Origin of the sequence: Empedobacter brevis, from assembly GCF_965118635.1 — a bacterium.
In the GTDB taxonomy this organism is placed as follows: domain Bacteria; phylum Bacteroidota; class Bacteroidia; order Flavobacteriales; family Weeksellaceae; genus Empedobacter; species Empedobacter brevis_A.
On sequence record NZ_CBCPHV010000002.1, the window covers coordinates 230,686 to 346,028 of the forward strand.

Sequence of the window (115,343 nt, forward strand, 5' to 3'; positions counted from 1 at the left end):
GATGATGCCAATTGACCAGAAAGATTACTTCCTGAACTTAATGGAGATAAATCTATTAAAGAAGTGAAGTTTCTTCCGTTTACTGGTAAACGTTCAATGTCTTTTGCAGTTACAGAAGTAGAAGATCCAATGTTTTTAATTGTACTTTTTAGTGAGTTTCCTGTAATTTTTACTGCATCTATTTCAATAACATCAGATGAATTAAAATCAAAATCAATTTTAATATCGTCGCCTAGATTTAATTGATATCCATTTTTTATTTGTTCTCCTAATTCATCAGATTGAGCAATAATTGTATAAGGTCCTCCTAATGGCAATTGTTTGAAATAGAATTCTCCCTTTTCGTTTGTCATTGTTGTTGTTGTAAAACCTGTTGATTCATTTTTTACTTCAACTGTAACTGAATGGATTCCTTGTCCATTTTCATTCCTAATTTTTCCAGAGATAGAAGCTTGAGTTCCTTGCCCATAAACACAAATTGTAGATGCTGTTAACATGGCAAGTGTTGTGATTTGTCGTATCATGTAATTTAAATAAGATTGTTATCCTACAAACATAATTTTGCTCTGTAAATTAGACGTTACGATGGAGTTATTGTATTGTTATGAAAGTGTAAAAATTATTAATAAAAAGTTAAATCAAAGCTATATTGTTTAATTTCAAGATCTAATATTATCTTCAATATTTGCTAAATAAAATTATGATTTGTTTTTTAGATTTAAAGATTAAATGTGAAAATAATTTTATTTAAATTATTTTAAAAGAAAATTATTCTAAATAATAATATTAATAACATTATTTATAGAAAATAATAAATAATCGCTGTTAAATAAATTTGGAAATGTTAAATTCTTTCAGTTAAATTTGTCTCCAGAAATAGTTCATTAAAATTTACATTTTATCAAGAAAAGTGGAGGGAAATGGCCCAGAGAAACTTTAGCAACCTGATTCTTAAATCAAGGTGCTAAATCCATCCTTAATCGGAAAGATGAATAAAAACGACTATAAACCAATTATTCAATAATATTACTTATTTTTAAGAATGGTTCAATTGTTTTTATTGCAATTGAACCATTTTTTTCTTCACTTTTCTCTGATAAAAATCAAAAAACAAAAGCATAAAATGAAAAAAATAAATATCGGATTGTTCGGATTTGGAGTTGTAGGAGAAGGAATTTATAAGGTTTTAGAAGAAAAACCACAATTAAATGCAGCGATAAAAAAAATTGTCATTAAAGATGCTTCTAAATCAAGAAATGCTCCGGCTGAATTATTTTCGACAAATGTTGATGATATTTTAAATGATGAAGAAATCAATGTAGTTGTTGAGTTAATTTCGGATGCAGAAGCTGCGCATGATATTATCATTAAGGCTTTTAACAAAGGAAAACATGTTGTGAGTGCGAACAAAAAATTGATTGCAGATCATCATGAAGAATTATTGGATTTGCAAGCGAAAAACAACGTTTCTTTTCTTTATGAAGCTTCTGTTTGTGGTTCGGTTCCGATTATTAGAAATTTAGAAGAATATTTCGATAATGATTTATTGAATTACGTTTCTGGAATTGTAAATGGTACAACAAATTACATTTTGACTAAAATGGCAAATGAAAACGAATCGTACCAAGATGCTTTGAAAGCAGCACAAGAAAGTGGTTTTGCAGAAGCTGATCCAACTGCAGATGTAGAAGGATTTGATTCTGCGAGCAAATTGGCAATTATTACTTTGCATGCTTTTGGTAAAAAGATTGATGTACAAAACGTTATTCGAAAAGGAGTTACTTCGCTAAAAGTTGAAGATTTTAAATACGCTAAAGAAAAAAATTATACAATAAAACTCATAGCAAATTCAAAAATCAATCATCAAACAGGAGAAATAACATCGACAGTTTTACCAACTTTTGTCGATTTGAATAAAACAATTGCTCTTGTAAACAATGAATATAATGGTGTTTTGATTGGAAGTTCGCTTTCGGATGAACAGTTTTTATATGGAAAAGGAGCAGGGCGTTTTCCAACTTCATCAGCTGTTTTGAGTGATATTTCTGCTTTGAGATATGATTATAAATATTCGATTCGAAAATATGAAAATAAGGAAGAAGGAACATTTAATGAAACAGGAAAAAAGCGAATTTATATCGGTTTCGAAAATCAAACAGATGATGTTTCAAATGTTTTTGATGAAATAGAAGAACGTTATCAAAGTAAAAACTATAATCATATTATTGGTTTGATTGATATAGAAAAACTTAAAAAAGAAGAAATTATTGAGAATCCAAAACTTTCAATAATTGCATTTGAGTAAAATTTTGTGATAAAAAAGCCTCAATGTTAATTGAGGCTTTTTATAAAATCTAAAAATTAAGGTTTTTGAAGGTACTTTTTCAATAAAAGTTTGAGTGGTTTATTTTTAATTAATCCATTATATGTCATTTCAATCTTGAAATCTTCTGAGATTAAAACCCAATAAGGATAACTGATTTGTTCATTTTGATCGATAAATTCTTCTAAAAAAGAATGAATTTTTCCATTTGATTTGGGTTCATATTCTTTGTTCAAAAAAATGATTGATTTTTTTGTTTCTGCATCAAATTCAATAAAATAAATCTCATTATCTAAAAGTTGAAGCAATTCATCATCTTTTTTTATTTGTTTCTTTTGAATCATACAGTAACTGCACCAATTTGTAGAAAAATAAAGCAAAATAGGTTTAGGTTTTTTATTAAAATCAGCGTTAAACTTTTCTAATGTAATTTGTGCATTAAGCGTTAATGAGGATAAAAAGAATATGAAATACCAAATTTTCATTAACGTAAATTGTATCGAATTCCAATAAAACCTCTCGTTCCTTGCATTGCTGTATAGCTGTAATCATTCGGTTCGAAAATAACATCATTTCTTCCTTTCGGAGGTTTAACGCTATTTCCTGGTTCTCCAAACGGATCCCACCAACGCGCAATAACATCGCCTTTTGGTAAAACATTGAAGATATTTTTGATTCCGCCATATATTTCAATATTATTTTTAAATGATTTGGTAAGTTGAATATTAGCAATAAAAGTTGGTTTAGAATATTCTGGACGATAATCGTTTTCTACTCGAGGTAATTTCATTTTATCATTGTAATTCGCCGTAAAATCCATTGCGAAACCTTTTTTGAAAGTATAACTTGCTAAGAAATTTCCAGACCATTTTGGAGCATGATATTGTACTTCTTTTTCTCCATTTTCTCTTTTGTAAACATCCATATAAGTTGCACCAAGCATAACTTTTAGTGGAAAATCGAAAGTTGCATCTATATTTAAAGATAAACCTTTAGAAATAGCATGTCCATCTAAATTATCATAAATAATTTTTGTTTCGTCTGTATCTGTATCAGCAATAATTTTATTTGTAAAATAAGAATAGAATGTTGTAAAATCAAAGTTTAAAGCAGCAAATGAAATTGGTAATTTAAAAACATAATTGATGTTTCCATTATAGGATTTTTCAGGTTTTAATTCATGTTCAAACACCACTTGTCTTGCTCCAGTAAGAGCGCGATGATCTTCCGTAAAAACATTTACAACTCGAAATCCTGTACCAAAACTTGCTCTTAAAGTATGATGAGAAGAAGGTGAAAATTTGTAAGCTATTCTTGGTGAATGAATCCCTTTGTGTGTTTTATCATAATCGAATCGATAACCAACTAAAAGTTTATTTTCTTTATTTAATGTCCATTCATCTTGTACAAAAACCCCAGGAATAGGAGTGTTCATTGGGTTATTTTTGATTAGGTTATTATCTTCATCATATTCGCCAGTTCCTCTTGTATTGTCATCGTAATATGTATATTTAAAAGAAGATCCTAAAAGCAAACTATGTTTTCCTATTATTTTATCCCAATATGCTTGAGCAAATATAACTTGTTGTTTTCCTTGATAAGATTCTGTACCATAAAATGAATTTTGTTGATGAAAATTATAAGAAAATTGAGTCATAATTTTTTCTTTGAAAGGCAATTGATACATTCCTATTGCTTCAACACGATTTGTCATAATACTTTCAGCATAAACTTCATCGTCTCCTCGGTGAAGTTTTCGTTTCCAATTCATTTGTCCTCCCCATCTGTCTTCGTATAAATAACGTAATGCAACCGATGCAGCTCTATTTTCTTTGCGTTCAAAATCAAATTTGTTGAATAATGTTATACGATCTTGTAATGTTACATCTGTAAAACCATCATTGTTCTTATCTTTTTTATTACCATATTTGAAGTAATTAAAGCCAAATAAACTATTTACATTTTTTCCTAATTTGTATTTATATCCTCCATCAAGATTTGTTTCCAGCCAAGTTGTGGTAAAAGCATCTAATGATAATTTTGGAGCAGATTTAGGTGATTTCGTAATTACATTAATTATTCCACCCATTGCTTCTGTTCCATAAAGAGAAGAAGCAGGTCCTTTCACAACTTCTATTCGTTCTACTAAAGAATTTGGAATTCCACTCAATCCATAAACGGTTGATAAAGAAGAAACAATCGGCATTCCATCAATCAAAATCATAGTATACGGACCTTCCATTCCGTTGATATGAATATCTCCTGTATTACAAACATTACAATTTAATTGAGGTTGAACACCATTTATCAATTGTACAGCATCAAATAATGATGGAGTTGGATTTTTTTGAAAAAATTTTGGCGTGTAGATTTCTATTGGAACAGGACTTTCCGATTTTTTTACAGCTTTCATTGTTCCTGTAACAACAATTTCATCCAAATTTTCAGATGAATCTTTTTCATTAATGCTATCTTTTTGTTCTTGTGCATTGGATAGAATAGAAGTAAGGGCAATAATTAAATAAAGTTTTGTTTTCATTATATAAAATAAATTTCTTTTAAATTTAAAAGTTAGGCAAATCTAACAATAATATTTTAAAATAAAACTTTTGTGTATAAATAAATCTTTCAACTATATTTGTTCTTATGAATTCACTGGTCGAAGAAAATTATTTGAAAGCACTATTTCATTTATCAAAAAATGGTAATGGAGAAGTAAACGTGAAAGATTTGAGTAAGCATTTAGAAATAAAAATGCCTACTGTAAATAGTATGATGAAAAAACTAGCTGAAAAAGATTTAGTTATTTACGAATCCTATAAACCTCTTCGTTTGTCGGATAAAGGGAGACTAAAAGCATCTTTAATCGTAAGAAAACATCGTTTAACTGAAATGTTTTTAGTAGAAAAAATGGGATTCGGTTGGGAACAAGTTCATGAAATTGCGGAGCAAATAGAACATATTCAAAGTCCTATTTTTTTCGATAAAATGGATGAATTATTAAATTACCCAAAACTAGATCCGCATGGTTCACCAATTCCTGATAAGGATGGAAAATTTGATCAAGTGAATTATAAGAAGTTATCAGAATTTCGACAAGGAGATCTAGTTGAGATTTGTGCTGTAACTGGTTCTTCTGATGAATTTTTAAAATATTTGAATTCTAAGAATATTCAATTAAATGATAAAATAAAAATTATTTCTGTAGAAGATTTTGATGGTACAATGACTGTAGAATTTGTTGATACTAAAATAAATGAAACGTTTAGTAGTCACGTAACATCGAGGTTATTAGGTAAATAAAAATATAAAAATAATCAAAAAAGAGCAAGTTATTAAACTTGCTCTTTTTTGATTATTCAGCTTTACCTTTTATTCTAAAAATTTTACGAGATGAAGCAGGGTCATTTGATGAAATGGTTACAGATTTATTGAAATCTCCTGCAATAGCTCCACTTGAGTACTTAACTGTAATATCAGCAGAACTTCCTGGTGCAATAGGAGTTTTAGGATATTCAGGTACTGTACAACCACAAGAACCGACAACACTTTTAAGTATTAAAGGTTTATCTCCTGTATTCGTAACTTTTATTTTAGAAGTTACTTCTGTATTCAACTTTATATTTCCAAATTGAATTTCTTCTTTTTCTAAACTAAGTGTTTGTGCAAATAAACTTGAAAAGCCTAAAGCAAAAACGCCTATAAACATTAATTTTTTCATGATGATAATTAGTTTATATTCAAATGTACAAAAGAATTTGATTTAAATAAAATCATACGATGTTTTAATACAAATAATGTTCCAAGATAAGCTTATATTAAATTTTAATAAACTAGGCAGTTTAAGAGAGATTATGTAAATTTGCCCAAATTTGTTTTTAAGTCATAAATAAATAATGGAAATCGCATCAAAATATACGCCTACAGAGGTTGAAGGAAAATGGTATGAATACTGGATGGAGAAAAAATATTTTAAATCTACTCCAGATCAAAGAAAAGCTTATACAATTGTAATACCACCACCAAACGTCACAGGAGTCTTGCACATGGGACACATGTTGAATAATACAATTCAAGATGTGTTGATTCGTCGTGCTCGTATGAGAGGATATAATGCATGTTGGGTGCCAGGAACAGACCATGCTTCAATTGCTACTGAAGCAAAAGTTGTTGCGAAATTAAAAGAAGAAGGTGTTTCTAAATTTGATATTGGTAGAGAAGAATTCCTTAATCACGCTTGGGATTGGACACATAAACATGGTGGAATTATCTTAGATCAATTAAAGAAATTAGGTGCTTCTTGTGATTGGGATCGTACAAAATTTACAATGGATCCAGATTTATCAGAATCTGTACAACGTGTTTTTGTTGATTTATATAATAAAGGATTAATTTACCGCGGATATCGTATGGTGAATTGGGATCCAGAAGCGAAAACAAATATTTCTGATGAAGAAGTTATTTATAAAGAGAAAAATGGAAAATTATTCTATTTAAAATATCAAGTTGTAGGTTCACATAAATATATTGTTGTTGCTACAACTCGTCCCGAAACTATTTTTGGAGATACTGCAGTATGTATTAATCCAAACGATGAACGTTATCAATGGCTAAAAGGTCAAAAAGTAATTGTTCCTATTGTTGGTCGTGAAATAAACATTATCGAAGATGAATATGTTGATTTAGAATTCGGTACAGGATGTCTAAAAGTAACACCAGCCCATGATACAAATGATTATGAATTAGGTAAAAAACATAATTTAGAATTCATTGATATCTTTACTGATGATGCAAAATTGAACGATTATGGAATGCAATATGCAGGAATGGATCGTTTCAAAGTTCGCAAAGAAATCGAAAAAGAATTAGAAGAAAAAGGTTTACTTGAAAAAGTAGAAGATTATAAAAATAATGTAGGAACATCTGAAAGAACAGGAGTTGTTATTGAACCAAAAATTTCAAATCAATGGTTCTTGAAAATGACAGATTTAGCAAAACCTGCATTAGACAATGTAATGAACGATACTATTAAATTTCATCCTGCGAAATTTAAAAATACGTATCGTAATTGGATGGAAAATGTAACTGATTGGAACATTTCGCGCCAATTATGGTGGGGACACCAAATTCCAGCATTTTTCTATGGAGATGGAAACGAAGATTTCGTTGTTGCTTTAACAAAAGAAGAAGCTTTACCATTAGCACAAGAAAAAACAGGAAATGCAAATTTAACAATTGAAGATTTACATCAAGATGAAGATGCTTTAGATACTTGGTTTTCTTCTTGGTTATGGCCAATTTCAGTTTTCAATGGAATTAATGAACCAGAAAACGAGGAAATCAACTATTATTATCCAACACAAGATTTAGTAACAGGACCAGATATTATTTTCTTCTGGGTTGCTCGTATGATTGTAGCTGGATATGAATATCGTGATCAATTACCTTTCGAAAATGTATATTTTACAGGAATTGTTCGTGATAAACAAGGACGTAAAATGTCAAAATCATTAGGAAATTCTCCAGATCCTATCGAATTGATGAATGAATATGGCGCAGATGCAACACGTATGGGAATGTTGTTAACAGCTCCTGCTGGTAACGATTTACCTTTCGATGTTGATTTGTGTTTACAAGGACGTAATTTTGCCAATAAAATTTGGAATGCTTTCCGCTTAATCAAAGGATGGGAAGTAAAAGAAGATTTAGAACAAACTTCTGCTCAAGCTAAAGCAGTTGAATGGTTCGAAAATAAATTCCAACAAACATTAACAGATATCGAGCATAACTACGATCAATATCGTTTATCAGATTCGTTAATGGCAATTTACAAATTAATTTGGGACGATTTCTGTTCTTGGTATTTAGAAGCGATAAAACCAACTTTTGGAGAACCAATTGATGCTAAAACATACAAAGCAACTATTACATATTTAGAAAATGTATTAAAAGTTTTACATCCATTTATGCCTTTCTTAACAGAAGAAATTTGGCATTTAATCGCTGAAAGAACTGATGAAGAAGCATTAATTATTTCTAAATATCCAGAAGTTTCTTCTTTCAATGAAGAAATTATTAAAAATTTCGAAAATACAAAAGAAGCAACAACAGCAATTCGTGGTTTACGTTCAGAAAAAGGAATGTCACCAAAAGAAGCTTTAGAAGTTTTTGCTGATGCACAAGCAGCGAATGAAATTTATGTTGATGTATTTTCTAAATTAGGGAATGTATCTAATTTCAATACAGGAGATAAACCAGAAAAAGGTTTTGCTTTCCGTGTTGGTACATTAGAATTCATGGTTCCAATGTCAGATAATATCGATATCGAAGCAGAACGTGAGAAATTACAAAAAGAATTAGAATATAATCAAGGATTTTTAAATTCTGTTCGTAAAAAATTATCAAACGAAAAATTTGTTGCTGGAGCGCCAGAACAAGTTATCAATGCAGAACGTAAAAAAGAAGCAGATGCTTTAGCGAAGATTACTCAAATTGAAGAGCAATTAGCAGCTTTGTAATTTTTTATTAAAATAAGATTTTTAAAACCACTTCAAATTCGAAGTGGTTTTTTTGTTAGTTATAATGATATATTAAAGCAGAATATTACTATTTTCAATAATATATTTGAAGAAAAAAAGTAGTTTATCATTAATTTATAATTAGAATATAATTCTAAATCAAAAATATCAAATAAGAATCCTTAAATTTGCAGACTTTTATGATGAATCAGAATAAAAATAAATGCAATATATAGAACTACTTTTAATCGGAATTTTTACAGCTTTTATAGGATCATCCATTCCAGGATTGTTGAATATGACTGTGGTGAAAATTGGTAAACAAGAAGGCGTAAAAAGTGCATATACTTTTATCTCTGGAACTACGATTACGATTGGTATTCAAGTTTTTTTAGCAATATTTTTAGCAAAATTTATTGATTTTAATGAAAAGGTAACTCAAATTTTCAGAGAAATTGGATTAGCTGTTTTTGTAATCATTACAATTTATTTCCTGTTTTTTGCCAAAAAACAAGATCAAAAAAAGGAAAATAAAAAACTAAAACAACAAGGCGATGTAAAACAAAAAAATAAATTCATGTATGGACTATTATTATCAGCGGTTAATATATTTCCAATACCATTTTATGTTTTTTTGAGCGCGACTTTAGTTTCATATAACATCTCAGTTTTTGGCCAACCAAATAGTTCAATTTTTGCTTTGGGAGTTGTGATTGGCTCGATAATGATTTTTGGATTATATCTGAAATTTTTCAATTCAAAATCCGAAGAAGATTCGTTTATTCTAAAGAATATCAATTATGTAATAGGAGGAATAACAAGTGTCATTTCTCTATTGACGATTTATCAACTTTTTCAATAAAAAATTAATTCAAATTTGATTTTGGATGAGCGTATTTAATCAGATATTGCATAACATCGTCACATTCTTTTCCTTCTAAAATATAACTCAAAATATCTTCTATTAATTCATCAATAATTTGAGGATTAAATTCAAATTTTTTAGCCAGATCAATACAAATTGCCTTTTCATTTTGATGAATATTCAAATCAATAACCATTAGCAAAACAGCATCATATAACAAAGAAAGTCGGTCTGTAAATGTTTTAGGTAAAGAAAAATCAAACTTTGTATTGTTATTCAAAATCAAACTTACATCTTTTGCGGAAAGTTTATGAAATTTTGCAATGTCAGAAATAATTTGAATTTCCTTTTCATTCAAATTTCCGTCACTTTTACCAATAATAAATAAATTTTTGATGTGATTTAATTTATCAATCAAAGTAAGACTATTTCTCATTTTGGATTTTTTTGTGGTTTAAAAATACTTAAAAAATATTAGTCTGTTAACAGTTCAAAATTTTTAAAACTTTATAGTTTAAACGTAAATAAAAGAGATTTATGATAATAGAAGAAGAGAAAATATGAAATTATAAAAATCTTATTGTTTCTACAATTTTATAACTTAAAGATAATTTATTTTTTTAGAAATATTTTTAATATCTCGCTTCAACGTTTTAGTTTTATATTTGTTTTATACAATAATCAACGTTATTTTTGTAGGTAAATCTTATCGAATTGTTATCAAAAAAGACAAAATACGGACTAAAAGCAATGGCTCACTTGGCCAGACAAGAAAGTAATAAACCAGTTTTAATTGGACAGATTTCTGAAACAGAAGTTATTCCGAAAAAATTTCTAGAAGCTATTTTGTTGGATTTAAAAAAGTTAGGTTTTGTTAATTCAAAGCAAGGAAAAGGAGGAGGATATTATTTAGCTCGCGATGCAAAAGATATAAGTTTAGCTTCTTTGATTCGTGTTTTAGAAGGTCCAATCGCACTTTTGCCTTGTGTGAGTAAAAATTACTATGAAAAATGTGATGATTGTCCTAACGAAGGAGTTTGTACATTGAACAAAGTAATGGTTGAATTGAGAGATTCGACTTTAGAAATTCTTGAAAATAAATCTTTAGAAAGTTTAAAATAAATCTTCAGCCTGAGTTTTTCAGGCTTTTTTATTGGGAAATTTTATAAGAACAATGAAAAAAAGTATAACTCTTTTTCAAGAATTCTTTCTAATTTCGAACATTTGAATTTCATGAAAAACAAATCAATACAACAAGAGTTTAAGGAACTTTTAGAGCAACATTCTTTTTCTACACATCGTTATTTATTAGCAATTAGTGGAGGAATTGATAGTATGGTTTTGTTGGATTTATTCCGTCAAACTTCTTCTAATTTTCAAGTTGCGCATTGCAATTTTCAGTTGCGAGGAGAAGATGCAAATGGAGATGAAATGTTTGTAAGAGAATATTGTGGAAAATATAATATTCCATTTCATTCAGTTCGTTTTGATGTTGCTGCTTATCAAAAAACAGGAAATTATTCGGTAGAAATGGCTTGTCGCAATTTGCGTTATGATTGGTTTGAACAAATTCAACAACAAAATCATTTGGATGTTTTGGTAACCGCTCATCATTTGGATGATAATATCGAAACTTTTTTGATTAATCTTTCTAGAGGAACAGGATTGAAAGGTTTGGTTGGAATGCAAATAGATAATGGAAAAATATTTCGTCCGCTTTTAAATTTTACAAAAAATGATTTGCTGAATTACGCAAAATCAAATGAGATAAAATGGCGAGAAGACGATTCGAATGCAACGGATGAATATACCAGAAATAAGATTCGACATCATATAACACCAATTTTAAAAGAACTTCATCCAAAGTTTGATGAGAATTTTTTGTCGAGTTTAAATCATATCAGCGATAATTATCAAATTATACAAAATAAAGTCGAAGAAATTAGAAGTAATTTATTTTCAGGTGATAATCCAATTAAAATTGAAATATCAGCCTTGAAAAAACTTCAACCTTTAGAAACTTTTTTACATTATTTGTTCGAAAAATATGGATTTTATTCGAGTAAAGAAATTTTAAAATTTCTAGATGCAGATACAGGAAGAGAAATAAAATCAGCAACTTATCGATTAATTAAAAATCGAGAAAATTTGTTGTTAGAAAAAATCAAACATGAAAATGATGATGAATTAACGATTTTTGGGGAGTTAATTGAAATCAATTCGTTAAATTTGAAGTTCGTGAAATCGAAAAATCCTGACGAAAATGCTACTGAAATAGTAGACTTTACAACAATTTTATTTCCGCTTAAACTTAGAAAAGTGAAGGAGGGAGATTTCTTTTATCCAATTGGAATGAAAGGTCAAAAAAAATTGTTGAGCAAGTTTATGAAAGATCTGAAACTTTCTAAGTTAGAAAAAGAGAAAGTTTTGTTGCTTTGTGACCAAAAAGATCAAATTATTTGGGTAGTAAATTATCGTTTGGATGAACGTTTTAAAACGACAGAAACAAGTAAAAACTTTTTAAACATTACAGTATGTTAAAGAAACTTTGGATACTTTTTTTGTTTCCAATTTTAATCAACGCACAATTATTTAGTCCTGCAAAATGGTCGAGTTCGGTGAAGGAGGTTGGGCAAAATGAGTTTGAAATCGAGGTAACAGGAAAAATTGATAAAGGTTGGCATCTTTATTCAATGAAACATCCTGATGGAGGAATTGGTATTCCGGCAAGTGCATCATTTAAGCCAGCTGCAAATGCAAAATTAATTAACGGAACAAGAGAAGTTGGAAAACGTATAGATAAATACAGCCAAATTTTTGAACAAGATGAAAAATATTACGAAAATCAAGTAAAATTTGTTCAAAAAGTAAAAGTTTCAGGAGATAAACCTACAAATGTTTCTTACACAATTGAATTTCAAATGTGTGATGCAGAACGTTGTTTGCCTCCAGATGAAACTAGCGGAACAATAAAATTGACTCCTTCTGCTAAAGTTGAAGAAACGAAGGAAGATGTAAAACCAGAAGAAGTTAAGCAAGCAAAAGATTCTGTTGTCGTAAACGAAATCGCTCAAGATTCTGTACATCAAGATTCAGCAGCAGTTGTTACAACAACACAACAAGATACGATTAAGAAAGTCGATAATTCATTATTAGCAGATAATGAGAAAAAAGATAATAGTTTATTGAAAATATTTTCTTTAGGATTTTTAGGAGGATTAGCTGCATTATTAATGCCTTGTATTTTCCCTATGATTCCTTTGACTGTAAGTATGTTTACAAAACAAAGTAAATCGAAAGGAGAAGGAGTTGGAAAAGCCTTTGTTTATGGTTTATCAATTATTATAATTTATGTTGCATTAGGTTTATTAGCGACTTTAATTTTTGGACCTTCTGTTCTAAATGAAATGTCAACGAATCCTTGGGTTAACTTAGCATTTTTTGCAATTTTTATTGTATTTGCAATTTCATTTTTCGGTGCTTTTGAACTAACATTACCAAGTAAATGGATTAATGCAGCAGATAAAGGAGCAGATAAAGGAGGATTAATCGGAATCTTCTTTATGGCATTCACATTAGCTTTAGTTTCATTCTCTTGTACAGGACCAATTATTGGTTCGTTATTAGTACAAGCAACACAAGGAGGAAACTATTATTCTTTAATGGTAGGAATGTTTGGTTTTTCCTTAGCATTAGCCATTCCATTTACATTATTTGCAATGTTCCCAGGTTGGTTAAATTCAATGCCAAAATCTGGCGGATGGTTAAATACAATCAAAGTTTCATTAGGATTTATTGAATTAGCTTTTGCTTTAAAATTCTTATCAAATGCAGATTTAGTTTGGCAAATGAATTGGTTACCAAGAGAAATTTTCTTAGCATTTTGGATTGCGATTTTCTTCTTCTTAGGTTTATATCTTTTAGGTAAATTTAGATTAGAATTAGATTCGCCTGTACAAACAATTGGCGTTCCGAGAATGTTATTTGCATTAGTTTCAATAACATTTGCTATTTATATGATTCCAGGTTTATGGGGAGGACCATTAAAATTATTAAGTGGTTTAACACCGCCAATGACATATTCCGAAGCTCCGCGTGGTTTTCACGAAGGTATTGGAGGACAAATAACAGCTAAATTTGATGATCCGAATATGGTTGCAGGACCACATGGAATTCCTGCTTTCAAAGATTTTGATGAAGCTGCAACATATGCAACGAAAGTTGGTAAACCAATGTTGTTAGATTTTACAGGACATGCGTGTGCAAATTGCCGTAAAGTTGAAGAACGTGTTTGGAGCGACGAGCGTGTAAAGAAAATATTGGCTGAAGATGTTGTTTTAGTTTCATTGTATGTTGATGAAGCAAAAGAATTACCAGAAGATCAAAAAGTATATTCAAAAGCATTAGATCGCAACTTAAAAACAGTTGGTAATAAATGGACATCTTTCGAGATTGAACATTTTCAGGCAAATGCTCAACCTTATTATATTTTGGTTGATAAAGATTTAAAACGTTTTTCTAAACCTTTGGAAGCTGAGCTTAATGTAGAAGTTTACTTAAAATGGTTGCAAGACGGAATTGCAAAGTACAAAGCAAAATAATAAAGCATAAAAAAAGATTCTGAATAATTTCAGAATCTTTTTTTATTTAAAAAGTGAAAATAGTTTAATTACATATTTTCTAACATCATGATGATTTCACTTTCTATGCGCTGCATTATTTCTGGAGAAATCTCGATTTGATGTTCTACATTTTCAATCGTTTTATATTTTAATTCTCCTGTTTTCAAATTCAAATTATATTCAATTTGTCCTTCCCAAGAATTACTCGATTCATAAAATGAAATGATTTCGAAAGGCAATCTTGGCAAAAGATCACCAAAATGTTCATCTAATTTATTTCGATTTTCTTGATTAATAGTTAGTTTTTCCATCCTTTTATAATCATTGCATTTGCGGCAGTTTCGTAAAAAATAATCGCTAAAAGTTGTAGAAATTCAGCATGATTTAGTTTTCCATCGACTACTTCATCAATTGATGTTTCATAATATTCTTCAATTGTTTTGGTCATCAAAGCTTTGAAATTTTCTAATGGAATATTTTGATCTTTTAATTCTTTTAATAAATAATTATCCGAAGCTAAAAAGTCAGGGCGAGTTCCAAAAATAGGAGATTTACGAATATTTAGCGCATTATGAAAAGTTTGCGAAATCAAAACTCCACGTTCCAATTCTTCGAATTCCCAACCTTTACGAACTCTTCTCGGATTATTTTCATAGAAAATATGATTGTGAAAAGCATGAATATGTTTCGCAATATCTGTATTAGTATGCAAATAAAGAAACTGCAAAATAGAACTAAACAAATGATTCGCATTTAGATTTGCAGGATAATATGTATACAATAATGGATAATGAAACAAAGTTGTGTACAATGGAGAAAAACTATCAATAATGTTTAAATTCAGCACATTTATTCCTTCGAAATCTAGTTTTTGATTTGTTTGATAATAATTAATTCCCGCCAAATAAATATCATCATAACTCAAATCAAACTGATTTAGATATGCTCCAATTTGTTTGAAAAAAGATGTATTTAGATTATGATTTGTAATTAATTTATATGGTTTTCCTTCGAATTCTGGAATGAAATCTATCTTAAACTCTGACTTTAATTCATCTTTGATAACTTTATCAAAATCAAATGATTTCTTTCTTATTATATTAACGTAAATTTCGTTGTAAGTATAAATAATTTGTTTAATTGGTGTTGTATCCAAAGCTTCAAAAGGATTGATATCTGTATTTGGCGAAGCGTATAATGTAAACAAACGACGAAATTCTTGCTGAATTTTTTCTTCTTCCGCAAACATATTCATCAATTGATTAGTATTTGCAGCAATAATACTTTCTCCCAAAAAGAATAAAATACCAGCTTTTAAATCTTCATCAAAACCACATCTTTCTAGGGTTTGATCAAAATAAGTTTTGAATGGATGTTCAGGATTTTGGCTCATATCGAATAAATTTATTTTATCTTTAAAAAAGTAAAAGTATTCATTTTTTGAAGATTTGAAATGAAAAAACCTCTGCAAATGAGAGGTTTTTAAAATTTATTTTAGTGAATATGTTTAACGTATTAAAATTCAACTGTTGAAGAATTCAATCCAGAAAAACCATCAGCTGGCATTTCATCAATTGCTTTTATATCTTCTTGGTTCAAATTAAAGTTTGTAGAAGATAAATTCGCTTCAATATTTTTTTCTGAAGAGGAGCGAGGAAGTGGTAAAATATCTTTTGCTAAACAATAATTAATACAAATTTGACCAACCGAAACATTGTATTTATCAGCTAAAGAAACGATTAATTCGTTTTCCAAAATTCTTCCAGAGCCTAAAGGGCTCCAAGCTTCGATTAATAGATTGTGTTGTTTACAAAAATCCACTAATTCTGGCTGAGAATGACCTGGATGAAACTCAATTTGATTGACCATAGGTTTTATTTCAGCTGTTTCCAACAAAGCTTCCAAATGATTGATATTAAAATTACTAACACCAATTGCTTTTGCTTTTCCAGATTTGTAGATTTCTTCTAAAGCACGCCAAGTTCCTTCATTTTGTTCTTTCCAATTTTCTGGAAATTGAGTTTCGTTTGCTGGCCAATGAATTAAATATAAATCCAAATAATCAGTTTGTAAATCTGCTAAAGTTTGCTCAAATGCAGCCATTGCTTTTTCGTAACCACGCTCTGTATTCCAACATTTAGAAGTAATAAATAATTTATTACGTTCTATGTTTTCAGCCTTCAAAACATCTCCAATTTCTTTTTCGTTTTTGTAAATTGCTGCTGTGTCAATATGTGTATATCCTTTTGCTAAAGCTATTTTAAGAGGTTCTATAACTTTTTCACCTTCCAATAACCATGTTCCGAATCCAATTGCAGGAATTTCGATTCCGTTTGATAGTTTAAAGTTTTTCATTTTTTAGAAATTTATATCTTCAAATTTATCTTAAAACAATCAATTTCAATAATTAGTTGACGTTAATTCTTATGTTAAAACTCATTTATAGAAATCTTAAATTTAATTGTTTGTTTATAAAATAGTTCTATATTTATTCTTGAAAAGTGATAGAAAAAAATTATTGAAATGGCACAATTTACAGGTACGATTGAGGATTTTATGAATACACATGAAGAATTTATAAATGATTTGATTCTGAAAAAAATCAATAAACAAGTTGTATTAGATATTGAAGAAGTGAAAGATATTCACCAAAATGAATTGATTCAACAAAAATTAGATGATTTAAAAGAACATATCGCAGATTTGTTCGAAAATGAATTTGGTGATTGGGAAATTACAATGGATTTAGAATCTTTTGAGCAAGAATTCGAACAACATTTCCATATTTCGAAACAAGAATTGGATGATCATGTTTTATTAAAATAGGAGATTAAAGAATAATGTTCACAACATTTAAACCTAATAACAAAATACTAAAAAAGTATATTGATTATTATTATGTTGATATTAAACATGATAATACATTAACTGTATATGATTGTTTTCCACATTATAATAATACGATTTCTGTTTATAAATCTCATCAATACATAAAGGGGAATTCTGTTTACAAAGAAAATAGTGTTCCTCTTCAAATTTTTACTCCTATACGAACAGACGTTTTACATGTTCAACAAATTGGTTCTGTTGAGCGTTTTGTGATTGTTTTTAAGCCTTTTGGGATTAATCAATTTCTGAATAATATAGATTTTTCAAGTATTATAGATGATTTAAATTTTTTTGATAATAAAGAATGTAATCATTTATTTAATCATCTAAAATCTGAAGAATTTATTCCAATAATTGAATCTATTTTATTGAATAAAATGACTAGAATTGAAAATGTAATTATAGAAAATTCAATAGATTATATTTTTAAACATTATGATGAATTTACAGTTAGTCAACTTGCTGATTATTTGGGTTTTAGTCGGAAACATATCAATCGAGTTTTCAAAGAAAATATTGGAGTTTCGATTAAAAATTTTCATGAAATAGTTTTATTTAGAAAAACTGTTGAAGAGAAATTGTTACATAATCCTGATGAGACATTTACCTCGATTGCTCATAAATTAAACTTTACGGATCAATCTCATTTTAATAGATTATACAAAAAATTTGTTTCAGAATCTCCTAATCAATTTTATAAAAATGGAGAATTAATAGGAGAACAAGATACTTTTTGAAGATTCCATAAAAATTAAAATGTCCCAATTTTACAAGTTTTTAATATTTATTGGTTTTATTTTTATACAAAATTCAATCAATGAAAAATTATTTCTTTCTTACTATCGTACTTTTATCCTCACAAATTTTTAGCCAAGAAACTTATTCGAATCTAATATCGAAAGCAGAAAAATTAGTCGAAGAAAATAAAAAGGATTTAGCTTTAGATTATTATACAAAGGCATTTAATCTACATAATGATAGTATTAATAGTTTTGATTTATATGATGCAGCTGAACTTTCTAATGAAATTAATCAAACTCCTAAATCTTTTTATTTTTTAGAAAAACTTGTTAAGAAAAACTCAAAACCTTTTCCTGGTTGGTATTTTATTTTAGATAAAGATTCGAAAGTAAAATTCAAAAATTTATTATCTGATAAACGTTGGTTGAATTTAGTAGAAACTTCAAATAAAATATCTAAAAAATTTTATGATAGTATTCAATTGACAAATGATGAATTTTTTATTACTAAGAATACAAATCATGTCGAAATTAAAGATAAGAAACAACTTTATAAAAGTTTAAGAAATTCTTCATCCTTCTTATCAAAGAAAGAACAAAATTATTCTATTTTTTTTCCTCTCAATGATACTTTAAAATCTTCATATTTTATTCATTTACCTAAAAATTATAATCCAGAGAGAAAATATCCAATGCTTATTTTTCTTCACGGAGCTGTTAATTATAGTGAGTTAACAATGTTTTCTACAGATAATAATTTAAAAGGTTGGAATAGATTTTATACTAAATATGCTAATCAAAATGATGTTATTTTAGTATTTCCTCTCGCTGATAAACGTTATAATTGGATGACAGAAAAAGGATTTTATATGGTTCCAGAAATTATTCGTCAAATAAAATCAACAATTAATGTCGATGATAATAAAGTCTTTTTAACTGGACATTCTAATGGAGCAACAGGTTCGTTTAATTATTTAGTGAAACAACCTACTTATTTTGCTGGTTTTTATGGTTTCAATACACAGCCAATTGTAAGAACAGGAGGAACGTTTATTCAAAATGCATTGAATCGTTCTTTTATAAATTTTTCAACAGATTTAGATTATTATTTTCCACCAAAAGCGAATGATGATTTAACTGTTTTGATGCAATCATTAAACATTGATTATAAAGATTATCGCTACAATGGTTATCCACATTGGTTTCCAGAGTTTAATGGTTCTGAAGCTGCAATCAAAATATTGTTTGATGATTTACTAAATAGAGAAAGAAATCCATTTCCGAATAAATTAATTTGGGAAACTGATGATGTAAAATATGGAAAAATAGATTGGCTCGAAATCACAAGACTGGATACAATTTCGGCTAAAAAAGAATGGCAAAAAAACTATAATTTCAAGATAACAAAATGGTTAGAATATGACGATAATGATAGTTTACAAGTAAAAGATGTAGATAAAATGGCTTTTAATTTTCCTCGTAAATCAGGTTTAATAAAAGCAAGCTATTCAAAAAATAGATTTGATATTGAAACATCTTCTGTAAAATCATTTCGATTATATATTTCTCCTGAAATGATTAATCTAAACAAAAAATTAAAAGTTTATGCCAATAATAAATTGATATACAATCAAAAAGTAGATTATAATCCATCTTTTATGAAAGAAAATTTCAATAAAAATATTGATAGAGAACAAGTTTGGATTAATTCTATAGATTTTGAGTTATGACTCTCAACTTAACAAAATAAACACTAAAATGAAATAAATTAAACTTTCATAAAATCTTCTTCTAGTAAGTCTTCTAAAGGACTTTGCGTAAGAGATTGTGGCAAATTACGAAAAATAAAATTTCTAATACCCATTAAAAATTTATTGTCAATTTGAGCAATTTTACCTGCCAAACGAGAAGTATCAATAATATAATGAGTTCGTTTTAATCGACGCAAATTATAATGTTCAAAAGCCAGTAAAATATCTGTATCTTTTTTAATTAATTCATCATACAAAACACAAACATCTTCAACTGCCATACAAGCGCCTTGTCCCATATTTGGCGTAGTTGCATGTGCAGCATCTCCAATTAATAAAACACGATTAAAAGCATAATTATTAATCGGTTTAATATCCATAATTGGTGTTGTGATGATACTTTCTGGATTTGTTTTTTGTAAGGTATTTCTAATTTGCCCTGAATAATCTTTAAAGTGATTTTTAATATCATTTAAAGTATAATTATAAATATCAGAATTCAATTTTGTATTCACACAAGCATACCAATAAATTTGATTATTAATTAATGGTGTTAAACCAAAACGCCCATTTGGTCCCCATGTTTCGATACTCTTTTTTGAATTATATGATTTATCTTCTACAATAGCGCGCCAACAAATATAACCAGCATAGCGTGGCGTAGAATGTTTTAGTAATTGTTGACGAACTGTAGAATTTATACCATCTGCACCAATCAAATAATCACCTTCGGTAGAAGTTCCATCTTCAAAATGAAGGACAACTTTTTCGAAACTTTGCTCAAAGAATTTTACTTTTTTGGACGTTTTAATTTTATTCGAATCAATTTTTGAAACCAAATATTGATGTAAATCGGCACGATGAATAGCGAAATTTTCGTTGTTGTAATTTTTTCTTAATCGTTCTGTATCAGCCTTAAGGATTGTTTTCTCTTTCCAATCTTGAATTTCAAAATCTTCTAACATATGTCCCAAAGGAGCAACTTCTTCTGCTAAACCAAGAATTTCAAACGCTTTCATAGCATTAGAAGCTAAACCAAAACCAGCTCCAATTCCGCGAACTTCTGATGAAGCTTCGAAAATCTCGTAGTCATAATTTAAATCTTGAAGAACTTTTGCTAAAGTTAATCCTGCAATTCCTGCACCGGCGATTAAGAATTTTTTACTCATTGGTTAAAATATAATCCAAAATTAAGCATTCTACTATTAATCAAAAAGAAAAGCGAATCAATTTGATTCGCTTTTCAGAAGTTATTTTGTCGAAAATTATTGTTCGTTAAAATATTTGTAAAAATATGGAATAGTTTCGATTCCTTTGTAGAAATTGAATAATCCATAATGTTCGTTAGGAGAGTGGATAACATCAGAGTTTAATCCGAATCCCATTAAAACAGATTTTGTTCCTAATTCTTCTTCGAATAAAGCAACGATTGGAATAGATCCTCCAGCTCTTTCAGCTAATGCTTCTTTCTCGAAAGTTTCAGCTAATGCTTTTTTAGCAGCAATAAAACCAGGATGATTTGTTGGTAAAATATAAGGTTTACCTCCGTGATGTGGTTTTACTTTCACTTCTACAGAAGATGGTGCTAAAGTTGGGAAATAATCTGCAAATTGTTGCGTAACAACTTCTGGATCTTGTCCTGGAACTAAGCGCATAGAGATTTTGGCATAAGCATGAGAAGGAATAACTGTTTTAGCTCCTTCACCAATATATCCTCCCCAAATTCCGTTTACGTCTAAAGTTGGACGAATAGAAGCTCTTTCTATTGTAGAATATCCTTCTTCTCCTTGAATATCAGCAATTCCAATAGACTTTTTATATTCTTCAACATCAAATGGAATTTTTGCCAAATCAGCTCTTTCATCTTCTGTTAATTCAAGAATTGGTTCATAAAAACCAGGAATTGTAATGTGACCTTTTTCGTTGATTAATTTTCCAATCATTGTTGCTAAAACATTAATCGGATTTGGAACAGCTCCTCCATAAACACCAGAGTGCATATCACGATTTGCTCCTTTTACCTCAACTTCTACATAAGATAATCCACGTAAACCAACTGAAATAGAAGGTTGTTCATTTGAAATCATAGAAGTATCAGAAATCAAAATCACATCATTTTTTAATTTCTCTTTATTGTTTTTAACGAAATTTACTAATGAAGGAGAACCAACTTCTTCTTCACCTTCGATCATAAATTTAACGTTACAAGGTAATTCGTTTGATTTGTTTAAAGCTTCAAAAGCTTTAACATGCATAAACATTTGACCTTTATCATCAGCAGAACCACGAGCAAAGATTGCTCCATCTGGATGAATTTCTGTCTTTTTGATAACTGGCTCGTATGGTCCAGATTCCCATAATTCTAATGGATCAGCAGGTTGTACATCATAATGTCCGTAAACTAAAACAGTAGGTTTAGAAGCGTCAATTATTTTTTCTCCGTAAACAACAGGAAAACCTTCTGTTTCGCATACTTCAACATTATCAGCACCTGCTTCTGTTAAATATTTAGCAACCATTTCTGCTGCATCATTTACGTCTTGTGTATAGGCTGGATCAGCACTAACTGAAGGAATTTTAAGTAATTCGATTAATTCATCAAGAAAACGTTGTTTATTCTCTTGTATAAATTGTTGTGTATTGTTCATTTTTGTTTGTTATGAATAATAGGTAAATTTAGAAATAAAATCTTGATTTGACTTTCTTTTTACTAAAAATATAATTGGAAAACCTTTGTATCTTTGCAAAAATTTAGAGAATGATATTATATAATACAACTTTTATTGTAGAACAAGAAGTGCACGATGATTGGTTTCAATGGCTACAAGAAGAGCATATAAATGACTATTTGAAATCGAATTGTTTTATAGGAGCTCGTTTAGGAAAGATAACTTCTCATGTAGAACCTGGAGCGATTTCTTATTCTTTACAATTATTTGTAAATGATGAATTGACTTTGGATAAATTTAAGAATAATTTTTTATCAGAATTAAAACAAAAAAGTTTACAAAAATATGCTACTAAAGTGCTAAGTTTCGAAAGTGAAATGGAACATATAGGAGATTATAATTAAACAAAAGCTCGAGAATTTTCTCGAGCTTTTGTTTAATTATATATTTTTTTGAAAAATAACTTCAATATTCAATTCAATCCATTGTTTGGTATTAAAGTCATAATAAGATTTTGTAATATTTGTAGATAGACGGTTATTATCTAAAATTTTTAAATTTTCAATTGAAACATTTTTTTTCCTTATCTCATGACCAACATAGTTGTTTTCTATATAACTATTATCTTTTATAACGATAAGTTTATCCGATAATGTTGTAGATGTTCCAAAACCGTACTTTAGAAAATCTGCATAACCATCAGGTGCGCTTGGATAATCAAGATTTATTAAAGTTAGAGGAAAATTAAAGTATATAACATTTGTTTTAGGTTTAACTTCTAAAAAGTTATCTCGTTTATTTAGAATCTCAATTTCATCCATCAAATTAGTTGATGTTTTTTTATCATTGTTTAAATCAACAGCTATATCCGCGTTATAGGATGCAATATTGTAAGTATGAACTAAATTTTCTTCCGAAAAATTGTCGTCATCTTTACATCCAAAATTAATAAGAATTACGCTAGATGCAAGCAGTAGTTTAAAGTGATTCGTAATCATATGGATATGAATTTTAGTAAATATAACAATTTTATTGATTTTAGTTCTCAATTAATGATTTGATACTTTGTATAGAATTAGATTTCTATTCATTGTAATTATTTATGAATGATAAATTGAATTTAGATCAAATAAGAGATTAAGTTAATTTATCAAAAAAAATAAACAAAAAAATGCAGTAGAAAACTACTGCATTTTTTCGTTTATGATTATCCTTCGAAGCTTCTTATAGCTTCCAAAGTTTTATTGATTTCTGCATCTTTAATCGCATCAGAAATAAACCAAGTTTCGTATCCGGAAGGAGCAATGTAAACTTCGTTTGTTAACAAATGATGAAAGAATTTATTAAATCTATCATGATTACATTTTGTTACATCTGTAAAGTTTTTAATTGACGTTTGCTCTGTAAAGAAAACAGACATCATAGAACCTAAACGATTAATATGAGCTGGAATACCTTTTTCAGTAAAGATTTTAGATATTTCGTTGTCTAATGTTTCTGTTGCATTATCAATACGATTGAATAATGCTCTATCATTATTAATGATATTTAAAGTTGTAAGACCAGCGCGCATCGCAATTGGATTTCCAGATAATGTTCCTGCTTGATAAACAGGACCAAGAGGAGCAAGGTGATTCATAATTTCACGTCGAGCAGCAAATGCTCCAACAGGAAAACCTCCACCAATTACTTTACCAAATGTAACAATATCAGCTTTGATATTTAAACGTTCTTGAGAACCTCCCATTGCTTGACGAAAACCTGTCATTACTTCATCAAAAATTAATAAAGCGCCATTTGTATCACAAATTTGTCTTAAACCTTCTAAGAATCCTTCTTCAGGAACAATACATCCCATGTTTCCAGCAATTGGTTCAACAATAATCGCTGCAATTTCATCTTTATTTTGTTCGAATAAAATTTTTACATCTTCTAGATTATTGTATTCTGCTAATAATGTATCTTTTGCTGTTCCTTGTGTTACACCTGGAGAATTTGGATTTCCGAAAGTTGCAGCACCAGATCCTGCTTTAATTAAAAATGAATCTGAATGTCCATGATAACAACCTTCAAATTTTATAATTTTATCACGATTTGTATAACCTCTTGCCAAACGAATTGCAGACATACAAGCTTCTGTTCCTGAATTTACCATACGAACCATGTCTATATTTGGAACAACAGAAGTAATTAATTTTGCAATTTCAGTTTCCAATTCTGTTGGTGTACCAAAAGAGAAACCATTTTTCATTTGTTCAACAGTTGCATTCAAAACACGTGGATCTGTATGACCAATAATCATTGGTCCCCAAGAATTGATGTAATCAACATAAGCACGTCCATCTTCATCATAAATATAAGCACCTTCGGCTTTTTTGATAAAAATTGGCGTTCCTCCAACTGATTTAAATGCACGAACAGGAGAATTTACACCTCCTGGAATATATTCTTGCGCATCTTTGAATAATGCGCTACTTCTTTGATACAACATAATTTTCTACAAATAGTTGCACAAATTTACAGAATCTAAAACGAATTAAGAAGTGATTTTAATTAGATTATCAGTTTATGAGAAGTTTTATTTTCTAAATAATCAATTAAAATTTTTATCAATTGATTTTCTTTTAAAATAGCTTGATTTCCAATTAAAAATAATTGTTCCTTCGCGCGTGTTAAAGCGACATTCAGTTTTCTATCCACATTTCCTTGATCGTTCATATTTACCAATGCATTCAATTGCGAATAATATGTTACAGCAAAACTATAAAGAATAATATCGCGCTGACTTCCTTGATAACGTTCAACTGTATCAACGGTAATTTGTTCGTAATTTGGAATATTTGCCAATTCTAATTTTTGCTTAATCAAGGCTATTTGATTTCGGAAAGGAGCAATAATTCCGATTGTTTTCTTAGCATCAAATGGCTTGTTATTTAATTCATATAAATGAATAATTTCTTGTACAAATTTCACAATCAAATCGGCTTCTTGCACATTCGTTGAAGGCAAATAAGGATTTTCGTCGACATTAATAAATGCAAAACGATGATTTGTAATAAAGTTTTGCAAATCATTTTCTTTATCATAATTTTCAAAATACAAATCAGCTCTTTGACGATTTAAACTTTGTTTTATTTCTTCATTTAAATTCGGAATATCATAAGCAACATTTAATTTTCCATCATAAAAATAATTATTCGGAAAATCTGCAATTTCGGCATGCATTCTTCCTTGATAAGTCAGTTGATCAAACGCATTTTCATGATTATTTCGTTCACAAAATTCATATAAACGTTCGAAAATTGAATTTTTACGATTAATTAAACCAATATTTTCTAATAATTCGTTATTCGTTTTTGCCAATTCAGGATTCTGTAAAACAATTGCTGGCAATTGCTTATGATCGCCAATCATGATAAAACGTTCAGCTTTTGGTAAAATTCCAACAATTTGAGGCTCTAAAATTTGAGAAGCTTCATCAATAATAATTGTATCGAATTTCTTTAATTTCAGAATGTCATTTTTACTAGAAATGGAAGCAACTGTGGAAACAAAAATGCGTTGTTTGCGAATAATATCTTGAATTGTTTTTCTCGAAAATTTTTCTCCTTTTTGTTCTAAATCAGTATCTTTTTGCTCAATAATTTTATTCAGTAAATTTGAATGAAATTCGGGTGAAGTAGATAATTCATTTCCAATTCGGATAAATTTTTGTTCAATTTGATCAGAAATTGCCGAATTTATTGATTCGCATAATTCATCTACAGCACGATTTGTATATGCTAAAAGCAGAATATTGCAATCTTGTTTTTCGTAAATTTCTTTCACCAATTCTTTGATGATAATCGATGTTTTTCCTGTACCTGGAGGTCCATTCAACAAGAAATAATCTTTTGCAGAAAGTGCTTTTTTCAGAATTCGATTTTGTTCTTCCGAAAGATTTGAATTAAAATAATCATAATCCATTTTATTTCTTGGAATAGATTGTGTTAAAATCAAGTCTTTTTTTGCTTTCGAAGAATGAATTAATCCATATAAATTTCGATACATCGAAACAAAAGAAGAATCCATAAAATCGCGTTCTAAAGCCCATTTTCCTGTCGAATCAAACGAATCAAAAAAGTGCGTATTTGGTTGCTGATAACGAAAACGTAAAACAATAAATTCTCGCGAAATACTTTTGATTGTACATTTGAAAACCTGATTGGTTAAAACAGAATCTTTAAAATTATTTCTCGGATAAAGAATACAAATATCGCCTTCTCGAATAGAAATAAAATCATTTGCAGGATTTGTTCTCTTTAATTTGATTTCTCGTTTCGGATCAGAAATATGATTTTCAACAATTTCTAAATCATAAATAATTTCGAAATTATTATTCTTTTCTTCAAAAGTATTCAGCCACAAACTTGCCAAACCATTGTTGGAATTTGATTGTCCCAAACCAAGTTTCGCCATATATTGTTCTTTCGCGATAAAATTTGTGAACGAATAAAAATAAGCTTTTTCTAATGGCGAACTATTTTTGATTGGATAAATGAATTTATCCAATTGTTCTTCTAAAATTTCTTTGAAACGAGGATTGATTTTTCGTTTGATAAAATTTGAAGGTTTAATTGAATAAATTGTTGATTCAATATCTGTTAATGAATGATTGGCTAATCTGTTTTCATTAATAATGATTCGATTTCGTAAATCAAAAATACGTTGAACTCGAGCTAAAGTTGGCACATCAAAACGTAAATTTCCTCGAAAAACTTTCGAATAAAAAATATATCCTTCTGTGTTTTTCGTTACATCTTTAAACTCTAAATCATACAAAACTCCAATGATTTGATAATATAAAAATAGCTGAGTTGCATGATTTGGTTTTACACTTTTTCCATCATCAGGAAAAGGCGCTCCACCAGATTTCAATTCTATAATTTTATTTTTTCCTTCAGAATTGATATCTAATAAATCTAATCGACCTTGAATTCCGTATTGTTCACACAAAAAAGAAGGTTCTATTAATGCGCGATCCAAGGAAATATTATTGCGTGAAAAATCTTCTGTCAATACTTTTTGAATGCGATCAAAATGTCCTTTTGCTTCTAAATAATAATCTTTTAAATCTTGTGGATTTGCCAAATCATTACAAGCTGTATATTCTAATGGATAATTTTTGAAATCATTTTTGAAAATCTCATTAAAATCTGTGTTTTCAATGTTTTCTGTCGAAAAATGATCGACAACCGAATTGGCAAAATTTCCTAATCGAATGTGTTTGCTATTTGGCGCTTCTTCAAATTTTTTCTTTACATAATGCAATTCCGAAGTTCCATAATCTTGGAAACATTCTGCAATTGCCGAAATATCAACTAAATAATCTGGCTCGAGAATGATAAAACGAGGATGATAAATTCCTTCTTCATCAATTGTCGAATTAACTAAATTTAATTGCGCTCCAATCCAAAAATTTTCAGTTGAAGTAAAGTTTTCGTTTACGCCATCTTCATCAATTTGAACTGTAATATAATCGTCTGTTTCATTATCTTCATGATCGCAAATCAAGCAATCGCGTTTGATTTCAATTACTTGAACACGCAATTTTTTTACTCGATTTCTTGTTAGAATTTTGTTTGTATAAAATTCTTTTTCAGGAAAATAATAAATAATTTCTGCTGGAATCATTACTTCATAAATAGAAGAAATAAAATCGGCAACATATTTATAATGTGTGAAATATTCGTGTTCTGTCGGTTCGTATTTTTCGCTCAGAATTCGTTGAGCTGTTTTTCGAAACGAATGAATTTTGGTTGAAACTTGATATTGATTACAAATGAAAGATAGTTTTGAGAAAAAGTTAGAAAACTGTAAAGCTTCATTTTTAGTTAATTCAAATGCAATATTTTCGACCAAACGTTTTAAATCTAAATATTTAGAATTGATTGGTTTATTGGCAAGTTGAATTTGTAAAACTTCATTTAACAGTTGATTTCCTATTTCTTCTCGATTCACGGCGATTAATTTGGTGTAAAATTAAGATTAATTTATTAAAAATCTTTAATCCCAAGTTTTCCAATCATCATTTGTAAACAACCATTCTGGAGTTTTAATTTTACCTTTTTGAACTTTATACCAGGGATTTAATTTTTTATTCGTCGGATTATTAAGAATCTGAATTTCTTGAGCAGGCATATAACTTTGAGCAAGTAAAACAATTTTTTCGTTTTGTTCATTCTTTGCTAAATCGACTACCATAACAGCGTGCCCATAAGGATTTCCTTGTTGTAAAAGAATATCTCCAATTTTAACTTGTTCAAAATTCACCGATTCTAATTGATTTTTTAGAGAAGCTGTATTCGCATAACTGAAAACATATTCCAAATACTTCCAATAATTTTCTGGTGAATTATTTCCATTTGCAAAATCAGTAAATTTGCGCGGTTTTCCGTCCGATAAAAAGTTGAAGGAGATTTCATCATAACGCTTTTGTTTGTAGAGATAATCGGCTCTCAAACGCATTGTAGCATCTGCACATTGATGTAAATCTTTGTTTCCAATCGGTAAATCAATCACCCCATTGTATACATTATTTACAGGTTTTTCTTTTCCACTATAATATTTCACAAGTGTTCCAAAGTCTTTTAATTGCAAATGTTGTAGAAAATAGCCGAATTCATTTTGATTATAATTTTCTCTTTGAAAACCTTTCGGAACGGAATACCGATCAATTATTTTATTTTCTTTTTCGTTAATAAAACTTTCTTTCTCTACTATTTTTGGAATTGAATTATAATGATTTTTTTGATTAATAGAATTTTCATCTTTACAATTAAAGATGAAAAATGGAATTATAAAACAGATATATTTTTTCAAATTATTTAATTCTTAATGGTGAAACAATTGTAATAAATCCGTCAGGATCTAAGAAAGAAATTCCATTTTCATTCCAATATGGATTTTTAGATTTTATTGGTTTTATATGATGAAGTTCTAAACGCTCAATGATTTCGTCATATTCTTGTTACGTTGTTGGATAAAATACCAAACAATCATCTTCATCAAAATAATGATTAACTTCTTTATGTGTTGTTGTAAATTCTAAATGCCAATCTAAATTAGGTTTTCCGATAAAAATACCATCATAACCATTGTGATTATGAAATTCTCGGAGTATTTCAAGATTAAATATTCTCGTATAAAAAGTTGTTATTTTATCTATTTGTTTTGTATGTCTAGCGATTCGGAATTGCATAAAATTCACTATTATTGTTGAAGGAAAATTAATCTATTTTATTGAATTTTAATGAAAATAATTTAAGCAAAATGAAGAATCTTTTTTACTACTTCATTTTTAATTTTTTGTTCAGCAAATACATTTGCTCAAAATGAAAAAATCTCAAAAAGGGTAGAAGTTGAACTTTCAAAAGATGCTGGAAATATGTTAGAAATAATTTGATGATAAAAAATTGAAAATTCAAAAAGTCATAGTTTTTATATCTTAGAAATAAATAATCTTGAATAAAAAAATCCGTCAATTGACGGATTTTATCTATTTAATATACTTCTTCTTTCTTGAAGAAAACGGTGTCATTTCCTTTTCTAAATTTCAGTTCAGCATATCGAATCGTATAATTGTCGGACATTCCATAAGTTTCTAAAATAAAGTTGTCTTTGTAACGATAATTTCTATTGGTTTTATGTTTTGCATTCGAACCTAATTCTTCTTTTAAATTCAATCTTTTAGGTGATATTTCGAAACGTGGATCAGTTTTTATTCGATTAATAATTGTATTAATATCGGCAGAATCCATTATCAAAACCGTTTCTTGTTTCATGTTTTTAATTCCAGAAATATCTGTCGAAATCATTTTCAAATTTCCTTTAAAACCAATTCCAGCTTGATGCAAATCGTTTTTTAAATCTTCTTGCGAATACATTTGACTTCTGTAACCATATTTCACCATCGGAATCATCACGGTAAAAAATATTACAAGCGAAACAATCATTGCAGCTTTGTTGTAGCCAGCCATTCGTAAGCCATAATAAATAAATGGAATCAAAATCAATAATACAATTCCAAAAATAATTACAGCAATTAATCCTGATTCCATTAGCCGTTAATCATATTTAAAAATTCGTCTTCCGTTAATACGATAACAGTTCCAATTTCTTCGGCTTTTTTCAGTTTACTTCCAGCTTTATCTCCAGCAACTAAGAAATTTAGATTTTTAGAAACGGCAGAAATATTTTTTCCTCCGTGATCTTCAACCATTTTTTGTGCATCTGTTCGATTAAATTTGGTTAAAGTTCCTGTAAATAAAAACGTTTTTCCTTCTAATGAATCTGACAAAGGTTTTGCTTCTTCACCAATTTCGAAATTCAATCCATAATCGCGTAAACGCTGAATCAAAATTTGATGTTGCTCTTCTTTGAAATATTCTTGAATTGAAATTGCAATTTTTTCTCCAACATCTGTTACAGAAACCAACTCATCCATTGTTGCATTCATCAAACGATCAATCGTTTGGAAATGTTTGACCAATTTTTTTGCAACAGTTTCACCAACATGACGAATTCCAATTGCATACAATACTTTTTCGAATGGTTGTTTTTTTGATTTTTCAACAGAATTGATGATATTTTGGGCAGATTTTTCAGCCATTCGATCCAATGGTAAAATATCTTCTTTTTTCAATGTATAAAAATCGGCAATATTATTTAATAAATTTGCTTTGTGTAACAAAACAGCAGTTTCACCACCAATACTTTCGATATCCATTGCTTTTCTCGAAACAAAATGTTCTAATTTTCCAATAATTTGTGGTTCACAACCATTTTCATTGGGACAATAATGTTGTGCTTCACCTTCATTGCGAATTAATTTTGTTCCGCAAGAAGGACAATTTTTTATAAATTCGATTTCCTTCGTTTCTGGCTGACGAACATCTGTATTAACGCCGACAATTTTCGGGATAATTTCGCCTCCTTTTTCTACATAAACCATATCACCAATTCGGATATCCAATTTTTTGATAATATCTTCGTTGTGCACAGAAGCTCGTTTTACAATTGTTCCAGCCAAAGAAACAGGAACAAGATTAGCAACAGGAGTTATGGCTCCAGTTCGACCAACTTGATAATCGATGCTCAATAATTCTGTTTCGGCTGCTTCTGCCTTGAATTTATATGCCATTGCCCAACGAGGAGATTTAGCAGTGTAACCTAATTCTTCTTGTTGTGAAAAAGAATTCACTTTGATTACAATTCCGTCAGTTTCGTAAGGTAAATTTTTACGTTCAATATCCCAATGATTAACAAAAGCTAAAACTTCTTCTAAAGAAGTACATAATTTTGATGTATGCGGAATTTTAAATCCTAATTCATCAGCAGCTTTTAGCATTTCCCATTGCGTTGTATAAGGTAAATTATTTCCGATAAAATAATATGGAAAGCATTGTAAACCACGTTTTGCAACTTCCGTATTGTCTTGTAATTTTAAAGATCCAGAAGCTGTATTTCGAGGATTTGCATATAATTCTAATCCATTATTCGCACGTTCTTCATTTATCGAAGCAAATTTATTGAGTGGAATTGTAATTTCGCCACGCATATAAAATCGCTCAGGATATTTTCCTTTCAATTTTAGAGGAATAGATTGTATTGTACGAATATTATTTGTGATTTCGTCTCCTTGTGTTCCATCTCCACGCGTTACAGCTTGTTTTAATTCGCCATTTTCGTAAAGGATAGAAATCGAAGCGCCATCATATTTCAGTTCGCAAACAAATTCTACTTTTTCGTCTAATGTTTTTTCAATTCGCTTTTCCCAATCTTGTAAATCTTCGACAGAATATGAATTATCCAACGAATACATTCTAAATTCGTGTGTTATTGTTGGAAAATTTTTTGTGACCATTCCACCAACGCGTTGAGTAGGAGAATTGATATCAAAAAAGATTGGATTTTCATCTTCTAATCGTTTTAATTCTTTCAATTTCAAATCAAATTCAAAATCAGAAATTGTTGGATTATCTAAAACGTAATAATTGTAATTATGTTGAGTAAGCTCTTCTCGGAGTGCTAAAATTTTATCTTGTATTTCCATTTCAAAAAATGTTACCGAACAAAGATAAACACTTGAATTAATACGAACAATTTTTAAAATAATTTGGATTGATTTATATTTAGGAATATTTATTGCAACAAGTATTAAAAAATAACAAACTATGAATAATTTATTGGAAGTTTTAGACACTAAATCAAAAGGTTTTGAAAACACAGTTTCTATTGTAACAACAGGAGCTGCTGCAGGAATTGCAATTTCGAAAGCAATTAACAAGAACGAAAAAATTGGTGCCGTAGTTGGAGTAGGAGTTGGATTGTTGGTTTACGCAATGTTCAGCCCACAAAACAAATTAAAAAAAATGAATAAAAAACTTGAAAAACAAATAGAAGAATTTGAAAATAAATTGGAAAAATAATCGATTTTTATATCTAAGTATTCTAACTTATTTATTGAGCTTAATCCTACCTGTGCATTTTATTTTTAATGATCCTGAAGAATACTCAGGTTACATATATGCATATTTAGGGATGATTACTTTTCCTAATCTAGAATTTTTTTGCTGGTTAGGAAATATAACATTGATACTTTCTTGGATTCTTTACAAGAAAAATATTGGATATTATATATCTATTTATTACAATAATTTTGATGTCTATTTATGGTATAAACCACATAACAAGATTAGATATATTAACTATTAACTACTATAATTTGCCTCTTTTTGGCTATTGGTTTTGGTTATTATCAGCCGTTTTTATACTGATCAATCATTGCATACAACATAAACAAAAAAGTCAAACTTTATAAAGTTTGACTTTTTTGTTTTACGATATCCATAATCCGGTCTCGAGAGAGATTAGATAGAATATATTTTTTGAATTAAAACTATGAATTAATCTTAATAGAATATTCTATTTTTAGATTTATTGTTAATTTACATGTTCTGAAATGCGTTAATTAAAGCAAATTTGGATGAAATTTATTCTATTTTGCGAATATGATAATTTATATTCGGAGCATATTAGATAGAAAATAAAATTTACTTATATTAATTATTGATTTTACATTAAATTTTATGAATTAAATTAATGGGATTATTTTTGTTTAGAAAAATTGAATTTATACATTTGTCAAAATTAATTACTCTATAAAAACCATAGAGATTATATAATTGAAATGAATCAACTGAAAGAAATATTACAAAAGGTTGCTGAACAAACAAGTTTAGAAGATAAATTATTGTTTTTGAATGATAATGTAAAAGAAAAAATTGTTTTTTCTACAAGTTTTGGTTTCGAAGATCAAGTTATTTCTCATGCTATTTTAAGCCAGAAGCTAGAAAATATAGAGATTTTTACGTTGGATACTGGACGTGTTTTTCAGGAAACATATAATACTTGGAATAAAACGGAATTAAAATATCAATCTAAAATAAAACCATTTTATCCGCCAACAGAAGATTTAGAAAATTTTGTTGAAGATAATGGGATTAATCCTTTTTATGATTCAGTTGAATTAAGAAAACAATGTTGTTATATCAGAAAAGTAATTCCATTAAATCGTGCTTTGAAAGAAGCTTCTGTTTGGATTACAGGTTTGAGAGCAGAGCAATCAAATAATCGACATGATATGCACGAAATTGAGTTTGATGAAGAAAGACAATTATTCAAATTCAATCCATTAATTAATTTTTCTACAACAGATTGTTTTGATTATTTAAAAGAAAATAGAGTTCCTTACAATCCTTTGCATGACAAAGGTTTTATAAGTATTGGTTGCGCTCCATGCACACGCGCTATAAATGAAGGTGAAGATTTTCGTGCTGGACGTTGGTGGTGGGAAGATCAAAGTAAAAAAGAATGCGGCCTACATGCTAAATAGGTTTCATGTGTTAATTTAATTTCAAGAACTCAACTTATTATTAAGTTGAGTTTTTTGTTTAATTTTACTTCATAAGTTTCAATATGGAAATAGAACAAATCTTAAAAGAAATTTCACCACTTTCATTACAAACCATCCAGCAAATTGTAGCCAAAACACAATTGATTCGTTTACCTAAAAATACAACGCTTCTTGATGCGGATAAAATTGAGAAAAAAGTATATTTTATTAAAAAAGGAATTGTTCGCGCTTATAAATTAGACGATGGAAAACAAATAACATTTTGGTTTGGAAAAGAAGGAAGTTCTATTTTATCCATGAGAAGTTATGTGGAGAATAAACCCAGTTATGAAACGATAGAATTATTAGAAGATTCGGAATTGTATGAAATAAATATGTCCGACTTACAGACATTTTATGCAACTAATTTAGAGATTTCTAATTGGGGAAGAAAACTCGCTGAAATCGAATTAATAAAAACAGAAGAACGTTTTATTTCACGACAATTAGGAACAGCGATTGATCGTTACAAAAATTTGTTAGAAGAAGATCCAAGTCTTATTAATCGTGTTCAATTAGGTTTTATCGCATCATATTTAGGGATTTCTCAAGTTACATTAAGTAGAATTCGCGCCGAAATATAATTGAATAATTTTTTATCATTTGTAAAAAAAAAAATTTTTTTTTCTAATTCATCTTTGCATCAAAATTATGACAAAATGAATTGGATTTTATTGATTTTAGGAGGTTTATTCGAAATCGGATTTACATCATCTTTAGGAAAAATCAAAACGACAACAGGATCAGAAATGTATTTATGGTACGTAATATTTGCCATTTGTTTAGTTACAAGTATGACATTATTAATTAAAGCAACACAAACTTTACCTTTAGGAACGGCTTATGCAATTTGGACAGGAATTGGCGCTGTAGGAACAGTTTTGATAGGAATTTTTGTATTTAAAGAAGAAGCTAGTTTTTGGAGAATATTTTTTATCATAACTTTAATTAGTTCGATAGTTGGATTAAAATTTGTTTCAAACTAAAGACTTTATTTTGTATGACAAAATGTCTTGAATCTTTTTGATTTTTATCAATAATGTAAAGTGGTATTGTTTTTGATTTTATACTATTAAACTATAAATATGGATACAAATAATACAGATTATACATTCGAAGAAATTCCAGATAACTCTCACAACGAACAAGATTTTTATGCAAAATTTAGAGAGAGATTAGATGATGTACAAAAATTTCCAGCAGATTATTTATTCAAATTCATTTATCCTTCAAGTGAAGAAACAATGAAAAAAATAAAAGATGTTTTTGCAGGAACTAATGCTGAGTTTGAGTACAAAGCTTCTAAAAATAGAAAATATACATCGATTTCTATCAAACTTTATGTAATTGATGCTGATACAGTAATCGATTATTACAAAGAAGTTGCAAAAATTGAAGGCGTTATAATGCTATAAAAAATATAATGCTATAAAAAAACGGTCGCAATTGCGACCGTTTTTTTATGTTCTAAAGAGTAGGGGAGGAACAAATCTTCTTTTTTTATAAAAATTACCTTAAAGGAATTATTCAATTATGTTAAATACAATATGTATTTATTTTTCCTTATCCAATATTTCAATAATATAATAAAATTTTAAATTCTTAAATAATTCAAATTTGAGCAGAATTTCTGAAGATGAAATTTTATTTACAATTTTTAAAATTTCCTAAAAAATCAAATCTGATTTAGAAATCTTTTTTTCTTTTAATTTATATACAATCAGAATAATTCTTTTTAATCTTCAATATTTCAAATAAATAAATTTACTTGAATAGGTTTGTTTAATATATGTATTTTTAAATAATTACAATTAATTACAAGTGTTTACAAATAATTGTAAACGTTTATATTTTTAATAATTAGATAGTTATAATTTAGTTAAAAACTATTTTAAAATTTGATAAACGGATAAATTTTGAGAGAAAACTATTTTAATAAGTACAATTGAGCACAAACTCTTGCATCTGATAAAGCTTCGTGATGTGTTAATTGAAGATTAAAATGTCTTGCGCAATCTGATAATTTTGTAGGAACAATTCCTTTTTGTCTGAAAATTCTGCACGTACATTCCCATTTTTCAGCAAGGTTTAGTTTCGTATAATTTAGATCATAAAACTCCATTGTTTTTTTCAAAACCGATCGATCGAAAGATTCGTTATGCGCTACAACTATTTGATTTTGTAAACGATTTTTGATTTCAAAATATACATCTTCGAAAGTTGGCGAATCAATTGTATCTTCAGGACGAATTCCGTGTATTAAAATATTATGATAATTATATTGATTTAACGGCGGTTGAATTAGCGTATAATATTCGTCTGTAATTACATTATCTGTTACAGTTACGATACCAACAGCGCAAGCAGAATTGCGATAATTGTTTGCAGTTTCAAAATCGATGGCAACAAAATTTTCCATAATTTAGATTTTACTTGATATAAAATTAATAATATTTTCTTGCTCAAAAGGTGAAAACCAATTTACAGCTTCATCTTTTTTGAACCATGTCATTTGTCGTTTTGCAAATCGTCTTGTATTTTTTTTGATTTCTTCTATTGCAAAATCCAATGTAATTTCGTCTTCGAAAAAATCAAATAATTCTCGATAACCAACTGTTTGTAAAGCATTCAAATCTTTTAATGAAAATAATTCTTTTGCTTCATCAACCAAACCTTCATTTATCATAATATCAACTCGTTTATTGATACGATCGTATATTTCTTCTCGCGGAAGTTCTAAACCTATTTTAATTATGTTAAATGGACGTTTGTTCAAATCTTGATTTCTGAAATGTGAGAAAGGAAAACCCGAAGATCTATAAATTTCTAAAGCACGAGTAACGCGTTGTTTATTGAAAATATCTACTTCTTTGTAATAAATTGGATCAACTTGTTGTAATTCTTGTTGCAATTTTTCAATTCCAAATTCAGCAAGTTCATTATTCAATTGTTCTCTAATTTTAGGATCGACTTCTGGAAATTCGTCAAAACCAACTGTAATTGCTTTTTCATATAAACCAGAACCGCCAACCATAATGCATATATCATTTGTCTTGAAATAATTATCCAAAAAAGCTAAACCATCACGTTCAAAATCACCAACTGAATATTTTTCATGAATAGAAATATTTTGAATAAAATGATGTTTCACTTCAGCCAATTCTTCATCGGAAGGAACAGCAGTTCCAATTTTCATTTCTTTGAAAAATTGTCGACTATCACAAGAAATAATTTCAGATTGAAAATGTTTTGCAACTTCTATTGCTAAACTCGTTTTACCAATTGCAGTTGGTCCAACAATAGAAATTAAGGTTTTATTAGTTTGAATTTTTTGCATGTTATTAGAAATCGGGCGCAAGATACTTCGATATTTTATGAAAAGAAAAAGCTTCTATAAAAAATAGAAGCTTTTCAAAATTATATTGATTTATAATTAATCGTTGAAATGATATAAGAAAACCACATCTGCTGTATAAGCAGGTTTTGGATTATCTTTAATTTCTAAAGTTGCTTCAATAACAACTTTTGCAATTCCTCTTAGATTTGTAATTGATTTTAATTTTGCAGTTAATCTCACTTCGCTGTCTACTAAAACTGCTTGTCCAAATCTTAAACTCTCAATTCCGTAATTGATTAACATTTTGATATTGCGCACTTCTGCAATTTGATTCCATAAATGAGGAATTAAAGAAAGTGTTAAATATCCATGTGCAATTGTTTTCTTGAAAGGCCCTTCGTTAGCTGCTTTTTCAGGATCTGTGTGAATCCATTGATGATCTAAAGTTGCGTCTGCAAAGCGATTGATTTGTTCTTGATTTATAATATGCCAATCAGATTTCCCGATTTCTTTACCTTCGAAAGCTTTGTATTCATCAAAATTATTAATAATAACCATTATTAAAGTGTTTTAGTATTGTATTGCTCAAATCTAATAAATAATCGCCATATAATAAATTTTATTTATAAGAATACTTCCTGTTTTTATCTCATAAACAATAAAAAAATCCGATTGAATTTTCAATCGGATTTATAAAAGATATTTAATTTATTGTTATTCAATAATTTTTGCATCTTCAATATTTGCATAAGATTTCTGTGATTCTTTCCATGCAAGATATTTTATAACTTCTTTGTTAAAATATTTCATTCCGAAGAGTAGAATACCAAAATCGTCAATCAAACCAAATGGACCAAATAATGCTTCTGGAATAATATCAATTGGAGAAATAATGTATAAAGTTGCGACAAATCCAAGAAATAAATTCTTGCTGTCAGGTTTATAACTTCCTTTTTTGTAATCACCTAACATACTGAAAAAAGCCTTTACTTTTTCAAAAAAAGATTTGTCTTTTTGAGCTGCCATTGCTGCTGCACCTGCGACTTTAAAGAATTTTGATTTTTTCATTTTACAAAATATGTTTTAATACGTATTATGTATTACAAAGTACATGCCAAAACAATTAAACAACCCTTTTGTGTCATGTTAAAACTTTGAATTATATTGTTTTAATGATTTTATTAAACAAAAACGACACTTATATTTAAGTGCCGTTTCGTTATTTTTGTAATTCTTCTTCAATTTTAAAAAACCATTCTGTTTTTTGGTTATATACTTCTGCTTCTGCAAGCATATAATGCGCTTCTTTCGTTTCTTCGTATTTTACACGATCCATTGTTTCTGGATTGAAAGGAGGTAATGGTTGCACTTCTGCGCTAAAAGTTTTTGTATGTCCTTTATATGTAAATGTTTTAGTAATAATTTCTTTTTCCATTGTCTTCTAATCTTTCACAAAAATACGAATTTTGTAAAGTAGAATTTATATTCTGAATAATTTAATTTATTTGACTGAATTAATTCTTGAAAATAGTAATTTTGCGTTAATATGATTGCTCAAAATAATTCTAATCAAGAACAAGTTCTTGTCGTTTCTTCGTTTTATGATCTTGTAAATACAGAATTTTCTGGAAAAAATAATGCAATAAATTGGCAACGAAATTTGATTGGTGATTTTGAAGAAATAGTGAATCAGCTTATTTTAAAAGATGATATTACAGTTATTTCTGTTGATGATTTGAATGATTTAACTTTGTCTGATGAAGGAGATAAAGCAAGGAATATTTTGTTGAATGATTTGCAAGAATTGACAGATTTCGGAGCTTCACCAACTTTGAATTTATTGAAATGTTATGAATGTGATAATGAATTTGATTTTATTTCGACGGATGTTTATTCATTTCATGTAGATCGTTCACCAATTCCTACCGATACTTTTTTATGTACTTATTATGGTGCAGCTAGTGATATTGTAAGAAATGAAGATGCGAAGCAAAAAATTTTGATTCCAGAAATTAGAGCAAAATTGTTTGATTTATACGATGGAGATATTGATGGTTTTGATGACTTTTTAAAAGAATATTTCTTTGATCTTCATTATCAAATTAATCCAGATGTTAAACCAATTAATTTAGGAAAAGGAAATCTTTGGCGATTGGCAGTTGATCATCCTCAGCAAAAAGTTTTTCCTTGTGTACATCGTGCGCCGAAAGAGAATAAAGATGAATATCGATTGTTGTTGATTTGTTAGAAATGAATATCAAATAATTATTTTATAGTTTTTAAATTAAAATTACAGATTAAGATTCAAAGAATTTAGCTTTTGAATGAAGTCAAGCTTTTATTATTATAATGGATTCACTAAATTTGCTTATATTTATTGGTGAATAATTATTAATTTAATTTCTATCATTATGAACAAAGAATCAGATATATTAAAATTAGAAGAAGCAGGAGCGTTAAATCGTTTAGCTAAATCTGCATCTCAAGCTGCAATCAGAGTTTCAGAAGCATTAGATTTATCAGTTCAATATGTTCAAGGTAATCGAATCGTTGAGAGAAAACCTAATGGAGAGATTAAGGTAATTAAAACAATAGATCGAGTAAAAGTTCCAGCTGAATTAAAAAAAGGAGCTAAATTATGCCTAAAATAAAACGTTTACGCGTTTTTGCTGGTCCAAATGGATCTGGAAAGTCTACTTTATTCGATTCAATCTCATCAAAATTTAATACAGGATATTTCATTAATTCAGATTTGATAGAGAAAGAAATTTCTTCAAAAGGTTTTATTGATTTGAATCGATATGAACTAAAACTTACCGAAAAGGATTTTGAAGTTTTCAAAGCTGAACCTGCTTCAATTTCATTATTTGAAAAAGCAAATAATGAAGGAAAAGCGATTGATGTACAGTTTCGAAATAATGTTTTGGTTGATAAATCTAAATCTACACATAGTTACGAAGCTTCTTTCATAACTTCGTTTATTCGAAAACATTTATTGATTAAAGGTAAATCTTATTCATTTGAAACAGTGATGAGTCATCCTTCTAAAATAGATGAAATTGTTGACGCTAAAAAACGAGGTTTCAAAACATATATGTATTTTGTTTGCATAGAAGATCCTTTGATTAATATTTCTCGTATCGAGAATAGAGTGGAAAAAGGAGGACATGCTGTGCCCGATGAAAAGGTGATTAGAAGATATCATTCTACTTTAATGAATTTATTTCCTTCTTTAAGAATAGTCGATAAAGCTTATATTTTTGATAATTCTACTCAAGAAATGAGATTATTTGCACAAGTTAAGAAAAATGAACTTGAAATAGTTTCCGATAAAGTTCCAAATTGGTTTATAAAACAACTGCAATAAAATTTTATCTTTGTAATTATAATTTTACAATTAGATCTATCCAATTGTAAAATGCCATTCATTATAAGGATAATATAAAATACTATGGATTTACAAGATCAATTAAAAAATCTTTTTCCTGATCATATACCAGAACCAGAGGAAATAATAGAAGAAGCACAACACGATTTATGGATTCAGAAAGAGCCGTTAATTTGTAAGTTTGAAAAACGCAAAGGAAAAGTAAATACAATAATCGAAGGTTATGATGGAGAAACAGAAGATTTCAAGATTTTAGCAAAGCAGATTAAGCAATTTTTACGTGTTGGAGGAAGTTTTAAGGATGAACAAATTATTATCCAAGGAGATTATCGTGATAAGATTATGGCTTTTCTAAAAGATAAAGGATTTAAAGTGAAAAGAGTAGGTGGTTAACATTTCTTTTACAATTTGTATGAATAAAAATTGTATATTGTTCTCTTATTTTTAATTATAAAATCATGAGTAAAGCAGCATCAGAATTAGTTTTAAATGCAGACGGAAGTATTTACCATTGTAATATAAAACCAGAACATTTAGCCGATACTATTATAACTGTTGGAGATCCAAATCGTGTTGAGAAAGTTTCAAGACATTTCGATACAATAGAACATACAGCTACAAAAAGAGAAATTGTTACACATACAGGAACGTTGAATGGAAAGCGTTTAACGGTTATTTCAACTGGAATGGGAACAGACAATATCGATATTGTTTTCTCTGAGTTAGATGCTTTGGCAAATATAGATTTAGCTACTGGCGAAATCAAAAAAGACTTTCGTAAATTATCATTCGTTCGTTTAGGAACTTCAGGAGCTTTGCAAGCCGATATTCCTGTTGATAGTTTTGTAATTGGTTCTCACGGTTTAGGTTTAGACGGACTTTTGCATTATTATGTTGGGAGCGAAGCAGTAATGAATAAAGAAGCAGAAGATGCTTTTATAAAACATGTAGATTGGTCGCCAAATAAATCTCGTCCATATTTGGTAAAAGGATCTGATAGTTTGTTAGAAACATTAGCTTCAGATAAAACAATTCAAGGAATAACAGCTACAGCTTGTGGTTTTTATGGTCCTCAAGGACGTTATTTGAGATTGGAACCAAATCCAGTTGATATTAATGAGCGTTTAACTTCTTTTAATTACGAAGGTTTAAGAATTTCTAATTTCGAAATGGAAACATCTGCAATATATGGATTAGCAGCAATGATGGGACATGAAGCATTATCTGTAAATGCAATTGTAGCAAATAGAATTTTAGGTGAATTTAGTGCAGATTCTTACAAAGCTGTTGATGCAATGATTGAATATTCGTTGGAAAGATTAACAAAATAATTTACAACAATTATTATAAAACAAAAGCTCGAGAAAATTCTCGAGCTTTTTTATTTTAGTTAGAATTTTAATTCAAATTCATTAATTCTTTTGCTTGATTAATCGCTGCATCTGTTAATTCGGATCCAGAAATCATTTGTGCTATTTCTTCTAATCGTTGTTGTTTAGATAATTCAATTACATTTGTTTGTGTTGTTTCACCAACAACTTCTTTGTAAACTTTTAGCTGATAATTCCCTTTTGATGCAACTTGTGGCAAATGTGTAATGACTAAAAGTTGCATATTTTCTGCCATTGCTTGCATTACTTTTCCAGTTTCATTTGCAACTTTTCCAGAAATTCCTGTATCAATTTCATCTAAAATCAATGTAGGTAAATGTTGATGTGTTGCCAATAATTTTTTAATTGCTAACATCAATCGAGAGCGTTCTCCTCCAGAAACAGATTTCTCGAAAATGCGTGGTTCCATTCCTTTGTTTGCTGAGAATAGAAACAAAACTTCGTCTTTTCCGGTTAATGTAAAATCTGCTGTTTCGTTTAATTGAATTGTTAATTGTGAATTTTCCATTCCCAATTGTGACAATGTATTCAAGATGTTTTTTCGAATAATTTCAATAGAAGAAATTCTATTTTTTCTAATTTTTATTGCTTGTTTTTCAAGTTTTTCAGAAATTGAATTCAATTCTTTGTTTAAGTGAATAATCAAATCACTTAAATTATCAAAACCAGAAGTTTGACTTTCTAATTCATCTCGTTTAGCAATTAATTCCTCAACAGAAATCAAATTATGTTTTCGTAATAATTTATGAATCAAATCATAACGATCTGTAATTTCTTGTAATCTTTCTGGATTAATTTCAGTTGAATCTATCAAATTACTCATTTCGCCAGAAATATCTTGCAATTCAATTTTTGAAGAAATTAATCGTTCATAAATCAAATTGTATTGCGAATTATAATCCGAAATTTTATTCAATTTATTGCTTGCTTCATTCAATTGAGAAATAATTCCTAATTCGGGATGTTCCAGAAATTGATAAGTTTCATTCAAAGTCGAAATAATTTCTTCTACATTTGATAGAGATTTTATCTCGATTTCCAATTCTTCTAATTCATCATTTTTTAGCGAAGCATTGTTTAATTCTTCCCACAAATGCAGTTTATATTCTAAATCTTGGGATTGATTTTCTAAAGAATTTTGTGCTTCTTTTATTTTTTTCTTGATTGAAATATAGTGATTAAAATCTTTCTTATATTCTTTCAACAATTCTTTGTTTTCGCCATAAATATCCAACATAGATAATTGAAAATCTGCTTCGAATATTTTTGGCGTATTAAATTGTGAATGAATATCAATCAATAATTCTGATAATTCTTGTAAAATAGAGACTTTAACAGGTGTATCATTGATAAAAGCACGCGATTTTCCCGAAGGCAATAATTCTCTTCGTAGAATAGATTCGTCTTCATAATCCAAATCATATTTCTCGAAAAATTCATTTAGTTCAAGATCTTTAATCTCAAAAACAGCTTCGATAATACATTTTTCATCAGCATTTTTCAAGGCTTTCAGATCGGCACGTTCGCCTAAAACTAATTTTAGAGCACCTAATAAAATAGATTTTCCTGCACCAGTTTCACCTGTAATTGTAGTCATTCCTTGATGAAAATCAATCTCTAATTGATCGATAATGGCAAAATTATTAACGCGAAGAGTTTTTAACATTTACTTTTTCAATTTATTCCAATAACTATCATTGTATTTTGGCGCGATTGAATTTAAAATTCCTTTCAGTTTTTCGATATTCACCGTAGAAACCTGTCCGCCAGAAAATATTTGACTAATTTCGTTATTTTTTGCTGTTAAGAAAAGTTCTAAGGGATAAAATTGCGAATAATTTCCTTTTTGATAAAATTCTAATTGCAACAATGTATTTCCAATTGCATTTTTACCACGAACTTCGTTTTCAGCCATAACATCTAAACCGTTTCTATGATATTGATAAATGATATTACGTAGAGTAGAATTGTCAGATTTTAAAATATTGTTTATTAATGCTGTACGAGATTTTATTCCATCTAATTCGCTCCAACCAGAAAAACTATTATTTGCTTGGCCAAAATCTGCAATTCTCTTAGCCATTTTGAAATATTCTGTTCCACCTTCTTTCGAAAATGTATCTGCATCATATCCCAAAACTAAATAGATGTAATATGTCAAAACATCTGTTAAATTCTTTCCACTAAATTTTCGATCATTGAAGATTAATTCTTCTGATTCTTGGTATTGAAAAGAAAAATTATCATCAGATAAGTTAAGAACTGGCGTGTAATAAGTTGAATTGAAAACAGGACGACGCGATTGTACTAAAATTGTACCTTTCATTCTGTTTCCTTCTCGCTCAATGATATTAATAACGAAACTAGCTTCAATTCTTTCATATGTTTTTAAACGATCATTTGTCCATTTAGTTGAATTAATGAATGTTTTTAATGATCTTTCTAAAGTTTGATAAACCTGTGTATTCGATCCTCGAACTTGAGAATAATCAACTTTTACATCTGCAATAATATTTTGCGAAAAAGCTGAAATAGCTAAACACGACGAAAAGAAAATTGAGGCTAATTTCTTCATATTAAATTTTATAACTTATTTAAAATGACATTTAAAATATCTTCTGCAACATCTGTTTTTGATTTTGCATTGAATTGTTGCATTGATAAATCTTTGTCAATAATTGTGATTTTGTTTGTATTCTTCTGAAATCCAGCTTCTTTATCTTGCATCGAATTAAGAACAATAAAATCAAGATTCTTTTTAATTAATTTTTTCTTTGCATATTCTTCTTCATTATTCGTTTCCAATGCAAAACCAACCAATAATTGATGAGTTTTGATTTCGCCTAATGATTTTAGAATATCAGGGTTTTTAATCAATTCGATAATTAAATTATCATCGTTTTCTTTCTTAATTTTTTGTTCAGCTATTTCTTTTGGACGATAATCTGCAACAGCAGCCGACATTACAACAACATCAGCATCAGCAAAATTAGCGTGCATTGCATCGTACATATCACGAGCAGAAACAACATTTATTCGATCAATAGGAAATCCTGAAACAGATTCGTGACTTGGACCACTTACCAAGGTAACTTTAGCACCAAGATTAGCAGCTGCTTTCGCAATCTCGAATCCCATTTTCCCTGAAGAATAATTACCTATAAAACGAACAGGATCGATGTTTTCGTATGTTGGTCCAGCAGAAACCACAACTTTTTTTCCGTGAAGTGGGAGCGTAGCTTTGATTGAATTTTCTAAAAAAGAAATAATGTTTTTAGGCTCAGCCATTCTACCTTCACCAACTAATCCACTTGCCAATTCTCCTGCTTCTGCAGGAATGCAAATATTTCCGAAAGATTCTAATTGAGCAATGTTTTCAAGTGTAGAAGGATGCTTGTACATATCCAAATCCATTGCTGGAGCAAAATAAACAGGACATTTTGCAGAAAGATAAGTTGCTAAAACTAAATTATCACATGTTCCATCTGCCATATGCGATAATGTATTTGCTGTGCAAGGAGCTATAATCATATAATCAGCCCAAAGTGCATATTCTACATGATTGTTCCAATCACCTTTATCTCCGAAAAATTCCCATTCTACAGGATGTTTAGAAAGCGTTGAAAGTGTAAGTGGTGTAACGAAGTTTTGGGCTTCTGGAGTCATAATAACTTTGACATCAGCTCCCTTTTTGATAAGTCCTCTAACAAGAAAAGCGGCTTTGTAGGCCGCTATTCCGGCAGAAACTGCCAAAAGAATTTTTTTACTATGTAAAACAGACATTATTTATCCTCATTTGGATTTCTGTAATATACGTCATTGTCTAACCATTCTTTAACCGCAATTGAAGTCGGTTTTGGTAATCTTTCGTAGAATTTTGAAACTTCGATTTGCTCTCTGTTTTCAAAAACTTCTTCTAAAGAATCTGTATGTGCAGCAAATTCATCCAATTTCTGAATTAATTCAGTTTTCATTTCTTGGTTGATTTGTTCTGCTCTTTTTCCCATAATTACAATTGATTCGTACAAGTTTCCTGTTTTCTCATCAATTTTATTACGATCATAAGTTTGTGTTGTTGGTGCTGCACCGATATCCTTGAAATTCATAATGAAAGAATTTTATATATTTTACTATTTTTTATTATTTTGCTCTTTGTTTGATTCAGCTTGTTCTGCCTCAATTTTTTTTCTTAAAATGTCTAAATCAGCTATTGCTTTTTTAGTAACAATCATATCCTTGTCGATTTTTTCCATCAATTTATCAGCTTCTGCTTTAAATTTTGTTTGAGGATAATATCTTGTTAACAAAAGGTATTCTGTTCTAGCATCTTGTAAACGTAAATCTTTATTCTCTAAACGAGAGAAGTTTAACGCTAATTCTGTTTTAGAACGTAAAGAATACATCATTGCTTCTTCACGAAATTTAGAATCTGGGTATTCATCAATCATATTATCGAAAGAAACCGCAGCAGCCTTATATTTCATAGTTTTAAAATAAACTTTTGAAATTTCGAAAGACTTTAATTCTAACTTTTGTCTAAGTTCTGTAATATAATTATTCGCTTCTGTAACATGTGCAGATTCTGGATACGAATTGATGAATCCTTGTAACTCACTAATTGCTGTATATGTACTTGTCTGATCCAAGTCATATTTTGGCGAATCTTTGTAATATGAAAATGCTGATTTGAACAATGCTTCTTCTGCACGGCTATCCATAGGATAGGCACCTGCAAAACTTTTGAATTGATGTCCTGCAAGACGGTAACTTTTTTCGTTAAAGTTACCTTGTGCCATATTGTAAGCAATATCTGCAGATTTTTCAGTTCCTACAAATGATGTAGAAATTTTTTCATATAATTCATTCGCTAAATCATATTTACCATCTTGATACAATTGTGTGGCTAAGGTAAAGATTTCATCTTTATCCGTACTTTTCATCGCTTTGTTGTAGGTCTTGTTACAAGAAACTACTGAAGCTCCAATTAAAACTACTAAGCTTAGTTTTTTAAACATTCTGCAAATTTAATAAAATTTGAGGACTAAATTATAAAATATTTTCTTCTTATCCTCTTAATAAAATATCAAAGTTTTGATTTATTCCGCTGTTGCGTCTGCGCTTAATGTAACTATATCACGGTCAAATAAATATAAACCACCTTTGTCAGAACCAATCATTTCTAATTTATCTAAGATATTTCTTGCTAATTTTTCTTCTTCAATTTGTTCAGAAACATACCATTGTAAGAAATTATGTGTTGAATAATCTTTTTCTTCTAATGTTAATCCAACAATTTCATTAATAGAATCAGAAACAAAACATTCGTGAGTTAAGATTGCTGTAAAAACATCTTTCAATGTAGAGAAATCTTGTTTTGGTTCTGAAATTTGTGGTACATGTGCTTTTCCACCTCTTTCGTTAATAAATTTAATTAACTTCAACATATGCATACGTTCTTCGTCTGCATGAGAGTATAAGAAGTTTGCAGTTCCTTCTAAACCTTTAACTTCTGCCCAAGAAGCCATTGCTAAATATAATTGAGAAGAATCTCCTTCTAATTTAATTTGTTTGTTTAACGCGTCTAATATTGTATCTTTTATCATAGCTTTTTTATTTTATATGTTTAATAATAATTGATTAATTTTTGATGTCAAATTCGCTGAAGCAGGAACTAAAGGTAATCTTGTAAACGGCTTACAAATACCTTTGTTTTCTAAAACAGCTTTTATTCCGCAAGGATTTCCTTCTTCGAAAATCGCTCGTGTAATTCCTACAACCTTATAATGAGCTTCATATGCTGAAACTACTTCTTTATTGATTGCTTTGCGAATCATATCTGTAAAAATAGTTGGAATACCTTGTCCAATAACAGATATAACACCAGAACCACCTGCTAAAGTCATCGGAACAGCAAATTCATCATCACCAGAAATAATATTGAAATCTTCTCGCGTATTTTTGCGAATGATATCTGTTGATTGTAAAAAATCTGGCGAAGCTTCTTTGATTGCAACTATATTTTTAAATTCATTTGCTAAACGAATTGTTGTATCTGCAGAGATATTAGAACCAGTTCTTCCAGGAACGTTATACAAAATTATTTTTGCATCTGTATTTTCTGCAATTGCTTTATAATGTTGGTAAATTCCTTCTTGATTTGGTTTATTATAATAAGGCGAAACGGTAAGAATCGCGATATAATCACTTAAATCTGTTTCTTGGTATTCTTTAATAACTTCTGCTGTATTATTTCCTCCAATACCTAAAACCATCGGAACACGATTAGCATTTGCCTTCTTTATTGTTTCGATTACGTGTTTCTTTTCATCTTTTGTAAGTGTTGCTGCTTCAGCAGTAGTTCCTAAAATAACTAAATATTCAACACCGCCATCGATACTATAGTTTACTAAATTTTCTAAAGCAACATAATCTACGGTACCATTTTGTTGAAAAGGTGTAACCAAAGCAACTCCTGTTCCAATTAATTCTTTCATCTTTTATAAATGTTATTATATCTTCTAATACAAGGTTAAAATTATGGATTATATCTCGAATATTCAAATATAGAAGGTAATCTATAATTGGTCTTAGATAAAATCAAAATCATTCAAAAATAATGATAAATTCAGAGGAATAAAATTAATTTTAGTTTAGATTTTATGATTTTACTTATGAAAAAGTCACTTTATTAGTGACTTTTTCATATTCTTAAGATTTTATTAATTCAATGTGTATTTAAATCCTAAAGAAAAACGTCCTGCTTCGAAGTTAGAATCGTTTGTTAGATTCCACCAAGGTTTCCAATCGAAATGTATAGCTAAAGGAGCAGAAGGAATTTTGTATTCTAAACCAGCTTGTGGACGAATTGCAAATAATGTTTTGTCTCCATGATAGTTGTTTCCATAATCAACAAAAGCTAATTGCGGACCAACACCAACATACCAGCCTAAACCATTTGTTCCAGAAAAAGATTCATTATATGTATAATCTGCACCTAAAACAGTAATATGATCTCCAAACATAACTTGTAGATTACCTGCATTTTTTCCATCGAAAGAATGTTTGAACTGCGGACCAACTAGTGTTTCACCATCTCCTAAATCTATTGCAATACCCAATGCATTTTTATAATCTTGAGCATTTACTTGATTAAATCCTAATGCCATTACAGCGACCAATAAAACCTTTTTCATCAATAATCTTTTTTAATTTACTGTCTACTTTTTAACAAAAAGCATGCAAATGTTATATTAATATTAAATTTTTAAGAATAAAAGGTTTATTTTGTAACGGATATTATTTTGTTTATCAACTATATATCTATTTAATTTAAAATCGTTCTAAAAATTTTGATCACTAATTCTTCATAAAAAACTTACTTTTGTAAAAAATAAAAAAAGAATGATCAAAACAGTTATTTTCGACATGGACGGTGTGATAGTAGATACAGAACCAGTTCATAAATATGCTTATTTTGAACATTTTAAAGAGTTAAATATTCCGGTTACAGAAGAGTTATTCAGCACATTTACAGGCCAATCGACAAAGAATGTTTATCAAATTCTGAAAGATAAATTTGATTTGAAATCAGATGTAAATGATTTAGTTTTAAGAAAACGTGCCATTTTTAATGAAGCTTTTGATACAAAACCTGATTTATATTTGATTGATGGAGTTGAAAATTTGATTAAAGATTTATACAAAAATGGAATCGAATTAATTTTGGCTTCTTCAGCTTCGAAATCAACAATTGATCGAGTTTTTAATCGTTTTGATTTGAATCAATATTTTTCACATAAAATTTCTGGCGAGAATTTCCCGAATTCAAAACCCGATCCAGCAATTTTTTTACATGCTGCCAATTTAGCAAAATCTGAACATGCTGAATGTATTGTAATCGAAGATAGTACAAATGGAGTGGAAGCTGCTTTTCGTGCAAATCTGTATTGTTTGGGTTACAAAAGTGAAAATTCTAAAAAGCAAAATTTAGAGAAAGCCAATATAATTGTTGATGATTTTAATACAATTGATGCCGATTTTATTAAAAAACTAAACTAACAATTTAAGATTAATCAATAATCTTAAATTGTTTCATCAAGAAAATGGCATTCATCATTTTGGTTGTACCTTTTCTTAATTTATAATCAGAAAAATAATTGTTGTCAACGTTTTTCAATTCAAAACAATAATTGATGATATGAGCAGGATTCTCAGTTTCCATTTTCGTTAATTCTAAATCGTGCGTTGCAATAAAACCAATTAATTTGGTTGGAGATTTGATTAATTTTTCTAAAAATTTCTGCGAACCAATCAATTTATCTTCCGAATTTGTTCCTTTCAATATTTCATCTAAAATGATAATTTGTGGTTGATTATTTTCTAAACGATCAATCAAAATTTTCAATTTATTAATTTCATTTTTGAAATAAGAATCGCCAGAAGAAAGATTATCCACCGTTCTGATACTTGTAAATAAATCCATCGGATGAAACAACATTTTATCAGCACTTACTTTTGCGCCATTCATTGCTAAAACCAAATTTGTACCAACAGTTCTCAAAAAAGTACTTTTTCCAGCCATATTTGCGCCAGTTATAATTGCAATATTGTTTGGACGATCGGTTTCAAAACTATTTTTTACAACAGTTTTTTCGTCTAATAAAGGATGAAAACCATTTGTGATTTTTAAGGCAAAAGGATCTTCGACAATTTCTGGATAAGTAAACGATTTGTATTTATCATTAAACAAAGCAAACGAAACAAAAGCTTCTAATTTAGCTAATTCATCTAACCAAGGTTTTATTTGATGAACTGTTTTTTGTACTTCATTTTCGAATTTTATTGAATAATACAATCGCCATAAGAAAAATGTATTCAATACAAGTCCTATAATTGGGAAAGTAGAAGCATCTAAAGTTTCTTTTGTTGAAGAAATAGTTTTGATTAAAATTGATGATTTAAAAGGTTTTTGAAACTTATTTTGAATTTCCACATTCAGTTTCGATTCAAAAGTAGTGTTTTCAATATGTCGAAAAACTTCATATAAATTATCCAATTCATTAGCTTTCATTGTTGTATAAGCAGCAATTCTTCGAAGCTGATGTTTGTAAAACATCGAAATAACATTCGAAACAATAACAGCTCCTAAAATCCAATAAAAAACCATTTCTTTCGGGAAACCAATAATTGCTAAAGCAATAAAGCACAGAATATTAATAACAGAAATTATAATCGGAAATAACTTTACGGAATCATTATTAAAAACTCGATTTTCGAACACAAAAAGAGAAGATTGATTCATGTTTAATCGCTTTGTAAACGTCAAAAATTTTACAATCCAATTTCTATTTTGTGCCAATTCTATAAAAGCATTTTGACGATCAATAATTTCAGCTTTATCTAAAATCAAATTCGATAAAAAATGTTTTAATTGTAAATTTCCAATTCGTGTTTGTGTTTTATTGATTCGGTTGAAAATTGATTTTCCTTCCAGAATATCCAAATCTTTGTTGTAAACATTATTGAATTGAGAATTATCTTCTGCAAATTGATCAATAGAATCATCTGATTTTATTTGCGAAATAATTTCTAAAGCTTGAATAGAATAATTGAGTTCAGAAGAAATTTTGGAAGTTTTAACAACCAAAATGATAAAAATAATAAATAAAATAGAAGAAATAAGCAGATAAAAATCGTTGCTAGAAGTGATATAAAGCGCAAAAAAAACAACAGAAATTATAAATGAAATAAGTCTGATATTGCTAATTTTATTCTTTTTCGATTTTAAAAGATTAAAATTTTCTTGTAGTTTTTCTTCGATTTTTAGATAGTTTTCCATTCTTAATTTTATTTCTGAATAAAGGTAAAGGTATAAATGATAAAAGAGCAAAAAATTGCTCTTTTAAGTTGTTTTTGTAATGATGTAAATAGATTATAATACTTTAATTTCGAATACTTTTTCATCATTCAAATAACCTTCTAATAAGTCTTTTGAATTGATTTTTGAAACTCCTGCCGGAGTTCCTGTAAAAATTAAATCGCCTTTTTTTAAGGTAAAATATTTAGAACATTCAGCAATTAATGTATTGATATGAAAAATCATATCTTTTGAATTTCCTGTTTGTACATTTTCTCCATTTCGATCTAATTTGAATGCTAAATTCTCTAAATCGAAGTTTTCTTTTGGAAAAAAATCCGAAGCAAATGCAGAACCATCAAAAGCTTTGGCTATTTCCCAAGGGAAACGTTTTTCTTTCAATTCTTGTTGTACATCGCGCGCTGTAAAATCAATTCCTAAACCGATTTCTGAAAAATAACGATCTGCAAATTGAGGCTGAATCATTTTTCCAACACGATTAATTTTAATGACAATTTCTGTTTCAAAATGAACTTCTTTTGTAAAACTTGGAATAACAAAAGGAAATCCTTTTCTTAAAATCGCTGAATCTGGTTTCATGAAAAACATTGGCGATTCGGGAATTGGATTATCTAATTCTTTTGCATGTTCGACGTAATTTCGTCCGACACAAATAATTTTCATCGCTTAAAAACCGTTTTGTAATTTGATTCGTGTAAAAACTTTTTTCGTATATAATGGGAAATCTGCACTTTGCAACCAAGCATAATATCCAGGATCTTTTGCAAAAACATCCGAAACAATTTGTCCTTTGTATTTTCCGAAAGAAATAATTTCTTGGTCTTTATCATTATATTGAATAAAACCAGCTAAATCTGCTGTTCTGCGTTGAGAAGAGAATTCGCTCAAAAATTTGTTGTCATTTTCAAGTTCATCATACTTTTCGATTTGCGCCATAAGAACTTCATAAGTTGCCATTGTATCTGCTTCAGCAGAATGTGCATCAATCAAATCTTTGTTACAATAATATTTATAAGCTGCGCTTAGATTACGAGGTTCCATTTTATGATAAATCACTTGCACATCAATTGGACGATGTTTTGATAAATCAAAATCGAAACCATTGCGCAACAATTCTTCTGCTAAAAGTGGAATATCAAAACGATTTGAATTATATCCTGCTAAATCAGAATCTTTTATCATTTCAATAATTGCAGGAGCAAGTTCTTTGAAAGATGGAGCGTTTGCAACATCTTCGTCAGAAATACCATGAATTAAAGTAGTTTCTGGAGGAATTGGAATTCCTGGATTTACTTTCCACGTTTTTACTTCTTTCGTTCCATCTGTAAATGCTTTCACAATAGAGATTTCTACGATACGATCTTTTGAAACATTTGTTCCTGTTGTTTCTAAATCAAAGAAACAGATATTTTTAGTTAATTTCATTTTGTAATTTCTTTTCTAAAAATGATTGAGATAATGATATACAAAAGGATAATTAGTGGAATTGCTGCAACTTGCAACCAAGCAACTAAACCAATTGTAATTATTAAGAAAATGTATTTATAATAATTTTCTGCCCAACTCAATCCTTTAAATTTTAAGGCAAATAATGGTAAATCGACAATTAATAAAATACTAAATACAATAGAAACGGCAATTAATAAATAGGGATCTATTGATGGATTTATAATTTGTCCGTTATTGTAATAGATAGAAAATAATGAGAAAATAAATAAGGTATTAGATGGCGTTGCTAAGCCTTTGAAATAAGTTGCTTGATCTTCATCTAAATTAAATTTTGCTAAACGCAATGCCGAAAAAGCCGGAACTAAAAAGGCAAATAATGAAATAGCAGCAATTTTTAAATTCTCGTTTTCATAAATAAAATCGGTTGAAAAATGATTAAACATCGAAAATAGCATCAATCCTGGAACAACTCCAAAAGAAATACAATCTGCTAAAGAATCCAATTCTTTTCCAATCGGACTTCCAATCTTCATTAATCGAGCAACCATTCCATCTAGAAAATCAGCAACCAAAGAGATCAACATCAAAACCATCACAATTGTAACTGTGGTAGTTGTAATTTGAGCATTACTCGAAATCATAAAAATAGCTGATAATACACCACAAGAAAGGTTAAGTAGTGTTAGAAGGTTTGGAATTGTAATTAATTTCATAAATGAATTTTTCAAGACAAAAATACAAACAAAAATTAATCTGAATCCTTTTTAAACACAATAAAACCACTAATTTTGAGTTTTTATACCGTAATTAATCAATTTTGAAGAAAACATTACTTTTAATATCTGTTTGTGTTAGTCAATTAACTTTCGCTCAAACTGCGCGTAAATACTCAAACGAATTTTTGAATATTGGAGCAGATGCACGTTCGTTTGCAATGGGAAATGCAGTTGTTGCAAATATTGGAAATGCAAATGCGAGTTATTGGAATCCTGCTGGATTAACAGAAATTACATATGATTGGGAAGCTTCTGCAATGCATGCTGAGTATTTTCAGTCAATTGCAAAATTTGATTATGCTGCTGTAGCTATTCCGTTAAGAGAAAGTAATTCGACAATTGCCTTTTCATTAATGCGTTTCGGTGTAGATGATATTTTGAATACAACAGAATTAATTGATAATCAAGGGAACATTAATTACGATAAAATTTCTAAATTTTCCACAGCAGATTATGCTTTGACAATGTCTTATGCAGGAAATGTGTTCAATAATAAAAACATTCAATTTGGTGCAAATGCGAAATTAGTTTACCGACATATTGGGAAATTTGCAAATGGTTTTGGATTCGGAATTGATCTTGGATTACAATATCGTACTGATAACAATATGTACTTTGGAGTAATGGCGCGCGATATTACGACAACATTCAATGCGTGGAGTATCAACAAAGAAAAAATAAAAGAAATTTCGATTGATGAACCAAGTGTTGAAGGTGAACCAACAATTTTGAATGATTTACCTGGAGAAAATATTGAGTTGACAATGCCAAAATTACAATTGGGAGTTGGAAAGAAATTTGATTTCAATGAACGTGTTTCGTTGTTGGGAGAAGTGGATATGAATATTGAATTTCAACAAACAAACGCAGCTATTTCAGGAAAAGGATTTACAATTGCACCACAAGTTGGTTTAGAATTGGGCTACGATAATATGGTTTTTGTTCGAGGAGGATTGAATAATTTACAAAAAATTGAACAATTTGATGGAAAACAAAAAACTCAAATTCAACCAAACGTTGGAGTAGGTTTCAAATACAAAGGAATTTCCATCGATTATGCTTTAACAAACTTTGGAAACAGTGGTTTGGGATTGTATTCTAATATTTTTTCAGTTCGTTTTGAAATGGATAAATGGCGATAAGAAAAATAATATTCAAAAATTATCTTTCTATTGGTAAATTTTCATCAGCGCCCCATTCAGACCAAGAACCATCATAAACTTTTATTCCGTCAAAACCTGCAATTGTTGATGCCAAGGCTAGGATAGAAGCTGTGATTCCAGAACCGCACGAAAATATATTCTCTTTAGAAGAATCTGTTATTTCATCAAAAATAGTTCTTAATTCTTCTTTTAATTTGTATTTTGTATTAGCTAAAACATTTTCAAAAAATAAGTTTTTCGAATTTTGAATATGACCACTTCGTAAACCTTTTCTTGGTTCTGGAGAAGTTCCATTGAAACGACTTGGTGATCGTGCATCTATAATTGTTTTCGACTTATCATTTATTGCATTTAATATAATTTCTGTATCGGCAAACCAATCTTTTTGAAAATTAGCCTTGAAATCACCTTTTTTATCTGCGTGAATATAAGACGATGTTGTTTCAAAATTATTTTCAATCCAAGCAGGCAATCCGCCATCTAAAACATATACTTTTTCGTGTCCCATTGTTTTGAACATCCACCAAACTCTCGGGCTCGAATAAACGCCCCAACGATCATAACAAATAATGATAGAATCTTGGTTAATTCCTAAATTTTGGGCTTCTTCTGTAAATGAATTCTCATTAACAAGTGTATGAGGAAATTGAGATGAATGATCTGAAAATTTGCTTTCCAAATCAAAGAAAATAGAATTTGGGATTAACTTTAATTCATGATCTTTTATAGAATTTCCAACTTTATTAATTGTACAATCCAAAATAATTAAATTATCTAAATGCAAATTATGATGTAATTCTTCAGCTGATATTAATGGCGAATTGAAAGTCATTTCTATTTTATTTTCTATAAAAATAAAAAAACGCAATTTATAAATTGCGTTTTTTAGGATTATATTTTTTTAATCAAATTATTTTTGATTGATTACTTCGGAAATCGGTTTTCCAATGTTTCCATTTGGTTCTTCAATATGTAATAAAGCAGCTAAAGTAGGAGCGATATCTGTCATCAAAACAGGATTATTATTTTTCCCATGTTTTATTCCCCATCCCATTAAAACAAACGGAATATGCGCATCATAAGATCCCCATGTACCATGTGTTGTTCCACCAGAATTTAGTTTTCCTCCATACCATTGTGGTTCTAGAATATAAGTTATTGCTCCGCTACGTTTGCGATTATATCCGTTAATCATGCGTTCTTTTATAATTGCAGGAATAGATGCTTCACCTATTTTATCCATATCAACGGCAAAAGAAATTCCGTCTACTTTTCGCATGAACTTAACAATTTCTTCTTTAATATCTTCTTCATCTAAATCATTTTGTTCGATAATATTATAATTTAAATGAACTTGATAATTTGATAAAGAACGAACAATATCAGCTGATTTAAATTTTTCTTGAAGTTTAGAATTTAATGCTTTTTTCACTTCTCCAGTTGGGAAATATCCACTATTCCCTTTTTTATCTTGAAAATATTTTGGATTATGAGCTCCACCATGATCAGCCGTTAAAAAGACTAAGTATTGTCCTTTTCCAACTTTTTGGTCAAGATGATTAAATAATTCTTCTAAATCTTTATCTAAACGTAAATAAGTATCTTCAGTTTCTATTGTATTTGGAGAAAATTGATGTCCAACATAATCTGTAGAAGAAAAACTAATTGCTAGGAAATCTGTTATTCCATTTGCATTTTGACCTAATTTTTCGTTATCAATAATTTCTATTGCAATGTCTTTTGTTAAAGAATTTCCGAAAGGAGTAGAGCGAATTAATCCTAAACCATTTTCTTTTTTCAATGTTTTTAAATCATAAGGGAATTGCATTTTATCTAATCCTTTATAATTTTCTCGGTATAAATTTCCTTCTTTCTCACTTTGTACGTATGTGTCAATAGGATAAAGCGTATTCCATTTATCTAAATATTTTTCAGCAACTTTTTTATTATTGAATTTTTGTAACCATTTTGGTAATTCATTCATATAAAAAGTACTCGAAATCCAATTTCCAGATTCTCCTTCAAACCAAAAAGAAGCATCTGCAAAATGTCCTGCTGGTAAGATTCCTCCACGGTCTTTTAAAGAAACACCAAAAACCTTTGAACGGAAATTAGTGGCTAATTTTAATTGATCTGTTATAGTAGAAGTTAATAGGTTTTTTGGAGACATTTTTCCTGCTTTAGAAGTTGTTCCAACGCCAATTACACTATCATCATCTGTACAATATACTTCTTTACCAGTCTCTTGAATAATAAAATCATTACCTGCAATTCCATGTATAGCAGGAACAGAACCTGTATATATTGTACTGTGGCCAATTGCTGTATAAGTAGGTATGTATGGAATGTATGTGTTTTCGTTGCTGAAACCTTCGTTTAACATACGGTTGAAACCTCCTTGTGAATAACGATCTTGGTAACGATATAAATAATCCCAACGCATCTGATCGACAACAACACCAACTACTAATTTAGGACGATTTACTTCTTGTTGTGCATAAAGCGATAAGCCTGCAAAAAGTCCTAAGACACTTAAAAAAGTCTTATTAAATCTCATGTTTAAAATTTTACAACAACAAATGTAATGATAAATTATTGGCGTAATTTTAAATAATAATTAAAAAATTAGTAAATTAAACAAAATCATAAAAAATAAAAATATGAGCGCAAAACCTGTAGAAATAGTAGAGATTTTCGATGTTTCAATTGATAAAGTTTGGAACGCTTTAACAACCAAATCAGCTTTTGATAAATGGTATTTCGATATAAAAACATTTGTACCTGAAGTTGGTTATGAGTTTGAGTTTTATGGCGGTTCATATTTACATCATTGTAAAATTTTAGAAATTGAACCAATGAAAAAAATGGTTTATACTTGGCAATATCCTATTTATGAAGGCAAATCAATTGTTACGTTTAAGTTGGAAGAATTGACAGATGAAATTGTTCCGCAAACAAAATTGACGTTAATACACGAAGGAATTGAGACTTTTCCACCAGATGATAAAAATTTCTCTCGAGAAAGTTTTGAAGCTGGTTGGACAGAAATTATCCGAATTAGTTTGAAAAATTATTTGGAAAGAAATTCTGATGAAGATTCGAAAGTAGAGTAAATAAAAAAAGGAACTTCGTCAAGTTCCTTTAATTTTTTCTATAACAGCCTATTATTTTTTGAATAATACTGTAACTCCTTCCTGATTTGGTAAAATTGGGCGAGGATCTTCTGCTGTTATTATTCCTGCTTTTTCTTTTCTTAAATTCGCAACCCAAAATGGAATCCATGAAATAGCCATCGTTGCAAAGAAGATGATACCCCAGAATCCGCATAAAGCGATTGTTAAGAATAATAAGAAACCTAAAAATTGAATCATGATTTTATTTTTATGTGATACAAACTTACTAAATAAAAATTATAGAAATACTAACATTAATCACTTTTCTTTCATGAAACGATTTCTTAAATTTGTGAGATAAGTTAACAATTATAAATACAAAATACAAAATGGAATACAGAATTGAGAAAGACACCATGGGGGAAGTAAAAGTTCCTGCTGATAAATATTGGGGTGCTCAAACAGAACGTTCTCGTAACAATTTTAAAATTGGTCCTGCAGCTTCTATGCCTCACGAGATTATAGAAGGGTTTGCTTATCTTAAAAAGGCTGCTGCATATGCAAATGCAGAATTAGGTGTTTTACCAGTTGAGAAAAGAGATGCTATTGCAGCTGTATGTGATGAAATCTTAGCAGGAAAATTAGACGATCAATTTCCATTAGTAATTTGGCAAACAGGTTCAGGAACTCAATCTAATATGAATGTGAACGAAGTTATTGCTAATCGTGCACAGGTTTTAGCTGGACTGAAAATTGGAGAAGGAGAGCCAGTTCTTAAAGCAAATGATGATGTAAATAAATCTCAATCTTCTAATGATACTTTCCCAACAGGAATGCACATTGCAGCTTATAAAGCTGTTGTAGAAGTTACAATTCCAGGTGTTGAACAATTACGTGATACTTTAGCTAAAAAAGCAGAAGAATTCAAATCTGTTGTAAAAATTGGTCGTACACACTTAATGGATGCAACTCCATTAACATTAGGACAAGAAATTTCTGGTTATGCAGCACAATTAACTTATGGTATAAAAGCTTTAAGAAATACATTGGCTCATTTATCTGAAGTTGCTTTAGGTGGAACAGCTGTTGGTACTGGACTTAATACGCCAGAAGGATACGATGTTTTAGTTGCTAAATATATTGCTGAATTTACAGGACAACCATTTGTTACTGCAGAAAATAAATTCGAAGCTTTGGCTGCTCACGATGCAATTGTAGAAACTCATGGAGCTTTAAAACAATTAGCTGTTTCTTTAAATAAAATCGCAAACGATATTCGTATGTTAGCTTCAGGGCCTCGTTCAGGAATTGGAGAAATTATTATTCCAGAAAATGAACCAGGATCTTCTATTATGCCAGGTAAAGTAAATCCAACACAATGTGAGGCTTTAACAATGGTTGCTGCTCAAGTTATGGGTAATGATGTTGCAATTTCAATAGGAGGAACTCAAGGTCATTACGAATTGAATGTTTTCAAACCAGTTATGGCTGCAAACTTCTTACAATCTGCACGTTTATTAGGAGATGCTTGTGTTTCTTTTGATGAGCATTGTGCACAAGGAATTGAACCAAATTATTCACGTATCAAAGAGTTAGTAGATAATTCATTAATGTTAGTTACAGCACTTAATACTAAAATTGGTTACTACAAAGCTGCTGAAATTGCTCAAACAGCTCACAAAAATAACTCAACGTTAAAAGAAACTGCAATTGCATTAGGCTATGTAACTGCTGAAGAATTTGACGAATGGGTAAAACCAGAAGATATGGTTGGATCTTTGAAATAAGAAATCAAAAATCATAATAGTAAAAGAGGTTATTTTTATAACCTCTTTTTTTGTGCTAAAAATTTTTAAATAAAAAAATAGGAAAATATTCCTTTATATAGTGGAAAAATTGTAACTTTAATAAAAGTTTAAAATTATGACAACTGTAAAAGAAAAAAAATATAACCAAATTATTGAAGGAGTTCCTGAAGTAAACGATTTTACGAATGTCTACTTTTATGTTAGTCGTTATAATATCGATCAAAAATATATACAATATCTTGATGAATTATCAACTCTGAAAGATGAAATAATCTCAAGTTGGTTGAATATTACAACACGAACATACAGAAATTACAAAACAAAAGATGTTTCATTAAAAGACAATACAAAGGAACATATTGTTTTATTGATTTCTTTGTACAAACACGGTTTAGAGGTTTTTAATACAAAAGATGATTTTGAAAAATGGCTAACAACTCCTAATTTGTTATTAGACAAAAAATCTCCAGCAGATTTTCTTGATACTGTATCAGGTTTAAAATTTATTGACAATCGTTTAACTGCGATAGAATTTGGAGAAAACGTGTAAAAATGCTAGTTTATAATATACGCAAGGCTAAATATGCGAAATCATTACAAGCTTCTGGAGTTGCAAACAGATGGAATAAAAATGATGAATTTGTAATTTATACAGGAAGTTCGCGTGCGCTTTCAACTTTAGAATTAGTTGTTCATCGAAGTTCTATTAGTATCGATAATTCGTATAAATTATTAGTAATAGAAATTGATTGTACTGAAAAGGATATTTATCAAGTAAGAAAACCTAAATTACCTAAGAATTGGCAATCTGTAGAAGCTTATCCAGAATTGCAGGAAATAGGATCTGCTTGGTATCAAGATTTTAACTATTTGCTAATGAAAGTTCCGTCGTCGATTATTCCGAAAGAATATAATTATTTGATAAATGTAAAACATCCAGATTTCAATTCGAAAGTGAAAATAAAAGAATTGGAGGATTATAATTGGGATGATCGTTTGTTATAAAAACAAAAAATCGACTAAGATCTTAGCCGATTTTTTTATTGATATTTTGAGAATTTTTAAATCTTTTTGTACTTCAATAATAAACTATTTGTAACAACACTTACGCTACTCAAAGCCATTGCAGCTCCAGCAATCATAGGATCTAATAAAAATCCGTTGATTGGATAAAGTATTCCCGCAGCGATTGGAATTCCGATTACATTATAAATAAATGCCCAAAATAAATTTTGATGAATTGTTTTTACGGTTTGTGTAGATAAGTTTATTGCATGATTTATTTTCGTTAAATCTCCACCAATTAAAGTTACCTCAGCAACATCAATTGCAATATCAGAACCATTTCCCATTGCAATAGAAACATCTGCTTGTGCTAGCGCCGCGCTATCATTAATTCCGTCTCCAACCATTGCAACAACTTTTCCTTTTTGTTGCAAATCTTTGATAATGTTCATTTTTTCATTTGGAAGAGCATTTGCAATAACTTGATCAATTCCGACTTGTTTAGCAATTGCATTTGCCGAAAATTCGTTATCTCCCGTTACCATCCAAACTTCAATTCCTTTAGCATGAAAATCTTTAATTGCTTCAACAGAAGTTGGTTTTATTTCATCAGAAATTCCGATTAATCCTAAAACTTTTTCATCATTTCCAAAGAAAGAAGTGTATAGTTTTTAGCAGAAAAATCTTGAATTGCTTGTTTTATTTTTTCATCAATTTGTAGATTCAACTCTTTAATCCAAGATGTTTTTCCTATATAATAATATTTATTTAATAGATTAGCTTTCAAACCTTTTCCTGAAATGTCTTCAACTTTTAATTCAGGTAAAATATCTTGTTTACCAATATATTCTGTAATTGCTTTTGCTAATGGATGTTGAGAATTATTTTCGATTGTATAAAGTACATTTTTTACAGTATCATCAAACCAAATAAGTTCCTGTACTTTTGGTTTTCCTTCTGTAATAGTTCCTGTTTTATCTAAAATAATTGTATTAATTTTTTTAGCAGATTCTAAACTTTCGGCATTTTTGATTAAGATTCCTTGTTCTGCACCTTTTCCTATTCCAACCATAATTGCTGTTGGCGTTGCCAAACCAAGTGCACAAGGACAAGCGATAACCAAAACAGTAATCATAGATAAAAGTGCCATTGTAAATGCATTTTCTTGACCTAAAATTAGCCAAACAATAAATGTTAAAACAGCAATAATAATTACAATTGGAACAAAAACGCCAGCTATTTTATCAACAAGTTGCTGTACAGGAGCTTTACTTCCTTGTGCATTTTTTACTGATTGAATAATTTGAGATAGGAGCGTATCATTTCCAACTTTCAAGGCTTTGTATTGAATTGGCGAGTTTTGATTTAATGTTCCAGAAAAAACATTAGAATTGATATTTTTCTCTACAGGAATTGGTTCTCCAGTTAAAGAACTTTCATCTATAAAAGATTCTCCCGAAACAATAATTCCATCAACCGCAATTTTATCGCCAGGTTTTGCTAAAATTAAATCGCCAATTTGAACGTTTTCTATTTTAGTTTCAATTTGATTTCCATCTTTTAAAATTAGAACTGTGTTAGGTTGTAAACCAATTAGTTTTTTAATCGCTTCGGATGTATTTCCTTTTGCTCGTTCTTCCATCAATTTTCCAATTAAGATGAAAACAATGATTAATCCAGAAGCTTCAAAATAAGGATGTGCATGCAATCCTTTGCTGTGCCAATATTGTGGAAAAAGAGTATTAAAAATGCTGAAAATATAAGCAACTCCGGTACTTAGTGCAACCAAAGTATCCATATTAGCCGATTTATTTTTTAATTGTCTCCAAGCTCCAACGAAAAATTGTTGACCAAAAAGAAATAAAATTGGAGTAGAAAGTGCCCACATAATATAATTTGCATAAGGCATATTCATAAAAAACATTCCGATGATAAAAAGAGGGACTCCAAAGATTAAAGACCAACTTACTTTATTCTTCAGGGATTTATATTTTTCTTCATGTAGTTCTTCAATTTCCTTATCTTGATTGGTAGATTCATCAATTACTAAATCATAACCAACATCTATTAATGCTTTTTTTAAACTTTCTGGAGAAGTAAGAGCAGGAATATATTCTATTTTTCCCATTCCATTTCCATAATTTACTTCCGCATTTACAACGCCAATCTGACGTTTTAGATTTGCTTGAGAACTACTTGCACAAGAAGCACAAGTCATATTAAGAACTGGATACGATTTTTCAATAGAATCAATCTTGAAATTATTTTGTTTCAAAATTTCGTATACTTTTCCTACTGCTTTAGGTAATTTTTTTGCTGTAATGGAAACCGTTTTACTTTTTAAATCCACTAAAAAATTATCAATATTCTCAATTTGAGAAAGCAATTGATTTAATTTATCTACTTGTTGCTCAGTTTCTAAATTAAGAACAGGAATATATAGAGTTTGTTCATTCATAACAGTAATTTTATAAGACAAATTTCGGAAGATTTATACTCGAAATTATTATATAATTTTAGGTTAAAGTTACACCTTTTACTTGAGTCATTTTTAGGAATAATTGAGTTGAAAGAATTTAATTTTATAACCAAAAAAAATCCTTCAATTGCTTGAAGGATTTAATTTTATTTTTAGAAAAATGAATTATAACCATTCATCATCATCTTCTGAATCTTCTAATTCAGCATCGATGAATTGAATATAAAATGCAACAATTTCTCCTTTTTCGTTGTATCCGAAATATGCAGGATAAATTCCTTCTCCAAAACCAGCTTGAAAAATTGGTGATTTGAATTCTGTATTTGGAATTGTCCAATTGATCCAATCTCCTTCTTCTGATTGATATTTAGGATTGTTTTTTGCGTTTTCTACGAATAATTTATTGAAATAATCATCATATAAATTAACATCGTTTTTGCTTTCAAAATCATCAATAAATTTTACAAAAGAATCTTTTGCTTCTGCATCTACAATAGTTGCTAAACCACTTTCGATAGAGAAACCAAAGTATTCACCTTCTTGTAATTCGTCAATCAACTCGATTCCTTTCATTGCTTCTTCATAACGAACAGGTTTTTCGTTTGTAAATGCAACTTTTACACATCCAATTAAATTCTCAACATCACCATCGTCTTCAAATTTTACGATGCTTGCAGTTACAGGAAAATCACCTTTTGGTGTTTCAAGAAAATAAGGATCTTTGTCCATTGATAAATATTCACCTAAAGGGTCATTTACAAAAATTTTACCTGATGGTAAAGAAACTTCTCCCATTTGAATTTGGTCGATTTCTACACCGCCAATTTCTTTATCTGTAAAATATTTTTCTAAATCATTAGGAGCTAAAGTAAATTCTCTTTTAGATTCCCAAGTTTTTAACCATTCTGCTGTTGGTTGCATAAATTATTGTTTTAAAGTGATACAAAATTACACTAAATAATGATAGTAACTTAACTTTTATATGTTAGTCAAAAATTAAATTATCTTAATTTTTTTCTTAATTCGTTCTTATCAATATCATATTCTAAATGCAAGATTGAAATTAAATCATCTTCAGAAAGTAAATTATTTTTATAATATTGAATTAGAAAAGGTTCAATTTTAGAAAATTCGTTTAATGATTTTTGTAAAAAATATGCTTCAATAAATTGATTATCTTTTGTTTTTAATGTAATAAGATTACTAATTCCGTGCGAACCTTCAGGGGTTTGGAACTCACCAAATTCTTTCACAGCTTTTCCTTTATAATCCGAATTATCAATCACAATAGAATATAAATCGTTTATAGAAAAAGTTTGATCTTTTACAGAAATTGAATCTTTTGTAAAAGTCAACTTTCCATCAAATTTACCTTTTAATTCTGTAGAAGGTTTTTTAAAATAACCATTCCAATAAGCGACAGCGGTTGCCAAAAGTCCAATAAAAATGTAATAATACGTTTGATTTTTAAAAACTTGCAATTCTAAAAAAACAAAACTAATCACACTAACAAAAAGAAATGATAAAATAACTTTTACAATTTGTTTGTTATTTTTCTTAGGTTTTTCGGGTACAAAAATTTCGAAACTATATTTATCCATGTGCTATTTCTTTACGAACTCTACTTAAGCTTTCTGGTGTGATTCCTAAATAGGAAGCAATCATCCATTGTGGTATACGAGAAAGTTGTTTGGGATAAAGTCGTACAAACTCTAAATAACGGGTTTTTGCAGAGGCACCAAGCAATAAATTAATACGATCTTGTAAACTACGTACATGATTTTGGATTAATTTGTTTTGTGCTGCTAAATAATTAGGATTTAAACTTATAATTAAATCATTTAATTTTTCATTTTGCAAAATAACTGTAGAATCTTCAATTGCTTGAATATAAAATTTTGATTTTTCTTTACAAAATGAACTATTTCTATCGCTTACAATCCAGTTTTCAATACCAAATTGCAAAACGTGTTCTTTTCCATTATCATCAATTGTATAAGATCGGATAACGCCAGATTCAACAAAAAAATAATTTTCAGAATACTCGCCAGGTTGCATAATAAATTCATTTTTTTTATAATGTTTTACAACCAAAGCACTTTCAATTTTAGTCCATTGTTCTTCTGTCAGATCAATAATACTTGATAAATGTTTTTTATAATTTTCCATACGTATTGCAGTATTCTACAAATTTATAAGAAATTAATGAATAAAATTGTATCAAATTTTGTTACAATTAAAATTTAGTGATATCTTTGCATCATTAAATCATAAAAATGAACAATTTAAGATTTGCAACAGCGATTCATATTTTAGTTTTAACTGAAAAATTTAAAGGACAATTAATTACTTCTGATTTTATTGCAGGAAGTATTAATGTAAATCCTGTTGTGGTTCGCCGTGAGATAAAATTCTTAAAAGAAGCAGGTTTTATTGATTCTAAAAAAGGAAAAGAAGGAGGGATTCTTTTAGTTAAAAATGCAGACGATATTTTGCTTGGTGATATTTATAAAATTGTAAATCAGGAGAATGCTTTTGGGAGAATGAATCATACAAATCCGGAATGTCCTGTTGGAAAACAAATGAATCATCATCTCGAAAAATTATTCTATCATGCCGAATTAGAATTAATCAGATCATTAAATAATAAAACTTTAAAACAGTTTTCTGATGAATTTCAATAAAAAATTTTTATCTTTAAATGTAACAAAAATAATTACAATATAAATAGTTAATATTAAATCAAAAAATTATAAAATGAGAATAGCAGTTATTGGAGCTACAGGTTTTGTAGGCTCACACATCGTAGAAGAATTAGTGAATAGAAATCAATCTATCAAAGCATTTGCACGAAATACGGATAAGGTTTTGTATCATAAAAATGTAGCAAAAGTTGCTTTGGATGTAAACGATATACAAGCTTTAGCAGCAGATTTAAAAGGAGCAGATGTGGTTGTAAGTGCTTTCAATGCAGGTTGGACAAATCCGAATATCTACGAAGATTACATGAAAGGAGCAAAAGCTATAGAAGAAGCAACTAAATTAGCTGGTGTAAAACGTTTGATTGTAATTGGTGGAGCAGGTAGTTTATATGTAAATAATCAGAAGGAATTACAAATTGTAGACGCTCCTGATTTTCCTGAAGAAATAAAACAAGGTGCTTTAGCAGCAAGAGATTATTACAATATTCTAAAAGAAAACAAAGATTTGGAATGGACAGTTTTTTCTCCAGCTCCAGAAATGCATCAAGGAACTTCTGGCGAAAGAAAAGGAGTATATCGTATTGGTGAAGATGTTCCTGTTTTTAACGATGAAGGACGTAGTATTTTGTCTGTAGAAGATGTTGCAGTTGTGATTGCAGATGAGATTGAAAATGCAAAACATATAAATAAAAGATTTACAGCTGCTTATTAAAATTCCTAAATAAATTTAATCTAAATTTATTCTTGTAGAACAATTCTGTATTTTTTGGTACGATTTATGAAAAATACAAATTAAATACAAGAATAATGAAATTATTAATCGCAATAGGAAGTTTTATCCTAAGCTTAGGATTTGTTCTAGCATGCTCTTTTCTAAATCTTGGTGTTTTTTTTAATCAACTACTTGGAATAGTATTTTTGTTCGGAAGTATATTTATGGGTTATTTAGGTTTTGTCTATTTATTTGATTACCTAGATCATTCAAGATTATTAAAAAAAGGAGTAAAAGTAAAAGCACATATTATAGAAATAAAAAGAGGCTTATTAGGAGAAAATCATTTACCAGATTATGTCGTTGAAGTCTTTTATAAACATCCAAGCACAAAGCAAATATATTATACAGAATTTGAATATTTTGGTGATGTTAATGCAAGTGAGATTCTAAAAAAAGGAAAAGATGTCGATATTTTGATAGATCCTCAAAATCCAGAAAATATTTATTACAAAAATGCAATTTAAAAAGGCTGTCCTAACAAATAAGACAGCCTTTTTTATTTTATATAAATGTAATATTATTTTATGTAAATTTTATTTCCGTTTTCGTTAATGTAATATTTACCACCTTTTGGTCCCACATAAACTTTGTGTCCGTTGTAGGTTCTTGCTGTTGATTTTTTTGTAGCCGTTTTTTTCGTTTGCTTTTTAGTAGTTGGTGTTTTTTCAACCTTTTTTTCTGAAGTTACTTTCTTAGTTGTTTCTTTTGCTGGAGTTTTTGTTTGAGCAAATGCTATAGACAATCCTGCAAATAGAAATAAACTAAGCACAATAGCGGTCTTTTTAAATAATTTCATAGTGTTTTATTTTTAAATTGATTTTTTATTAAATTAAAATTTTATCTAATATAAAACAAATTATCATACAAACTTACTAGAATAAACTTGAGATTAATTTATTTCAAATGATCCAATAACATTTCTGCAGTAGCAGGATTTGTAGCTAATGGAATATTATGTACATCGCACAATCTCAATAACATATTTACATCTGGTTCATGCGGATGTTTTCCCATTGGATCTCTAAAAAAGAAAACCATGTTTGTTTTTCCTTCCACAACACGAGCCGCAATTTGTGCATCACCACCAAGTGGCCCAGATAAATAACGTGTCACTTTTAACCCTGTTTCTTCAGCATATTTTCCTGTAGTTCCTGTTGCCACAAATGTAATATTGTTTTTGGTTAAAATATCTTTGTGCTTCATTAAAAAGTTAACCATTTCGGCTTTTTTTCCATCATGAGCAATTAAGGCTATTTCCATATATTTTTTTCCTATTTAATCTAAAATCTTACTTTTGTACAAAGTTAGCAGAACAATCTTAAATAATAGAATTGTTTTAAGAATTATAAATAGTATACGACTATGAAATTTAATTTATTAACGGTAAAAGAAATTGTAAAATTAACAGATGATGCTGTTCAAATTTCGTTTAATGTGCCAGAAGAATTACACGAAGATTACAATTTTTTACCAGGACAATATATAACACTTAATATAAATGGAGAGCGAAGAGATTATTCTTTATGCGAATCTCCTAATGATAAGAAATGGAGTATTGGTGTAAAATCTCAACCAAATGGAAAAATTTCAAATTATTTAGTAAATGAATTGAAAGTTGGTGATCAGCTCGAAGTTTCTACACCAAATGGACGATTTACAATTCCTACAAAACCAAACGAAAAGCGAACATTATTAGCTTTTACAGCAGGAAGTGGAATTACGCCAATTATGAGTATGTTAGAGTTTACGTTACAAACTGAAGAATGGGTTAATTTTCATATTTTTTATGTCAATAGAAATGAAAATTCGATTATGTTCAAAGAGCGTTTAACGGAATTAAAACAAAAATATCCTAACAATCTTTTTATTCATAACTTCTATACTCGACAAGATCAAGAAAATTTCATTTACAATGGACGAATTGATGAAAAGAAATTTGATTTAATTCTGAATCAAATTATTGATATCAATGAAGTAGATGAAGCTATGATTTGTGGGCCTGAAGAAATGATTTTAACATTAGCTAAAAAAATTAATCAAGCTGGAATTATTGATAAGCATATTCACTTCGAAATATTTAATCCTTCTATAAAAGCAGAAGATATTTTCATTAAACACGACGAAGGCCCTCAAACAGTTCAGGTTACTGTCACACTTGATGGAGAAACTTCTGAAGTGACGTGGGATAGAAGTAAAAACTTAATCGATACAATGTTAGAAGCTGGTATTGATGCACCTTATTCATGTAAAGGAGGTGTTTGCTCGTCTTGTATGTGCAAAGTTACAGAAGGTGAAGTGCATATTGGAGAAAACTATGTATTGACAGATTCTGATTATGAAGAAGGAATGACATTGGCTTGTATTTCTCGTCCAAAAACGCCAACATTATCAATAGATTTTGATGAAGTTTAAGAATTAAAACAATATCGAAATTATATCAAATAAAAAAGACGAGCTGAATAAAACTCGTCTTTTTTGTTTGATTATATAGTTTAATTTTCTTCATCAAACATTTCCTTGAAGGAAACATATTCTCTTCCAGGAAGGATTAAATTTAAAGCAACTCCAATAATCGAAGCCAAAGCCATTCCTTCTAAAGAAAATAAATCTCCGATATGGATTGCTGCACCGCCAATTCCGATGATTAGAATAACAGATGAAATGATTAAATTTCGTTTAATTTTAAAATCAACTTTATTTTCGATAAGCATTCTCAAACCACTTGAAGCAATAATTCCAAATAATAAGATTGAAACACCGCCCATTACAGGAGTTGGAATTGTACTTAATAATGCTGAAACTTTACCACAAAATCCAAATAAAATGGCAAAACAAGCTGCTCCAATAAATACATAAATACTAAAAGCTCTTGTTATTGCTAAAACACCAATATTCTCACCATATGTTGTGTTTGGTGGTCCACCTAAACAAGCTGCAATCATTGTTGCAACACCATCTCCCAACATAGATCTATCCAAGCCTGGATCTTCTATCAAATCTTTATTTACTACTTTACTCAGAACCAATTGATGTCCTATATGTTCTGCTATTGGAACAATTGCAACAGGAATCATCAGGAAAATAACATACCAAGACAATGTTGGCGTGTAATCTACAAAAGGAACTGTGAAATCTGGAATCATCAACCATTTAGCTTCTATAACAGGATTTAGATCAACAACTCCCATAATAATAGCAAAAAGATAACCACCAATAATTCCGACTAAAACAGGAATTACACTCAAAAATCCTTTACTAAAAATAGCTGTAATTATCGTAATAATCAATGTAACAAAACCAATTGTAACATAAGTTAAATCGTATTCACCAGAAGGGTTATTCGTTACCATTTTTATTGCTGTAGAAGCTAATCCCAAACCAATTACCATAATTACTGGTCCTACAACAATAGGAGGAAGAAGTTTCATCAACCATTTTGTTCCGGCAGTTGCGATTAATAGTGCTACCAATGAATACGTAACGCCAACTAAAAAACTACCAACCAAGAAACTTCCTGTTGCAATCCCACTTTCTGGATTTGCTTCTAAAGCTTTCATTGCGATAATTGGATTGATAAATGCAAATGAAGAACCTAAATAAGAAGGTACTTTTCCTCTCGTAATTAAGATAAAAACTAAAGTTCCGATTCCGCTCGAAATTAATGCAATAGCTGGCGACATTCCTGTTAAAGCAGGAACTAAAACTGTTGCACCAAACATTGCGAAAAGATGTTGTATACTTAATAATATGCCTTGTCCTAATTTCGGTTTTTCGTCGATTGCTAGGACAATATTTTGGTCATTTTGTTGACTCATTTTAAAAAGAAATTGAAATTGTATTGTTTAAGTGCAAAAGTAGCTTAAAACGATTAATAAGAACAGAAATCATATAACTATTTGGCTAAATATTGTAAAGGATTTTGAATCAATTCTATCGAAATTTGAAATACAAAACAATAAATTATGGAAACAAAAGAATTAAAATTCAAAACAAATATAAATTGTAGTGGTTGCGTAAATAAGGTAAAACCTTTTTTGGATAAGTTACAAGGTTTAGAATCTTGGAAAGTTGATACCGATAATCCTGATAAAATTTTATCGGTAAAAGCTAATCAAACAACAGATGAAGAAATTATAGATACAATTGAAGAAGTTGGTTTCGAAGCTGAATTAATTCAGGAATAATAAATATTTTTTCGTTAAGAACTTATTTTTGTGATTATATTAAATCGATTTAATCTCAATTCAATCTTATTTTGAATTGAGATTTTTAATTTTCATTCTTTAAATTATTTTTTTTGATTTATTGGCTTCTCATTAGCTGATAAAATTCAATATATTTTTCGTCTTTTTCTGATAAAAATTAGTCTATTTTTTTAGAATGAGTCATTAACTTTGCAACTTCAAAAGTTAGCTGTGCAAAGTAAACGCATTATAAAATTTTTCACGATACTGATTATTTTTCTTATTCAGTTTCTGTTTCTATTTTCCATAATAAACGAACGAATAGAAAATGATCTTGTTCCTTATATTATTCTTATACTTTGTGTTTTATTGCTAATTGCATATCGAAAATTTCCTTTGCATCATAATGAATATTCATTTGATCGAAAAACCTTGGTTTTATGGATTCCGATTGCTGCTCTTGTTACATATTTAATCAATAATCAACTTGGTTTAGGAGGAGTATTTTCGGTAGGAATTATCGGAACTTTAGGTTCTTTCTTAACAAAGTTAAATTCTCGTTCCGAATATCTAAAACAAATCGAAGCACCTATATATTGTGGCGCTTTCATTGGAATGACTTCCCTTGATTTTAAATATGCTTATTGGATGATTATTACAGCTGGTGTATTTACTGCTTTGTTATTTTTTGCCACAAAATCGTTATTTGTTGGTTTAGGAGGAAAGCTCGGTACTTTAGCTTTTATCGGTGTTTTATTAAGTATGTTGTTGTTCAAATTAATTGTAGGATAATGATTGAGTTTCTAATTTTAATGATGTGTTCTATAATTGCTTCATTAATAACTTATGAATTAAATATCCGTTTCAAGCAAGGAGCTGTTCGTGCTTCATCTATGATTGCAATGATTGTTGGAGGTTTTTTCTATTTCTTTCCCACAATTTTACCCGAATTTTATGTTAGAAACATTCCATTGTATATAATAGGAGGAACTTTCATCGGAATGGTTACATCAACAGTGAATATAAGTTACTTTTCTCTAGTTTTTTCGCCAATTTTATTTGCTGTTTTATTGCATTACACAAGCAAAGTTTTCAATGGTTATGGTGGAGCATTAGGAACAACAGCTTGTATTTCGCTTATGTGTACAATGGCTTTTCCGATTATTACAAAGAACAAAAAAGTAACGTATGGTTATAGATTAATTCGAATAATTTTTAAGAAAAGAAGAAGAAATAAAATCATTAAACGAAAAGTTTAAATAAAATTAGTTCTATAAATAAAGAGTTTATATTCTAAATTTCTATTATATTTATTTTCATAATTTTAAAACAAGTTTCTTGAATACTTTTATTGCAATTCTAAGAGGGATAAATGTAAGTGGTAAAAAAATCATTAAAATGGATGTTTTGACCAAACTCTTGGAAGAGCTTCAACTAGAAAATGTTACAACTTATATGCAAAGTGGTAATGTTGTTTTTTCTACGAATTTGAATAATACAAAAGAAATTGGTGATCTAATTCACGATAAAATTGTAGAAAGTTTAGCATTCGAAGTTCCTATCTTAATACTTACTATCGAAAAATTACAAAAAATAATTGATAACAATCCTTTCACAAAGGATTTAGAGATTGATAAAGAATTTTTGCATTATACATTTTTAGCAAATAAACCTTTGGAAATTGATCTGGAAAAAGTAGAAAAATCGAAAACTGAAGAAGAGCAATATTTTATTACAGATGATGTGGTTTATTTATATTGTCCATCTGGTTATGGAAAAACTAAATTGAATAATAATTTTTTCGAAAATTTATTAAATGTAAGCGCTACAACGCGTAACCAAAATACAACAACAGCTTTATTACAATTAGCTTTAATGAGAGAACTTTAAATTTATGCATCCAATTATCCGAAATATTTTAGCATTTTTAATAGGATTATTTCTTGCAAATATTGTTAATATAAGTTTGATTATTTTAGGAAACAACGTAATTCCTGTTCCAGAAGGAGCCGACATTTCCTCAACAGAAGCTATGCAGGAAACAATGCATTTGCTAAAACCACAGAATTATCTTTTCCCATTTTTGGCTCATGCATTAGGATCATTCACAGGAGGATTTGTTATTGCAAAATTAGCAGCTAAAAGCAAAATGAAGTTAGCATTGGCTTTCGGAATTTTATATTTAAGCTTTGGTTTATACATGATTGCTGTAATTCCAGCTCCAACATGGTTTTCTATTTTAGATGGATTTATCGCATATTTGCCAATGACTTATTTTGGTGCAAAATTAACTTTATTAAAAAGAAAGTAGAAATTATATAGATATAAAAAAAACGTTATTAATTGATTAATAACGTTTTTTTATATTTTGAATAAAATTTATTCAGCAATTAACTTGTCTAATAAATCATTAATTTCTTTATCGTTCCAATCTCTTGTTTTTGTTTCTTTCAGAACAACATCTCCTTTTTTATTTAAGATATAAGTTGTAGGAAAAACCTTTGGCAACATATTGTTCGAGATTGGGCTATTTGGTTCGTAAATGGGCATTGTATAATTGTTTTTTTGCAAAAATGGATTAAAAACAGTTGGTTTATCCTGAATTGCAATCAATACAAATTTCACTTTTTGTCCTTTTGCTTCATATAATTTCTGAATTGTAGGCATTTCTGAAACACAAGGCGGGCACCAACTTCCCCAAAAATTTAAAAAAACAACTTCACCACTTTTCTTAAAATCAATTAAATTAGTATTTGTAGCGCCATTATATCCAAGTAAATCAATATCATAATCACTTTCTGATAATTCAACATCAGAACCAGCAACATGGCTATTATCTTCTATTTTACTTTTAAAAAATGTGCCGATTGGCGTAAACATAATAGCAACTAAAGCAATAACTACAACGATGGCAAAAATAATTTGTTTATTTCCTTTCATTTTCTTTTTTCAATAAAGTCTTACACAAAGATGCGAACAAATAACAAGTTGAACAAATTCAAAAAAATGATTAATCAACTCTAGTTTCATCAATTAAATCTAAAATTTCATTTACAATATCTTCACCTTTATTTGTGTTGTAATATTTTTGTAAATCTTCGTGAAAATCATCTGCCGAATATTTATCTGGATTATTTTTGAAACGAGCTAACATTTCCATTCCAGCTTTTGGACGAGGACCAAAACGGAAAATTTCTTCATTATCTTCATTCACGCCAATAATAATCGGAATAGAAGCAGCTCCATTTGTTTTATATTTCTCCATCAATTCCAAATTCTCATCACGTAAAACATAATGCGTCGAAACATTTAGCGTATTTGCTAATTTTTCTACAACAGGAATAATCTGAGAAGCATCTCCACACCAACCTTCAGTAATTACTAATAACTTAAAATTATTTGCTGGAGATTCAACACGTTTTTCTTGAGCAGGATTTAGTTTGAAAGTTTTGTAAATTCTATTCATACGTTGCAATCCCAAAGCATAATATTGTACATATTCTTTCGGATCGTCATTCTCTATCTCATTTTCCAAATCATCTTCAACTCTTGTAATATAAGCTTCGTAAGATAAACCTTTGTCGATGTATTCTGTTAAATTCATTTAATTCTAATTTCTTACAAATATAAAGCAATTCTTCGAGCTTATTTTGTAACAATGATGACATTGTTTGTCGTTAAAAATTGGTAAATTGCGACTTTCGAAAATAGAAAAATGTATCAGAATCCATTAAAAAAGACAATAGAATATTTAAAAGGTGCTGGACCAGAACGTGCAAAAACTTTGCAAAGCGAATTCAGAATTTTTAGATACGAGGATTTGATTCAACATTTTCCGTTTCGTTATGTTGATAAATCAAAATTCTACAAAATATCTGAGATTTCTTCAACAGCTGCCGAAATTCAATTGAAAGGTAAAATTGTTCAATTAGAAGAAATTAACCAAGGAAAAGTAAAACGATTAGTCGGAAAATTTCAAGATGGAACAGGAACTTTGGAATTGGTTTGGTTTAAAGTTTCTTCGTGGCAAAAAGAGAAATTGAAAAATGATCTTTTTAAAGAAGTTGTGATTTATGGAAAACCAAATTTATTCAACAATAATTTTAGCATCACACATCCAGAAATTGAATTAGTTGAAGATACAAAAAATATTCCGCTTGGATTGTTTCCTGTTTATCCGAGCACCGAAAAGTTAACAAAAAAAGGAATTACAAATCGTGTTCTACAAAAAATGATGATGAATCTTTTTGCTGAAAACATTGATATTCCTGAAAATTTACCAATAAATATTCTCAATCATTATAAATTAATTGGCAGAAATGAAGCTTTGAAAGCAATTCATTTTCCAAAAGATGTAACAGAGCTAAATGCAGCAATTCGTCGCCTTAAATTTGAAGAATTTTTCTTTCTAAATCTTGCAAATTTATCTCAAAAAGCAGTTAATAAACAAAAGAATAGAAGTAATCCTTTTCCAGAAATTGGTCATTATTTCAATACATTTTACAATGAATATTTACCTTTTGAATTGACAAATGCACAGAAAAGAGTAATTAAAGAAATTCGTTCAGATCTTCGTCAGCCAGCACAAATGAATCGTTTGCTGCAAGGTGATGTAGGTTCAGGAAAAACGATGGTTGCTTTATTAACGATGTTGATTGCCATAGACAATGGTTTTCAAGCTGCATTAATTGCGCCAACTGAAATTCTTGCAATACAACATTACGAAAGTATTACTGAATTATTAAACGGATTAGATGTTTCAGTAGAATTATTGACTGGTTCTGTAACAAAGAAAAAACGTCAACCAATTTTAGAAAACCTTGAAAATGGAAAGCTTAAAATAATTATTGGAACACACGCTTTGCTAGAAGATAGTGTTATTTTTCAGAATTTAGGTTTAGCTATAATTGATGAACAACATCGTTTTGGAGTTGCACAACGCGCTAAATTTTGGAGAAAAGCAAAACTTCCTCCACATGTTTTAGTGATGACAGCCACACCAATTCCACGTACACTTTCAATGACATTGTATGGCGATTTGGATGTTTCTGTAATTGATGAATTACCAAAAGGACGAAAACCAATTAAAACGCTTCATAAAACAGATGCGCATCGTCTGAGTGTTTTTAAATTTATGAAAGATGAAATTGCGAAAGGTCGTCAAATTTATGTCGTTTATCCGTTAATAGAAGAATCTGCGAAGCTAGAATTGAAAGATTTGATGGATGGTTACGAAAGTATTTCTCGTGCTTTTCCGCTGCCAGAATATGCAATAAGCATCGTACATGGACGACAAAAACCTGTGGACAAAGAATTTGAAATGAATCGCTTCAAAAATAACGAAACTCAAATTTTGGTTGCAACAACTGTGATTGAAGTTGGTGTAAATGTCCCGAATGCTTCTGTAATGATTATCGAAAATTCTGAACGTTTTGGACTTTCTCAATTGCATCAGCTTCGTGGTCGAGTTGGACGAGGAGCAGAACAATCATATTGTATTTTGATAACAGGAGGAAAGTTAAATGAAGTTTCAAAACGTCGTATACAAACCATGTGCGAAACAAATGATGGTTTTCAAGTAGCAGAAGTAGATTTGGAATTACGTGGGCCAGGTGATATGATGGGAACACAGCAAAGTGGCGTTCTTAATCTTAAAATTGCCGATTTAGCTAAAGACAAAGAAGTTTTGTATGCTGCAAGAAAATCTGTGGAAGCCATTCTTTCGCAAGATCCAACGCTTTCTTCTCCAATTTATGAATTAACAAAAAAATATTTTATAGAAAATCATAAGGATAAAGTAGGTTGGAGTCAAATTTCTTAAAATTTAACATTCAAAAAACAATTTCGAACTTTTTTGGTACAGTTTATGTTTTAATACAATAAATATAAAAACACTTAATTATATTAGAAACTTTTAATTTTATCAATTGTGTTAAATAAAATTAACATCGATTTTTATTTTTAACACAAAATTAACGTCAACCAAAAAATTAGCGATTATGATGTACACAAATTTAGAACTTATCAGAACTCCTCAAGGAGTAGAGGTTGAAGGAAACTCATTATGGATGTTCAACCAACATTTGAATTTAATGGTATTAATCACTAATAAATCGATAAAAATTAAACCTTCGATGTCATTCCAACGATTTAGAAAAAATTAAATACTATTTATTATATATATCAAAAACCGCTGATTAAGCGGTTTTTTTATTTCTAAAAGTTGCAATAGTTTTTCTTTATTAGTTTATTACTAAATAATATATCTCTAATTTATTGATTATAAATAACTGAATTATAATTATTATAAAAATTAATTATATCTCATAGATTTTATAGATTTGATTTATAACTATACACAACCTAGTTTTGCTTTGTCTTAAAATAATAAAACAAAGAATAAAACTATAATTATGATTAAAAGAAGTTTAGTATTAAGCTTAGCATTTATTTCTACAATTGGATTTGCTCAACAACTAACGACAAACTCTGGTGCTCCAGTTGGAGATAACCAAAATTCTAAAACAATAGGAAATAACGGACAAGTTTTGTTGGAAGATATTCATTTAATTGAAAAATTAGCAGCATTCGATCGTGAACGTATTCCAGAACGTGTTGTACATGCTCGTGGAGCTGGGGCTTTCGGAGAATTTGTAGCTGATAAAGATTTTTCTGATGTTACAATGGCCGATTTTTTATCTAAAGCTGGTAAAAAAACACCATTATTTGTACGTTTTTCTACTGTAACACATCAACAAGGTTCACCAGAAACATATCGTGATCCACGTGGTTTTGCTGTTAAGTTCTATACAGAACAAGGAAATTATGATTTAGTAGGAAATAATTTACCTGTTTTCTTTATTCGCGATGCGATTAAATTTCCAGATATGGTACACGCATTCAAACCATCTCCTGTGACAAATGGAGCATCTGATGCAAATCGTGTATTTGATTTCTTTTCTAATTTGCCAGAATCTACTCACATGTTAACATGGTTATTTTCTGATTACGGAATTCCAGCAAATTACCGTCAAATGGAAGGAAATGGTGTGCATGCATACAAATGGGTAAATGCTAAAGGTGAAGTTACTTATGTAAAATATAAATGGGTTCCTCAACAAGAAACTAAAAATTTAACTCAAGAAGAAGCAGATAAAATTCAATCTACAGCAATTGAACATGCAACTTTAGATTTGCGTAATGCAATCGATAAAGGAAACTTCCCGAAATGGGATTTATATGTTCAATTCTTGAAAAGAGAAGATTTTGACAAATTAGATTTCAATCCTGTTGATGTAACAAAAATTTGGCCTGAATCTATTGCTAAATTGGTTAAAGTTGGAACAATGACATTGAATGAAAATCCGACAAATTACTTTCAACAAGTTGAGCAAGCTGCTTTTGCTCCATCAACTTTAGTTCCTGGAATCGAAGCTTCTGAAGACAAATTATTACAAGGTCGTTTGTTTTCTTATGCTGATACACAACGTCATCGTTTAACAGGGAATTTCCAACAAATACCTGTGAATGCGCCAAAAAATAATGTAAAAACATATAATCAAGATGGTTATATGTCTATTCGTGAACAAAAAGGAGATGTTAATTATCAACCTTCAACAAATGTTCCTGAAGTTGTAGATAATGCAAAATACAAATATTCGAAATCGGTTTTTGCTCCTCAAACTGCTACTACACAGCATGTAATTGATAAAGAAAACAACTTTGCACAAGCTGGTGATTTGTATCAATCATTCTCTAAGAAAGAGCAAGATAATTTAATTAAAAATTTATCTGGAGCTTTAAATTCGGTTAAAAATAAAGTAATTGTTCAAAAAATGATTGCACATTTTTACCAAGCAAATAATGAATATGGAAGACGTTTAATGAAGGCTACAAATACTTCTATGAACGACGTAAAACAATTTTTACCAAAATAATTCTTATTGGATTGGAGTCGATTGAGTTCGGCTCCATGACTTTCATCTAACATTAAATCATATTTATTATGAAAAAATATATTTTTTTAAGTTTATTTCTATTGAGTTTTTCTTCAATTTTTGCACAAGATTTGTTTAGCGCAGCAAGAGAAAATAATGTGAAGCAAATAGAAGAATTACTATCAAAAGGAAGCAATATAAATGAAGCGAATGAACGCGGATTTACACCTTTAATTTTAGCTGTTTATAACAATAGTTCAGATGCTGCGAAATTATTATTATCGAAAGGAGCAAATCCTAATGCTCAAGATTTATCAGGAAACAATGCATTAATGGGAGCTACTTTTAGAGGATATCCAGAAATGACAAATTTATTAATTGCAAATAAAGCAGATGTTAATCAAGTGAATTTTAATGGCGCTTCTTCTTTGATTTTTGCTGTAACATTTGGTCAAAATGAAATTGCTGAAAAATTGATTGAATCTGGCGCTGACTTAAACATTAAAGATAATACAGGTAAAACAGCTTTAGATCATGCTGTTTTACAAGAAAATAAAGTAATGATAGAATACTTATCTCATAAGTAATTTTTTATATTTTTTAGTTAAAATTAAAAAGCCATTCAGATATTTTCTAAATGGCTTTTTATATTATTTCGCGATAAAAACTGGAATATTGACACGATGTCTTAGTTTATTTACGGTTTCTCCAAAAATAAAATCCATAAAACCTTTGTGTCCATGTGAACCAACAATTAATAAATCTGCTTTGTTTCTTTTGCAAATTTCCGCAATAGAAGTGATTCTATTATTATAACCTAATTCGATTTTTGTTTCATTGAACAAAGGACGAATAATTTCTGCATATTGCTCTAAACGTTTTAAATCAGATTGCGCTTCTTCGTCATTAGAATGTTCTCCAGTATATTTTGCAGAAGCACTTTCAACAACATGAACCAAAATAATCATAGATTCTTTGGTTGCCAATTGTGTTGCATAATTAATAACTTTTCTATCTGTTTTTGAAAAATCTAGTGCTACAACAATTTTTTTGAAGTGTTGATTTGAGATTTCTTCCAACGAAAATTTTTCAAATGGTTCGTGAATTTCTTTTGGATTTTCATCTTTTTTCTTCATCATAATTGGAATTAAAAATGTCAACATCAACAACACTAAAAGTCCAATTTCTAAACCAACAAGAAAAATATTTAACGAATAAGAATGGCTATCATCCATCCATTTATTAAATTCTTGATAAACCAATTGTGCGTTCAAAAAAGAAATAATAAATGCAATTGCCCAAGCAAAAATTTTGGTTGTTGTATTGATTGCAAAATTTCCCATTTTTGCTTTATCGCTCACAAAATGAATCAATGGAATAACTGCAAAAGCCAATTGCATACTCAAAATAACTTGACTAAAAATTAATAAAGAACCAACTTCTTTTTCTCCAAAAATAAGGATCACAACAACCGCTGGAACAACCGCTAATAATCGTGTTAAAATTCTTCTCAAAACAGGATTAATACGCAAATGTAGATATCCTTCCATTACAATTTGACCTGCTAAAGTTCCTGTTACAGTAGAACTTTGTCCTGCTAAAATCAAGGCAACAGCAAATAATTTTGGAGCTAAATCTGTTCCTAAAGTTGTTCCCAATAATCGATAAGCATCTTCCAGCTCAGCAACATCATGATAACCATTTTTATGAAAAACGGAAGAAGCTAAAATTAAGATTGCAGCATTTACAAAGAAAGCTAAATTAAGCGCGATTGCACTGTCCCAAAAATTATATTTGAGCGCTTTTTTTATTGAAAAATTATCTCGTTTTATCTGCCGTGTCTGAACGAGAGCCGAATGTAAATAAAGATTATGCGGCATTACAGTTGCTCCAATAATACCGATACTAATATATAAAGCTGTACTATTTGGAATAGATGGAATAAAACCTTTTGCTACTTCACCAAAATCTGGTTTTGCAAGAAACATTTCTGTTAAAAAACATAAACCAATCATTGTAATTAGTCCAACAATGAAGAGTTCCATTTTACGCATTCCCAATTTTTGAAGATAGAGTAAAAGAAAAGTATCTAAGAAACTGATTAAAACACCGTAAATTAAATCAATACCAAAAAGTAAATTTAGACCAATTGCCATTCCTAAAATCTCAGCTAAATCGCAAGCTGCAATAGCAATTTCAGCCAAAATGTATAAAACAAAGTTCATACCTTTTGGATAAGTTTCTCGGTTACATTGTGCCAAATCTTTTCGACGTACTATTCCTAAACGTGTACATAGACTTTGCAACAGTAAAGCCATAATGTTACTCATTAATAATACCCAAATTAAAGTATATCCGAATTGGCTTCCACCAGCCAAATCCGTAGCCCAGTTTCCTGGATCCATGTAACCAACACTTATTAAGTAAGCAGGTCCAAAAAAACTTAAGATTTTTCTAAATTTTCCTTTTTTTATTTGAACACTTTCGTGTACATCTTCTAACGATTTTGATTGATTTGGCATTGAATGATATTTCTAATTCAAATTTATGTAAAAATTGAAGAAAAAATAGTAATTTATGGATAACTGTTTTTGAAGTAATAAATGAGAAAATTTATTATATTAAACCTATTAATTCTTATTGCTTTACTCGATTTAAATAATCTAGATTATTCTTTTGATTTAAGAATATTTATCTTTTTATAAATTAAGACGATAGATTTATATTTCAAAAATTAATTGCGTTTCATTAGATAGAAAGCAAGAAAACAATAAAAATATAGAGTAAAATCGAATAAATATTATAGGCTTTAAAAAATAAAATATTGTATATTTAATCCTTCGAAGAAAGCAGATGAATAAAGAGAATGTTAGCTTTTTTCCAAATCAACAAAAACATAAGAAAGATGGATACGCCTCATGTTATTACAGACGAACAATTAGAGAAAGAGAACATTGAGATAACGAGACGTTATAAAGAGATGCTTCAAAATACATATGTAACTTTATCAGATGAAGACAAAAAGCTAATTCGTAAAGCTTTTGACTTGGCTGTTGATGCTCATAAAGATCAACGAAGAAAAACTGGTGAGCCATATATTTATCATCCTATAGCTGTTGCTAAAATTGTAGCAGACGAAATTGGGCTTGGTGCGACATCTATTGCAGCTGCTTTGATGCATGATGTTGTGGAAGACACAGATTACACGCTAGAAGATATTGAAAAACTATTTGGTAAAAAGATTGCAAAAATCATTGATGGATTAACAAAAATATCGGTATTAAATAAACAAGATGTTTCGATACAATCAGAGAATTACAAAAAATTATTACTGACTTTATCAGAAGATGTTCGTGTAATTCTGATCAAAATTGCAGATCGTCTTCACAATATGCGTACGCTAGAAAGTATGCGCGAGGATAAACAATTGAAAATAGCTTCTGAAACCATTTTTATTTATGCACCTTTAGCTCATAGAATGGGATTGTATAATATCAAATCAGAATTAGAAGATTTGAGTTTAAAATATACTAAACCAGATGCTTATTATAATATTGAACATAAACTAACTGAAACAGAAGCAGAGAGAAAAAAATATATCGACGATTTCTGTAAAACAATCTCAGAAAAACTTGAAGCAGAAGGTTTAGAATTTGAAATAAAAGGACGATCAAAATCAATCAATTCAATTTATCGAAAAACCGTTAATCAATCAATTCCTTTTGAGGAAGTATTTGATTTGTTTGCAATTCGCATAATTTATCGTTCAGATAGAAAAAATGAAAAATTCTTGGCATGGAAAATTTATTCTTTAGTAACGGATTTATTCATTCCAAATCCAAAACGTATGCGCGATTGGATTTCTCAACCAAAAACAACTGGTTACGAATCTCTTCACGTAACTGTTATGGGACCACAAGCACGCTGGGTTGAAATACAGATTCGTTCAGAGAGAATGGACGAAGTTGCAGAAATGGGTATAGCTGCACATTATAAGTATAAAGAAAATGTATCTGACGACGAAACAAAAGTTGATGAATGGATTCATCAAGTTCGTGAAATGTTAGAACAAGAAGATACAAAAGATGCAATTGAATTTATGGACAATTTCAAATTCAATTTGTATTCAAAAGAAATTTATGTTTTCACACCAAAAGGAGATTTGCATTCATTACCAAAGGGAGCTAGTTCATTAGATTTTGCTTATTCTATTCACAGTAATGTTGGTGATCATTGTTTAGGTGCAAAAGTGAACGGGAAATTATATCCGCTTTCGCATCAATTACAAAGTGGAGATCAAGTAGAAATTATTACTTCTACGCAACAAAAACCAAAATTAGAATGGTTAGAATATGTTGTAACGAGTAAAGCAAGAAGTAAAATTAAAGCTTCTTTAAATTCAGATAAACGTAAAGTTGCAGAAGAAGGAAAAGAAATAATTCAGCGAAAATTAAGACACTTAAAGGTAGATTTTAGTGAGAATACGATTAATCAATTACAGCAATACTTTAAGTTAAGTTCTAGTCAAGATGTTTTTTATAATGTTGCGATGGGAATTATTGACAACAATGATTTACGCAAATTTGCTGAACGAAATACTGGATTTACAGGATTGATTAATCGTTTCAGAAAATCAACATTTAATACCACAAAAAAAGATGAAGCTCCTGTAGATAAAACAAAATTAGATAGCCTTGTTTTTGGGAACGATGAAGAACGTTTGGATTATGAATTAGCAAGTTGTTGTAATCCGATTCCTGGAGATAAAGTATATGGTTTTATTACAGTTTCAAAAGGAATAAAAGTACATAAAGTAGATTGTCCTAACTCAGTTTCTTTACAAGCAAATTATGCATACAGAATTATAAAAGCTAAATGGATTGACTCTTCTCAACAAGAATTCAAAGCATTGATAGAATTGCAAGGATTGGATCGTGCTGGAATGGTAAGCGATATTACTTTAGTCATTTCGAAAAACAATTCGTTGAACATGCATAGTATTAATTTATCTGAAGATGCAGGTATATTTGATGGAAAAATTACAGTTTCTGTTAAGAATAAAACCGAATTAGAAAAAATTATGACAGAATTAAAAAATATAGAAGGAATTCAATCTGTAAAACGAACATATAAAAATTAGTTTATATAAAATTATTTACTAACTTTATGTAAATTAACTATGTATGAAAAAATTATTATTAGCCTTTGCATTTCTTCCAATGTTGAGCTTTGCACAAGATGTAAATGACTCACCAAGAAAAGGAATTTTTGATAGTTCAATAATTAAAGAACCAAATGATCCAGCTGTTTTTGTAGATGGAGAAAGAGTTGATATAAATGTTTTATCTAAAATGAATTCAGATGATATTAAATATATTACTGTAAGCAAAACCGATAAGAAATATCCAAATGGTAAAATTGAAGTTTTTTTGAAAAAAGAAAAGGAATTATAAATAGAAAAAGTCCAACTTTTGTGTTGGACTTTTTTTATTCGCTGATGTTACTAACAAAGGCACAAAGTTACACAAATCTTTTTGATAATATCGCTTCATTTCTCTTGAATAATCTTGTTAATTTTACATCCCGAAAACAAACAAACTCACGATGAACAAACAAAATTATAATCCAATCGAAGAAGTACTTGAAAGAATCAAAGAAAAAGGAGGTTGGGTTAACACGCATTCACACTTAGACAGAGCTTATTCATTGACTTCGGACACTTTCTCATTATCTAATTCTTATCTTAAAGAAAAATGGCATTTAGTTGATGATATGAAACGTAATTCATCAGTTGATGATATTTATTTTCGTATGGAAAAAGCGATTAACTTTATGTTAGAGCAAGGTTGTCAAGCAATTGGCTCTTTTATTGATGCAGACGAAGTAATTGAAGATCGTAGTATTCAAGCAGCACAACGCTTGAAAGATAATTATGGAAAAGATATCGAAATGCGTTTTGCAAACCAAGTATTGAAAGGTGTTATCGATCCTAAAGCACGCGAATGGTTTGATATGTCTTCAGATTTTGTTGATATCATCGGAGGATTACCTGCAAAAGATTTTGGAAGAGAAGATGAGCATTTAGATATTTTATTATCTACAGCAAAAGCTAAAAATAAGTTGGTTCATGTTCACGTTGATCAGTTTAATACAGACGAAGAAAAAGAAACAGAACAATTAGCTCTAAAAACAATTGAACACGGAATGCAAGGAAAAGTTTCTGCAGTTCATTCAATTTCAGTAGCAGCTCATCCTAGAAAATATCGTTACGAATTATACGATTTGATTAACAAAGCGGATATGCACATTGTTTCTTGTCCAACTGCTTGGATTGATCATAATAGAACAGAACGCTTAGCGCCTTCACATAATTCTGTAACACCAGTTGATGAAATGATTCCAAGAGGAATTAATGTAGCTTTCGGAACAGATAATATTAATGATATTTATAAACCTTTTTCCGATGGTCATTTATTAACAGAACTGCGAGTAATGCTAGAATCTTGTCACTTCTATGATGTGGAACATCTTTCGAATATTGCAACAGTTAATGGCTTAAAAGCTTTAGGAATTCAAAAATAAAATGTATATTTATACAAAATTAAATCTCGCAATTGCGAGATTTTTTTTGGAACACAAAAATAAAAACTACAAAAATTATGCAATTAAACGTACAGAATGAAACTGCTCAACTACAAACTGTAGTCTTAGGAAGGGCAGAATCTAATGGAGATAACCCTACAATAGAGCAAACTTTTGATGCAAAATCTTATGAAACTGTAAAAAATAATGATTATCCAAAAGAGGAAGATTTAATTGTAGAAATGTCAGAATTCGAACAAATTCTGAAGAAATACAATGTAGAAGTTTTACGTCCAACATTAATAGAAAATTGTAATCAAGTTTTTTCTCGTGATGTCGGTTTTGTAATTGAGGATGAGTTTTTTGTTTCAAATATTATTCCTGATCGTTTCGAAGAATTACAAGCATATTGTGATATAAAAAATATGTTTAAAGGAAATAAAATCAATACTTTACCTGAAGAAATTTATGTAGAAGGTGGAGATGTTATCTTATATAATGATTATATTTTTGTTGGAACTTACAAACAATCAGATTTCAAAAATTACAAAACTGGGCGCACAAATGTAGAGTTCGTAAATTATATCAAAGAAAAATTTCCAAATAAAAAAGTATTAGATTTCGAATTGAAGAAGAATGATGAAAATCCTTACGAAGGAATTTTACATTTAGATTGTACATTCAATCCAGTTGGAAACGACAAAGCTATTATTTATAAAGATGGATTTTTATTTGAACATGAATATCAGCAAATTGTCGATATTTTTGGTAAAGAAAATTTGTTCGAAGTAACCAAAGAAGAAATGTATTGTATGAATCCAAATGTTTTTTCTATTTCTCCTGAAGTTGTCGTTTCAGAAAAGAATTTCACTCGTTTAAATGATCATTTAGAAAATGTTTGGAACATAAAAGTTGAAGCAATAAATTACAGAAATATATCTAAAATGGGAGGTTTATTAAGATGTTCAACAATGCCATTAATCCGAAAATAAAATGAAACAAAAACAATATACATCAACTATTTTGATGGTTGAACCTACAGCTTTTTATTACAATCCAGAAACAGCTGTTAACAATTATTTTCAAACTGAAACAACTGATTCTCAAGAAGAAATTCAGAAAGAAGCGTTGTCAGAATTTCAAGGAATGGTTTCTGCTCTTCGCTCAAAAGGCGTGAATGTAATTACCATAAAAGATACAGCTTCTCCGCATACACCAGATTCTATTTTCCCAAATAACTGGATTTCTTTTCATGATAACGGAAATGTTGTCTTGTATCCAATGTTTGCGAAAAATAGAAGAGAAGAACGTAGAGAAGAAGATGTATTAAGTTTATTGGAAGAAAAAGGTTTTCATATTGATGATGTAATTGATTTTTCTTCTGCCGAAGAAGACAATATTTTTTTAGAAGGAACAGGAAGCATTATTCTTGATCGTGAAAATGAATTGGCTTATGCTTGTATTTCTCAACGAACAGACGAAGATTTGTTGATTGAATTTTGTGAAGAATTAGAATATACACCAGTTATTTTTCATGCCAATCAAACTGTAAATAACGAGCGAAAACCTATTTATCATACTAATGTTATGATGTGCATTGCAGATAAATACGCGATTATTTGTTTGGATTCGATTGATGATAAAAAAGAAAAGAAAGCCGTTTGTGAATATTTAATGGAAACAAACAAAGAAATCATCACAATAACAGAAGCTCAAATGCATCAATTTGCAGGAAATATGTTACAAGTTGGCGGTTTAGGACAATCTTATTTGGTGATGTCGCAAACAGCTTATAATTCATTAACAGAAGAACAAATTTCTAAGATTGAAAATTATAATCCTATTTTACCAGTTAAAATTGATTTGATTGAAAAACTTGGTGGAGGAAGCGCTCGCTGTATGATGGCAGAAGTTTTCTTACCAAAAAAATAAAAATCGTTTAGATTAAAAAACATAAAATCCGAGTTTTTACTCGGATTTATTTTTTATCATTTCTAAAGTTGTTTGGTATGGAGTTTTTGAAGTATTAAGAGATTTTAACCAACCAATATAACTCATCAAAAACACATCTTGGTCAGTTGAAAATTCCAACTTTTCTATCTTTTCTTTAAAAGACTTCTTTTGCAAAATAGTAGAATTCAGTAAGTATTTCTCAACCAAAACAACATAATCAACCACTTTCGTTTCATTCACACTTTCCAAATAAGTTTTATATCGTCGTTTGAAACTTTTAATTCTTGTTAATGCAAAATCTATATGTTCAAATTGCGCATGAATAAGGATCTCCATTAGATTTTTTCTAATCGCCCAAAGCATTCCAACTTTCTTTTCGTACCAATTATCTGTATGAATTAATTTACTTATTTCCTTTAATGCTAATTTATTCTTTTGTTGACCTAAAAACATCGTGTATGTTGCTTGTAAATCATTCATAATCGATAAATCAACCTTTTTAAAAGATGTTTTTAATGCATTTTCAATGATTTCTAAAGCTTTTTCAGGACGATTTGTAAAATGAAAATTCAACGCAAGAATTAATTGATGTTTTTGATAGAAAGTTGAATAATAAAACTTATTCTGCTTTTCCATCAACTTTTGCATATCATCTAAATAGTGAAAACTTTGTTCAAAATCTAAATTTCTAAAACTAAAATTAGCTAAATAATAGAGAATTTGAATGTGATAATATAAATGATGTTCAGCATTTTGTTGTTGATTTTCAAGAAATTTATAACTCGATTCGATATAAGATTCTACCAATTTATAATTTTGGTGAATTGCTGCATATTCGTTTGCAATATCTAAAATTTGAACCAAGGATTTGTATGTAAGTATTGAAGTTAAAGAAATATTATATTGATTCATAGTCGATTGCAGTAACGTAGATAAATCAATAATTTCGCCTTTGTAAATCACTCTTTCCAATTCTTTTCTCAAATGCGCGTAAGCAATATTTAGTTTAGCTTCGTTATTTAATTGTGTTTGATTATGAATAAATTTGTTCGATAATTCTTCAAAATTATCATTCGGATGAAGATGATTGTATTGTAATCGAGTTGAATAAATTTCATTCAATAAGCTAAATTGCTCTAATTTCAAGGCTTTTGCTTCAGCTTTTATTAAACATTTATTAGCTATTTTTTCAAGATTATTTTCGTACAAAAATTTTCCAACAACCAATAATTTCAACGCTTCGTTTGCATCATTTGCATTATTCTGAAAGGTTTTGTTTGATAAAAAAAGTAACAAATTATCTTGTAATCTTTTTCTCAAAGCATGGTAAGCATCATTATTTTTTTTGTCTTTATAAAGTTTTTTAATACTATTTATATCGTCAGTTTTTATAAATTTTAATAACTGTATATTCTTCGTATCATTTCTTTTGTTATTTTGTTTTAAATATTTGATAAAATCATTATAATTCTCTGTATTTAATAATGAAATTAATTCACTTAAATTATCCATTGTTGACAAATTTAGATTTTTAAATATAAAAATATTTCGTCAGTTTATATAAAATATTATGTTGTTTTTAAAATCAGATTACTAGAAATTCGTATCATAATTAATCAAAAAAACAATGAATATGGAAACAATAGAAAACAACAATCAAGTAAATGAGAAATCATCAAAAAGATCAAAATCAGTAACAAATCCCTACAAACCAACAGCTGCTTTTGTTGGCGCATCTTGGACAGCTTTGTTAGCAGGAACAGTAGGATATTGTGTAGGTTTATGGAATGCTACAATGGAATTAAATGAAAAAGGATATTATTTTGTAATTCTTTTATTCGGATTATTCTCAGTCATTTCGGTACAAAAAAGCGTGAGAGATAAAGCAGAAAAGCTAGCAGTAACAGAAATTTATTATGGTTTGAGTTGGTTTGCTACAATTGCTTCAATCGTTTTATTGATTATCGGATTATGGAATGCTGATTTATTATTAAGCGAAAAGGGTTTTTACGGAATGTCTTTTGCATTGAGCGTTTTTGCGGCAATTGCTGTTCAAAAAAATACGAGAGATTCTAAGCTGTTTGATTCAAAACAATAATAAAAAATAAATATTTTCTCTTTAAAGGTTATGAATTTCATAACCTTTTTTAGTTATATTCTGTCAAGTTTTTCCAAAAACGTTTTGGCATCATTTGGATTTGTAATTTCGAGTTTTTTCTTGCAACAATTGTTGTCGAATTAAAATAGGATTTCCAAAGTTCTTGATACAAATTCTCATTTACATCAATATATTCTGCTGGAGTTGTCGTAGATTTTGGCGTAAAATTTAATTGTATTTGCTGGACATTTCCAGAAGATTTTTCATAATAAATTCCATACTTGCGAATCGTATCATAAATTATCCAATTCTGATCAGCATATCTTTTTCTGAAGTGATTAATAATTAAAGGCAAAACATTATATTTAGGTTCAGTTTTGGCAAAAAATAAATCTTCATTAATCTTTTCAAAACGAATAAATGCTTCATGATGATGCTTTTCTCTATGAACAGATCGGAACATTTTCATGACATAAAAAACATAATCATTTCCATAATTTAATTGAATTGCAGCTGTTTCATTAATAACCAAACAACAATAATAAAAAAGCTTTTCATAAGCTTCTGCTTCTTCAGATAAGAAAACAGCTTGTACAGCTTTATAGCTCGTTTTGTTTAGTTTATCTTTCAGCTTTTTATGTACTCTTTTCGCTTTTGTTTCATCAGTAATTATAGTAAAAACTTCATCAAACATTGAAGGCAAAAAATCTCTTTCAGAAACAACTTTTATTTGTTTCGGTTTTCTGACATAATAATCAAAAATTAAGGTTAAAAAACCTTCAAAGCTATTATCGAAAACATAAATTTCCATTAATCAAAAAGATTTAATTGATTCGGATTATTTTTAAGATATTTACTTTTACTGAAACTCAAAATTCTGTTTTTAATTTGTGAACCAAGTAAATCTTTCTGTTGGTATTGATCATCTGCACAAGTCATGAAAAATTTTGCTCTATTATAAGCAATTCCAAGTCTTTTCAATTGATAGGAATATATTTTTCCAAACTTTCGAGCTGTGATAATTTTCTTTGCCGATTGCACACCAATTCCAGGTATTCGAAGAATTAAATGATAATCAGCTTTATTAATATCAATCGGATAAAGATGTAAATTTCGCAAAGCATAACTCAATTTCGGATCAATATCTGCCTCTAAATAAGGATTTTGTTGATTAAGAATTTCTTTTACATCAAATTGATAAAAGCGCATTAACCAATCTGTTTGGTACAATCTATTTTCTCGTAATAAAGGCGGTTGTGTTCCGATAGAAGGCAACTTATTATCGTTATGATTAATTGGAATAAAACCTGAATAATACACTCGTTTCAGCTTAAAATCGTTGTAATAATCATTTGCTGTATACATTATTTGCATATCATTTTCTGGCGTTGCACCAATTACCATTTGTGTTGATTGTCCAGCAGGAACAAAAGTTGGAGTAGATTTTATTAATTTTCGTTCAGTACTAAATTCTTTTATTTGTCTCTGAATTATTCCTAAAGGTTTTTTCACATCTTCATGTGATTTTTCAGGAGCAACTAATTTTAAACCTTCTTCTGTTGGCATTTCAAGATTTATGGACATACGATCAGCATATAAACCAGCTTCTTTCAACAATTCATCACTTGCACCAGGAATTGTTTTTAGATGAATGTATCCATTAAAATTTTCTTCTAAACGCAACTTTTTAGCTATTAAAAGTAAGCGCTCCATCGTGAAATCAGCATTTTTGAAAATTCCAGAGCTCAAAAATAAGCCTTCTATGTAATTTCTGCGATAGAAATTAATTGTTAAATCAACTACTTCTTGTACTGTAAATGCAGCGCGCTTAACATCATTACTTTTTCGAGAAATACAAAAAGCACAATCGTAAATACAATGATTTGTCAATAGAATTTTTAGTAAAGAAACACATCGACCATCTTCCGTAAAGGAATGACAAATCCCAGATGCAGAAGAATTTCCTAAACCTTTGTTTTGGTTCTGTCTTTTGCTTCCGCTCGATGAACACGAAACATCATATTTCGCTGCATCTGCCAAAATGCTCAGTTTTTCATTAATTCTATCAAAATTCATTTTACTTTGCTTTTTGCAAATGAAATACTTTTAGAAGTCAAGCAATGTCGCTAAAAAAAATTAACAGAAGTTTTAATCATATTCTAAATTGATTAAAAGTTCTGTTTTAAGTCGATTTATAAAAGTTCTATCCAATTGAGCAAGAAGAATATCAATTAATTGGGATAAAAAATAGCGGTCAATATAATTGAAAACAAAGGTTTTTTCCTTTGTCATAAAATAAAAATCAAACGACCTAAAATAACCAGAAATTGATTTAATCTCTAATGTTGGAAGTTCTTCAGGTTGAAAATAATCGCTTAATCTTGCTCTATAATCATTGATTTTTTTGACTGAATTTGAACTAGAATCGATGTATTCTAAATTTAAATCTTCAATCTCATCTGAATAAAACTGAAAAAAAAATTCATTTTTTGGATAATCATTAATGTACAAATTGAAACGATTATCTTTTTGATATAATTGAAAAAGTTGATTAAATTCTTGTACATTATTGATCATAATAAATGATGTTAAATTATTGATTTGAATAAATTTATAAACATTTCATTAAATAATCAAAAAAAAAGAACCAAAGTTAATTTGGTTCTTGTATTTCTAGTAACGTATAGTTCTTGTTGTATTTGAAATTGGCTGATCTATATCCTTAACGAATTGTGTTCGTTTAGTCCAATTTTTATGGTTATCATATTGATATTTTATCGTTGAAATATTCTTTATTTTTCCAGTTTCGTCGATTACAGTTTCTTCAATTATATTGTTATTTTCATCAAATTTACGTAGATATTTATTGATTTCTTTATTGTCTTTACTCAAATAAATTTCTTCTAAAGGATTCCCTTTTGCATCATTTTTATAATTCAATGTATAAGATCCATTATTATATTTCACCAACGTTTTAACTAGAAATCCATTTTGATATTGAAATGTTTTCTCAATAAAAACATCCGAATCTTCCAATAAATTTGTTTCTCTTTCGTACGTTACATTCTGATTTTCGTCTAACTTATATTCTGTTTTCGAAACATTTACATCATTTTCACTTTTAGTTACGATATAACCATCTGTTGTATAATCATAATCAAAATTGAAAATTAAACTTTCGTCATTGTTTTTCATTATTCTGGAAATCAATTTATCTTGATCATTGTACTGAAATGTTTCTTCCAAAATTTTATTTCCACCTTCATCAAAATAATCTCGCTTTGTCGGATTTCCATCTTTGTTATAACTTGATTTTGTGTAATATTCGGTTTCATATCCTTCAATAAATTTCACACGAATACGAGCTTTTTGCATTGATTCTTCAATATAAGTTGGATTTCCGAAAACATCATTTTGATCTAATTCAGACTTTTGAGCAAATGCAAATCCAGAAAATAATATGGTAATTAAAACAATATTTTTTAACATAAGTTGTATTTTTTATTCTTTAATGATAAAGATTAACCAAAATTAATCCAAAAATAGAGATTTCTTAATCTATTTAAAGGTGAACGTAAAAAGTAGAACTTATATTTGAAAAAAAATTAAATATATGAGCACAAAATTTAAACTTTTAGGAAATCAAACTGCATTTATAGATATTTCGTTGTTATTAATTCGTATTGCAGCCGGAGGATTTATGTTTTCGCATGGTTTTGGGAAATTGCAAAAATTAGTGAATGGAAATTTTGAATTTGGAGATCCAATTGGACTTGGGCCAGAACTTTCTCTTGGTTTAACTGTATTCGCTGAAATTCTTTGTGCTTTTTTAGTTTTAGTTGGACTATTCTCTCGTTTGGCTGTTATTCCATTAATTGTTACAATGATTGTAGCGGTTTTTATTGTACATGCAAATGATGATTTCGGAAAAAAAGAATTGGGATTATTCTACTTAATCAATTATTTAGTCATATTTTTATCAGGCGCAGGAAAATATTCTTTAGACAAATTGATTCTTAAAAAATGATTAAAAAATTAACTTATAGCTTATTAATTTGTTCTTCTGCATTATTTGCTCAATCAAAAAATATGAGAAACATTGTTTACAAACCATTAACAAAGGCAGAAACGACATTAATAAAAGAAAAAAAATCATATGATCCTTTTCGTGTTTTATTAACGACTTCGGATGCAGATACAAAAATATTAAAGGCAACTTCTATCGATATTGATCCAAAAGATCCCTTAATAAAATTATTAGCCGATCGTATGTATGCTACGGTACAAGATGAGGCAAGTAAAGGAGTTGGAATAGCAGCTCCGCAAATTGGGATAAATCGTAATGCTGTTTGGGTACAACGTTTTGATAAAGAAGGAGAACCTTTTGAGTTTATCATTAATCCGAAAATAACATGGTACTCAGATATTGTGCGTTATGGTCGAGAAGGTTGTTTATCTATTCCTGATATTTTTGGAAAAGTTTATAGAAGTTTAATTCTTCGTTTGGAATATTATGATTTGGAAGGAAATTTTCATGATGAAACGGTAGAAGGTTTTACAGCAGTTATTTTTCAGCATGAATATGATCATTTAACCGGAACTTTGTTTACAGATCGAATGAAAGAGCAAGAAGAGCTAAATTATTTGAAGGCAGATGTTATGAATGAAGTTTTTTATTTAAAAAATTCAAGTTCTTCAGCTGAAGAAGATGATGACGAAGACGAAGATTAAAAATTTATTAAAACAGAATAAATCACTATGCTTGACATAGTTTTTAGTTTATTTTTGCAAAAACTTATTACAAAAAATTGCTAGCACATACGATATATACAAATCCGAAAAGTACAGAATGGGTAACTTTTGTTCATGGAGCAGGAGGAAGTTCTACAATTTGGTTTAAACAAATTCGAGAATTTAGTAAACATTTCAATGTTCTATTATTGGATTTGAGAGGACATGGAAAATCAAAAAATAATTTAAAATCATTATTTGAAAAACGATATACTTTCAAATCTGTGGCAAAAGATGTTATTGAAGTTCTAGATCATTTAAACATAAATCAGACGCATTTTGTTGGTATGTCATTAGGAACAATCGTTATTCGTCAATTAGCAGAAGATTATTCGAACCGTTTTAAGTCAATGGTAATGGGAGGAGCGATTATGAAAATGAATTATCAAAGTCGTTTTCTAATGACAGTTGGTAATATGTTTAAACATATGATTCCTTATCTTGTTTTATACAGAATTTTTGCTTTTGCGATTATGCCTAGAAATGCGCACAAAGAATCTCGCAATTTATTTATTAATGAAGCGAAGAAATTGTATCAAAAAGAATTCTTGAAATGGTTTAAGCTTACAGCAGATATAAATCCTTTGTTAAAATGGTTTAGAGAAGTTGAACTAAATATTCCGACGCTTTACGTTATGGGTTCTGAAGATCATATGTTTTTACCATCAATTCAAAATTTGATAAAAACTCATACAAAACATTCAGAATTAATTGTGATAGATGATTGCGGACATGTTGTGAATGTCGATCAACCACAAATTTTTAACGATAAAGTAATTGAATATATTCATCGAATAAAATAGATAATACAGAAAAAAGCTTCCAATTAGGAAGCTTTTTTTAGTCTATATATTGTTGTATAAAATTATAGCCTAAATCGTAATAATGTTTTTGATTATTTTCAAAAGTTAATTCAAATTGTTGACCATTTCCTTTTATACTAAGTAATTTACAAGGATTAATTTCTCCTAATTCTCCACCAAAATAATAGTAATAAAATTCTGTTTTATAGGTTTGTTGATTTTTTATTGATATTTTATTTGAAGGATGTTTCATTAATTCTGTCCAAAATAAGAAAGTTTGTGCTTTGCTTAATTGTTTTCCATTAATATTGATTAAACTGAGTAGTGGGAAGTATTCAGATTCGTGGTATTTCTTTTTATTATTCATTAAAGAACCTGAATAAGTAAGAGCTAATTCTAAACTCGAATAAGAAGGATTCATTGGATAAGCATAAACACGTATCGATTTTATAATTTTATCCTTCTTTATGACAAGTAACAAATCTTCTGATTGATCTGTAATTTGTTCTTCATAATTATCTTTTAATGAAAGTAATTCTGCGTCATTAATTTTCTGCTCTAAAAATTGATGAAATTTTTTATCTAATTTACCTTCAAAAACGCCCTTTTTTCCATTAAAAGCTTCATTAGCGCTAATAATAGTTCCATTTTTTTGAATAGCGATATTTATTATACTACAACTTCCATAACAACCACTTGTCGTATAGATAATTTGATCATAATCTAATGGAGTTTTGGTATTATTATCTCTTCTTCCAAGAGTATCAAGACTCGAATCATTATTATATTTAATAACCATTTCTTCTTTATTTATTGATAAAATTTTAAAAAAAGATTTTGGCTTATTTATAGAATCAAAATAAAGAACTGTTGAGTCTTTTACATAGTATTTGATTGAATTACCTAAAAATTTAGTAGGTATAAAATTCTTAAACTCTGTTTCATAGATCCTGTCATAATATCCGTGACTATTATATATAGAATCATAATCAAATTGATAAATAACAACAGGATTCATAACTGCCATTTTAGTTGACCAGACACCTTGTATTTGTTCTAATAATTTATTGTCAGCTTCCGAATTATTTTTACAAGAATTAAAAGATAATATAAGTATAAAAAAATAGATGTATTTCATAAATAATATATTCAATTAAGATACAATAATTTATTTATGAAAAAAAGCTTCCAAATTGGAAGCTTTTCTATTTATTTCAATCTTTTTTCTAACAAATCTGGGCGCCGTTCTTTTGTACGTTCAATTGCTTTTTCGTGCAGCCATTCTTCAATTTTAGGAAAGTTACCCGAAAGTAAAACATCAGGAACTTTTAGACCTTTATATTCGGCTGGACGCGTATAAATTGGCGGCGCTAACAAATCATCTTGAAACGAATCTGAAAGGGCAGAAGTCTCATCACCAATTACGCCAGGTAACAATCGAATAATAGAATCAGCCAAAATAATTGCGCCAAATTCTCCACCCGAAAGTACATAATCACCAATCGAAATTTCTCGCGTAACATATAGATCTCGAATACGTTGATCGATTCCTTTGTAATGTCCACAAATCATCATTAGATTTCCTTTCAACGACAAATCATTTGCAATTGTTTGGTTCAAGGTTTCACCATCTGGTGTCAAATAAATAATTTCATCATATTCGCGCTCATCTTTCAATTTCGAAATCATTTTATCCAAAGGTTCGCACATAATCACCATTCCAGAAGTTCCTCCGTACGGATAATCATCTACATGACGATAACGTCCTTTTCCAAAATCTCTTAAATCATGAACATGAATTTCAGCTAAACCTTTGTCTTGCGCACGTTTCATAATCGAGGCAGAAAATGGACTAACTAATAATTCGGGTAAAACAGTGATAATATCTATTCGCATGCTGCAAAGATATTTGTTTAGCTACGTTTGCGCAAGTTTAAATCTATTTTTTGAACTTGATTGTTTTAAGAGAATTTATAAATTCTTTTTGTGATTCTTCATCTAAATTTTAACCAATAAAATTAAACTTTGAAGTTGAGTTTTTAATAGTATCCATAAAACTATAATCAATTTATGATGATTTGACTGTATAATTTTAACTGATTATTCAAATGATTGATTTTCTTTTAAAATTAATAAATATAATTGATATTATTCATTAGCCTTATTCAAATGAAATCAAGTAAATTTGTTTAAAATTTTAATCAAATGTTTTTATATAACAGACATAGACGACTACGCAAAAATGAATCAATTCGTAGTATGATTCGCGAAAATCATTTGTCACCAAACGATTTTATTCTTCCAATTTTTGTATCTGAAGGAGAAGGCGTGAAGGAAGAAATTGCTGCAATGCCAGGAATTTATCGCCAATCTATTGATAATACAGTAAAAGAAGTAAAAGAAATCTGGGATTTAGGTATAAAATCAGTTAATGTATATTGCAAAGTTAGTGATAACTTAAAAGATAACACAGGTAAAGAATCTTGGAATCCAAATGGATTAATGCAAAATACAATAAAAGCAATCAAAGATGCTGTTCCAGAAATGATTGTTATGCCAGATGTTGCGTTGGATCCATATTCAGTTTATGGACATGATGGGATTATCAAGAATGGTGAAGTTATGAATGATGAAACTGTTGATGCACTTGTTAAAATGACATTATCTCTTGCAGAAGCTGGAGCCGATTTTGTAGCGCCTTCTGATATGATGGACGGTCGAATAGGAGCTATGCGCGCAGGTTTAGAAGAAAACGGTTTCTATAATGTAGGAATTATGACATATGCTGCGAAATATGCTTCATCTTTTTATGGACCTTTCCGTACAGCTTTAGATTCAGCGCCAGTAGATTCTAAAGAAATTCCGAAAGACAAAAAAACTTATCAAATGGATTACCATAATTCACAAGAAGCTTTGCGCGAAGCAATTGCTGATGTGGAAGAAGGTGCAGATATTTTGATGGTAAAACCAGGAATGGCTTATTTGGATATTGTGAAATTAATAAAAGATAATTTACAAGTTCCTGTTTCAGTATATCAAGTTTCTGGTGAATATGCAATGATAAAAGCTGCTGTAGAAAGAGGATGGTTAGATAATGATAAAGTTATTCTAGAATCTTTAACTTCATTTAAAAGAGCAGGAGCAGACCTTATATCAACATATTTTGCTAAAGAAGCTGCAAGATTATTAAATGAGTAATTAAGAACAATATTATAATTAATAAAAAACCACTTCGAAAGAAGTGGTTTTTGTTTTTCTTAAAGCGAATATTGTATCATTTTCGCTGTGAATTTTTGTTTTTCTAATGTAGATAGAAAATATTTTTGCTCTGCTTCAGCTTGTTCTTTTTTCTGATAATTCTTTTCGTAACCAGTCTGAATTTCTTTTAAAGAAGCAATTGTTCCATTTTTCAATAAATAATTTTGAAACTTTTGATATCTATCAGCTAACTTTCCATAGATATCTTTATTATCGATGCTCGCTTCATAAACATCTGTCACATAAACTTCATTATTTTGTCCATAAGCAATGGAATAAAAATAATACGTTTGATTACTCTTTATTTGACTGAAAACCACCCCAGAAATAAAGAATAAAAATAATACTAAACCTTTTTTCATTCAACCAAAATTTGATGCAGCAATTTAAACATTAATACTTAATTACAGCGCTTATTGTCTGAATTTATATTTTTCGGTATAATTTTTTTATATTTGTGTTCTAAAATTGACTCAAAATGTTTCAAAATCTTCAAGATAAACTAGATAAAGCATTACATACCTTAAAAGGAAAAGGACAAATTACAGAAATCAACGTTGCAGAAACCGTAAAAGAGGTACGTAGAGCACTTGTTGATGCCGACGTTAGTTATAAAGTTGCGAAAGATTTTACAAATACTGTAAAAGAAAAAGCATTAGGAGAAAATGTAATTACATCACTTAATCCTGGACAATTAATGGTAAAAATTGTTCATGATGAATTAGCAAAATTAATGGGAGGAGAGGTTACTGAATTAAAAGTAGACGACAATCCTTCAATTATTTTAATCGCTGGTTTACAAGGTTCTGGTAAAACAACTTTTTCTGGTAAATTGGCAAATTTCCTAAAAACTAAGAAAAACAAAAAAGTATTATTAGTTGCTGGAGACGTTTATCGTCCTGCCGCTATTAATCAGTTACAAGTTTTAGGAGAACAAATTGGTGTTGATGTTTATGCGGATTTAGAAAACAAAAATCCTGTAGAAATTGCGCAATCTGCAATTGCACAAGCAAAACAAAACGGAAATAATGTAATTATTATAGATACAGCTGGACGTTTAGCAATTGACGAACAAATGATGGATGAAATTCGTCGTGTTCATCAAACGGTTAATCCAACAGAAACTTTATTTGTTGTAGATTCTATGACAGGACAAGATGCTGTGAATACTGCAAAAGCATTTAATGAAGTTTTAAATTATAACGGTGTAGTTTTAACTAAATTAGATGGTGATACTCGTGGTGGAGCTGCTTTAACGATTAGAACTGTTGTCGATAAACCAATCAAATTTATTTCTACTGGTGAGAAAATGGAAGCTTTAGACGTTTTCTATCCAGAACGTATGGCTGATCGTATTTTAGGAATGGGTGACGTTGTTTCGTTAGTAGAACGTGCTCAAGAACAATTTGACGAAGAAGAAGCAAAACGTTTACAAAAGAAAATTGCTAAAAATAGCTTCGATTTTGATGATTTCTTAAAACAAATTCAACAAATCAAACGTATGGGAAATATGAAAGATTTAGTTGGAATGATTCCTGGTGCAGGAAAAGCATTGAAAGATGTTGATATTGATGATAATGCTTTCAAAGGTGTTGAAGCAATTATACATTCGATGACAAAAAAAGAACGTCAAAATCCAAACATCATAGATAATTCTCGCAAGAAAAGAATTGCTGCTGGTTCAGGAACATCTTTACAAGAAGTAAATCAGTTGTTGAAACAATTTTCTGAAATGGGAAAAATGATGAAATTTATGAATTCAGCAAATGGTAAAAAGATGATGGAAACAATGTCTAAAAATATGCCAGCTGGTGGATTCCCAGGAATGCCAAAAATGTAAAAGATTTTAAAATCTTATTTTATATATAAAAACCTTCTTTTTATTAGAAGGTTTTTTTTATATCTACAGTGTATCATTTGTTTGTATTTAACATAATATATATTATAATAATATTATTTCAATGAAATAATATTATTAATAATCTTTATTATGTTAAGTAGGATGTTATTTATCCTTATCTATGATTCGAAATAAAGTCGACATTCTCCATAAATGATTCTTTTGAAACTAACCAAGAAGCAGAAACTGCCCAAATTGGTAAATATTTGTATTTTTTATTAACACCAAATAAATTCGTTCCATCGTAACGAACACTTCCAAAAACAGTATATTTTCTGTCTAATGTATAAGAAGCTGTTGCGAATGTAGAAACATATGCATTTTCATCTGTTGGCATTTCTCTGTACGTTTCGTAACGTTTGTCAGCTGCTGAACTAGCATTTGGAAAAATAATTGGTGTTCCTGTTTTATTTGTTTTATTGTAACCAAAAACACGTGTTAAAGTCGTCTCATTTTGTGTATGACGAATTTCTGAACCAACCATCAAGTCGATTTCGTGACGATTGTTAATCGTTGTACTATATGTTCCTTGTAATTTCCAGTTGTATTGATAAAATTCGTTATCCCAATTTTGTTTAATTCCACCATCTGGTAGGAAATATAAATATTGTCCAGATTTATAATAACGCGTATTTTCTCTCATTTTACGCGTAAAATAAGTTTCTTGTTCTGCGAATTTTTCTGTTTTATTACTATCGTATTGTATTCCGAATTGAGATGTTAATTTTAAGCCTTTTGCTAATTGATAATTAAGATCAATAATACCTTTTAACGAACGGTTTTTTAATGTATATTTTGTATTATCTCTTTCCTCAAGAAAATTGAAAGGAATAGAACGATCTTCAAATCCATCAATATCTTGATCATAACGATAAGAACCATCAGCGTTAAAAGGAGATAAATAAGGGTTTGCATTTCGTGAATAGTTAATCGGATTGATTGATGCATCTGCATCAGTTACAAAAGATTTTTTATCACTTGATGTCGCAAAAATAGAAATTCCTACATCTAATTTATCGTTTAATTTATAATTGTTTTTTAAAGTAAGATTATAACGCTCAAAACCTGTTCCGATTGTTGTTCCTTGTTCATCATAATAACCCAAAGAGAAATAATAATCAGAACGGTCGTTTCCTCCAGAAATACTTAAACCATATTGCGTATTGATTGCGTTACGGTAAAGTAATTTTCCCCAATCTGTTGTATTATTTCGTAACGAATTGATTTGATTTTGAGTATTAAGATCTAAAGAACTAAATCCACCATTTCGTAAAGCGTCAAGTTGACCATTCTTTTGTAAGATTCTCATAACTTCGCCTTTGTCTGTACGATATGTTAAATCTGAACGACCAGCAAGCATTAATTCTAAATCAACTTTCTGAGAAGCATTTAATAAATTTAATCTTCCAAAATCTGGACGAGCCGTTACAAACGTATTCGCAGAAAAGTTAACAGTCATTGCTCCTTTTTTACCACGTTTTGTTGTAATTGAGATTACACCATTTGCAGCTCTTGCTCCATAAATTGCTGTTGCAGCAGCATCTTTAAGAATCGTAATATCTTCAATATCATTTGGATTTAATCCAGCGATAGAAAAGTTTTGTAATTGATCGATATTATCTTTATCGCTAAAATTTGGAACATCATTTCCTTCTAAGGGTAAACCATCAATCACCCATAATGGATCTTGTGGACCAGAAAGAGAAGCTGTACCACGAATTCTAATTTTGCTTGGAGAACCTGGTGCTCCAGTTTCTGTTGTTACAGCGACACCCGCAACTTGACCATTTAATAATTGATCTACACTCGCTACACCTGCTTGTAGGATATCATCCATTTTTACAGTTGCTACAGCTGATGTTAACTTACGTTTTTCAATTTTTTGATAACCAGTTACAACAACTTCTTTTAGATCATTATTATCAGGAAGTACTTGACCAGAAGTTGGCTTCAGACTTACGTTATACGTTGTTAAATCTGTAGAAAGTTCAATTAATTTAGAATCATAACCTAAATAACTAATTAATACAGATTTCGTATTCGCTGGGACTTCTAATGAAAAGAAACCATCTTGATCTGTAACAGTACCAACTGTTATACTTTCTATAATTCCTTTTTGATCTGTTTTTGTTGAAATCGATTGAGCTTCAATTTTTACAGACGCACCTGCAATTCCTTCCAAAGATTTTTCATCTTGAACAGAACCTGTAATCACTCTCTTTTCTTGAGAAAATGCGATACTTGCCGCAAAAAGTGGCAAAAGAATGAGTGTCTTTTTCATTTCTATACTTACTTTAAAGCTTCTTTAATACGAATAATTAAATCAGCGTAATGAGCTCTTGTCGCTTCATCACCGCTATTCTTTTTCTTGTTTAACAAAGTCAACACGCGTTGCAATTCAGCTCTTTTATAAGTTGTCACTTCTGACACTCTTTTCATAGAAGAATAGTTAATATTACGCGCCATTTTTTCCTCGTCTAAATAATTACAGATAGTTGGTAATTGTAGGTTTTGGTCAATTGTAAGTCCTGTTACAGTTGTTTTTTCAAATAATTTATTAGTCGAAACAATCAATGCATCAACATAATTTTTTTGAGTCATTTTCTCAAGTATCGTTAAGTTTGATTTTTTATCAAAAACAGCACTTCTTACTTGATCAAATAGATTATTAACTGTATATATTTTTTCTTTTGAATTTAATTCTTGGTGTTTCAATTCATTTTCTAAAATGCGTAATAAACGATCATCAGAAAACAAATTATAAATCAAACCATATTGCATTTCTCTTGCTAATGTGTACGGCGTTTGCTCGTAAGGTCCCATTGGCGAGTTTTTGATTGCATATGTTTTATCTAAAATATCATTGAAGAATAACCATTTTGGTAAATTGATAACATTTTCATTAAGATAATTCACCGCTTTACGTTGCATATCTGCTGGAACAGCTTCGTAAGCTTTTTTATCAATACCGAAATATGTATTATTCAAATAGATTCCTCCAACATTTGCTAAAACATGATTTGAATATAAATCCCACTGCCCGATTGTTTGGTAATATAATTTACCTGCATTAATATAGCTTTGTCCATCTTCGTACGTCCATTTCAAGATATTATCTGAAACACGTTTTAAGTTTTTCATACCATATTCACTCGCCAAAACAGCATCATTTCCTAAGTCTTCTGACTGAGAACGAGGATCTATAGTATTCAAATAACTTTGTTGTTCTCCATAGAAATACATTGGATCATCTTCATGTTTTTCTATCATTTTACGAAGAGATGATTTCTCTGTTTCTTGATTTGGATACCAACGATATCCCCACTCGATTGCATATTTATCGTACAATCCAATTTTTGGTGTTATTGCTGTTACACCATCTTCTGGTTGAGCAACATAATTGTATCGTGCATAATCCATAATAGATGGTGCTGTTCCTCCCATTTTATCAGTAAATTCTTTCGAACGTAAAGATTCTACAGGATAAGAAAAAGATGCTCCCATATTATGTTTTAAACCAAATGTATGACCAACTTCGTGAGAAGAAACAAAACGAATTGCTTCACCCATGTGTTCGTCACTAAACTTGTTTCCTCTTGCTTTAGGATCGATAGGTCCTGTTTGGATACGCATCCAATCATGCAAAGAAGTCATTACATTATGCCACCAAATAATATCAGCTTCTAAAATTTCTCCACTTCTAGGATCTACGACAGATGGCCCCATTGCATTCGCTTTTGGAGAAGCTGCATACGTAATTACTGAATAGCGTACATCGTCAATGTCAAAATCTTTATCGTCCTCAGTTGGTTCTTTTGCAATAACTGCATTTTTGAAACCAGCTTGTTCAAAAGCGACTTGCCAATCGTGTACACCAGCAATAATTTTTTGACGCCATTGTTTTGGTGTCGAAGGATCGATGTAATAAATAATCGGTTTTTTAGGTTCTACTAATTCACCTCTTAAATACTTTTCTTTGTCCTCGTCTTTTGGTTCTAAACGCCATTTTGTAATGAAACGTTGATCTTCCATTTTGTGTTGAGCATCATTAAAAAACCAATGTTTTTCTGTAAAATACCCTACACGATTATCTGATAGCCTAGGTTGCATAGGTGTTGACGATAGTAAAACTATATTACTTGTTACACCCAAGGTAACGGCTAAATCTACCCCTCCTTCATTCACACTTGTTGTCAACTGAGACTTGACAACAATGTTTTCTGGAAATGTTTTCACATTTTCCACATATGATAGATTTGCCTTTACCGAACCTCCTAAACCTACATTCGTTAATACATCATTAAAACTTTTTTGATTTCCATCAAAAATTTTATTCACTTTGATAGCTACCGCTGTTGAGTCATTATTTTGCGCTTCTATATCAAAAACTTCTATAATTGATTCTGAAAAGTTGTCTTTTACAGAAGCTGTAATTGCATCATTTTTAGGAGAAGAAACTTGTGGAACAATTGTTTTTACCCACACTTTTTTAGCGACTTTATCATGATAAAAAGAAATCACTTTATTTTCGTAATTCATCCCTTTGTTCAATCCTGCTTCGTTTACTTGCATTGGAACTTGAGATAATTTATTAACGACCAAAAATTGGCGACCGAATAAACTATCAGGAATCTCGAAATAAATATCTGTATCGACTTGAATTGTGTTGAACAAACCTTTTTTATAAGTTCCTTTCTTTACTAATTCATCTATTTTTTTAACTTTCGTTACAGCAGAATCTTTTTTTTCTGTTTTCTCTTTATCCGCTTTTTTATCTTCCTTTTTCTGTCCATAAACAACAGCAGAAGACATTGCTAAACCAAGATATAGTGCTAATTTATAATTCTTTCTTTCCTTACTCTGACTCATTCAAACGTTAAATTATCATTAATTATGGTATAAACTTAATAGCTGTTTTTTTATAATAATAGTTTTTTGGAGTGAATGGTTAATTTTTTGGAGTGAATGGATATTTTGAATTTATATAAGGTAAAATACAAACAAATTCATCCTTTTCTACTTTGGTTAAAAAATTATGGATTTGATAATATTTATAGATTTTTTGTAAGTATTTCAAACCAAACTTTTCATTTTCTACTACATTACTTTTTTTCTGAAAAGTATTTTTAACAATAATAAAATCGGATTTAACATCAATATTTATCGTCAAAGGTTGATCGATTGTAGCAATATTATGTTTTATCGCATTTTCTACAACGATTTGTAAAGCTAAATATGGAATGTTTTTTTCTAAACTTTTTGAATCCTCAATTTGCAAATCAAAAATTAATTCTTCCGAAAATCTACTTTTTTGCAAATCCATATATTGTTCTATAAAATCTAATTCCTTTTTTACCAAAACAATATTTTCATTTGGTGGAACAATAAGATAACGATAAATTTTAGAAAGATTCATGGTAAATTTCTGTGCATTCTCTTTATTCAAGCCAATTAACATGTAAAGTGAATTGAGCGAATTGAATAAAAAATGTGGATTTATCTGATCTTTTAATTGTTGTAATTGCGTTAATGTATTGGCATTTTTTATCTTTTCATTTTCTACTAACAATCTATTTTTTTCTTCAACAACCAATGCTTTTTCCAAATGAGCTTTTGATGTTATTTTATTGAATAATAGAAATATAACCGTGATTAAGAAAACAGTTCCTAAAAATATAAACTTGATATAAAATTTAGTTTGTTCTACTTTTTCATCAATGATATAACTTAGATGATTCACAACAATATAACCTTCAAAATTCTTGGTATGCAAAGGTTTTATAAATCGTTTAATAGCTGACCCTTTTATAAATTCGGACGAAGCCTCATTCAATGTATATTTGTCTTGAGGAAACTTAGATTTAATTGTACTTGTTATCGTATCATTTGCTTTAATATCTGTAAAATCGAAAATATTTTTCCCAATAAATTCTTCATTTGGATGTGTAATACAAATTCCATCTTTATTAAAAACGTACACATAATTGGTTGAAGTAACATCTATTGTTGTAAAAAACTTATACAAATCATATAAATTTATGGTAGAACCATAATACATATTTTTGTTATCTGCCAATTGAATCGAATCATAATTCACCCAATATAATGTATCTTTATAATCAACTAAAAAGTTATTAATCTTTTGATTTTTAACAGAATATATAGAATTTATTTCGCTAAGATTAGCTTGATTAATTGTTTTTGAAAGAATAGATTTATCTGTTATTTTGTCTTTTTTCGGATTGTATGCTGAAAACCAATCATTTCTAATTAATTTTCGATTTGAATTTAATTCATTTAAAACAATAAAATGATCAGCAAAATTATCGCTGTTGCTTTTCTTCACAACATTTTTGAGAATTTCTTGATATTCTTCTATATTCTTGAACTCAAATTCTATTGCTTCAGATTTTCGCAAAAATCCTTTTAATACAAAATCATTACTACTTTTTTGGCTCTCATTATTGATCAAAAAACTCAAAATAACAAGCGCTATAATAGCAATAATACTAACGATTAAGGCTATAACATAAATTAATTTGTTGGATAATTGTAAACGAGAACGAAAAGACAAAATATATTTTTTTGCAAAAGTAAGCGATGTTATTAAATCAAAAAAATGAAATAATTTTTTATCTAATCAATTCATTTTGTTTATAATATACTTTATTGAAAATTTATAAAAAAAACAACATTCCTCCTATTTTAGTTCGAGTTTTCTTCGGAGATTCTTCGAGAAAATCCCCATTTTTCCAGTAGTTTGTCGAAGAGTTCTCGAAGGAAGGTCGAACAATGGTCGAACAAACTAAAAATCAACCAAAAATATAATTCCACTCAATCTATTATGAATAAAGGCTTAGAGATGATTTGAAATTAACTTATTACTATAGTTGTTTAAAATTATCAAGGACAGATATGGACAGAAGTGGACAAATGTGGACAAACACGGACAGAAAATTCAATTTTTGTATTTGATATGTAATAACTTACTATATTTATTCTCCGTAACCAAAAAACTTATAATGATGACAATTTCCAAAAAAATATTAACCATATAGCTACATCTTCTTTAACAGGCAAAGCTCTTATTTTATGCAACTATATGGTTATTTTTTTATTTAGATCAGGAAGATCTAAATCTAGCGAAACGATAATTCTATTGAATTATTCACTAAAACATTGGATGCTCATTCGCAGCTTCTTTCGGAACATCTTGTTGCACATCCCAATGTTCAACTATTTTTCCATCTTTCAATCGAAAAATATCAATTACAGATTTTAAGGAACCATCTGGATTTATATCTTTCACATGCAAGAAAACTAAATCACCTTCTGCAGCAATGTGTTGAACATCTATTTTAGTTTTTGGAGCTCCTTTAAACCAACTTTCTGCAGCTTTTTTAAATGCAGCTGCACCATCTGCAACTTCAGGATTGTGTTGTATATATTCTGTCGCAATATACTTGTCAACCGCTGTTAAATCTTTATCACCAAACATTTGTTGGTAGAAATCGAGTACAACTTTTTTATTGGATTCAATTTCTGAATTTGTGCTTGTTTGGTTTGTTTCTGTTTTATTTGTACAACTTATTAGCTGTGTTGATAATAAAATTGTTGAACCAATTATAATTGGGATAATAAACTTTTTCATTCGTATTGTATTTGAAAATGAATTATCAAAAATCTTTCCGAATTATATTATTCTGCTTTTTCTTTTTGGGTGAATAAATGCGAAATAATTTCTAATTTATCTTTTTTGAATAAACTCAAATTATCAATAAAAAATGGTGTGAAATGAAAAGTATGTTGATCTATAATGCCGAATTCTTTTCTATTTGATTCATAGATAACAATTCCTGTACGTAAAAATGGTTTCGTAGATATTTTGTATAATACAATATCATTTGTAAATAAACGTCGGTTGCGTTTATCAAAAACTGGTATTCCAATATCTATCGTATCAAATTGAAGTGGGGTTTTGAGCCAAGAAAATTCATTATATCCTTTGAAAAAAGTTTCACCATTTTCTTCTTTTGCAAAACCTTCTACCTTACTTTTATTTCTTAATCGATAATACACAGCCGTTTTCATCTGGCAAATTTGCAATAAAAAATTTTAAAATAGAAACGAACAATATTAAAAATAGATGTTTAAATTTATCCTCTGAAAATAATAGAAATAATGTACAAAGTTTATCCGCAGAAGAGATACAATGAAACCTTAGCTTTACTAAAAAAGTTTGCTTCACCTTCTGATAAAATTCTTGATTTAGGCGTTAAAAATCCTTTTACAGATGTAATGCTAGAAAATGGTTATAATGTAAATAATACGAACGGTGACGATTTAGACTACTATTATAAGGATTTACAAAATTATGATGCTAATTTTGTGACAGCTTTAGAAATATTAGAACATTTGGTAAATCCTATGGAGGTTTTGCGCAATTTGCCTGGAGATAAATTATTAGCTTCAATTCCTATGCGTTTGTGGTTCTCGCCTGCTTATAGAAATCAAAATGATGCGCGAGATGTACATTACCACGAATTTGAGGATTGGCAATTTGATATGTTAATGGAAAAAGCTGGATGGCATGTAATCCATCGTCACAAATGGACACATCCGTCGAACAAATTAGGAATAAGACCTTTATTAAGAAGAATTACACCAAGATATTATGCTGTCTACGCAGAACGAAAAAAAGACTTTGCTTACTAAATATTCTATTGTTATACCGGCGCATAACGAGGAAGAATTTATTGCGATCACGCTAAATTCTCTCGTTAATCAAACAGTTTTACCTTATGAAGTGATTGTTGTGAATGATCATTCAACAGATAAAACACAACAAATTGTAGAAGAATTTGCGACAAAATATCCTTTTATAAAATTAAGAAATATCTTGTCCAAAGGAGAACATCAACCTGGAAGTAAAGTGATTCAAGCTTTTCTAAAAGGGTATGAAATCATTCAGCCTAATTATGATATTATTGTTAAATTAGATGCAGATTTAGATATTCCTTCTAACTATTTCGAAACTATTTTGCATCATTTTAATGAAGATGATAACATTGCAATGGTTGGTGGATTTGCTTATATAAAGAAGGATGAGAAATGGATTTTAGAAAACCTAACCGATAAAGATCATATTCGTGGCGCTTTTAAAGCTTATCGAAAAGATTGTTACGAAAAAATTGGAGGACTTCGTCCGCATATGGGTTGGGACACTGTAGATGAATTGCTTTGCAAATATTATGGTTGGAAGGTTATAACAGATGAATCTTTGCATGTAAAACATTTAAAACCTACTGGAGCGAGTTATAATAAATCGGCACTTTATAAACAAGGAACTGCATATTATGCTTTGGGATACGGATTTTGGATTACATTGATTGCTGGTACAAAATTAGCTTTAAGAAAAAAGAAACCTGCTTATATTCTGTATTATTTAAAAGGTTTTTTTGAAGCAAAATCTAATGGAACTAAAAAAATGGTGAATCGAGATCAAGAAAAATTTATCAGAAATTATCGATGGTCTAAGATGAAACAAAAAATAAAAGGTTAAATTTGAAAATGCGTTATTGGTTTACATATATTCTTGCGACTATTCCTCTTATCGGTTTTGCTCAAAACAAACTGATTACAGGATCTGTAGTTGTTGATGAAGGAGACGGTTATTTTACAGCAGTTTCTGACGTACGCATAGAAAACCTAAAATCTGAAAGTAAAACTTACACAAGTTCCTCAGGCTATTATTCAATTCAAGCAAACATAGGCGATACAATATTATTTGAAGCAGATTTCTTAATTCCTAGAAAGATTGTTGTCAATCAAAATATATATAACAAAGGCTTTTTACAGGCTCATTTAGATATAGAAACCATAGAATTGGGAACAGCAACTATTGGAAAAGGACCTTTGCAACCAAAATATCATCGTGATGATAAAACCGATTTGTACAACAAAATAGGATTAGATCAGCGTTTACGAGATTTAGAACCAAAGAGAGATATTGCAAAGTTCAAACCATTAGATGTTCTAAATCCTGTAAGATTAATTGGTCATATGAACGGATTTTATCGCGATCAACGTAGAGTTCGAAATTATGAAAACAAGTTTTCTCTTATTCAAGAAGTAAAGAATTATTATCCAATTGACTTTTATACAAAACAATTAGAAATTCCTGAATATAAAATTGAAGAATTTCTATATTATGTAAATGCTCGTTATCCGCTTCAAGATAAAGTTTTAAGTAGACAATTTGGTACAATAATGATTGATTTAGAATCCTATGCGAAAGATTATTTGAATGAATTGAATCAAAATAAAACGCAATAATTCTTAATGAATTTTTAAAATTTCATCAATAAACGTTAACTAAATTGATGCTAATTTATTAAGCGTTATCTTCGTAAAAGTAATTAAACGTATTAAGCACGAACAATTGAAATCACTATTTACCATTCTAATATTGCTATTATCACATTTCATTTTTGCACAAGAAAAATGGATTCAGGGAAACATTATTATTGACGATTCTGAAGATACAGCAGAAGGAGTTTATGTCACAAATCTGAGAACAAATCATACAACGATTTCTAATTTCACAGGAACTTTTCTTATTCAAGCAAAAGTAAATGATACATTGAAAATACAATCTGATTGGTACGAAAATCGATTAATTATCTTAAGACCAAATTTGTTCAATAAACAAACAATTGTTGTGCATTTGGCTGTGCAAACTATTCAGTTGAATACAGCGTTTATTGGTCCAAAATTAACTGGAATTTTAGAAAAAGATGTAAAAAATGGTAAAAAGACAGATGTGATTACAAAGCTTTATAAAAGTCTTGGTGTTAATCCTGATATCAAGCCAATAAAAGATACATCTTCTTTAAAAACTGGTTTGCTTAGTGGCGATATTACTTTAACACGATTGGATATCGGTCGACTATATGATGTTTTTTCTGGCAAAGCAAAACAACGAAAAGCGCTGATCGATTATGAAAATAGATATGATGAAATAACAAAAATTAAAAATTATTTCGGAGAAAGTTATTTTACAAATGATTTAAAAATTCCAAAATTTAAAATCAGAGATTTCATTGAAAATGCATTAACCAATACAGAAACTAAAATAGAATTGAATGATGTTAATTATTTTAAATTGCTTCAACTTTTCAATTCTTACAGTAAAATATACCTCGATTATTTATATGGAAAAGTCCCAAATAATACGAATTTTATAAAAAAGGATACAATAAATTAACGAAGAAGAGCTTGATAATTAAGCTCTTCTTTTGATTTATAATCATTCGTTTCAAAAATTATAACTTATAATTTACCTTTGCATCGATTTTAAAGAAAAAGATGTCGAATTACTTTCAATATTTTAAACAACCAATTACAGCAATCGAACTTCCCAAAAAGTTTGATTATCCATTTTATTATGAACCAACAGAAATTGCGAAACAAGCATGCAAAGAGTTGCAAGAATATTTGGAAAATCAAACCGATTTTGAGCATAATTTTGGTTTAGAAAATAACAACTCCACTACTCCAATTGGTAAAATGTTTGGCGTTTTAGTTGTTCGAAATAATATTGGAGAAATTGGATATTTAGCTGCTGTTTCTGGAAAATTAGCTAATACAAATCAGCATAAGATTTTTGTTCCTCCTGTTTTTGATATGTTGAACAAGAACGGTTTTTTCTTAGAACAAGAAGAACGATTGAATGAAATTAACCGCATTTTAGAAACGTTGGAAACTGACTCGATTTATATTCAACTTAAGAATGATTTACAACAATTTGAAATCAATTCTAAAGTGAAAATAGAAGAAGGAAAACAACTTTTAAAATCAAATAAAAAAGATAGAAAAGTTCAAAGAGAATCGATTTCTTCGACAATGACAAAGGAAGAAATTGAATTTTTTGAAGCAGATTTAATCAAACAAAGTTTACGCGATAAATATGAATTTAGAGTGTTAAACGAAAAATTAGCTGCTGAAAAAGAGATTCTATTAAACAAAATAAATACTTTCGAAACTGAAATTAATTCATTAAAAGAAGAACGAAAAATAAAATCGAATCAACTTCAAAATCAATTGTTTAATCAATATCAGTTCTTGAATAGGTTTAAGCAAGAAAAAGGATTATTAGAGATTTTTTCTACAACATCATTTCAACAACCACCCGCTGCTGCAGGAGAATGCGCTGCGCCTAAATTATTACAATATGCTTTTCAGAATGATTTAGAACCAATTTGTATGGCAGAATTTTGGTGGGGAGATTCTCCTAAATCCGAAGTTAGAAAACATGGTCAATTTTATCCTGCTTGTACAGGAAAATGTGAACCAATATTAGGTCATATGTTACAAGGAATTGAGTTGAATGAAAATTTGCTTTTGAAACAAAATTCACAAGTCGAGGAATTAGAAATCTTATATCAAGATGATGATTTGGTTGTGATTAATAAGCCAGAAGAATTTCTTTCTGTTCCTGGAATTGAAATTAAAGATTCGGTTTATCTCAGAATAAAACATCAATTTCCTAATGCAACTGGTCCGATTATCGTGCATCGTTTGGATATGTCAACTTCCGGAATTCTTGTTTTGGCTTTGAATAAAGAAAGTCATAAAATACTTCAACAACAGTTTATCAAACGTCAAGTTAAGAAACGTTATGTTGCGCTTTTAGATGGAAATATTGAGAACGATAATGGCTTTATAGATTTGCCTTTGCGTGTTGATTTAGATGATAGACCAAGACAAATGGTTTGTGATGAACATGGAAAAACTGCGCAAACAATTTATGAAGTAATTCGAAGAAAAGAGAATAAAACGTTGATTTATTTTTATCCAATTACAGGACGTACACATCAATTGCGTATGCATGCTTCGCATCGTTTAGGATTAAATGCGCCAATTATTGGCGATGATTTGTATGGAACTAAAGCGAATCGTTTACATTTACATGCTGAATCTTTAGAATTTACACATCCTAAGACGAAAGAATTGATGAAATTTCAGGTAGATCCAAATTTTAATCTCTAATTTTGCGAAAGAATACAAAGAATGGAAAATAAAAATTTGACAATACGAGAAGTGATTTATCGTGATATGGATACATTGATTATGGCAAAATTGCAAAATGGATCTAATATTTCGATTGATGATTTGATTGATATTTCTTCCTATTTAGCTGCGAGCTTGTTCCGCGAACGTTGGAAACAAAAAGGTGAATTGAACGAAGATGAAGTAAATATTGTTTTAGGAAATATTGGTGATTTTTGTAATGAACATTTTGGTGAATATTTTAAACAACAAGATTTTGATAAGATTGTGAAAATATCTCAGTTATTGTTACAAAAACCTACATTTGACAATGATTCGCAAGAATTTTTTGATGAAATATTAAAGAAATAATTTTAAGATTAATCATAAAAAATACCTCTCAAAAATTGAGAGGTATTTTTTATTAAGATTAGATTTGCTTATTGCCATCCACCTCCAACAGCTCGATATAATTCGACCATTGATGATAAAGATGATAATTTTGCATCAACTACATTCAACTCAGCATTCAAACCATTGTCTCTGGCTGTAATTACTTCTAAATAATTAGCCATACCATAGTTTAACAATTCTTCTGAATAAGAAATTGCTTGGTTGTATAATTGATATTCTTTTTGTTTATATTCAGCTTTTTTCACTGCAGCATCATACGTATACAAAGCATCAGAAACCTCTTTACTTGCATTTAATATTTTGCTTTTGTAATTAATCAATGCATTTTCTTGATTAGCTAAAGCAACCTCTTTTTGAGTACGAATTTTACGTTGTTGTAATAAAGGCTGCGTTAAACCTCCAATAACTGTAGCAAATAAAGATTGCGCGTTAAACAATTTATCAATGTCAATCCCCTGAACACCTCCTGTTGCAGAAATCGTTAAAGAAGGATAAAAACTAGCATTCGCAATATTTACATTTTCAAAAGCATTTATCAATCCAAATTCTGCAGCTTTTATATCGGGACGATTTTCCAATAATTGAGCTGGAACACCAACAGATAATTTTTCATTAATGCGTTGAGAAGCAATATTTGTACGATTAATTGATTGAGGATTTGTTCCTAAAAGAACACTCATTACATTTTCGTTCAGTTTAATACCGTTTTCAACATCAACTAATAATGATTTTACATTA

General features: G+C 29.2%; 117 protein-coding genes, 2 pseudogenes and 1 riboswitch (2 of these 120 only partly in view). Of the genes and pseudogenes, 57 read left to right on the plus strand and 62 right to left on the minus strand.

Features of this window, described 5'->3' with window-relative positions:
- A protein-coding gene (locus ACMHJW_RS03385) for a carboxypeptidase regulatory-like domain-containing protein (protein ID WP_413532013.1) crosses the window boundary here: on the minus strand, window positions 1-524 show its beginning. 2,635 nt of this gene lie to the left of the window's left edge; only the first 524 of its 3,159 coding nucleotides appear in the window; the start codon lies at window positions 522-524; the stop codon falls past the left edge of the window.
- A gap of 371 nt (window positions 525-895) precedes the next feature.
- A riboswitch (SAM riboswitch) is annotated at window positions 896-995 on the plus strand.
- Window positions 996-1,123: 128 nt separating this feature from the next.
- On the opposite strand from ACMHJW_RS03385, the gene ACMHJW_RS03390 reads away from it, so the two are divergent.
- Window positions 1,124-2,305, plus strand: coding sequence for a homoserine dehydrogenase (locus ACMHJW_RS03390; protein WP_413532014.1), 1,182 nt, complete (start codon window positions 1,124-1,126; stop codon window positions 2,303-2,305).
- Between the two features lie 56 nt (window positions 2,306-2,361).
- Here the strand turns inward: ACMHJW_RS03390 and ACMHJW_RS03395 are convergent, their stop codons facing one another.
- Both ACMHJW_RS03395 and ACMHJW_RS03400 read right to left on the minus strand, forming a co-directional pair.
- On the minus strand, window positions 2,362-2,808 hold the full coding sequence (locus tag ACMHJW_RS03395) for a thioredoxin fold domain-containing protein (protein ID WP_413532015.1): 447 nt from the start codon (window positions 2,806-2,808) through the stop codon (window positions 2,362-2,364).
- Window positions 2,808-4,862, minus strand: coding sequence for a TonB-dependent receptor plug domain-containing protein (locus ACMHJW_RS03400; protein WP_413532016.1), 2,055 nt, complete (start codon window positions 4,860-4,862; stop codon window positions 2,808-2,810). The genes ACMHJW_RS03395 and ACMHJW_RS03400 overlap by 1 nt, the downstream gene beginning before the upstream one ends.
- A gap of 107 nt (window positions 4,863-4,969) precedes the next feature.
- On the opposite strand from ACMHJW_RS03400, the gene ACMHJW_RS03405 reads away from it, so the two are divergent.
- Window positions 4,970-5,626, plus strand: a complete 657-nt coding sequence (locus tag ACMHJW_RS03405) for a metal-dependent transcriptional regulator (RefSeq protein WP_413532017.1) — start codon at window positions 4,970-4,972, stop codon at window positions 5,624-5,626.
- 52 nt (window positions 5,627-5,678) lie between these two features.
- On the opposite strand, the gene ACMHJW_RS03410 is transcribed toward ACMHJW_RS03405, so the two are convergent.
- Window positions 5,679-6,044: a DUF1573 domain-containing protein gene (locus ACMHJW_RS03410; protein WP_413532018.1), complete on the minus strand. Its 366-nt coding sequence runs from the start codon at window positions 6,042-6,044 to the stop codon at window positions 5,679-5,681.
- Window positions 6,045-6,219: 175 nt separating this feature from the next.
- Here ACMHJW_RS03410 and ACMHJW_RS03415 point away from each other — a divergent pair, with 175 nt between their 5' ends.
- Window positions 6,220-8,841 carry a valine--tRNA ligase gene (locus ACMHJW_RS03415; protein WP_413532019.1) on the plus strand — a complete coding sequence of 874 codons (2,622 nt, stop codon included), beginning with the start codon at window positions 6,220-6,222 and terminating at the stop codon, window positions 8,839-8,841.
- A gap of 223 nt (window positions 8,842-9,064) precedes the next feature.
- Entirely contained in the window at window positions 9,065-9,703 is a 639-nt protein-coding gene (locus ACMHJW_RS03420) for a LysE family translocator (RefSeq protein WP_413532020.1), read from the plus strand.
- A 4-nt stretch (window positions 9,704-9,707) separates the two neighbouring features.
- Here the strand turns inward: ACMHJW_RS03420 and ACMHJW_RS03425 are convergent, their stop codons facing one another.
- Window positions 9,708-10,142 carry a hypothetical protein gene (locus ACMHJW_RS03425; RefSeq protein WP_413532021.1) on the minus strand — a complete coding sequence of 145 codons (435 nt, stop codon included), beginning with the start codon at window positions 10,140-10,142 and terminating at the stop codon, window positions 9,708-9,710.
- Between the two features lie 278 nt (window positions 10,143-10,420).
- Here ACMHJW_RS03425 and ACMHJW_RS03430 point away from each other — a divergent pair, with 278 nt between their 5' ends.
- The 3 genes from ACMHJW_RS03430 (at window position 10,421) to ACMHJW_RS03440 (ending at window position 14,307) form a co-directional block, all read left to right on the plus strand.
- Window positions 10,421-10,828, plus strand: a complete 408-nt coding sequence (locus ACMHJW_RS03430; protein WP_038334449.1) for an RrF2 family transcriptional regulator — start codon at window positions 10,421-10,423, stop codon at window positions 10,826-10,828.
- Between the two features lie 111 nt (window positions 10,829-10,939).
- Window positions 10,940-12,247: a tRNA lysidine(34) synthetase TilS gene (gene tilS, locus ACMHJW_RS03435; RefSeq protein WP_413532022.1), complete on the plus strand. Its 1,308-nt coding sequence runs from the start codon at window positions 10,940-10,942 to the stop codon at window positions 12,245-12,247.
- Window positions 12,241-14,307, plus strand: coding sequence for a cytochrome c biogenesis protein CcdA (locus tag ACMHJW_RS03440; RefSeq protein ID WP_413532023.1), 2,067 nt, complete (start codon window positions 12,241-12,243; stop codon window positions 14,305-14,307). The genes tilS and ACMHJW_RS03440 overlap by 7 nt, the downstream gene beginning before the upstream one ends.
- A 68-nt stretch (window positions 14,308-14,375) precedes the next feature.
- Here the strand turns inward: ACMHJW_RS03440 and ACMHJW_RS03445 are convergent, their stop codons facing one another.
- The 3 genes from ACMHJW_RS03445 to ACMHJW_RS03455 form a co-directional block, all read right to left on the minus strand.
- On the minus strand, window positions 14,376-14,639 hold the full coding sequence (locus tag ACMHJW_RS03445) for a hypothetical protein (protein WP_413532024.1): 264 nt from the start codon (window positions 14,637-14,639) through the stop codon (window positions 14,376-14,378).
- The gene (locus ACMHJW_RS03450; protein ID WP_413532025.1) at window positions 14,627-15,721 is read right to left on the minus strand and encodes a hypothetical protein; all 1,095 of its coding nucleotides are present in this window, start codon (window positions 15,719-15,721) and stop codon (window positions 14,627-14,629) included. The genes ACMHJW_RS03445 and ACMHJW_RS03450 overlap by 13 nt, the downstream gene beginning before the upstream one ends.
- A gap of 122 nt (window positions 15,722-15,843) precedes the next feature.
- Complete coding sequence (locus tag ACMHJW_RS03455; RefSeq protein ID WP_413532026.1) at window positions 15,844-16,683, minus strand: aldo/keto reductase; 840 nt, start codon at window positions 16,681-16,683, stop codon at window positions 15,844-15,846.
- A gap of 168 nt (window positions 16,684-16,851) precedes the next feature.
- On the opposite strand from ACMHJW_RS03455, the gene ACMHJW_RS03460 reads away from it, so the two are divergent.
- The 3 genes from ACMHJW_RS03460 (at window position 16,852) to ACMHJW_RS03470 (ending at window position 19,687) form a co-directional block, all read left to right on the plus strand.
- Complete coding sequence (locus tag ACMHJW_RS03460; protein WP_413532027.1) at window positions 16,852-17,154, plus strand: hypothetical protein; 303 nt, start codon at window positions 16,852-16,854, stop codon at window positions 17,152-17,154.
- A gap of 14 nt (window positions 17,155-17,168) precedes the next feature.
- Entirely contained in the window at window positions 17,169-17,954 is a 786-nt protein-coding gene (locus ACMHJW_RS03465) for a helix-turn-helix domain-containing protein (protein ID WP_413532028.1), read from the plus strand.
- A gap of 80 nt (window positions 17,955-18,034) precedes the next feature.
- Complete coding sequence (locus ACMHJW_RS03470) at window positions 18,035-19,687, plus strand: alpha/beta hydrolase-fold protein (RefSeq protein WP_413532029.1); 1,653 nt, start codon at window positions 18,035-18,037, stop codon at window positions 19,685-19,687.
- Between the two features lie 38 nt (window positions 19,688-19,725).
- On the opposite strand, the gene ACMHJW_RS03475 is transcribed toward ACMHJW_RS03470, so the two are convergent.
- Both ACMHJW_RS03475 and ACMHJW_RS03480 read right to left on the minus strand, forming a co-directional pair.
- Window positions 19,726-20,877 (minus strand): FAD-dependent monooxygenase, encoded by a 1,152-nt coding sequence (locus ACMHJW_RS03475; RefSeq protein ID WP_413532030.1) that lies wholly within the window; start codon window positions 20,875-20,877, stop codon window positions 19,726-19,728.
- Between the two features lie 96 nt (window positions 20,878-20,973).
- Window positions 20,974-22,356, minus strand: a complete 1,383-nt coding sequence (locus tag ACMHJW_RS03480) for a dipeptidase (protein ID WP_413532031.1) — start codon at window positions 22,354-22,356, stop codon at window positions 20,974-20,976.
- A 110-nt stretch (window positions 22,357-22,466) separates the two neighbouring features.
- Between ACMHJW_RS03480 and ACMHJW_RS03485 the strand changes: the two genes are divergently transcribed.
- Window positions 22,467-22,781, plus strand: a complete 315-nt coding sequence (locus ACMHJW_RS03485) for a DUF4286 family protein (RefSeq protein WP_413532032.1) — start codon at window positions 22,467-22,469, stop codon at window positions 22,779-22,781.
- Window positions 22,782-22,817: 36 nt separating this feature from the next.
- Here ACMHJW_RS03485 and ACMHJW_RS03490 read toward each other — a convergent pair whose 3' ends face one another.
- The 8 genes and pseudogenes from ACMHJW_RS03490 to ligA form a co-directional block, all read right to left on the minus strand.
- A complete protein-coding gene (locus ACMHJW_RS03490) occupies window positions 22,818-23,375 on the minus strand; it encodes a hypothetical protein (protein WP_413532033.1) in 558 nt (185 codons plus the stop codon).
- Between the two features lie 209 nt (window positions 23,376-23,584).
- Window positions 23,585-24,868, minus strand: a complete 1,284-nt coding sequence (gene hemL, locus ACMHJW_RS03495) for a glutamate-1-semialdehyde 2,1-aminomutase (protein ID WP_413532034.1) — start codon at window positions 24,866-24,868, stop codon at window positions 23,585-23,587.
- Window positions 24,869-24,930: 62 nt separating this feature from the next.
- Window positions 24,931-28,377: an AAA domain-containing protein gene (locus ACMHJW_RS03500; protein ID WP_413532035.1), complete on the minus strand. Its 3,447-nt coding sequence runs from the start codon at window positions 28,375-28,377 to the stop codon at window positions 24,931-24,933.
- 45 nt (window positions 28,378-28,422) lie between these two features.
- The gene (locus ACMHJW_RS03505; protein WP_413532036.1) at window positions 28,423-29,238 is read right to left on the minus strand and encodes a DUF4846 domain-containing protein; all 816 of its coding nucleotides are present in this window, start codon (window positions 29,236-29,238) and stop codon (window positions 28,423-28,425) included.
- A gap of 1 nt (window position 29,239) precedes the next feature.
- A pseudogene (locus tag ACMHJW_RS03510) lies at window positions 29,240-29,374 on the minus strand (VOC family protein); the annotation flags it as partial.
- 12 nt (window positions 29,375-29,386) lie between these two features.
- Window positions 29,387-29,617 (minus strand): hypothetical protein, encoded by a 231-nt coding sequence (locus tag ACMHJW_RS03515; RefSeq protein WP_413532037.1) that lies wholly within the window; start codon window positions 29,615-29,617, stop codon window positions 29,387-29,389.
- Window positions 29,618-29,918: 301 nt separating this feature from the next.
- Window positions 29,919-30,476, minus strand: a complete 558-nt coding sequence (locus ACMHJW_RS03520; RefSeq protein WP_413532038.1) for a hypothetical protein — start codon at window positions 30,474-30,476, stop codon at window positions 29,919-29,921.
- The gene (gene ligA / locus ACMHJW_RS03525; protein ID WP_413532039.1) at window positions 30,476-32,470 is read right to left on the minus strand and encodes an NAD-dependent DNA ligase LigA; all 1,995 of its coding nucleotides are present in this window, start codon (window positions 32,468-32,470) and stop codon (window positions 30,476-30,478) included. The genes ACMHJW_RS03520 and ligA overlap by 1 nt, the downstream gene beginning before the upstream one ends.
- 121 nt (window positions 32,471-32,591) lie before the next feature.
- Between ligA and ACMHJW_RS03530 the strand changes: the two genes are divergently transcribed.
- The 5 genes from ACMHJW_RS03530 (at window position 32,592) to ACMHJW_RS03550 (ending at window position 35,787) form a co-directional block, all read left to right on the plus strand.
- The gene (locus tag ACMHJW_RS03530; protein WP_413532040.1) at window positions 32,592-32,846 is read left to right on the plus strand and encodes a hypothetical protein; all 255 of its coding nucleotides are present in this window, start codon (window positions 32,592-32,594) and stop codon (window positions 32,844-32,846) included.
- Window positions 32,847-33,607: 761 nt separating this feature from the next.
- On the plus strand, window positions 33,608-34,312 hold the full coding sequence (locus tag ACMHJW_RS03535) for a phosphoadenylyl-sulfate reductase (RefSeq protein WP_413532041.1): 705 nt from the start codon (window positions 33,608-33,610) through the stop codon (window positions 34,310-34,312).
- Window positions 34,313-34,395: 83 nt separating this feature from the next.
- The gene (locus ACMHJW_RS03540) at window positions 34,396-34,956 is read left to right on the plus strand and encodes a Crp/Fnr family transcriptional regulator (RefSeq protein WP_413532042.1); all 561 of its coding nucleotides are present in this window, start codon (window positions 34,396-34,398) and stop codon (window positions 34,954-34,956) included.
- A gap of 75 nt (window positions 34,957-35,031) precedes the next feature.
- Window positions 35,032-35,358, plus strand: coding sequence for a DMT family transporter (locus ACMHJW_RS03545; RefSeq protein WP_413532043.1), 327 nt, complete (start codon window positions 35,032-35,034; stop codon window positions 35,356-35,358).
- 99 nt (window positions 35,359-35,457) lie between these two features.
- On the plus strand, window positions 35,458-35,787 hold the full coding sequence (locus ACMHJW_RS03550; RefSeq protein WP_413532044.1) for a DUF493 family protein: 330 nt from the start codon (window positions 35,458-35,460) through the stop codon (window positions 35,785-35,787).
- A gap of 512 nt (window positions 35,788-36,299) precedes the next feature.
- On the opposite strand, the gene ACMHJW_RS03555 is transcribed toward ACMHJW_RS03550, so the two are convergent.
- The 5 genes from ACMHJW_RS03555 to ACMHJW_RS03575 form a co-directional block, all read right to left on the minus strand.
- Complete coding sequence (locus tag ACMHJW_RS03555; protein WP_413532045.1) at window positions 36,300-36,791, minus strand: 3'-5' exonuclease; 492 nt, start codon at window positions 36,789-36,791, stop codon at window positions 36,300-36,302.
- A gap of 3 nt (window positions 36,792-36,794) precedes the next feature.
- Window positions 36,795-37,709 (minus strand): tRNA (adenosine(37)-N6)-dimethylallyltransferase MiaA, encoded by a 915-nt coding sequence (gene miaA, locus ACMHJW_RS03560; RefSeq protein WP_413532046.1) that lies wholly within the window; start codon window positions 37,707-37,709, stop codon window positions 36,795-36,797.
- A gap of 96 nt (window positions 37,710-37,805) precedes the next feature.
- Window positions 37,806-38,267 (minus strand): MaoC family dehydratase, encoded by a 462-nt coding sequence (locus ACMHJW_RS03565; RefSeq protein WP_413532047.1) that lies wholly within the window; start codon window positions 38,265-38,267, stop codon window positions 37,806-37,808.
- Between the two features lie 156 nt (window positions 38,268-38,423).
- Window positions 38,424-38,777, minus strand: coding sequence for a YkvA family protein (locus tag ACMHJW_RS03570; protein WP_413532048.1), 354 nt, complete (start codon window positions 38,775-38,777; stop codon window positions 38,424-38,426).
- A gap of 151 nt (window positions 38,778-38,928) precedes the next feature.
- Entirely contained in the window at window positions 38,929-39,144 is a 216-nt protein-coding gene (locus tag ACMHJW_RS03575; protein ID WP_413532049.1) for a hypothetical protein, read from the minus strand.
- Window positions 39,145-39,255: 111 nt separating this feature from the next.
- On the opposite strand from ACMHJW_RS03575, the gene ACMHJW_RS03580 reads away from it, so the two are divergent.
- The 5 genes from ACMHJW_RS03580 to ACMHJW_RS03600 all read left to right on the plus strand — a co-directional run bounded on the left by ACMHJW_RS03580 (window position 39,256) and on the right by ACMHJW_RS03600 (window position 42,428).
- Complete coding sequence (locus ACMHJW_RS03580) at window positions 39,256-39,957, plus strand: DUF1826 domain-containing protein (RefSeq protein ID WP_413532050.1); 702 nt, start codon at window positions 39,256-39,258, stop codon at window positions 39,955-39,957.
- A 163-nt stretch (window positions 39,958-40,120) separates the two neighbouring features.
- The gene (locus tag ACMHJW_RS03585) at window positions 40,121-40,360 is read left to right on the plus strand and encodes a hypothetical protein (RefSeq protein WP_413532051.1); all 240 of its coding nucleotides are present in this window, start codon (window positions 40,121-40,123) and stop codon (window positions 40,358-40,360) included.
- Window positions 40,348-41,076 (plus strand): hypothetical protein, encoded by a 729-nt coding sequence (locus tag ACMHJW_RS03590; protein ID WP_413532052.1) that lies wholly within the window; start codon window positions 40,348-40,350, stop codon window positions 41,074-41,076. The genes ACMHJW_RS03585 and ACMHJW_RS03590 overlap by 13 nt, the downstream gene beginning before the upstream one ends.
- 84 nt (window positions 41,077-41,160) lie before the next feature.
- Window positions 41,161-41,490 carry a translation initiation factor gene (locus ACMHJW_RS03595; RefSeq protein ID WP_413532053.1) on the plus strand — a complete coding sequence of 110 codons (330 nt, stop codon included), beginning with the start codon at window positions 41,161-41,163 and terminating at the stop codon, window positions 41,488-41,490.
- 65 nt (window positions 41,491-41,555) lie between these two features.
- Window positions 41,556-42,428 carry a nucleoside phosphorylase gene (locus ACMHJW_RS03600; RefSeq protein ID WP_413532054.1) on the plus strand — a complete coding sequence of 291 codons (873 nt, stop codon included), beginning with the start codon at window positions 41,556-41,558 and terminating at the stop codon, window positions 42,426-42,428.
- Between the two features lie 67 nt (window positions 42,429-42,495).
- Here ACMHJW_RS03600 and recN read toward each other — a convergent pair whose 3' ends face one another.
- From recN to ACMHJW_RS03640, 8 genes are all read right to left on the minus strand, one after another.
- The gene (recN, locus tag ACMHJW_RS03605) at window positions 42,496-44,154 is read right to left on the minus strand and encodes a DNA repair protein RecN (RefSeq protein WP_413532055.1); all 1,659 of its coding nucleotides are present in this window, start codon (window positions 44,152-44,154) and stop codon (window positions 42,496-42,498) included.
- A complete protein-coding gene (locus ACMHJW_RS03610; RefSeq protein ID WP_413532056.1) occupies window positions 44,155-45,063 on the minus strand; it encodes a DUF4835 family protein in 909 nt (302 codons plus the stop codon).
- Window positions 45,064-45,071: 8 nt separating this feature from the next.
- Window positions 45,072-46,271 carry a bifunctional phosphopantothenoylcysteine decarboxylase/phosphopantothenate--cysteine ligase CoaBC gene (gene coaBC / locus ACMHJW_RS03615; RefSeq protein WP_413532057.1) on the minus strand — a complete coding sequence of 400 codons (1,200 nt, stop codon included), beginning with the start codon at window positions 46,269-46,271 and terminating at the stop codon, window positions 45,072-45,074.
- Window positions 46,271-46,594, minus strand: coding sequence for a DNA-directed RNA polymerase subunit omega (locus tag ACMHJW_RS03620; protein WP_019973784.1), 324 nt, complete (start codon window positions 46,592-46,594; stop codon window positions 46,271-46,273). Before ACMHJW_RS03620 ends, coaBC begins: the two co-directional genes overlap by 1 nt.
- Window positions 46,595-46,618: 24 nt before the next feature.
- Complete coding sequence (locus tag ACMHJW_RS03625) at window positions 46,619-47,503, minus strand: outer membrane protein assembly factor BamD (protein WP_413532058.1); 885 nt, start codon at window positions 47,501-47,503, stop codon at window positions 46,619-46,621.
- 81 nt (window positions 47,504-47,584) lie between these two features.
- A complete protein-coding gene (locus ACMHJW_RS03630) occupies window positions 47,585-48,091 on the minus strand; it encodes a ferritin (RefSeq protein ID WP_413532059.1) in 507 nt (168 codons plus the stop codon).
- A 12-nt stretch (window positions 48,092-48,103) separates the two neighbouring features.
- Window positions 48,104-48,982, minus strand: a complete 879-nt coding sequence (dapA, locus tag ACMHJW_RS03635) for a 4-hydroxy-tetrahydrodipicolinate synthase (RefSeq protein ID WP_413532060.1) — start codon at window positions 48,980-48,982, stop codon at window positions 48,104-48,106.
- A 225-nt stretch (window positions 48,983-49,207) separates the two neighbouring features.
- On the minus strand, window positions 49,208-49,681 hold the full coding sequence (locus ACMHJW_RS03640; protein ID WP_413532061.1) for a hypothetical protein: 474 nt from the start codon (window positions 49,679-49,681) through the stop codon (window positions 49,208-49,210).
- 208 nt (window positions 49,682-49,889) lie between these two features.
- Between ACMHJW_RS03640 and ACMHJW_RS03645 the strand changes: the two genes are divergently transcribed.
- Complete coding sequence (locus ACMHJW_RS03645; protein WP_413532062.1) at window positions 49,890-50,546, plus strand: HAD family hydrolase; 657 nt, start codon at window positions 49,890-49,892, stop codon at window positions 50,544-50,546.
- Window positions 50,547-50,556: 10 nt separating this feature from the next.
- Here the strand turns inward: ACMHJW_RS03645 and ACMHJW_RS03650 are convergent, their stop codons facing one another.
- The 4 genes from ACMHJW_RS03650 to ACMHJW_RS03665 all read right to left on the minus strand — a co-directional run bounded on the left by ACMHJW_RS03650 (window position 50,557) and on the right by ACMHJW_RS03665 (window position 54,527).
- On the minus strand, window positions 50,557-52,326 hold the full coding sequence (locus ACMHJW_RS03650) for a MutS-related protein (protein ID WP_413532063.1): 1,770 nt from the start codon (window positions 52,324-52,326) through the stop codon (window positions 50,557-50,559).
- Window positions 52,327-52,419: 93 nt separating this feature from the next.
- Window positions 52,420-53,028, minus strand: coding sequence for a fumarylacetoacetate hydrolase family protein (locus tag ACMHJW_RS03655; RefSeq protein WP_413532064.1), 609 nt, complete (start codon window positions 53,026-53,028; stop codon window positions 52,420-52,422).
- Window positions 53,029-53,031: 3 nt separating this feature from the next.
- Window positions 53,032-53,790: an exonuclease domain-containing protein gene (locus ACMHJW_RS03660; protein WP_413532065.1), complete on the minus strand. Its 759-nt coding sequence runs from the start codon at window positions 53,788-53,790 to the stop codon at window positions 53,032-53,034.
- Complete coding sequence (locus ACMHJW_RS03665) at window positions 53,787-54,527, minus strand: CDP-alcohol phosphatidyltransferase family protein (protein WP_413532066.1); 741 nt, start codon at window positions 54,525-54,527, stop codon at window positions 53,787-53,789. Before ACMHJW_RS03665 ends, ACMHJW_RS03660 begins: the two co-directional genes overlap by 4 nt.
- 104 nt (window positions 54,528-54,631) lie before the next feature.
- On the opposite strand from ACMHJW_RS03665, the gene ACMHJW_RS03670 reads away from it, so the two are divergent.
- On the plus strand, window positions 54,632-55,732 hold the full coding sequence (locus ACMHJW_RS03670) for a PorV/PorQ family protein (RefSeq protein ID WP_413532067.1): 1,101 nt from the start codon (window positions 54,632-54,634) through the stop codon (window positions 55,730-55,732).
- Between the two features lie 19 nt (window positions 55,733-55,751).
- Here ACMHJW_RS03670 and ACMHJW_RS03675 read toward each other — a convergent pair whose 3' ends face one another.
- Together ACMHJW_RS03675 and pafA are read right to left on the minus strand one after the other, a co-directional pair.
- Window positions 55,752-56,585 carry a sulfurtransferase gene (locus ACMHJW_RS03675; RefSeq protein WP_413532068.1) on the minus strand — a complete coding sequence of 278 codons (834 nt, stop codon included), beginning with the start codon at window positions 56,583-56,585 and terminating at the stop codon, window positions 55,752-55,754.
- A 78-nt stretch (window positions 56,586-56,663) separates the two neighbouring features.
- Window positions 56,664-58,310, minus strand: a complete 1,647-nt coding sequence (gene pafA / locus ACMHJW_RS03680; RefSeq protein WP_413532069.1) for an alkaline phosphatase PafA — start codon at window positions 58,308-58,310, stop codon at window positions 56,664-56,666.
- A 103-nt stretch (window positions 58,311-58,413) separates the two neighbouring features.
- Here pafA and ACMHJW_RS03685 point away from each other — a divergent pair, with 103 nt between their 5' ends.
- Window positions 58,414-58,866 (plus strand): SRPBCC family protein, encoded by a 453-nt coding sequence (locus ACMHJW_RS03685; protein ID WP_413532070.1) that lies wholly within the window; start codon window positions 58,414-58,416, stop codon window positions 58,864-58,866.
- 51 nt (window positions 58,867-58,917) lie between these two features.
- Here the strand turns inward: ACMHJW_RS03685 and ACMHJW_RS03690 are convergent, their stop codons facing one another.
- Entirely contained in the window at window positions 58,918-59,124 is a 207-nt protein-coding gene (locus ACMHJW_RS03690; protein WP_413532071.1) for a hypothetical protein, read from the minus strand.
- A gap of 131 nt (window positions 59,125-59,255) precedes the next feature.
- Between ACMHJW_RS03690 and fumC the strand changes: the two genes are divergently transcribed.
- The 3 genes from fumC to ACMHJW_RS03705 all read left to right on the plus strand — a co-directional run bounded on the left by fumC (window position 59,256) and on the right by ACMHJW_RS03705 (window position 61,679).
- On the plus strand, window positions 59,256-60,653 hold the full coding sequence (gene fumC, locus ACMHJW_RS03695; RefSeq protein WP_413532072.1) for a class II fumarate hydratase: 1,398 nt from the start codon (window positions 59,256-59,258) through the stop codon (window positions 60,651-60,653).
- A 136-nt stretch (window positions 60,654-60,789) separates the two neighbouring features.
- On the plus strand, window positions 60,790-61,224 hold the full coding sequence (locus ACMHJW_RS03700; protein WP_413532073.1) for an antitoxin Xre/MbcA/ParS toxin-binding domain-containing protein: 435 nt from the start codon (window positions 60,790-60,792) through the stop codon (window positions 61,222-61,224).
- Window positions 61,225-61,226: 2 nt separating this feature from the next.
- The gene (locus ACMHJW_RS03705) at window positions 61,227-61,679 is read left to right on the plus strand and encodes an RES family NAD+ phosphorylase (RefSeq protein ID WP_413532074.1); all 453 of its coding nucleotides are present in this window, start codon (window positions 61,227-61,229) and stop codon (window positions 61,677-61,679) included.
- A gap of 56 nt (window positions 61,680-61,735) precedes the next feature.
- On the opposite strand, the pseudogene ACMHJW_RS03710 reads toward ACMHJW_RS03705, so the two are convergent.
- The 4 genes and pseudogenes from ACMHJW_RS03710 to ACMHJW_RS03725 form a co-directional block, all read right to left on the minus strand.
- Window positions 61,736-64,137, minus strand: a pseudogene (locus tag ACMHJW_RS03710) (heavy metal translocating P-type ATPase).
- 186 nt (window positions 64,138-64,323) lie between these two features.
- Window positions 64,324-65,079 (minus strand): DUF4241 domain-containing protein, encoded by a 756-nt coding sequence (locus ACMHJW_RS03715; protein ID WP_413532075.1) that lies wholly within the window; start codon window positions 65,077-65,079, stop codon window positions 64,324-64,326.
- Window positions 65,080-65,159: 80 nt separating this feature from the next.
- Window positions 65,160-65,759, minus strand: coding sequence for a hypothetical protein (locus ACMHJW_RS03720; protein WP_413532076.1), 600 nt, complete (start codon window positions 65,757-65,759; stop codon window positions 65,160-65,162).
- A complete protein-coding gene (locus tag ACMHJW_RS03725; RefSeq protein WP_413532077.1) occupies window positions 65,752-66,327 on the minus strand; it encodes a Crp/Fnr family transcriptional regulator in 576 nt (191 codons plus the stop codon). The genes ACMHJW_RS03720 and ACMHJW_RS03725 overlap by 8 nt, the downstream gene beginning before the upstream one ends.
- Before the next feature lie 107 nt (window positions 66,328-66,434).
- On the opposite strand from ACMHJW_RS03725, the gene ACMHJW_RS03730 reads away from it, so the two are divergent.
- The 3 genes from ACMHJW_RS03730 (at window position 66,435) to ACMHJW_RS03740 (ending at window position 68,099) form a co-directional block, all read left to right on the plus strand.
- On the plus strand, window positions 66,435-66,842 hold the full coding sequence (locus tag ACMHJW_RS03730) for an RrF2 family transcriptional regulator (protein WP_413532078.1): 408 nt from the start codon (window positions 66,435-66,437) through the stop codon (window positions 66,840-66,842).
- Window positions 66,843-66,915: 73 nt separating this feature from the next.
- The gene (locus tag ACMHJW_RS03735; protein WP_413532079.1) at window positions 66,916-67,572 is read left to right on the plus strand and encodes an NAD(P)-dependent oxidoreductase; all 657 of its coding nucleotides are present in this window, start codon (window positions 66,916-66,918) and stop codon (window positions 67,570-67,572) included.
- Between the two features lie 95 nt (window positions 67,573-67,667).
- Window positions 67,668-68,099 carry a hypothetical protein gene (locus ACMHJW_RS03740; RefSeq protein ID WP_413532080.1) on the plus strand — a complete coding sequence of 144 codons (432 nt, stop codon included), beginning with the start codon at window positions 67,668-67,670 and terminating at the stop codon, window positions 68,097-68,099.
- A gap of 53 nt (window positions 68,100-68,152) precedes the next feature.
- On the opposite strand, the gene ACMHJW_RS03745 is transcribed toward ACMHJW_RS03740, so the two are convergent.
- Both ACMHJW_RS03745 and ACMHJW_RS03750 read right to left on the minus strand, forming a co-directional pair.
- Window positions 68,153-68,431 carry a hypothetical protein gene (locus tag ACMHJW_RS03745; protein WP_413532081.1) on the minus strand — a complete coding sequence of 93 codons (279 nt, stop codon included), beginning with the start codon at window positions 68,429-68,431 and terminating at the stop codon, window positions 68,153-68,155.
- Between the two features lie 98 nt (window positions 68,432-68,529).
- Window positions 68,530-68,895, minus strand: coding sequence for a methylglyoxal synthase (locus ACMHJW_RS03750; RefSeq protein ID WP_413532082.1), 366 nt, complete (start codon window positions 68,893-68,895; stop codon window positions 68,530-68,532).
- Window positions 68,896-68,997: 102 nt separating this feature from the next.
- Between ACMHJW_RS03750 and ACMHJW_RS03755 the strand changes: the two genes are divergently transcribed.
- Entirely contained in the window at window positions 68,998-70,047 is a 1,050-nt protein-coding gene (locus ACMHJW_RS03755) for a 2Fe-2S iron-sulfur cluster-binding protein (protein ID WP_413532083.1), read from the plus strand.
- 80 nt (window positions 70,048-70,127) lie between these two features.
- Here ACMHJW_RS03755 and ACMHJW_RS03760 read toward each other — a convergent pair whose 3' ends face one another.
- Window positions 70,128-71,450, minus strand: a complete 1,323-nt coding sequence (locus ACMHJW_RS03760; protein WP_413532084.1) for a solute carrier family 23 protein — start codon at window positions 71,448-71,450, stop codon at window positions 70,128-70,130.
- A 147-nt stretch (window positions 71,451-71,597) separates the two neighbouring features.
- Here ACMHJW_RS03760 and ACMHJW_RS03765 point away from each other — a divergent pair, with 147 nt between their 5' ends.
- The 5 genes from ACMHJW_RS03765 to ACMHJW_RS03785 all read left to right on the plus strand — a co-directional run bounded on the left by ACMHJW_RS03765 (window position 71,598) and on the right by ACMHJW_RS03785 (window position 74,130).
- Window positions 71,598-71,819, plus strand: a complete 222-nt coding sequence (locus tag ACMHJW_RS03765) for a heavy-metal-associated domain-containing protein (RefSeq protein WP_413532085.1) — start codon at window positions 71,598-71,600, stop codon at window positions 71,817-71,819.
- Window positions 71,820-72,050: 231 nt separating this feature from the next.
- Window positions 72,051-72,611, plus strand: coding sequence for a hypothetical protein (locus tag ACMHJW_RS03770; RefSeq protein WP_413532086.1), 561 nt, complete (start codon window positions 72,051-72,053; stop codon window positions 72,609-72,611).
- Entirely contained in the window at window positions 72,611-73,078 is a 468-nt protein-coding gene (locus tag ACMHJW_RS03775; RefSeq protein ID WP_413532087.1) for a hypothetical protein, read from the plus strand. Before ACMHJW_RS03770 ends, ACMHJW_RS03775 begins: the two co-directional genes overlap by 1 nt.
- Window positions 73,079-73,157: 79 nt before the next feature.
- The gene (locus tag ACMHJW_RS03780) at window positions 73,158-73,709 is read left to right on the plus strand and encodes a DUF1697 domain-containing protein (RefSeq protein ID WP_413532088.1); all 552 of its coding nucleotides are present in this window, start codon (window positions 73,158-73,160) and stop codon (window positions 73,707-73,709) included.
- 4 nt (window positions 73,710-73,713) lie between these two features.
- Window positions 73,714-74,130: a hypothetical protein gene (locus ACMHJW_RS03785; RefSeq protein WP_413532089.1), complete on the plus strand. Its 417-nt coding sequence runs from the start codon at window positions 73,714-73,716 to the stop codon at window positions 74,128-74,130.
- Window positions 74,131-74,198: 68 nt separating this feature from the next.
- On the opposite strand, the gene ACMHJW_RS03790 is transcribed toward ACMHJW_RS03785, so the two are convergent.
- Together ACMHJW_RS03790 and ACMHJW_RS03795 are read right to left on the minus strand one after the other, a co-directional pair.
- Window positions 74,199-74,759: a TlpA family protein disulfide reductase gene (locus ACMHJW_RS03790; protein WP_413532090.1), complete on the minus strand. Its 561-nt coding sequence runs from the start codon at window positions 74,757-74,759 to the stop codon at window positions 74,199-74,201.
- Between the two features lie 70 nt (window positions 74,760-74,829).
- Window positions 74,830-75,423: a thioredoxin family protein gene (locus tag ACMHJW_RS03795; protein ID WP_413532091.1), complete on the minus strand. Its 594-nt coding sequence runs from the start codon at window positions 75,421-75,423 to the stop codon at window positions 74,830-74,832.
- A gap of 111 nt (window positions 75,424-75,534) precedes the next feature.
- Here ACMHJW_RS03795 and recG point away from each other — a divergent pair, with 111 nt between their 5' ends.
- The 4 genes from recG to ACMHJW_RS03815 all read left to right on the plus strand — a co-directional run bounded on the left by recG (window position 75,535) and on the right by ACMHJW_RS03815 (window position 80,343).
- Window positions 75,535-77,640, plus strand: a complete 2,106-nt coding sequence (gene recG / locus ACMHJW_RS03800) for an ATP-dependent DNA helicase RecG (RefSeq protein ID WP_413532092.1) — start codon at window positions 75,535-75,537, stop codon at window positions 77,638-77,640.
- Window positions 77,641-77,818: 178 nt separating this feature from the next.
- Entirely contained in the window at window positions 77,819-77,983 is a 165-nt protein-coding gene (locus ACMHJW_RS03805) for a hypothetical protein (protein WP_413532093.1), read from the plus strand.
- A gap of 249 nt (window positions 77,984-78,232) precedes the next feature.
- The gene (locus ACMHJW_RS03810; protein WP_413532094.1) at window positions 78,233-79,756 is read left to right on the plus strand and encodes a catalase; all 1,524 of its coding nucleotides are present in this window, start codon (window positions 78,233-78,235) and stop codon (window positions 79,754-79,756) included.
- Between the two features lie 68 nt (window positions 79,757-79,824).
- A complete protein-coding gene (locus ACMHJW_RS03815) occupies window positions 79,825-80,343 on the plus strand; it encodes an ankyrin repeat domain-containing protein (protein WP_413532095.1) in 519 nt (172 codons plus the stop codon).
- A 63-nt stretch (window positions 80,344-80,406) separates the two neighbouring features.
- Here the strand turns inward: ACMHJW_RS03815 and ACMHJW_RS03820 are convergent, their stop codons facing one another.
- The gene (locus ACMHJW_RS03820) at window positions 80,407-82,278 is read right to left on the minus strand and encodes an Nramp family divalent metal transporter (RefSeq protein WP_413532096.1); all 1,872 of its coding nucleotides are present in this window, start codon (window positions 82,276-82,278) and stop codon (window positions 80,407-80,409) included.
- Window positions 82,279-82,661: 383 nt separating this feature from the next.
- On the opposite strand from ACMHJW_RS03820, the gene ACMHJW_RS03825 reads away from it, so the two are divergent.
- From ACMHJW_RS03825 to ctlX, 5 genes are all read left to right on the plus strand, one after another.
- Entirely contained in the window at window positions 82,662-84,896 is a 2,235-nt protein-coding gene (locus ACMHJW_RS03825; protein WP_413532097.1) for a RelA/SpoT family protein, read from the plus strand.
- Between the two features lie 43 nt (window positions 84,897-84,939).
- Window positions 84,940-85,209: a hypothetical protein gene (locus tag ACMHJW_RS03830; RefSeq protein ID WP_413532098.1), complete on the plus strand. Its 270-nt coding sequence runs from the start codon at window positions 84,940-84,942 to the stop codon at window positions 85,207-85,209.
- 151 nt (window positions 85,210-85,360) lie between these two features.
- Window positions 85,361-86,338: an amidohydrolase family protein gene (locus tag ACMHJW_RS03835; RefSeq protein WP_413532099.1), complete on the plus strand. Its 978-nt coding sequence runs from the start codon at window positions 85,361-85,363 to the stop codon at window positions 86,336-86,338.
- A 77-nt stretch (window positions 86,339-86,415) separates the two neighbouring features.
- Window positions 86,416-87,330 carry a dimethylarginine dimethylaminohydrolase family protein gene (locus tag ACMHJW_RS03840; RefSeq protein WP_413532100.1) on the plus strand — a complete coding sequence of 305 codons (915 nt, stop codon included), beginning with the start codon at window positions 86,416-86,418 and terminating at the stop codon, window positions 87,328-87,330.
- A gap of 1 nt (window position 87,331) precedes the next feature.
- Entirely contained in the window at window positions 87,332-88,270 is a 939-nt protein-coding gene (gene ctlX, locus ACMHJW_RS03845) for a citrulline utilization hydrolase CtlX (protein WP_413532101.1), read from the plus strand.
- A 36-nt stretch (window positions 88,271-88,306) separates the two neighbouring features.
- On the opposite strand, the gene ACMHJW_RS03850 is transcribed toward ctlX, so the two are convergent.
- Window positions 88,307-89,803 (minus strand): hypothetical protein, encoded by a 1,497-nt coding sequence (locus ACMHJW_RS03850; RefSeq protein ID WP_413532102.1) that lies wholly within the window; start codon window positions 89,801-89,803, stop codon window positions 88,307-88,309.
- Between the two features lie 121 nt (window positions 89,804-89,924).
- Between ACMHJW_RS03850 and yiaA the strand changes: the two genes are divergently transcribed.
- Complete coding sequence (yiaA, locus tag ACMHJW_RS03855) at window positions 89,925-90,389, plus strand: inner membrane protein YiaA (RefSeq protein WP_413532103.1); 465 nt, start codon at window positions 89,925-89,927, stop codon at window positions 90,387-90,389.
- 49 nt (window positions 90,390-90,438) lie between these two features.
- Here yiaA and ACMHJW_RS03860 read toward each other — a convergent pair whose 3' ends face one another.
- The 4 genes from ACMHJW_RS03860 to ACMHJW_RS03875 form a co-directional block, all read right to left on the minus strand.
- A complete protein-coding gene (locus ACMHJW_RS03860; RefSeq protein WP_413532104.1) occupies window positions 90,439-91,200 on the minus strand; it encodes a TIGR03915 family putative DNA repair protein in 762 nt (253 codons plus the stop codon).
- Window positions 91,200-92,465 (minus strand): putative DNA modification/repair radical SAM protein, encoded by a 1,266-nt coding sequence (locus tag ACMHJW_RS03865; RefSeq protein ID WP_413532105.1) that lies wholly within the window; start codon window positions 92,463-92,465, stop codon window positions 91,200-91,202. The genes ACMHJW_RS03860 and ACMHJW_RS03865 overlap by 1 nt, the downstream gene beginning before the upstream one ends.
- A 72-nt stretch (window positions 92,466-92,537) precedes the next feature.
- The gene (locus ACMHJW_RS03870) at window positions 92,538-92,966 is read right to left on the minus strand and encodes a hypothetical protein (protein WP_413532106.1); all 429 of its coding nucleotides are present in this window, start codon (window positions 92,964-92,966) and stop codon (window positions 92,538-92,540) included.
- Window positions 92,967-93,062: 96 nt separating this feature from the next.
- Window positions 93,063-93,878 (minus strand): hypothetical protein, encoded by an 816-nt coding sequence (locus ACMHJW_RS03875; RefSeq protein ID WP_413532107.1) that lies wholly within the window; start codon window positions 93,876-93,878, stop codon window positions 93,063-93,065.
- 124 nt (window positions 93,879-94,002) lie between these two features.
- On the opposite strand from ACMHJW_RS03875, the gene ACMHJW_RS03880 reads away from it, so the two are divergent.
- From ACMHJW_RS03880 to ACMHJW_RS03890, 3 genes are all read left to right on the plus strand, one after another.
- Window positions 94,003-94,416: a DoxX family protein gene (locus ACMHJW_RS03880; protein ID WP_413532108.1), complete on the plus strand. Its 414-nt coding sequence runs from the start codon at window positions 94,003-94,005 to the stop codon at window positions 94,414-94,416.
- Complete coding sequence (gene def / locus ACMHJW_RS03885; RefSeq protein ID WP_413532109.1) at window positions 94,413-95,120, plus strand: peptide deformylase; 708 nt, start codon at window positions 94,413-94,415, stop codon at window positions 95,118-95,120. The genes ACMHJW_RS03880 and def overlap by 4 nt, the downstream gene beginning before the upstream one ends.
- A gap of 77 nt (window positions 95,121-95,197) precedes the next feature.
- On the plus strand, window positions 95,198-95,983 hold the full coding sequence (locus tag ACMHJW_RS03890; protein WP_413532110.1) for an alpha/beta fold hydrolase: 786 nt from the start codon (window positions 95,198-95,200) through the stop codon (window positions 95,981-95,983).
- Window positions 95,984-96,020: 37 nt separating this feature from the next.
- Here ACMHJW_RS03890 and ACMHJW_RS03895 read toward each other — a convergent pair whose 3' ends face one another.
- A complete protein-coding gene (locus ACMHJW_RS03895) occupies window positions 96,021-97,121 on the minus strand; it encodes a DUF6438 domain-containing protein (protein ID WP_413532111.1) in 1,101 nt (366 codons plus the stop codon).
- 71 nt (window positions 97,122-97,192) lie between these two features.
- Complete coding sequence (gene trmD / locus ACMHJW_RS03900; RefSeq protein ID WP_413532112.1) at window positions 97,193-97,879, minus strand: tRNA (guanosine(37)-N1)-methyltransferase TrmD; 687 nt, start codon at window positions 97,877-97,879, stop codon at window positions 97,193-97,195.
- Between the two features lie 309 nt (window positions 97,880-98,188).
- On the opposite strand from trmD, the gene hemB reads away from it, so the two are divergent.
- Entirely contained in the window at window positions 98,189-99,181 is a 993-nt protein-coding gene (hemB, locus tag ACMHJW_RS03905) for a porphobilinogen synthase (RefSeq protein WP_413532113.1), read from the plus strand.
- A 59-nt stretch (window positions 99,182-99,240) separates the two neighbouring features.
- On the opposite strand, the gene ACMHJW_RS03910 is transcribed toward hemB, so the two are convergent.
- On the minus strand, window positions 99,241-99,603 hold the full coding sequence (locus ACMHJW_RS03910) for a hypothetical protein (RefSeq protein WP_413532114.1): 363 nt from the start codon (window positions 99,601-99,603) through the stop codon (window positions 99,241-99,243).
- 116 nt (window positions 99,604-99,719) lie between these two features.
- Between ACMHJW_RS03910 and ffh the strand changes: the two genes are divergently transcribed.
- Window positions 99,720-101,081: a signal recognition particle protein gene (gene ffh / locus ACMHJW_RS03915; RefSeq protein ID WP_413532115.1), complete on the plus strand. Its 1,362-nt coding sequence runs from the start codon at window positions 99,720-99,722 to the stop codon at window positions 101,079-101,081.
- Between the two features lie 175 nt (window positions 101,082-101,256).
- Here the strand turns inward: ffh and ACMHJW_RS03920 are convergent, their stop codons facing one another.
- The 5 genes from ACMHJW_RS03920 to ACMHJW_RS03940 all read right to left on the minus strand — a co-directional run bounded on the left by ACMHJW_RS03920 (window position 101,257) and on the right by ACMHJW_RS03940 (window position 109,232).
- Entirely contained in the window at window positions 101,257-103,422 is a 2,166-nt protein-coding gene (locus ACMHJW_RS03920) for a SusC/RagA family TonB-linked outer membrane protein (protein WP_413532116.1), read from the minus strand.
- Window positions 103,423-103,430: 8 nt separating this feature from the next.
- Entirely contained in the window at window positions 103,431-105,953 is a 2,523-nt protein-coding gene (locus tag ACMHJW_RS03925; protein ID WP_413532220.1) for a zinc-dependent metalloprotease, read from the minus strand.
- 136 nt (window positions 105,954-106,089) lie between these two features.
- Entirely contained in the window at window positions 106,090-107,715 is a 1,626-nt protein-coding gene (locus ACMHJW_RS03930) for a histidine kinase (protein WP_413532117.1), read from the minus strand.
- Between the two features lie 597 nt (window positions 107,716-108,312).
- Window positions 108,313-108,792, minus strand: a complete 480-nt coding sequence (locus tag ACMHJW_RS03935) for an ester cyclase (RefSeq protein WP_413532118.1) — start codon at window positions 108,790-108,792, stop codon at window positions 108,313-108,315.
- Between the two features lie 47 nt (window positions 108,793-108,839).
- Window positions 108,840-109,232 (minus strand): hypothetical protein, encoded by a 393-nt coding sequence (locus ACMHJW_RS03940; RefSeq protein ID WP_413532119.1) that lies wholly within the window; start codon window positions 109,230-109,232, stop codon window positions 108,840-108,842.
- A 90-nt stretch (window positions 109,233-109,322) separates the two neighbouring features.
- Here ACMHJW_RS03940 and ACMHJW_RS03945 point away from each other — a divergent pair, with 90 nt between their 5' ends.
- The 6 genes from ACMHJW_RS03945 to ACMHJW_RS03970 all read left to right on the plus strand — a co-directional run bounded on the left by ACMHJW_RS03945 (window position 109,323) and on the right by ACMHJW_RS03970 (window position 114,563).
- Window positions 109,323-109,856: a methyltransferase gene (locus tag ACMHJW_RS03945; RefSeq protein WP_413532120.1), complete on the plus strand. Its 534-nt coding sequence runs from the start codon at window positions 109,323-109,325 to the stop codon at window positions 109,854-109,856.
- A complete protein-coding gene (locus tag ACMHJW_RS03950) occupies window positions 109,816-110,703 on the plus strand; it encodes a glycosyltransferase (protein ID WP_413532121.1) in 888 nt (295 codons plus the stop codon). Before ACMHJW_RS03945 ends, ACMHJW_RS03950 begins: the two co-directional genes overlap by 41 nt.
- Window positions 110,704-110,711: 8 nt before the next feature.
- A complete protein-coding gene (locus tag ACMHJW_RS03955; protein WP_413532122.1) occupies window positions 110,712-111,476 on the plus strand; it encodes a hypothetical protein in 765 nt (254 codons plus the stop codon).
- A gap of 106 nt (window positions 111,477-111,582) precedes the next feature.
- Window positions 111,583-112,407 (plus strand): hypothetical protein, encoded by an 825-nt coding sequence (locus tag ACMHJW_RS03960; protein WP_413532123.1) that lies wholly within the window; start codon window positions 111,583-111,585, stop codon window positions 112,405-112,407.
- A 101-nt stretch (window positions 112,408-112,508) separates the two neighbouring features.
- Window positions 112,509-114,191 (plus strand): RluA family pseudouridine synthase, encoded by a 1,683-nt coding sequence (locus ACMHJW_RS03965; protein WP_413532124.1) that lies wholly within the window; start codon window positions 112,509-112,511, stop codon window positions 114,189-114,191.
- A gap of 21 nt (window positions 114,192-114,212) precedes the next feature.
- Window positions 114,213-114,563: a hypothetical protein gene (locus ACMHJW_RS03970; RefSeq protein WP_413532125.1), complete on the plus strand. Its 351-nt coding sequence runs from the start codon at window positions 114,213-114,215 to the stop codon at window positions 114,561-114,563.
- Window positions 114,564-114,631: 68 nt separating this feature from the next.
- On the opposite strand, the gene ACMHJW_RS03975 is transcribed toward ACMHJW_RS03970, so the two are convergent.
- Window positions 114,632-115,343 carry the 3' portion of an efflux transporter outer membrane subunit gene (locus tag ACMHJW_RS03975; RefSeq protein ID WP_413532126.1) on the minus strand. It continues 695 nt past the right edge of the window, so only the last 712 of its 1,407 coding nucleotides appear in the window; its start codon lies off the right edge, out of view — the gene reads right to left on this strand; it ends in the stop codon at window positions 114,632-114,634.

Bases quoted from the DNA above. Each gene is read 5' to 3' on its own strand.
- ACMHJW_RS03630 (WP_413532059.1), bottom strand. From the start codon at position 48,091: ATGATAAAAGATACAATATTAGACGCGTTAAACAAACAAATTAAATTA.
- ACMHJW_RS03620 (WP_019973784.1), bottom strand. From the start codon at position 46,594: ATGAATTTCAAGGATATCGGTGCAGCACCAACAACACAAACTTATGAT.
- ACMHJW_RS03935 (WP_413532118.1), bottom strand. From the start codon at position 108,792: ATGAAAAAGTTTATTATCCCAATTATAATTGGTTCAACAATTTTATTA.
- ACMHJW_RS03910 (WP_413532114.1), bottom strand. From the start codon at position 99,603: ATGAAAAAAGGTTTAGTATTATTTTTATTCTTTATTTCTGGGGTGGTT.
- yiaA (WP_413532103.1), top strand. From the start codon at position 89,925: ATGGAAACAATAGAAAACAACAATCAAGTAAATGAGAAATCATCAAAA.
- ACMHJW_RS03550 (WP_413532044.1), top strand. From the start codon at position 35,458: ATGGATACAAATAATACAGATTATACATTCGAAGAAATTCCAGATAAC.
- ACMHJW_RS03705 (WP_413532074.1), top strand. From the start codon at position 61,227: ATGCTAGTTTATAATATACGCAAGGCTAAATATGCGAAATCATTACAA.
- ACMHJW_RS03515 (WP_413532037.1), bottom strand. From the start codon at position 29,617: ATGCAATTCCGAATCGCTAGACATACAAAACAAATAGATAAAATAACA.
- ACMHJW_RS03425 (WP_413532021.1), bottom strand. From the start codon at position 10,142: ATGAGAAATAGTCTTACTTTGATTGATAAATTAAATCACATCAAAAAT.
- ACMHJW_RS03440 (WP_413532023.1), top strand. From the start codon at position 12,241: ATGTTAAAGAAACTTTGGATACTTTTTTTGTTTCCAATTTTAATCAAC.
- ACMHJW_RS03535 (WP_413532041.1), top strand. From the start codon at position 33,608: ATGAATCAACTGAAAGAAATATTACAAAAGGTTGCTGAACAAACAAGT.
- trmD (WP_413532112.1), bottom strand. From the start codon at position 97,879: ATGCGAATAGATATTATCACTGTTTTACCCGAATTATTAGTTAGTCCA.
- ACMHJW_RS03795 (WP_413532091.1), bottom strand. From the start codon at position 75,423: ATGAATTTAACAGAATACATCGACAAAGGTTTATCTTACGAAGCTTAT.
- recN (WP_413532055.1), bottom strand. From the start codon at position 44,154: ATGTTAAAAACTCTTCGCGTTAATAATTTTGCCATTATCGATCAATTA.
- ACMHJW_RS03675 (WP_413532068.1), bottom strand. From the start codon at position 56,585: ATGACTTTCAATTCGCCATTAATATCAGCTGAAGAATTACATCATAAT.
- ACMHJW_RS03750 (WP_413532082.1), bottom strand. From the start codon at position 68,895: ATGGAAATAGCCTTAATTGCTCATGATGGAAAAAAAGCCGAAATGGTT.
- ACMHJW_RS03595 (WP_413532053.1), top strand. From the start codon at position 41,161: ATGGATTTACAAGATCAATTAAAAAATCTTTTTCCTGATCATATACCA.
- ACMHJW_RS03390 (WP_413532014.1), top strand. From the start codon at position 1,124: ATGAAAAAAATAAATATCGGATTGTTCGGATTTGGAGTTGTAGGAGAA.
- ACMHJW_RS03660 (WP_413532065.1), bottom strand. From the start codon at position 53,790: ATGAAATTAACTAAAAATATCTGTTTCTTTGATTTAGAAACAACAGGA.
- ACMHJW_RS03810 (WP_413532094.1), top strand. From the start codon at position 78,233: ATGATTAAAAGAAGTTTAGTATTAAGCTTAGCATTTATTTCTACAATT.
- ACMHJW_RS03475 (WP_413532030.1), bottom strand. From the start codon at position 20,877: ATGAGTAAAAAATTCTTAATCGCCGGTGCAGGAATTGCAGGATTAACT.
- ACMHJW_RS03465 (WP_413532028.1), top strand. From the start codon at position 17,169: ATGTTCACAACATTTAAACCTAATAACAAAATACTAAAAAAGTATATT.
- ACMHJW_RS03410 (WP_413532018.1), bottom strand. From the start codon at position 6,044: ATGAAAAAATTAATGTTTATAGGCGTTTTTGCTTTAGGCTTTTCAAGT.
- ACMHJW_RS03715 (WP_413532075.1), bottom strand. From the start codon at position 65,079: ATGCAACCAACAGCAGAATGGTTAAAAACTTGGGAATCTAAAAGAGAA.
- ACMHJW_RS03395 (WP_413532015.1), bottom strand. From the start codon at position 2,808: ATGAAAATTTGGTATTTCATATTCTTTTTATCCTCATTAACGCTTAAT.
- hemL (WP_413532034.1), bottom strand. From the start codon at position 24,868: ATGTTGTATCAAAGAAGTAGCGCATTATTCAAAGATGCGCAAGAATAT.
- ACMHJW_RS03555 (WP_413532045.1), bottom strand. From the start codon at position 36,791: ATGGAAAATTTTGTTGCCATCGATTTTGAAACTGCAAACAATTATCGC.
- ACMHJW_RS03625 (WP_413532058.1), bottom strand. From the start codon at position 47,503: ATGTTTAAAAAACTAAGCTTAGTAGTTTTAATTGGAGCTTCAGTAGTT.
- ACMHJW_RS03490 (WP_413532033.1), bottom strand. From the start codon at position 23,375: ATGATTACGAATCACTTTAAACTACTGCTTGCATCTAGCGTAATTCTT.
- ACMHJW_RS03815 (WP_413532095.1), top strand. From the start codon at position 79,825: ATGAAAAAATATATTTTTTTAAGTTTATTTCTATTGAGTTTTTCTTCA.
- ACMHJW_RS03850 (WP_413532102.1), bottom strand. From the start codon at position 89,803: ATGGATAATTTAAGTGAATTAATTTCATTATTAAATACAGAGAATTAT.
- ffh (WP_413532115.1), top strand. From the start codon at position 99,720: ATGTTTCAAAATCTTCAAGATAAACTAGATAAAGCATTACATACCTTA.
- ACMHJW_RS03820 (WP_413532096.1), bottom strand. From the start codon at position 82,278: ATGCCAAATCAATCAAAATCGTTAGAAGATGTACACGAAAGTGTTCAA.
- ACMHJW_RS03940 (WP_413532119.1), bottom strand. From the start codon at position 109,232: ATGAAAACGGCTGTGTATTATCGATTAAGAAATAAAAGTAAGGTAGAA.
- ACMHJW_RS03640 (WP_413532061.1), bottom strand. From the start codon at position 49,681: ATGAAAAAGGTTTTATTGGTCGCTGTAATGGCATTAGGATTTAATCAA.
- ctlX (WP_413532101.1), top strand. From the start codon at position 87,332: ATGAAACAAAAACAATATACATCAACTATTTTGATGGTTGAACCTACA.
- ACMHJW_RS03665 (WP_413532066.1), bottom strand. From the start codon at position 54,527: ATGAAATTAATTACAATTCCAAACCTTCTAACACTACTTAACCTTTCT.
- ACMHJW_RS03650 (WP_413532063.1), bottom strand. From the start codon at position 52,326: ATGGAAAACTATCTAAAAATCGAAGAAAAACTACAAGAAAATTTTAAT.
- ACMHJW_RS03460 (WP_413532027.1), top strand. From the start codon at position 16,852: ATGGCACAATTTACAGGTACGATTGAGGATTTTATGAATACACATGAA.
- ACMHJW_RS03725 (WP_413532077.1), bottom strand. From the start codon at position 66,327: ATGGAAAATTATAAAAAACATTTATCAAGTATTATTGATCTGACAGAA.
- ACMHJW_RS03805 (WP_413532093.1), top strand. From the start codon at position 77,819: ATGATGTACACAAATTTAGAACTTATCAGAACTCCTCAAGGAGTAGAG.
- ACMHJW_RS03545 (WP_413532043.1), top strand. From the start codon at position 35,032: ATGAATTGGATTTTATTGATTTTAGGAGGTTTATTCGAAATCGGATTT.
- pafA (WP_413532069.1), bottom strand. From the start codon at position 58,310: ATGAGATTTAATAAGACTTTTTTAAGTGTCTTAGGACTTTTTGCAGGC.
- ACMHJW_RS03470 (WP_413532029.1), top strand. From the start codon at position 18,035: ATGAAAAATTATTTCTTTCTTACTATCGTACTTTTATCCTCACAAATT.
- ACMHJW_RS03730 (WP_413532078.1), top strand. From the start codon at position 66,435: ATGAACAATTTAAGATTTGCAACAGCGATTCATATTTTAGTTTTAACT.
- ACMHJW_RS03520 (WP_413532038.1), bottom strand. From the start codon at position 30,476: ATGGAATCAGGATTAATTGCTGTAATTATTTTTGGAATTGTATTATTG.
- ACMHJW_RS03740 (WP_413532080.1), top strand. From the start codon at position 67,668: ATGAAATTATTAATCGCAATAGGAAGTTTTATCCTAAGCTTAGGATTT.
- ACMHJW_RS03745 (WP_413532081.1), bottom strand. From the start codon at position 68,431: ATGAAATTATTTAAAAAGACCGCTATTGTGCTTAGTTTATTTCTATTT.
- ACMHJW_RS03830 (WP_413532098.1), top strand. From the start codon at position 84,940: ATGAAAAAATTATTATTAGCCTTTGCATTTCTTCCAATGTTGAGCTTT.
- ACMHJW_RS03420 (WP_413532020.1), top strand. From the start codon at position 9,065: ATGCAATATATAGAACTACTTTTAATCGGAATTTTTACAGCTTTTATA.
- ACMHJW_RS03965 (WP_413532124.1), top strand. From the start codon at position 112,509: ATGTCGAATTACTTTCAATATTTTAAACAACCAATTACAGCAATCGAA.
- ACMHJW_RS03450 (WP_413532025.1), bottom strand. From the start codon at position 15,721: ATGAGCCAAAATCCTGAACATCCATTCAAAACTTATTTTGATCAAACC.
- coaBC (WP_413532057.1), bottom strand. From the start codon at position 46,271: ATGTCTGTTTTACATAGTAAAAAAATTCTTTTGGCAGTTTCTGCCGGA.
- ACMHJW_RS03945 (WP_413532120.1), top strand. From the start codon at position 109,323: ATGTACAAAGTTTATCCGCAGAAGAGATACAATGAAACCTTAGCTTTA.
- ACMHJW_RS03540 (WP_413532042.1), top strand. From the start codon at position 34,396: ATGGAAATAGAACAAATCTTAAAAGAAATTTCACCACTTTCATTACAA.
- ACMHJW_RS03590 (WP_413532052.1), top strand. From the start codon at position 40,348: ATGCCTAAAATAAAACGTTTACGCGTTTTTGCTGGTCCAAATGGATCT.
- ACMHJW_RS03480 (WP_413532031.1), bottom strand. From the start codon at position 22,356: ATGAACAATACACAACAATTTATACAAGAGAATAAACAACGTTTTCTT.
- ACMHJW_RS03920 (WP_413532116.1), bottom strand. From the start codon at position 103,422: ATGAAAAAGACACTCATTCTTTTGCCACTTTTTGCGGCAAGTATCGCA.
- ACMHJW_RS03925 (WP_413532220.1), bottom strand. From the start codon at position 105,953: ATGTCTTCTGCTGTTGTTTATGGACAGAAAAAGGAAGATAAAAAAGCG.
- ACMHJW_RS03700 (WP_413532073.1), top strand. From the start codon at position 60,790: ATGACAACTGTAAAAGAAAAAAAATATAACCAAATTATTGAAGGAGTT.
- ACMHJW_RS03610 (WP_413532056.1), bottom strand. From the start codon at position 45,063: ATGAAGAAATTAGCCTCAATTTTCTTTTCGTCGTGTTTAGCTATTTCA.
- ACMHJW_RS03530 (WP_413532040.1), top strand. From the start codon at position 32,592: ATGAATAATTTATTGGAAGTTTTAGACACTAAATCAAAAGGTTTTGAA.
- ACMHJW_RS03600 (WP_413532054.1), top strand. From the start codon at position 41,556: ATGAGTAAAGCAGCATCAGAATTAGTTTTAAATGCAGACGGAAGTATT.
- recG (WP_413532092.1), top strand. From the start codon at position 75,535: ATGTATCAGAATCCATTAAAAAAGACAATAGAATATTTAAAAGGTGCT.
- ACMHJW_RS03570 (WP_413532048.1), bottom strand. From the start codon at position 38,777: ATGAAAAAATCAAAATTCTTTAAAGTCGCAGGTGCAGCAGCAATGGCA.
- hemB (WP_413532113.1), top strand. From the start codon at position 98,189: ATGTTTTTATATAACAGACATAGACGACTACGCAAAAATGAATCAATT.
- ACMHJW_RS03685 (WP_413532070.1), top strand. From the start codon at position 58,414: ATGAGCGCAAAACCTGTAGAAATAGTAGAGATTTTCGATGTTTCAATT.
- ACMHJW_RS03775 (WP_413532087.1), top strand. From the start codon at position 72,611: ATGATTGAGTTTCTAATTTTAATGATGTGTTCTATAATTGCTTCATTA.
- ACMHJW_RS03950 (WP_413532121.1), top strand. From the start codon at position 109,816: ATGCTGTCTACGCAGAACGAAAAAAAGACTTTGCTTACTAAATATTCT.
- ACMHJW_RS03485 (WP_413532032.1), top strand. From the start codon at position 22,467: ATGATATTATATAATACAACTTTTATTGTAGAACAAGAAGTGCACGAT.
- ACMHJW_RS03575 (WP_413532049.1), bottom strand. From the start codon at position 39,144: ATGGAAAAAGAAATTATTACTAAAACATTTACATATAAAGGACATACA.
- ACMHJW_RS03825 (WP_413532097.1), top strand. From the start codon at position 82,662: ATGGATACGCCTCATGTTATTACAGACGAACAATTAGAGAAAGAGAAC.
- ACMHJW_RS03785 (WP_413532089.1), top strand. From the start codon at position 73,714: ATGCATCCAATTATCCGAAATATTTTAGCATTTTTAATAGGATTATTT.
- ACMHJW_RS03445 (WP_413532024.1), bottom strand. From the start codon at position 14,639: ATGGAAAAACTAACTATTAATCAAGAAAATCGAAATAAATTAGATGAA.
- ACMHJW_RS03565 (WP_413532047.1), bottom strand. From the start codon at position 38,267: ATGGTTATTATTAATAATTTTGATGAATACAAAGCTTTCGAAGGTAAA.
- ligA (WP_413532039.1), bottom strand. From the start codon at position 32,470: ATGGAAATACAAGATAAAATTTTAGCACTCCGAGAAGAGCTTACTCAA.
- ACMHJW_RS03585 (WP_413532051.1), top strand. From the start codon at position 40,121: ATGAACAAAGAATCAGATATATTAAAATTAGAAGAAGCAGGAGCGTTA.
- ACMHJW_RS03955 (WP_413532122.1), top strand. From the start codon at position 110,712: ATGCGTTATTGGTTTACATATATTCTTGCGACTATTCCTCTTATCGGT.
- dapA (WP_413532060.1), bottom strand. From the start codon at position 48,982: ATGAAAGAATTAATTGGAACAGGAGTTGCTTTGGTTACACCTTTTCAA.
- ACMHJW_RS03875 (WP_413532107.1), bottom strand. From the start codon at position 93,878: ATGTTAAAAAATATTGTTTTAATTACCATATTATTTTCTGGATTTGCA.
- miaA (WP_413532046.1), bottom strand. From the start codon at position 37,709: ATGCAAAAAATTCAAACTAATAAAACCTTAATTTCTATTGTTGGACCA.
- ACMHJW_RS03760 (WP_413532084.1), bottom strand. From the start codon at position 71,450: ATGAGTCAACAAAATGACCAAAATATTGTCCTAGCAATCGACGAAAAA.
- ACMHJW_RS03880 (WP_413532108.1), top strand. From the start codon at position 94,003: ATGAGCACAAAATTTAAACTTTTAGGAAATCAAACTGCATTTATAGAT.
- ACMHJW_RS03870 (WP_413532106.1), bottom strand. From the start codon at position 92,966: ATGATCAATAATGTACAAGAATTTAATCAACTTTTTCAATTATATCAA.
- ACMHJW_RS03790 (WP_413532090.1), bottom strand. From the start codon at position 74,759: ATGAAAGGAAATAAACAAATTATTTTTGCCATCGTTGTAGTTATTGCT.
- ACMHJW_RS03580 (WP_413532050.1), top strand. From the start codon at position 39,256: ATGATTGCTCAAAATAATTCTAATCAAGAACAAGTTCTTGTCGTTTCT.
- ACMHJW_RS03755 (WP_413532083.1), top strand. From the start codon at position 68,998: ATGAAATTTAATTTATTAACGGTAAAAGAAATTGTAAAATTAACAGAT.
- ACMHJW_RS03455 (WP_413532026.1), bottom strand. From the start codon at position 16,683: ATGAAAAACTTTAAACTATCAAACGGAATCGAAATTCCTGCAATTGGA.
- ACMHJW_RS03690 (WP_413532071.1), bottom strand. From the start codon at position 59,124: ATGATTCAATTTTTAGGTTTCTTATTATTCTTAACAATCGCTTTATGC.
- ACMHJW_RS03970 (WP_413532125.1), top strand. From the start codon at position 114,213: ATGGAAAATAAAAATTTGACAATACGAGAAGTGATTTATCGTGATATG.
- ACMHJW_RS03720 (WP_413532076.1), bottom strand. From the start codon at position 65,759: ATGGATAAATATAGTTTCGAAATTTTTGTACCCGAAAAACCTAAGAAA.
- ACMHJW_RS03405 (WP_413532017.1), top strand. From the start codon at position 4,970: ATGAATTCACTGGTCGAAGAAAATTATTTGAAAGCACTATTTCATTTA.
- ACMHJW_RS03400 (WP_413532016.1), bottom strand. From the start codon at position 4,862: ATGAAAACAAAACTTTATTTAATTATTGCCCTTACTTCTATTCTATCC.
- ACMHJW_RS03415 (WP_413532019.1), top strand. From the start codon at position 6,220: ATGGAAATCGCATCAAAATATACGCCTACAGAGGTTGAAGGAAAATGG.
- ACMHJW_RS03860 (WP_413532104.1), bottom strand. From the start codon at position 91,200: ATGGAAATTTATGTTTTCGATAATAGCTTTGAAGGTTTTTTAACCTTA.
- ACMHJW_RS03835 (WP_413532099.1), top strand. From the start codon at position 85,361: ATGAACAAACAAAATTATAATCCAATCGAAGAAGTACTTGAAAGAATC.
- ACMHJW_RS03840 (WP_413532100.1), top strand. From the start codon at position 86,416: ATGCAATTAAACGTACAGAATGAAACTGCTCAACTACAAACTGTAGTC.
- ACMHJW_RS03865 (WP_413532105.1), bottom strand. From the start codon at position 92,465: ATGAATTTTGATAGAATTAATGAAAAACTGAGCATTTTGGCAGATGCA.
- tilS (WP_413532022.1), top strand. From the start codon at position 10,940: ATGAAAAACAAATCAATACAACAAGAGTTTAAGGAACTTTTAGAGCAA.
- def (WP_413532109.1), top strand. From the start codon at position 94,413: ATGATTAAAAAATTAACTTATAGCTTATTAATTTGTTCTTCTGCATTA.
- ACMHJW_RS03645 (WP_413532062.1), top strand. From the start codon at position 49,890: ATGATCAAAACAGTTATTTTCGACATGGACGGTGTGATAGTAGATACA.
- ACMHJW_RS03655 (WP_413532064.1), bottom strand. From the start codon at position 53,028: ATGAAAATTATTTGTGTCGGACGAAATTACGTCGAACATGCAAAAGAA.
- ACMHJW_RS03765 (WP_413532085.1), top strand. From the start codon at position 71,598: ATGGAAACAAAAGAATTAAAATTCAAAACAAATATAAATTGTAGTGGT.
- ACMHJW_RS03895 (WP_413532111.1), bottom strand. From the start codon at position 97,121: ATGAAATACATCTATTTTTTTATACTTATATTATCTTTTAATTCTTGT.
- fumC (WP_413532072.1), top strand. From the start codon at position 59,256: ATGGAATACAGAATTGAGAAAGACACCATGGGGGAAGTAAAAGTTCCT.
- ACMHJW_RS03735 (WP_413532079.1), top strand. From the start codon at position 66,916: ATGAGAATAGCAGTTATTGGAGCTACAGGTTTTGTAGGCTCACACATC.